General features: G+C 61.3%; 100 protein-coding genes, 4 tRNA genes, 1 pseudogene and 1 riboswitch. Of the genes and pseudogenes, 65 read left to right on the plus strand and 40 right to left on the minus strand.

Features of this window, described 5'->3' with window-relative positions; genetic code table 11:
• Positions 1 to 519: 519 nt before the first annotated feature.
• Entirely contained in the window at positions 520 to 1,011 is a 492-nt protein-coding gene (locus G4923_RS02920; RefSeq protein WP_025325242.1) for an RNA recognition motif domain-containing protein, read from the plus strand.
• A 4-nt stretch (positions 1,012 to 1,015) separates the two neighbouring features.
• On the opposite strand, the gene murI is transcribed toward G4923_RS02920, so the two are convergent.
• Together murI and G4923_RS02930 are read right to left on the minus strand one after the other, a co-directional pair.
• Complete coding sequence (gene murI / locus G4923_RS02925) at positions 1,016 to 1,804, minus strand: glutamate racemase (RefSeq protein WP_163135467.1); 789 nt, start codon at positions 1,802 to 1,804, stop codon at positions 1,016 to 1,018.
• A 115-nt stretch (positions 1,805 to 1,919) separates the two neighbouring features.
• Positions 1,920 to 3,755, minus strand: coding sequence for a TonB-dependent receptor domain-containing protein (locus G4923_RS02930; protein WP_163135468.1), 1,836 nt, complete (start codon positions 3,753 to 3,755; stop codon positions 1,920 to 1,922).
• A gap of 52 nt (positions 3,756 to 3,807) precedes the next feature.
• A riboswitch (cobalamin riboswitch) is annotated at positions 3,808 to 3,985 on the minus strand.
• A gap of 210 nt (positions 3,986 to 4,195) precedes the next feature.
• On the opposite strand from G4923_RS02930, the gene purE reads away from it, so the two are divergent.
• Positions 4,196 to 4,705, plus strand: a complete 510-nt coding sequence (purE, locus tag G4923_RS02935; protein ID WP_025325239.1) for a 5-(carboxyamino)imidazole ribonucleotide mutase — start codon at positions 4,196 to 4,198, stop codon at positions 4,703 to 4,705.
• Entirely contained in the window at positions 4,702 to 5,826 is a 1,125-nt protein-coding gene (locus G4923_RS02940; RefSeq protein ID WP_163135469.1) for a 5-(carboxyamino)imidazole ribonucleotide synthase, read from the plus strand. Before purE ends, G4923_RS02940 begins: the two co-directional genes overlap by 4 nt.
• 74 nt (positions 5,827 to 5,900) lie before the next feature.
• Here G4923_RS02940 and G4923_RS02945 read toward each other — a convergent pair whose 3' ends face one another.
• The 4 genes from G4923_RS02945 to leuE all read right to left on the minus strand — a co-directional run bounded on the left by G4923_RS02945 (position 5,901) and on the right by leuE (position 10,589).
• A complete protein-coding gene (locus tag G4923_RS02945; protein WP_075116258.1) occupies positions 5,901 to 7,097 on the minus strand; it encodes an L-lactate MFS transporter in 1,197 nt (398 codons plus the stop codon).
• 109 nt (positions 7,098 to 7,206) lie between these two features.
• Positions 7,207 to 7,938, minus strand: coding sequence for a LytR/AlgR family response regulator transcription factor (locus G4923_RS02950; protein WP_163135470.1), 732 nt, complete (start codon positions 7,936 to 7,938; stop codon positions 7,207 to 7,209).
• A 129-nt stretch (positions 7,939 to 8,067) separates the two neighbouring features.
• Positions 8,068 to 9,741 (minus strand): sensor histidine kinase, encoded by a 1,674-nt coding sequence (locus tag G4923_RS02955; RefSeq protein WP_162520129.1) that lies wholly within the window; start codon positions 9,739 to 9,741, stop codon positions 8,068 to 8,070.
• Positions 9,742 to 9,950: 209 nt separating this feature from the next.
• Positions 9,951 to 10,589, minus strand: coding sequence for a leucine efflux protein LeuE (gene leuE, locus G4923_RS02960; RefSeq protein WP_163135471.1), 639 nt, complete (start codon positions 10,587 to 10,589; stop codon positions 9,951 to 9,953).
• 222 nt (positions 10,590 to 10,811) lie between these two features.
• Here leuE and G4923_RS02965 point away from each other — a divergent pair, with 222 nt between their 5' ends.
• Positions 10,812 to 12,032: an MFS transporter gene (locus G4923_RS02965; RefSeq protein WP_163135472.1), complete on the plus strand. Its 1,221-nt coding sequence runs from the start codon at positions 10,812 to 10,814 to the stop codon at positions 12,030 to 12,032.
• An 80-nt stretch (positions 12,033 to 12,112) separates the two neighbouring features.
• Here the strand turns inward: G4923_RS02965 and G4923_RS02970 are convergent, their stop codons facing one another.
• Both G4923_RS02970 and ftnA read right to left on the minus strand, forming a co-directional pair.
• Complete coding sequence (locus tag G4923_RS02970; RefSeq protein ID WP_162627281.1) at positions 12,113 to 13,297, minus strand: BaiN/RdsA family NAD(P)/FAD-dependent oxidoreductase; 1,185 nt, start codon at positions 13,295 to 13,297, stop codon at positions 12,113 to 12,115.
• 151 nt (positions 13,298 to 13,448) lie between these two features.
• The gene (gene ftnA, locus G4923_RS02975) at positions 13,449 to 13,973 is read right to left on the minus strand and encodes a non-heme ferritin (protein ID WP_005326403.1); all 525 of its coding nucleotides are present in this window, start codon (positions 13,971 to 13,973) and stop codon (positions 13,449 to 13,451) included.
• 209 nt (positions 13,974 to 14,182) lie between these two features.
• Between ftnA and G4923_RS02980 the strand changes: the two genes are divergently transcribed.
• Positions 14,183 to 15,958 carry a diguanylate cyclase domain-containing protein gene (locus tag G4923_RS02980; RefSeq protein WP_163135509.1) on the plus strand — a complete coding sequence of 592 codons (1,776 nt, stop codon included), beginning with the start codon at positions 14,183 to 14,185 and terminating at the stop codon, positions 15,956 to 15,958.
• 14 nt (positions 15,959 to 15,972) lie between these two features.
• Here the strand turns inward: G4923_RS02980 and fabV are convergent, their stop codons facing one another.
• Positions 15,973 to 17,160, minus strand: a complete 1,188-nt coding sequence (gene fabV / locus G4923_RS02985) for an enoyl-ACP reductase FabV (protein WP_163135473.1) — start codon at positions 17,158 to 17,160, stop codon at positions 15,973 to 15,975.
• A 442-nt stretch (positions 17,161 to 17,602) separates the two neighbouring features.
• Here fabV and G4923_RS02990 point away from each other — a divergent pair, with 442 nt between their 5' ends.
• On the plus strand, positions 17,603 to 18,037 hold the full coding sequence (locus G4923_RS02990) for a universal stress protein (protein ID WP_025325220.1): 435 nt from the start codon (positions 17,603 to 17,605) through the stop codon (positions 18,035 to 18,037).
• A gap of 192 nt (positions 18,038 to 18,229) precedes the next feature.
• Positions 18,230 to 19,243: a tryptophan--tRNA ligase gene (gene trpS / locus G4923_RS02995; protein WP_111911416.1), complete on the plus strand. Its 1,014-nt coding sequence runs from the start codon at positions 18,230 to 18,232 to the stop codon at positions 19,241 to 19,243.
• On the opposite strand, the gene G4923_RS03000 is transcribed toward trpS, so the two are convergent.
• The gene (locus G4923_RS03000; RefSeq protein WP_163135474.1) at positions 19,222 to 20,181 is read right to left on the minus strand and encodes a LysR family transcriptional regulator; all 960 of its coding nucleotides are present in this window, start codon (positions 20,179 to 20,181) and stop codon (positions 19,222 to 19,224) included. The genes trpS and G4923_RS03000 overlap by 22 nt on opposite strands.
• A gap of 91 nt (positions 20,182 to 20,272) precedes the next feature.
• Here G4923_RS03000 and G4923_RS03005 point away from each other — a divergent pair, with 91 nt between their 5' ends.
• The gene (locus G4923_RS03005) at positions 20,273 to 21,172 is read left to right on the plus strand and encodes a DMT family transporter (protein ID WP_111911414.1); all 900 of its coding nucleotides are present in this window, start codon (positions 20,273 to 20,275) and stop codon (positions 21,170 to 21,172) included.
• Entirely contained in the window at positions 21,157 to 21,318 is a 162-nt protein-coding gene (locus G4923_RS03010; RefSeq protein ID WP_005326376.1) for a hypothetical protein, read from the plus strand. Before G4923_RS03005 ends, G4923_RS03010 begins: the two co-directional genes overlap by 16 nt.
• 105 nt (positions 21,319 to 21,423) lie before the next feature.
• On the opposite strand, the gene G4923_RS03015 is transcribed toward G4923_RS03010, so the two are convergent.
• Positions 21,424 to 21,900 carry a DUF6314 family protein gene (locus G4923_RS03015; RefSeq protein WP_163135475.1) on the minus strand — a complete coding sequence of 159 codons (477 nt, stop codon included), beginning with the start codon at positions 21,898 to 21,900 and terminating at the stop codon, positions 21,424 to 21,426.
• A 42-nt stretch (positions 21,901 to 21,942) separates the two neighbouring features.
• Between G4923_RS03015 and G4923_RS03020 the strand changes: the two genes are divergently transcribed.
• Positions 21,943 to 22,800, plus strand: a complete 858-nt coding sequence (locus tag G4923_RS03020) for a DMT family transporter (RefSeq protein ID WP_163135476.1) — start codon at positions 21,943 to 21,945, stop codon at positions 22,798 to 22,800.
• Positions 22,801 to 22,875: 75 nt separating this feature from the next.
• Here G4923_RS03020 and G4923_RS03025 read toward each other — a convergent pair whose 3' ends face one another.
• Positions 22,876 to 23,739, minus strand: coding sequence for a GGDEF domain-containing protein (locus G4923_RS03025; protein ID WP_163135477.1), 864 nt, complete (start codon positions 23,737 to 23,739; stop codon positions 22,876 to 22,878).
• A 131-nt stretch (positions 23,740 to 23,870) separates the two neighbouring features.
• A complete protein-coding gene (locus G4923_RS03030; RefSeq protein ID WP_163135510.1) occupies positions 23,871 to 24,575 on the minus strand; it encodes a 3-deoxy-D-manno-octulosonic acid kinase in 705 nt (234 codons plus the stop codon).
• Between the two features lie 128 nt (positions 24,576 to 24,703).
• Here G4923_RS03030 and G4923_RS03035 point away from each other — a divergent pair, with 128 nt between their 5' ends.
• The 9 genes and pseudogenes from G4923_RS03035 (at position 24,704) to G4923_RS03080 (ending at position 32,903) form a co-directional block, all read left to right on the plus strand.
• Positions 24,704 to 25,771, plus strand: coding sequence for a glycosyltransferase family 9 protein (locus G4923_RS03035; RefSeq protein ID WP_420884895.1), 1,068 nt, complete (start codon positions 24,704 to 24,706; stop codon positions 25,769 to 25,771).
• 300 nt (positions 25,772 to 26,071) lie between these two features.
• Entirely contained in the window at positions 26,072 to 26,698 is a 627-nt protein-coding gene (gene gmk, locus G4923_RS03045; RefSeq protein ID WP_139745085.1) for a guanylate kinase, read from the plus strand.
• 79 nt (positions 26,699 to 26,777) lie between these two features.
• Positions 26,778 to 27,053 (plus strand): DNA-directed RNA polymerase subunit omega, encoded by a 276-nt coding sequence (rpoZ, locus tag G4923_RS03050; protein ID WP_005307060.1) that lies wholly within the window; start codon positions 26,778 to 26,780, stop codon positions 27,051 to 27,053.
• 135 nt (positions 27,054 to 27,188) lie between these two features.
• Positions 27,189 to 29,306 carry a bifunctional GTP diphosphokinase/guanosine-3',5'-bis pyrophosphate 3'-pyrophosphohydrolase gene (gene spoT, locus G4923_RS03055; protein ID WP_106885353.1) on the plus strand — a complete coding sequence of 706 codons (2,118 nt, stop codon included), beginning with the start codon at positions 27,189 to 27,191 and terminating at the stop codon, positions 29,304 to 29,306.
• 46 nt (positions 29,307 to 29,352) lie between these two features.
• Positions 29,353 to 29,424: pseudogene (locus tag G4923_RS21480) on the plus strand (tRNA (guanosine(18)-2'-O)-methyltransferase TrmH); the annotation flags it as partial.
• Positions 29,425 to 29,464: 40 nt separating this feature from the next.
• Entirely contained in the window at positions 29,465 to 30,196 is a 732-nt protein-coding gene (gene trmH / locus G4923_RS03065; protein WP_163135480.1) for a tRNA (guanosine(18)-2'-O)-methyltransferase TrmH, read from the plus strand.
• Positions 30,196 to 30,858 carry a CatB-related O-acetyltransferase gene (locus G4923_RS03070; RefSeq protein WP_163135481.1) on the plus strand — a complete coding sequence of 221 codons (663 nt, stop codon included), beginning with the start codon at positions 30,196 to 30,198 and terminating at the stop codon, positions 30,856 to 30,858. The genes trmH and G4923_RS03070 overlap by 1 nt, the downstream gene beginning before the upstream one ends.
• Positions 30,855 to 31,895: an alpha/beta fold hydrolase gene (locus G4923_RS03075; RefSeq protein ID WP_163135482.1), complete on the plus strand. Its 1,041-nt coding sequence runs from the start codon at positions 30,855 to 30,857 to the stop codon at positions 31,893 to 31,895. The genes G4923_RS03070 and G4923_RS03075 overlap by 4 nt, the downstream gene beginning before the upstream one ends.
• Before the next feature lie 195 nt (positions 31,896 to 32,090).
• Positions 32,091 to 32,903: a Cof-type HAD-IIB family hydrolase gene (locus tag G4923_RS03080; RefSeq protein WP_106887822.1), complete on the plus strand. Its 813-nt coding sequence runs from the start codon at positions 32,091 to 32,093 to the stop codon at positions 32,901 to 32,903.
• Positions 32,904 to 32,962: 59 nt separating this feature from the next.
• On the opposite strand, the gene G4923_RS03085 is transcribed toward G4923_RS03080, so the two are convergent.
• The 6 genes from G4923_RS03085 to G4923_RS03110 all read right to left on the minus strand — a co-directional run bounded on the left by G4923_RS03085 (position 32,963) and on the right by G4923_RS03110 (position 34,265).
• The gene (locus G4923_RS03085) at positions 32,963 to 33,145 is read right to left on the minus strand and encodes a hypothetical protein (RefSeq protein ID WP_163135483.1); all 183 of its coding nucleotides are present in this window, start codon (positions 33,143 to 33,145) and stop codon (positions 32,963 to 32,965) included.
• On the minus strand, positions 33,142 to 33,645 hold the full coding sequence (locus tag G4923_RS03090; protein WP_240455254.1) for an RICIN domain-containing protein: 504 nt from the start codon (positions 33,643 to 33,645) through the stop codon (positions 33,142 to 33,144). Before G4923_RS03090 ends, G4923_RS03085 begins: the two co-directional genes overlap by 4 nt.
• A gap of 177 nt (positions 33,646 to 33,822) precedes the next feature.
• Positions 33,823 to 33,899, minus strand: a tRNA-Pro gene (locus tag G4923_RS03095).
• A gap of 58 nt (positions 33,900 to 33,957) precedes the next feature.
• Positions 33,958 to 34,043: transfer RNA gene (locus G4923_RS03100), tRNA-Leu, on the minus strand.
• A gap of 20 nt (positions 34,044 to 34,063) precedes the next feature.
• Positions 34,064 to 34,139 (minus strand) — tRNA-His (locus G4923_RS03105).
• Between the two features lie 49 nt (positions 34,140 to 34,188).
• Positions 34,189 to 34,265 (minus strand) — tRNA-Arg (locus G4923_RS03110).
• 258 nt (positions 34,266 to 34,523) lie between these two features.
• Between G4923_RS03110 and G4923_RS03115 the strand changes: the two genes are divergently transcribed.
• From G4923_RS03115 to gorA, 5 genes are all read left to right on the plus strand, one after another.
• On the plus strand, positions 34,524 to 35,114 hold the full coding sequence (locus G4923_RS03115; protein ID WP_106885358.1) for a TetR/AcrR family transcriptional regulator: 591 nt from the start codon (positions 34,524 to 34,526) through the stop codon (positions 35,112 to 35,114).
• Entirely contained in the window at positions 35,111 to 36,217 is a 1,107-nt protein-coding gene (locus G4923_RS03120) for an efflux RND transporter periplasmic adaptor subunit (protein WP_111911401.1), read from the plus strand. Before G4923_RS03115 ends, G4923_RS03120 begins: the two co-directional genes overlap by 4 nt.
• A 15-nt stretch (positions 36,218 to 36,232) precedes the next feature.
• Entirely contained in the window at positions 36,233 to 39,313 is a 3,081-nt protein-coding gene (locus G4923_RS03125) for a multidrug efflux RND transporter permease subunit (protein ID WP_111911399.1), read from the plus strand.
• 121 nt (positions 39,314 to 39,434) lie between these two features.
• Positions 39,435 to 41,393 (plus strand): ATP-binding protein, encoded by a 1,959-nt coding sequence (locus G4923_RS03130; RefSeq protein ID WP_106885361.1) that lies wholly within the window; start codon positions 39,435 to 39,437, stop codon positions 41,391 to 41,393.
• Positions 41,394 to 41,469: 76 nt separating this feature from the next.
• The gene (gorA, locus tag G4923_RS03135; protein ID WP_111911395.1) at positions 41,470 to 42,819 is read left to right on the plus strand and encodes a glutathione-disulfide reductase; all 1,350 of its coding nucleotides are present in this window, start codon (positions 41,470 to 41,472) and stop codon (positions 42,817 to 42,819) included.
• Between the two features lie 371 nt (positions 42,820 to 43,190).
• On the opposite strand, the gene G4923_RS03140 is transcribed toward gorA, so the two are convergent.
• Genes G4923_RS03140 through G4923_RS03150 form a run of 3 tightly spaced genes read right to left on the minus strand, consistent with a single transcriptional unit; the run spans position 43,191 to position 45,998 of the window.
• Complete coding sequence (locus tag G4923_RS03140; protein WP_111911393.1) at positions 43,191 to 43,979, minus strand: SDR family NAD(P)-dependent oxidoreductase; 789 nt, start codon at positions 43,977 to 43,979, stop codon at positions 43,191 to 43,193.
• Positions 43,980 to 44,031: 52 nt separating this feature from the next.
• Positions 44,032 to 45,036, minus strand: coding sequence for an NADP-dependent oxidoreductase (locus G4923_RS03145; protein ID WP_111911391.1), 1,005 nt, complete (start codon positions 45,034 to 45,036; stop codon positions 44,032 to 44,034).
• 11 nt (positions 45,037 to 45,047) lie between these two features.
• The gene (locus tag G4923_RS03150; protein WP_240455255.1) at positions 45,048 to 45,998 is read right to left on the minus strand and encodes an alpha/beta fold hydrolase; all 951 of its coding nucleotides are present in this window, start codon (positions 45,996 to 45,998) and stop codon (positions 45,048 to 45,050) included.
• 29 nt (positions 45,999 to 46,027) lie between these two features.
• Here G4923_RS03150 and G4923_RS03155 point away from each other — a divergent pair, with 29 nt between their 5' ends.
• The 6 genes from G4923_RS03155 to G4923_RS03180 all read left to right on the plus strand — a co-directional run bounded on the left by G4923_RS03155 (position 46,028) and on the right by G4923_RS03180 (position 54,891).
• Entirely contained in the window at positions 46,028 to 46,546 is a 519-nt protein-coding gene (locus G4923_RS03155; RefSeq protein WP_239497111.1) for a winged helix-turn-helix transcriptional regulator, read from the plus strand.
• Positions 46,547 to 46,874: 328 nt separating this feature from the next.
• Positions 46,875 to 48,554: a potassium-transporting ATPase subunit KdpA gene (gene kdpA, locus G4923_RS03160; RefSeq protein WP_111911387.1), complete on the plus strand. Its 1,680-nt coding sequence runs from the start codon at positions 46,875 to 46,877 to the stop codon at positions 48,552 to 48,554.
• 67 nt (positions 48,555 to 48,621) lie between these two features.
• Positions 48,622 to 50,685, plus strand: coding sequence for a potassium-transporting ATPase subunit KdpB (kdpB, locus tag G4923_RS03165; protein WP_163135484.1), 2,064 nt, complete (start codon positions 48,622 to 48,624; stop codon positions 50,683 to 50,685).
• A 157-nt stretch (positions 50,686 to 50,842) separates the two neighbouring features.
• Positions 50,843 to 51,358 carry a potassium-transporting ATPase subunit C gene (locus G4923_RS03170; RefSeq protein ID WP_005326326.1) on the plus strand — a complete coding sequence of 172 codons (516 nt, stop codon included), beginning with the start codon at positions 50,843 to 50,845 and terminating at the stop codon, positions 51,356 to 51,358.
• Positions 51,359 to 51,552: 194 nt separating this feature from the next.
• Entirely contained in the window at positions 51,553 to 54,141 is a 2,589-nt protein-coding gene (locus G4923_RS03175; protein WP_111911383.1) for a sensor histidine kinase, read from the plus strand.
• A 66-nt stretch (positions 54,142 to 54,207) separates the two neighbouring features.
• Positions 54,208 to 54,891 (plus strand): response regulator, encoded by a 684-nt coding sequence (locus G4923_RS03180; RefSeq protein ID WP_106885366.1) that lies wholly within the window; start codon positions 54,208 to 54,210, stop codon positions 54,889 to 54,891.
• A 217-nt stretch (positions 54,892 to 55,108) separates the two neighbouring features.
• On the opposite strand, the gene G4923_RS03185 is transcribed toward G4923_RS03180, so the two are convergent.
• Complete coding sequence (locus tag G4923_RS03185; protein WP_163135485.1) at positions 55,109 to 56,236, minus strand: multidrug effflux MFS transporter; 1,128 nt, start codon at positions 56,234 to 56,236, stop codon at positions 55,109 to 55,111.
• Positions 56,237 to 56,328: 92 nt separating this feature from the next.
• Here G4923_RS03185 and G4923_RS03190 point away from each other — a divergent pair, with 92 nt between their 5' ends.
• Positions 56,329 to 57,117 (plus strand): AraC family transcriptional regulator, encoded by a 789-nt coding sequence (locus G4923_RS03190; protein WP_163135486.1) that lies wholly within the window; start codon positions 56,329 to 56,331, stop codon positions 57,115 to 57,117.
• Here the strand turns inward: G4923_RS03190 and G4923_RS03195 are convergent.
• Positions 57,083 to 57,316: a hypothetical protein gene (locus G4923_RS03195; RefSeq protein WP_163135487.1), complete on the minus strand. Its 234-nt coding sequence runs from the start codon at positions 57,314 to 57,316 to the stop codon at positions 57,083 to 57,085. The genes G4923_RS03190 and G4923_RS03195 overlap by 35 nt on opposite strands.
• A gap of 282 nt (positions 57,317 to 57,598) precedes the next feature.
• On the opposite strand from G4923_RS03195, the gene G4923_RS03200 reads away from it, so the two are divergent.
• Positions 57,599 to 58,852 (plus strand): valine--pyruvate transaminase, encoded by a 1,254-nt coding sequence (locus tag G4923_RS03200; RefSeq protein WP_163135488.1) that lies wholly within the window; start codon positions 57,599 to 57,601, stop codon positions 58,850 to 58,852.
• Positions 58,853 to 58,935: 83 nt separating this feature from the next.
• Here G4923_RS03200 and G4923_RS03205 read toward each other — a convergent pair whose 3' ends face one another.
• On the minus strand, positions 58,936 to 59,376 hold the full coding sequence (locus tag G4923_RS03205) for an Hsp20 family protein (protein WP_025325190.1): 441 nt from the start codon (positions 59,374 to 59,376) through the stop codon (positions 58,936 to 58,938).
• A gap of 93 nt (positions 59,377 to 59,469) precedes the next feature.
• Positions 59,470 to 59,883 carry an Hsp20 family protein gene (locus G4923_RS03210; protein ID WP_025325189.1) on the minus strand — a complete coding sequence of 138 codons (414 nt, stop codon included), beginning with the start codon at positions 59,881 to 59,883 and terminating at the stop codon, positions 59,470 to 59,472.
• 268 nt (positions 59,884 to 60,151) lie between these two features.
• Here G4923_RS03210 and G4923_RS03215 point away from each other — a divergent pair, with 268 nt between their 5' ends.
• Both G4923_RS03215 and G4923_RS03220 read left to right on the plus strand, forming a co-directional pair.
• Positions 60,152 to 60,922 (plus strand): MBL fold metallo-hydrolase, encoded by a 771-nt coding sequence (locus G4923_RS03215; RefSeq protein WP_163135489.1) that lies wholly within the window; start codon positions 60,152 to 60,154, stop codon positions 60,920 to 60,922.
• An 88-nt stretch (positions 60,923 to 61,010) separates the two neighbouring features.
• Positions 61,011 to 61,973, plus strand: a complete 963-nt coding sequence (locus G4923_RS03220; protein WP_163135490.1) for a helix-turn-helix domain-containing protein — start codon at positions 61,011 to 61,013, stop codon at positions 61,971 to 61,973.
• Positions 61,974 to 62,029: 56 nt separating this feature from the next.
• Here the strand turns inward: G4923_RS03220 and gyrB are convergent, their stop codons facing one another.
• The 4 genes from gyrB to dnaA all read right to left on the minus strand — a co-directional run bounded on the left by gyrB (position 62,030) and on the right by dnaA (position 68,101).
• Positions 62,030 to 64,441 (minus strand): DNA topoisomerase (ATP-hydrolyzing) subunit B, encoded by a 2,412-nt coding sequence (gene gyrB / locus G4923_RS03225; RefSeq protein WP_106885373.1) that lies wholly within the window; start codon positions 64,439 to 64,441, stop codon positions 62,030 to 62,032.
• Complete coding sequence (gene recF / locus G4923_RS03230) at positions 64,438 to 65,541, minus strand: DNA replication/repair protein RecF (protein WP_005326309.1); 1,104 nt, start codon at positions 65,539 to 65,541, stop codon at positions 64,438 to 64,440. Before recF ends, gyrB begins: the two co-directional genes overlap by 4 nt.
• Before the next feature lie 2 nt (positions 65,542 to 65,543).
• Positions 65,544 to 66,647 carry a DNA polymerase III subunit beta gene (gene dnaN, locus G4923_RS03235; RefSeq protein WP_025325184.1) on the minus strand — a complete coding sequence of 368 codons (1,104 nt, stop codon included), beginning with the start codon at positions 66,645 to 66,647 and terminating at the stop codon, positions 65,544 to 65,546.
• 83 nt (positions 66,648 to 66,730) lie between these two features.
• On the minus strand, positions 66,731 to 68,101 hold the full coding sequence (gene dnaA / locus G4923_RS03240; protein ID WP_025325183.1) for a chromosomal replication initiator protein DnaA: 1,371 nt from the start codon (positions 68,099 to 68,101) through the stop codon (positions 66,731 to 66,733).
• Positions 68,102 to 68,411: 310 nt separating this feature from the next.
• On the opposite strand from dnaA, the gene G4923_RS03245 reads away from it, so the two are divergent.
• From G4923_RS03245 to mnmE, 8 genes are all read left to right on the plus strand, one after another.
• Positions 68,412 to 69,170, plus strand: a complete 759-nt coding sequence (locus G4923_RS03245; RefSeq protein ID WP_106885375.1) for an amino acid ABC transporter substrate-binding protein — start codon at positions 68,412 to 68,414, stop codon at positions 69,168 to 69,170.
• Entirely contained in the window at positions 69,171 to 69,839 is a 669-nt protein-coding gene (locus G4923_RS03250) for an amino acid ABC transporter permease (protein WP_205597016.1), read from the plus strand. It begins immediately after the preceding gene.
• 93 nt (positions 69,840 to 69,932) lie between these two features.
• A complete protein-coding gene (locus G4923_RS03255) occupies positions 69,933 to 70,667 on the plus strand; it encodes an amino acid ABC transporter ATP-binding protein (RefSeq protein ID WP_106885376.1) in 735 nt (244 codons plus the stop codon).
• Positions 70,668 to 70,936: 269 nt separating this feature from the next.
• Positions 70,937 to 71,071, plus strand: coding sequence for a 50S ribosomal protein L34 (gene rpmH / locus G4923_RS03260; protein WP_005307156.1), 135 nt, complete (start codon positions 70,937 to 70,939; stop codon positions 71,069 to 71,071).
• The gene (gene rnpA, locus G4923_RS03265; protein ID WP_025328882.1) at positions 71,071 to 71,430 is read left to right on the plus strand and encodes a ribonuclease P protein component; all 360 of its coding nucleotides are present in this window, start codon (positions 71,071 to 71,073) and stop codon (positions 71,428 to 71,430) included. The genes rpmH and rnpA overlap by 1 nt, the downstream gene beginning before the upstream one ends.
• The gene (gene yidD / locus G4923_RS03270) at positions 71,397 to 71,645 is read left to right on the plus strand and encodes a membrane protein insertion efficiency factor YidD (RefSeq protein WP_010672280.1); all 249 of its coding nucleotides are present in this window, start codon (positions 71,397 to 71,399) and stop codon (positions 71,643 to 71,645) included. The genes rnpA and yidD overlap by 34 nt, the downstream gene beginning before the upstream one ends.
• Positions 71,646 to 71,650: 5 nt before the next feature.
• Entirely contained in the window at positions 71,651 to 73,297 is a 1,647-nt protein-coding gene (yidC, locus tag G4923_RS03275) for a membrane protein insertase YidC (protein ID WP_163135492.1), read from the plus strand.
• A 108-nt stretch (positions 73,298 to 73,405) separates the two neighbouring features.
• Entirely contained in the window at positions 73,406 to 74,767 is a 1,362-nt protein-coding gene (gene mnmE / locus G4923_RS03280; protein ID WP_163135493.1) for a tRNA uridine-5-carboxymethylaminomethyl(34) synthesis GTPase MnmE, read from the plus strand.
• 71 nt (positions 74,768 to 74,838) lie between these two features.
• Here mnmE and fhuB read toward each other — a convergent pair whose 3' ends face one another.
• From fhuB to G4923_RS03305, 5 genes are all read right to left on the minus strand, one after another.
• Complete coding sequence (fhuB, locus tag G4923_RS03285) at positions 74,839 to 76,821, minus strand: Fe(3+)-hydroxamate ABC transporter permease FhuB (RefSeq protein WP_163135494.1); 1,983 nt, start codon at positions 76,819 to 76,821, stop codon at positions 74,839 to 74,841.
• Positions 76,818 to 77,735 carry an ABC transporter substrate-binding protein gene (locus tag G4923_RS03290; protein WP_420884894.1) on the minus strand — a complete coding sequence of 306 codons (918 nt, stop codon included), beginning with the start codon at positions 77,733 to 77,735 and terminating at the stop codon, positions 76,818 to 76,820. The genes fhuB and G4923_RS03290 overlap by 4 nt, the downstream gene beginning before the upstream one ends.
• 13 nt (positions 77,736 to 77,748) lie before the next feature.
• Positions 77,749 to 78,513, minus strand: a complete 765-nt coding sequence (locus G4923_RS03295; protein ID WP_163135495.1) for an ATP-binding cassette domain-containing protein — start codon at positions 78,511 to 78,513, stop codon at positions 77,749 to 77,751.
• Positions 78,514 to 78,567: 54 nt separating this feature from the next.
• The gene (locus G4923_RS03300; RefSeq protein WP_163135496.1) at positions 78,568 to 80,214 is read right to left on the minus strand and encodes a multidrug ABC transporter permease/ATP-binding protein; all 1,647 of its coding nucleotides are present in this window, start codon (positions 80,212 to 80,214) and stop codon (positions 78,568 to 78,570) included.
• A gap of 61 nt (positions 80,215 to 80,275) precedes the next feature.
• Positions 80,276 to 82,384, minus strand: coding sequence for a TonB-dependent siderophore receptor (locus G4923_RS03305; protein ID WP_163135497.1), 2,109 nt, complete (start codon positions 82,382 to 82,384; stop codon positions 80,276 to 80,278).
• Between the two features lie 385 nt (positions 82,385 to 82,769).
• Between G4923_RS03305 and mioC the strand changes: the two genes are divergently transcribed.
• From mioC to glmU, 15 genes are all read left to right on the plus strand, one after another.
• Positions 82,770 to 83,219, plus strand: coding sequence for an FMN-binding protein MioC (mioC, locus tag G4923_RS03310; RefSeq protein WP_139745128.1), 450 nt, complete (start codon positions 82,770 to 82,772; stop codon positions 83,217 to 83,219).
• Positions 83,220 to 83,727: 508 nt separating this feature from the next.
• Entirely contained in the window at positions 83,728 to 85,617 is a 1,890-nt protein-coding gene (gene mnmG, locus G4923_RS03315) for a tRNA uridine-5-carboxymethylaminomethyl(34) synthesis enzyme MnmG (protein WP_163135498.1), read from the plus strand.
• A gap of 21 nt (positions 85,618 to 85,638) precedes the next feature.
• Positions 85,639 to 86,265, plus strand: coding sequence for a 16S rRNA (guanine(527)-N(7))-methyltransferase RsmG (gene rsmG / locus G4923_RS03320; protein WP_163135499.1), 627 nt, complete (start codon positions 85,639 to 85,641; stop codon positions 86,263 to 86,265).
• Positions 86,266 to 86,292: 27 nt separating this feature from the next.
• The gene (locus G4923_RS03325) at positions 86,293 to 87,096 is read left to right on the plus strand and encodes a ParA family protein (protein WP_106885384.1); all 804 of its coding nucleotides are present in this window, start codon (positions 86,293 to 86,295) and stop codon (positions 87,094 to 87,096) included.
• Positions 87,093 to 88,001 carry a ParB/RepB/Spo0J family partition protein gene (locus G4923_RS03330; protein ID WP_163135500.1) on the plus strand — a complete coding sequence of 303 codons (909 nt, stop codon included), beginning with the start codon at positions 87,093 to 87,095 and terminating at the stop codon, positions 87,999 to 88,001. Before G4923_RS03325 ends, G4923_RS03330 begins: the two co-directional genes overlap by 4 nt.
• Positions 88,002 to 88,191: 190 nt before the next feature.
• Positions 88,192 to 88,602, plus strand: coding sequence for an ATP synthase subunit I (locus G4923_RS03335; RefSeq protein ID WP_025328869.1), 411 nt, complete (start codon positions 88,192 to 88,194; stop codon positions 88,600 to 88,602).
• Positions 88,603 to 88,610: 8 nt separating this feature from the next.
• A complete protein-coding gene (atpB, locus tag G4923_RS03340) occupies positions 88,611 to 89,393 on the plus strand; it encodes a F0F1 ATP synthase subunit A (RefSeq protein WP_025328868.1) in 783 nt (260 codons plus the stop codon).
• 58 nt (positions 89,394 to 89,451) lie between these two features.
• Positions 89,452 to 89,691, plus strand: a complete 240-nt coding sequence (gene atpE, locus G4923_RS03345; RefSeq protein ID WP_010672265.1) for a F0F1 ATP synthase subunit C — start codon at positions 89,452 to 89,454, stop codon at positions 89,689 to 89,691.
• 51 nt (positions 89,692 to 89,742) lie between these two features.
• On the plus strand, positions 89,743 to 90,213 hold the full coding sequence (gene atpF / locus G4923_RS03350; RefSeq protein ID WP_025328867.1) for a F0F1 ATP synthase subunit B: 471 nt from the start codon (positions 89,743 to 89,745) through the stop codon (positions 90,211 to 90,213).
• Positions 90,214 to 90,226: 13 nt separating this feature from the next.
• On the plus strand, positions 90,227 to 90,760 hold the full coding sequence (atpH, locus tag G4923_RS03355) for a F0F1 ATP synthase subunit delta (protein ID WP_106885386.1): 534 nt from the start codon (positions 90,227 to 90,229) through the stop codon (positions 90,758 to 90,760).
• Between the two features lie 15 nt (positions 90,761 to 90,775).
• Positions 90,776 to 92,317 carry a F0F1 ATP synthase subunit alpha gene (atpA, locus tag G4923_RS03360; protein WP_005326253.1) on the plus strand — a complete coding sequence of 514 codons (1,542 nt, stop codon included), beginning with the start codon at positions 90,776 to 90,778 and terminating at the stop codon, positions 92,315 to 92,317.
• Between the two features lie 42 nt (positions 92,318 to 92,359).
• Positions 92,360 to 93,226, plus strand: coding sequence for a F0F1 ATP synthase subunit gamma (gene atpG, locus G4923_RS03365; RefSeq protein WP_041206629.1), 867 nt, complete (start codon positions 92,360 to 92,362; stop codon positions 93,224 to 93,226).
• A 33-nt stretch (positions 93,227 to 93,259) separates the two neighbouring features.
• A complete protein-coding gene (gene atpD / locus G4923_RS03370; RefSeq protein ID WP_042651591.1) occupies positions 93,260 to 94,648 on the plus strand; it encodes a F0F1 ATP synthase subunit beta in 1,389 nt (462 codons plus the stop codon).
• Between the two features lie 18 nt (positions 94,649 to 94,666).
• Complete coding sequence (locus tag G4923_RS03375; protein WP_162520132.1) at positions 94,667 to 95,095, plus strand: F0F1 ATP synthase subunit epsilon; 429 nt, start codon at positions 94,667 to 94,669, stop codon at positions 95,093 to 95,095.
• Positions 95,096 to 95,188: 93 nt separating this feature from the next.
• The gene (gene glmU / locus G4923_RS03380) at positions 95,189 to 96,550 is read left to right on the plus strand and encodes a bifunctional UDP-N-acetylglucosamine diphosphorylase/glucosamine-1-phosphate N-acetyltransferase GlmU (RefSeq protein WP_163135501.1); all 1,362 of its coding nucleotides are present in this window, start codon (positions 95,189 to 95,191) and stop codon (positions 96,548 to 96,550) included.
• A 50-nt stretch (positions 96,551 to 96,600) separates the two neighbouring features.
• On the opposite strand, the gene creD is transcribed toward glmU, so the two are convergent.
• The 4 genes from creD to blrA all read right to left on the minus strand — a co-directional run bounded on the left by creD (position 96,601) and on the right by blrA (position 101,136).
• Positions 96,601 to 97,962, minus strand: a complete 1,362-nt coding sequence (gene creD / locus G4923_RS03385; RefSeq protein ID WP_163135502.1) for a cell envelope integrity protein CreD — start codon at positions 97,960 to 97,962, stop codon at positions 96,601 to 96,603.
• 117 nt (positions 97,963 to 98,079) lie between these two features.
• Entirely contained in the window at positions 98,080 to 98,874 is a 795-nt protein-coding gene (blaOXA, locus tag G4923_RS03390) for a class D beta-lactamase (protein ID WP_163135503.1), read from the minus strand.
• 104 nt (positions 98,875 to 98,978) lie between these two features.
• Positions 98,979 to 100,400, minus strand: coding sequence for a beta-lactam sensor histidine kinase BlrB (blrB, locus tag G4923_RS03395; protein ID WP_163135504.1), 1,422 nt, complete (start codon positions 100,398 to 100,400; stop codon positions 98,979 to 98,981).
• 61 nt (positions 100,401 to 100,461) lie between these two features.
• Entirely contained in the window at positions 100,462 to 101,136 is a 675-nt protein-coding gene (blrA, locus tag G4923_RS03400; protein WP_163135505.1) for a beta-lactam response regulator transcription factor BlrA, read from the minus strand.
• A 123-nt stretch (positions 101,137 to 101,259) separates the two neighbouring features.
• Here blrA and G4923_RS03405 point away from each other — a divergent pair, with 123 nt between their 5' ends.
• Together G4923_RS03405 and glmS are read left to right on the plus strand one after the other, a co-directional pair.
• Entirely contained in the window at positions 101,260 to 102,033 is a 774-nt protein-coding gene (locus G4923_RS03405; RefSeq protein WP_025328856.1) for a DeoR/GlpR family DNA-binding transcription regulator, read from the plus strand.
• A gap of 54 nt (positions 102,034 to 102,087) precedes the next feature.
• Complete coding sequence (gene glmS / locus G4923_RS03410; protein WP_163135506.1) at positions 102,088 to 103,920, plus strand: glutamine--fructose-6-phosphate transaminase (isomerizing); 1,833 nt, start codon at positions 102,088 to 102,090, stop codon at positions 103,918 to 103,920.
• Positions 103,921 to 103,981: 61 nt separating this feature from the next.
• On the opposite strand, the gene G4923_RS03415 is transcribed toward glmS, so the two are convergent.
• Positions 103,982 to 104,758 carry a LuxR family transcriptional regulator gene (locus tag G4923_RS03415; protein WP_106885393.1) on the minus strand — a complete coding sequence of 259 codons (777 nt, stop codon included), beginning with the start codon at positions 104,756 to 104,758 and terminating at the stop codon, positions 103,982 to 103,984.
• 212 nt (positions 104,759 to 104,970) lie between these two features.
• On the opposite strand from G4923_RS03415, the gene G4923_RS03420 reads away from it, so the two are divergent.
• From G4923_RS03420 to G4923_RS03445, 6 genes are read left to right on the plus strand one after another with little or no spacing between them, the layout of a single operon-like run.
• Complete coding sequence (locus G4923_RS03420) at positions 104,971 to 105,732, plus strand: DUF3450 domain-containing protein (RefSeq protein WP_162627278.1); 762 nt, start codon at positions 104,971 to 104,973, stop codon at positions 105,730 to 105,732.
• Positions 105,729 to 107,024 carry a MotA/TolQ/ExbB proton channel family protein gene (locus G4923_RS03425; RefSeq protein WP_111911341.1) on the plus strand — a complete coding sequence of 432 codons (1,296 nt, stop codon included), beginning with the start codon at positions 105,729 to 105,731 and terminating at the stop codon, positions 107,022 to 107,024. The genes G4923_RS03420 and G4923_RS03425 overlap by 4 nt, the downstream gene beginning before the upstream one ends.
• Positions 107,021 to 107,551: a MotA/TolQ/ExbB proton channel family protein gene (locus G4923_RS03430; RefSeq protein WP_025328851.1), complete on the plus strand. Its 531-nt coding sequence runs from the start codon at positions 107,021 to 107,023 to the stop codon at positions 107,549 to 107,551. The genes G4923_RS03425 and G4923_RS03430 overlap by 4 nt, the downstream gene beginning before the upstream one ends.
• Complete coding sequence (locus G4923_RS03435) at positions 107,548 to 107,949, plus strand: ExbD/TolR family protein (protein WP_025328850.1); 402 nt, start codon at positions 107,548 to 107,550, stop codon at positions 107,947 to 107,949. The genes G4923_RS03430 and G4923_RS03435 overlap by 4 nt, the downstream gene beginning before the upstream one ends.
• Positions 107,946 to 108,608 carry an energy transducer TonB gene (locus tag G4923_RS03440; protein WP_163135507.1) on the plus strand — a complete coding sequence of 221 codons (663 nt, stop codon included), beginning with the start codon at positions 107,946 to 107,948 and terminating at the stop codon, positions 108,606 to 108,608. Before G4923_RS03435 ends, G4923_RS03440 begins: the two co-directional genes overlap by 4 nt.
• Before the next feature lie 2 nt (positions 108,609 to 108,610).
• Positions 108,611 to 109,789, plus strand: coding sequence for a tetratricopeptide repeat protein (locus tag G4923_RS03445; protein ID WP_163135508.1), 1,179 nt, complete (start codon positions 108,611 to 108,613; stop codon positions 109,787 to 109,789).
• Positions 109,790 to 110,054 lie beyond the last annotated feature (265 nt).

Below are 110,054 nucleotides of genomic sequence, written 5' to 3' on the forward strand. Positions count from 1 at the left end.
GAAAATCAACAAAATTGTTTTTGATGTTCGATGCTGTGAGTGCCCACACAGATTGCTTGATTCAAATTGTTAAAGAGCGTCACGCTTATCGCGTTGAGGAGGCGCATCTTACGCTCCTCACTTCGAAAGTCAAGCGGTTGTTTTCGCTTTTCTTTCGGCGCCCACTTCATTAAGAAGCTAGCTCATCAGTTCGGCGTGTTCCGCCGTGCTGGTAGGGGCGCATTATAGGGAGCCGGATCACGATGACAAGGGATTTTTTGAAGAAAGTCACGGAAACTTCAAATTATCCAGTTAGAAACAGCTTACCCAGTGTATATATACAATGTTATCCACAAGCTGATGATTTCAGCTCTGTTTTATTGGCATTTAACCGGGTCTTCCTTGCTTAAGGAATGCCATACTGAAGCGGATAATGTGTCCCAAGTGGTCCATGGTAGCGTCCTGTCGTAAAGCTGGTTACCATGGAGGTGAATAGAGTGTTGCACCTTTTTTGCTTTCATTTACAAAAGGTCTTTAAAGATGAATTTATCCAAGTTTCCCGTTTATGTGCAGGCGGCCGTTCTCGCTCTGGTGTTGGCGCTGGTCGGTTATCTGGTTGCCCAGGCCCTGCAGTTTTCCCTGAAAGCCGAAGTCATTTTTGCCGTAGGTCTGGCCATTGGCGGTTTCGTGGTACCGCTGTTCCTTAACCGGGCTCCTGCCGCTGTGGCCGAGCAGAACGCCAGCCAAGAAACATGCACCTTATATGTAGGCAACCTGCCCTACCGTGCCAACGAGATTGCCGTGCGCGAGCTCTTTGCCGAGCAGGGTCTGGTGATTTCCGTCCGTCTGATGAAAGACAAGGCCACTGGCAAGCGCAGGGGCTTCGGATTTGTTGAGATGCCGGTCGCCGATGCGGCCAAGGCCATAGCCGCGCTCAATGACAAGGAGTATCAGCAGCGCACCCTCAAGGTACGTGAAGCCAACGACAAGCGGGACAGGGATGAGAGGGAAGGCGCCGACGTCGACGCCTGAAGACTCAGCACAGCACCTCTTCGAGTGATGACAGCCCCCATGCTTGCAAGGGGGCTGTCAGTTTTTGGGCCCGGGCATCCAGCAGGCTGCAATAGGCGTGGCCCTGCCCTTCACCAGTCAGGGTGGATGGAAGCGCGGCCAGCAGATGAGCCACCCGCCTTGCCACCGCATTGCCCGAGTCCACCAGTTGGCACTCCGGCATCAGTTGCCGGATTTCATCCCCCAGCAGCGGGAAATGGGTGCAGCCCAGCACCAGGGTATCCGGCCTCTCCTCCCCTTCCATCCAGTCAGCCAGTACCTCTCGCAGCAGCCCCATGTTGACCGGCTGTCCCGCCAGCTTGCGCTCGGCCTCGATCACCAGCTCGGTCGCTCCCTTGAGCAGCACCCGCTTGCCCGGCGCGAACTGGGCGATGAGCTCGTGGGTATATTCGCGGCTGACGGTGCCCGGGGTTGCCAGCAAACCGATGCAATCATTGCGGGTCAGGGCGGCGGCAGGCTTGATGGCGGGCACCACCCCCACCACAGGAATGCTCAGGGTGGCTCGCAGGGATGGCAGGGCTATGGTGCTGGCGGTGTTGCAGGCGATCACCACCAGATCGATGGCGTGTTCGGCCACCATGTGGCTGACCAAACCGGTGCAGGCAGAGATCAGATCTGGTTCGCTCAGCTCGCCATAGGGGAAGTGGGCGTTGTCGAAGCAGTAGAAATAGTTGTGCGCCGGCAGGGTGCGACGGATCTCCCCATAGACGGTCAAGCCGCCCATACCGGAGTCGAACACGAGAATATTGGCCACCAGAGCTCCCCCTTGGATGCGAGGCGGCGATCATACTCCCGCCAGCGGCCAATAGAAAAGGCCCCGCACATGGCGGGGCCTCGCTTTTTCCTCTCTATATAAGCAGAGCTGCAGATCAGAGACGGTAGTCGGCGGTCAGCTTGAACTCGGTGCCCGGTGAGGCATAGCCATAGGCCGGGACATAGTCACGATCGAACAGATTATCGATGCGACCGCCCAGGGTCAGCGCAGGCGTCACCCCGTAGCTGGCCCCCAGGTTGACCAGGGTGTAAGAGCTAAGCACCACCCGCTCTGCGGGGAAGCTGCTGAAGTTCTTGTCGTCCCGCTTACCCACGTAGAGCAGTTCGGTCGACAGATCCACCGGGCCCAGCTGTGCCTGGGTCAGCCAGCTCGCCTTCTGCTTGGCGCGGCGCAGCAGCGGCTGATCGCCGTCGTTCTTGTCTTCGGTCTTGGTGTAATCGAAGCTCAGGTCATGATGGAGCGGACCGGTTTCCAGCCCCAGCGCCACTTCCACGCCGCGGATCTCGGCATCCGTGTTGTCCGGCTTGCAACTGGAGAAGGCGCTCTGGCAGGAGATCAGGTTCTGGATCTGGTTGCGATAGAGGTTCACTGACCAATCCCAGGCGGTGTAACGGCCTGAGAAGTCCAGCTCCAGGTTCTTGCTCTCTTCCGGCTTCAGATCCGGGTTTTCATAACCGGGATAGTAGAGATCGAGGAAGGTCGGCGCCTTGAAGCCGGTGCCGTAGCTCAGCCGCACATTGTGGTTGTCATCTATGTCCAGCCCGCTGGCGGCGGACCAGGTGTTGTGACGACCATACTGCTCGTTGTCATCGGTGCGGCCGGACAGCTCCCACAGCAGGGCCTGCCAGCGATAGCTGCCCACCGCAAACAGGCCGGTGTTGTCGCGATCCGGGGCATTGAAGGCCTGACCATAGCTGCGCGAATCGGACTTCATCTGTTCCTGCTGCCAGTCGGCGCCACCGGTCAGGTTGAGCCCCTCGATGCCGCTCCAGCTGTTGATCCAGGAGAAGCGGGTCAAGCCGGTGTGGATCGGCTGGGCGCTGGATTCCCCCTGGCTCTCCAGCCAGCTCTTCAGCTTGTTCTCGCCATAGCTGGCTTCCAGCCGGCTGGTCAGGGTCTCGCTCTGGAACTTGAGACCACCGTCGTACTGGAAGGCCTTCACCCGGCTCTGGTCGGCCGACTGATAGGCGTCGTCCATCTCGGTCTGGTTGTCATAACCCTGGGCGTTGAAATCGGCACTCCAGGCGTCGTTGAAGGCATGGTTCATCCCGACCTGGCCATTGAGGCTGTCGAAGCCGTCCCGATCCGGCTGCTGGGCACCGGCCACCACGTCGAATCCATCGGTGCGCTCATAGCCCACCAGCAGGTTCATGTCGGTCTGCTGGCCCAGGGCCTGCACGGTGCGCAGTTGGCCCTGACCATAACCATGGCTGCCTGCGCCGCCCTTCAGGTGGGTCTCGCTGCCACTCTTGGCGGAGGTCTTGGTGATGAGGTTGATGACGCCACCTATGGCATCCGAACCGTAGACGGCGGCGCGCGGCCCGCGGATGTACTCGACGCGCTCTATGTTGCCGAGGGGGATCTGGCTGAGATCGGGCGTGCCAGCCACCATGGCGGCGATGGGGCGGCCATTCATCAGCACCAGGGAGTGGTTGGAGTTGGTGCCACGGATGAAGAGGCTGCTCATATGACCCCGGCCACCCAGGGTGGTGATCTGTACCCCGGGCAGGGTCTTGAGCAGATCCGTCAGGCTCGATACCTGGCGGGATTCAATCTCGGCGCGATCGATCACCACCACGGGAGCCAGCACAGCACTGACGGGTTGTTCCACCCGGTTGGCGGTGACCACCATGGTGTCATTGGCAGGAAGGGAAGACTGGGCAAAGGCCGCCGTTGGCAACAGGGCAGCCGCCAATAATTTCTTGGACATGAGAGATCCTTAAGTTCGCGTAAGCATCTACTTCGTGGCCGGTTTCTCTCGGCCCGAAATACGAACTTTGGCAGGTCTTCGGGCTTGGGGGCTGATGGCCTACGGCGACGGCTTCCCACCTGACGGCAGTGCCCTGATGTCGCTTCGTTCCCCCTTACCGCTGCGCGCCAGCTCCGGATTCTCACCGGATTCCCTTTTAAGCATGATGCGCCAAAGCGGGGGGATTATAGGCAGAGCAGGATTGGATGTATAGCCATCTGGATTGCTGCTATCGTTTTTTCCCACAAGAGGGTGTCGAGTGGCACAGATGCCGCCTTGCGCCTCTGTCATGGCCGCTGTTGAGCACAATCTGAAGGGGTCAGACGCAAGAAATGTTGAGCCAGGTCCCACGGCTTTTTGGTAACATGCGGCAAACGTTTGACACCCCCGAGGAAGCCGTAATGACGACCCCCCCAATGATCGGCCTGGTAATGGGCTCTGACTCCGACTGGCCCGTGATGCAAGCGGCCGCCCGCATCCTCAAGGAGCACGGCGTGCCCTATGAAGCGCGCGTCGTCTCCGCCCACCGCACCCCGGATCTGCTGTTCGAATATGCCGCCAGTGCCCGCGAACGCGGCCTGCGCGCCATCATCGCCGGGGCCGGTGGGGCCGCCCACCTGCCGGGCATGCTGGCCGCCAAGACCACAGTGCCTGTGCTGGGTGTGCCCATCCCGACCCGTCAGCTCAAGGGGATGGACTCTCTGCTCTCCATAGTGCAGATGCCCAAGGGGGTGCCGGTCGCCACCTTCGCCATCGGCGAGGCGGGTGCCGCCAACGCCGGTCTGTTTGCCGTCTCCCTGCTGTCGGTTGCCCAGGATGGCGACGCCCCTCGCTATCACCAGCAGCTCGACAGCTTCCGTGCCAACGAGCGCGATCGGGTGCTGGCCCTGCAACTGGAGGACCCGGCATGATACTGCCCCCAGCTACCCTCGGCATGCTAGGTGGCGGCCAGCTCGGCCGCTACTTCGTGATGTCAGCCCACCGCCTCGGTTATCAGGTGATAGTGCTGGATCCGGATCCCGCCAGCATCGCTGGCGCCGCGGCCGACGCCCAGATAGTGGCAGCCTATGACGACGCCGAGGCGCTGCGCGATCTGGCCAGCCGCTGTGATGCCGTCACCTGCGAGTTCGAGAACGTGCCGGCCGCCTCCCTGGCCCTGCTGGAGCAGCACCTGCCGGTACGCCCTGCGGCCAGCGCAGTTCGCGTCTGCCAGGATCGCCGGGAAGAGAAAGCCTTCCTGACCCGCGCCGGCGTGCCGGTCGCCCCGAACCTGACCCTGCTGCCGGGTGAGCCGCTGCCGGCCCTGCCCAGCGACCTCTTCCCCGCCATTCTCAAGACGGCCCGCGAAGGCTACGACGGCAAGGGACAGTGGACTATCCACCAGGCCGACGAGCTGCCAGCGGCCCTGGCTGCCAGCGGCGTGCCCTGTGTGCTGGAGAAGCGCCTGCCGCTGGAGGGGGAGTTTGCCCTCACCCTGGCCCGCAGCCCGAGCGGTGCCATCAGCGCCCTGCCTCTGGTGCAGAACTGGCACAGTGGCGGCATCCTGGATCAGACCCGCTCCCCGGCCAATGTCCCAGCCCTGGAGGCGGAAGCCCAGCGCATCGCCGAGCACATCATCGCCGCCCTCGGCTACGTGGGCGTGCTGACGGTGGAGTTCTTCCTGGTCGGCGGCACGCTGCTGGTCAACGAGATGGCGCCCCGCCCCCACAACTCCGGGCACCCCAGCATCGACAACGCCGGTTGCAGCCAGTTCGAGCTGCAGGTCCGTGCCCTGTGCGATCTGCCGCTGCCGGCAAAAGCCGAGGTGTGCCCCGCCATACTACTGAACCTGCTCGGGGATCTCTGGCAGGGCGGCACCCCTGACTGGGCCAGCGCCCTGGCCCTGCCCGGCGTGCACCTGCACCTCTACGGCAAGGGCGACGCCCGCCCCGGCCGCAAGATGGGCCATGTGACCGTCACCGGCACCGACTGGTCTGCGGTCGAGGCCACCGCGCACCAGTTGCGCGCCCTGCTGGGCCTGCCGCCGCGCTAAGCGTTGCTGGTACCAACGAAAAGACCCGGGCCAAGGCCCGGGTCTTTTTTATGGTGATGTCTTCAGACGAGGGGTCAGATCCGTTCGGCAGAAACCGCAACAGGGGCCGGCAGCCGTATGGTGAGAGAGAGCACCAGGGCCACCACCAGCAACACCAGAATGAGGTTGAAAGTCGCCATAAAGCCGCCGAACAGGGACGCGACTATGGAGCCTATGATGCTACCCAGCCCGAAGCCCAGATAGATGACGCCGTAGTTCTTGGTCAGGTTGTTGAGCCCGAAGAAGTCGCTCACCAGGGAGGGGTAGACTGTGATGGTGCCGCCGAAGCTGAAAGCCACGCAGGCCACCGCCACGAAGAAGAGGTTGGCGTTGAGGGGCACGAACAGCAGCAGCACCATGCCTGCGAGGGTGATCAGCTGGGCTATGGTGATGACCCGGATGCGGGACATCTTGTCGGAGAGAATGCCCAGCACCAGACGGCCACCCAGATTAGCCATGGCGATGATGGCGACGGCGTTGGCGGCGACTACAGCAGGCAGGCCCACCATCTTCTCGCCGATATCCTTGGCCACGCCGATGACATAGAGGCCGCTCATGCAGGCGGTGAGGAACATCAGCGCCAGCATCCAGTACTGCGGCTTGCGCATGGCCTCGGCCAGGGTGAAGTCGCGGCTCTCGGTCTGCTGCACGGAAGCGGCCTGCTGAGGCGCATCCTTCATCAGCATGCCACCCACCAGCACCATGGACATGGCGATCAGCCCCCACAGCTGGAAGGTCGCCTCCAGCCCGTTGTTGGAGAGCAGCAGCAGGTTGATGTACTTGAAGCCGAGGCTGCCGAGGCCATAGGCACCGATGGAGCAGGCGGAGATCAGCCCCTTGCGCTCCGGGAACCACTTCACGCAGTTGGAGAGGGTCATCAGGTAGCCGGTCCCGTCGGCGAAGCCCACCAGTATGCCGGCGCAGAGGTAGAGCATGGCCAGGTTGCTGGCATGGGCGGTGAGGAAGAAGCCGATGCCAAGCAGCACGCCGGCCCCCAGGGTGACGTTGCGCACCCCGAACCGCTCCTGCAGCTTGCCCGCCAAGGAGGAGGCCACCGCCAGGGAGAGGCTGAGCAGACCGAAGGCAAACGCCACCTGGCTCACCGGCTCGTCCAGCTTGTCGGAGAGCTGGGCGTTGAACAGGCTCCAGGTGTAAACGGATCCCAGCGCAAACTGGGTGATGATGGTACCGATCAGGGTCAGATACCGGGTGCGATTCATCTCTTTAGTCATGATGCGTCTCGGGGAATGGCCATAAGGAAATTGAGGCCACTATAGGCAAGACGCGGCTCGCGCCGGCAGATTAAGGCATGAAATGCAGATCGGCAGGCATGAATGACAATCAGAGCCGCATCAGCTGACGGAACGCCTTGATGTTGCTGCGGCTGACCGGCACCTCGAACGGCAGATCATGGAGCCGGATGAGATAGGTGCTGTTAAACCAGGGCACTATCTCGCGGATCTTGTTGATGTTGACGCAGTAGGAGCGGTGGCAGCGGAAGAAGCCCTCCGCCGGCAAGCGGCTGACAAACTCGCTGAGGGCCATGGTCATCACGTAACGATCGGTGCGGGTGTAGACATAGGTGAGCTTCTCGTCCGCTTCCGCGTAGTAAATCTGCTCGCAGGGGGTGACTATGATGCGCTCCCCCTTCACCAGGTTGATGGTGCGATTCTGCGGGCTGCTCACCTCCCCTCCCTGCACCGGTTGCGACTTGCCCGCATGTTCGAGCTTTTGCAGCAGATTGATGATGCGCGGCTCGTTGTAGGGCTTGAGGATATAGTCAAACGCCTCCAGCTCGAACGCCTCCACCGCAAACTCCTTGTAGGCGGTAACGAAGACGATGTGAGGCGGATGGCTCGACTTGTGCAGGTTCTTGGCCAGCAGCAGACCGTCGATGGAGGGGATCTGGATATCCAGAAACACCACATCCACCTCGTGATCCTGCAGGTATTTGAACGCCTCCAGCCCATCCTCAAAGCTCGCCACTATCTCTATCTGGCTGTGCTGGTTCACCAGATAGATCAGCTCCTCCCGGGCCAGGTACTCGTCTTCCACTATGATGGCTTTCAACATGGCATCGCCCCCTGAGGGAACGCAGGAGAGGCCAGCGCCTCCCGCGTCAAACATTCATCTTCGACAATAATGGCTTTCAGCATGACAACGCCTCTCCAGTCAGCGACTCGTCTTCAACAGTGATGGCTCTCAACATGGCATCGCCTCCTGATCCGGCAGATAGAAACAGACTTCGGTACCCGGCTCCAGCCGCTTGAGGTGCAGGCCGTCCCCATAGAGCAGCTTGACCCGTTGATGCACGTTCATCAGCCCTATGCTGCGGCTCTCCACCCGGCCGGCGGCCACCCCGTCGATCACCGCCTGGCTGATGCCGTAACCCGTGTCGCGCACCGCCACCCGGATGCCGCCCGCCAGCTGCTTCACCTCTATGGTGACCCGGCCTGGCGCACTGCGGGGCTGGATGCCGTGCAGGATGGCGTTTTCCACCAGGGGCTGCAACAGCAGGCAGGGCACCTGAATGTGGACGTCGTCCACCTCGAACACCACCTCCAGCTTGTCGCCGAAGCGGGCCTGCTCGATGGCCACGTAGTCGCGCACCTGCTGCAGCTCCTCCTGGATGTCGATGAGCTCGTCCCCCTTGTTGAGGTTGTAGCGCAGGTAGTCCGCCAGGTTGGCGATGAGCTGGCGCGCCTGCTGGGGGCGGATGCGGATGAGGGACGAGATGGCGTTGAGGGCATTGAACAGGAAGTGCGGGTTGATCTTGCTCTGCAGCGCGGTGAACTCCGCCTTGCGGGTCATCTCCTTGAGCTGCTCGATGCGCGACACCTCCATCTGGGTGGAGATGAGCTGGGAGAGGCCCACCGCCATCTCCCGCAGGGAGCTGGTGATGCTGTGGGTGCGGCGGTAGTAGATCTTGAGGGTGCCGCTGACGGCGCCATTTTCCCGCAGCGGGATGATGATGACAGAGTGAAAATCGGAGAGGTGATACTGGCGCAGATCGTTGTTGATGATGATCTGGTCCAGCAGCACGGCTCTCTGGGTCATGTCGCTGATGGCGTGGTGCTCGTCCAGCTCGTAGTAATCCTTGCCCACCCCCACATAGGCCAGCACGTCCCGGGTGTCTGTGATGGCCACTGCATCGGCGTCTATCTCGCGCCGGATCACGGCGCACACCTGACCGAGGGAGTGGCGATCTATGTTCTGGAAGAAGGGCAGCGTCTGGTTTGCTATGTCCAGCGCCAGCTTGGCCTGCTTGGCGGCAATCAGCTCCTTCTCGTCATCCAGATCCTGCACCAGCTTGATGATGAGACCGATGCAGAGCGTCCCGGCAATCATCGGATAGGCGATGTGGCTGACGATCTCCACACCCACGGCATGGGGCTCGGTCAGCAGCCAGATCAGCAGCATGGTCAGCCCCTCGCAGGCCATGCCCGCCAGTATGCCGTAAAGCCAGAGCCGCGACTTGCGGCAGCGCAGGTGCAGCCAGGTCGCCAGCAGACCGGCGATGATGCTGGCGATGAGGCAAGGGATGGAGGTGTGGCCATCCATGTCGATGAGGTAACGGTGCAGCCCCGAGATGACCCCGGCCGGGATGCCGACCCAGGGGCCGAACAGTATGCCGCCGGAGATGATGGCGATGATCCGCACGTTGATCAGCGCCCCCTCCACCGGAATGCCGGTGTAGGTGCTGAACACCGCGAACAGGCCGAAGATGGCAGCCACCAGCACCAACTCGGCCGGGGTGTGATCCCGCTTCTGGAACAATCGCTGGAAGGGTCTGGTACGGGTCAGGAGGAAGAGCGTCATCAGCATCAGCGCCGCCCGTTCAAACACCGCCAACAACATCATCTGATTTTCGAGCATGGGGCCCTCCGGCCTATGGCCACAAAGGGGCGCACTATAGAAGGAATCTGGCCGTGGACGGCTGACCCCGATCAAATCAGGGACATGAGACCACGGCGGCAGGATTGAAAAGAGAGAGGCCCTCTCATCGGGCCCTAGTGTACCGCAGGCAGGTGTCGGGGAGGCATAGCGCTGCCATATTCAGCCCGATGGAGCAGGAAAGGACGGGATCAGGACGACAGGGTGGCCAGCCTGACCGCGAAGCCCATGAAGAAGAGGCCGATCAGGCCGTTGCCCAGCTTGGCGAGACGCACCTTGCGCGCAAAGAAGCGCGCCATCAGGGTGCCGCCGAAGATCAGCAGGGTGAGATAGACGAAGCTCATGGCCTCCAGCATGCCGGCCAGCACCAGGTAGGAGATCCAGGTGTGGGCATAGCTGAAGTCGATGAACTGCACGAAGAAGGAGACGTAGAAGAGGATCGCCTTGGGGTTGGTGAGGCTTAAGGTGAGGGCCTTGGAAAAATAGCGCTCCCCCAGCTCCACCGCGGATTCCTGCCCTTCGCCCTTGGCTATGAAGTTGGCATGGAGGATCTTCACCCCCAGATAGAGCAGATAGATGGCACCGAGGTAGCGCACCAGGGTGAACAGCAAGGGGGTGGTGCGAATGAGGGAGGCGATCCCCAAGTAGGCGCAGAAGATGAGAATGGCATCGCCGACGAAGACGCCGAGGGCGGCGCGATAGCCAGGCCCTATGCCCCGCACCGCGGCGGTGCGCAGCACATAAATCGAGTTGGGGCCCGGCGCTATGATGATGAAGAAGAGCCCCACCAGATAGGTCCAGACGTTGATGACTCCCAGGCTTTCGAACATGTTCCCTCCATGGCGGGCGATGGGCCGGATAGCGGCGGCAGGCTTTCTATACTAATCCGCCACGCGCCAAGCACAAGATCTGACCTGCCATCCACACACCTTCAGCATGAACGGCTTGCACGCCGATCGAGAGCAACCCCGGTGTTCGCCCACTTTGGTTATGTCCAGACGCACCGGGATAGGGCATGGTAGAGGGAGTATGAAACCGCAGATACCTCACCCATGGACAAGACCTTGAGTACCGACACGCCGATCGCCGCCCTGCCCTCGGCCGACCCCCTGAACACCACCACTTATCCGGTGATTGCCGCCATCAGCTTCTCGCACCTTTTGAACGACATGATGCAGTCGGTGCTGCTGGCCATCTATCCGTTGCTCAAGCTCGGCCTCGACCTGTCGTTCACCCAGATTGGGCTCATCACCCTCACCTACCAGTTCACGGGCTCGCTGTTGCAGCCGCTGATCGGCCTCTACACAGACCGCAGGCCCATGCCGTATTCGCTGCCCCTCGGCATGGGCTTTACCCTGATCGGCTTGCTATCCCTGTCACAGGCGGACAGCTTTGGCGCCGTGCTGCTGTCGGCCATGCTGATCGGCATGGGCTCGTCCGTCTTCCACCCGGAATCCTCCCGGGTCGCCCGCATGGCGGCCGGCAGCCAGCCGGGCTTGGCCCAGTCCCTGTTCCAGATCGGCGGCAACCTCGGCTCGGCCATAGGTCCGCTGCTCGCCGCGCTCATCATAGTGCCGCAGGGACAGGGCAGCGCGGCCTGGTTCTCGCTGTTCGCCCTGGTGGGCGTCATGGTGCTCTGCCTGGTCGGGCGCTGGTCGAGCCAGCACGGGGCCAACTTCCACAAGCGGATGAAGGCCCATGCAGGCAGTGGCCTGAGCCGCCGACAGATCGGCTGGTCGCTGGCCATCCTGGGCCTGCTGATGTTCTCCAAGTTCTTCTACATGACCAGCCTGAGCAGCTATTACACCTTCTACCTGATGGACAAGTTCAACCTGTCGCTGGATAGCGCCCAGTTCCATCTGTTTGCCTTCCTGTTCGCCGTCGCGGCGGGCACAGTGCTCGGCGGGCCTGTCGGTGACCGCATCGGCCGCAAGCGGGTGATCTGGATCTCCATCCTGGGCGTTGCCCCCTTCACCCTGCTGCTGCCCCACGTCGACCTGTTCTGGACCTCGGTGCTCTCGGTGATCATCGGCCTCGTCCTGGCGTCGGCCTTCTCCGCCATCCTGGTCTACGCCCAGGAGCTGGTGCCTGGCAAGGTCGGCACCATCTCCGGCCTCTTCTTCGGCTTCGCCTTCGGCATGGGGGGCATAGGCGCCGCCCTGCTGGGCCAGCTGGCCGATGCGACCAGCATAGAAACCGTGTACCGGCTCTGCGCCTACCTGCCGCTGATCGGCTTGCTGACCGCTTTTTTGCCGACCATCAGAAAGGGTTAATAGATGCCCCGCACGGAAGACCGTCCATAAAAAACGCGGCCTGAGAGGCCGCGTCTGAAGTTGATGAGAACGAAGGTTGGTCAGCAGTACTGGCCAGCCACCCAGCCCGATGACCAGGCCCACTGGAAGTTATAGCCGCCGAGCCAGCCGGTCACGTCCACCACCTCGCCGACGAAGTAGAGACCGGGCACCTTGCGCGCCTCCATGGTCTTGGAGGAGAGCTCGTTGGTATCCACGCCCCCCAGGGTCACCTCGGCGGTGCGATAGCCTTCGGTGCCGTTCGGCAGTATCTGCCAGTCCCCCAGCAGGGTGGCAACCGCCTCCAGTTCCCGCTCGTTGTACTGACGCATCGGCTTGCTGTTGAGCTGCCCCAGCTCCACCAGCTTGTCGACGAAGCGCTTGGGCAGCTCGCGCCCCAGCACGGTTTTCAGCTCCTGGGCCGGGTGCGCCAGCGCCCAGGCCTTGAGGGCCGCAGGGATATCCAGCTCGGGCAGCAGGTTGATGTGGATCTTCTCTCCCGCCAGCCAGAAGGAGGAGATCTGCAGTATGGCGGGGCCCGAGAGGCCGCGGTGGGTGAACAGCATGGCCTCCTTGAAGCGGGTGCCATCCTCGGCGGTCACCGCCACCGGCAGGCTGACCCCGGCGAGATCGGCGAAAGCCTCTTTCTGTTCCTGATGCAGGGTGAAAGGTACCAGACCGGCGCGGGTGGGCAGCACTGTGAGGCCGAACTGCTCCGCCAGCTTGAAGCCGTAGGGGGTGGCGCCGAGTTTCGGCATGGAGAGGCCGCCGGTGGCCACCACCAGGGAGTGGCAACGGACCTCGCCCTTGCTGGTGTCGAGCAGGAAGCCATCATCCGTCTTGCTGACGGAGAGGATCTCGGTCTGGCACTGCAGGGTCACTCCGGCCCAGTCACACTCGGTGAGCAGCACCTCGACTATCTCCTTGGCGCTCTCGTCACAGAACAGCTGGCCCAGGGTCTTCTCGTGATAATTCACCCCGTGCCTGTCCACCAGATCGATGAAGTCCTGCTGGGTGTAGCGCGCCAGCGCCGACTTGCAGAAGTGCGGATTGCCGGAGAGGAAGGCGTGGGGGCCGGCCTGATGGTTGGTGAAGTTGCAGCGACCGCCGCCGCTGATGAGGATCTTGCGGCCCGGCTTCTTGGCGTTGTCCAGCAGCAGCACGGATCGCCCCCGATAACCGGCCTGAGCCGCACACATCAAGCCAGCCGCACCGGCCCCGATCACCACCACATCACACTGCTTCATCATCACGCACCCATCAAAAGAAAAACGGCCCCTGCCAAGGAGCCGTCATCGCATGGCCGAAACCACAGCGGCGGTTTCATGGCTGCATCAATCGAAAACGGCCCACAAGGGGGCCGTATTGTACTGGCTGAACACTAAGTGTCCACGACTATCAGGCGTTGCCGTCCATGATGCTGGCAGGGGCGCCCTTGGCCAGCTCGGCCAGCTCCTTGTCGATGAAGTAGAGACCCTTGCCATCCTCGCCCACCAGCGACAGACGATCGACGATGCTCTTGAACAGCTTCTCCTCTTCGTGCTGCTCGGCCACGTACCACTGCAGGAAGTTGAAGGTGGAGTAGTCCTGGGTGGTGAATGCCACATGGGCCAGGCCGTTGATGCACTTGGTGATGTGGAACTCGTGCTCCAGGGTGGTGCGGAAGATGTCCCCCAGCGAGTTGAACTCGTGGGGAGGCGCATCTATGGCCCCCAGCAGCGGCATGCCGCCGGTTTCGCTCACGTAGGTGAACAGGCGCTCCATGTGCTGGCGCTCCTCGGCGGCGTGCTTGCGCAGGAAGGTGGCAGCCCCTTCGAAGCCCTTGTCCTCGCACCAGGCGCTCATCTGCAGGTAGAGATTGGAGGAATAGAATTCAAGATTAATCTGCTCGTTCAACTTCTCGATCATGGCTTTGGCCAACATGATGATTCTCCACTGTGATTTGGTCACGATTGTCGCCACTGTTGCATCCTGACGCAACCAGATACAGCGGTCAGCGCTCGCAGTTGTGACCCGGCCTCGCCTCATCCTGTCCCCCATACGGTTATAGAGAAGCAAAGAAACATGGTGTAGGTGGCGTCAGCCATTATGATGGCGCCAGTGGTCGGGGAAAGGATTCAATGAGATTCATTATGGCACTGGCGCTGCTCTGGATAACCCAGTTGCAGGCCACTCCCTCCTTGCTGGAAGAGGCTGAATTGCAGGCGGCGCGCGATCCCGTCGGCTATCTGCAGCGCCTCGACGCCAGCCCGCAGCAGGACATGGAGCTGTTCCATGCCAGATCCCTTGCCCAGGCCGCCCTGGGGCGCTACCAGCAGGCTTTGCTGGACAACGCCCGCGCCCGCGGGCTGGCCAGTGCCCAGCAAGAAAGCCAGCGCCTGCTCGACTTCAGATTGCAACAGATAGCCCTGACCCTGGATACCGAGGCCCCCGAGCAGGCCCTCCAGCTGCTGGCCCAGCTCAGGCCGGCCGTCCTGGGCCATGTCCAGCAGGAGTCCGAGTGGCATGCCCTCAATGGCCTCGCCCTCTACCGTACCCAGCAGATGAAGGAGGCGATCGCCGAGCTCAAGACCGCCTTCCAGCTCAAGCAGAAAGGGCCCGGAAGCACCCTCTCCACCCTGCAGTGTGCCCGCCTGATGATGACCCTTGGCAACCTCTATGCCGATCTCAACCTCCACCGGGAGGCCGAGACCTACTATCAGGATGCCCTCGGACAGATGGTGCGACTGAACGAACCCAACAGTCAGGCCATCATCCGGGCCAACATGGCGCGGCTCTACATCGACATGGCGCGCCCCGACCGGGCGAGCGAGCTGCTCGACGCCCTGCTGGCCACCCCCGGGCTCTCGCCCCACTATCGCGCCATCGTCCTCGGCTACAGGGCCATGGTGTTCAACGCACAGCGAGACTGGCACTCGGCCTGGCAGAGCCTGGAGGAGGCGCAGGCCATCTATGAGGGGCTGGGTTATCCCCATGCCGCCTCCCGGCTAACCGAGATCCGGGCCAGAACCCTGCAGGGACGGGGGGAGACCCAGCTGGCCTTGCAATTGCTGACGACCCAGCCAGGCCCGGTCAGCATAGAGGGCAAGGCGATGCAGGCCAGGCTGCTGGCAGATCTGGGACGCTACCCCGAGGCCTATGGTGTCATGACCCGCTACATGCAGCACTACAGGCAGCACTTCAATCAGACCCTGAGCCAGCATGCTGCCGCCTTCCAGGTCGAGATGGACCTGGCCCGCAGCGAGGCCAGCAACCTGGCGTTGCAGCAGGAGAACGAGAACAAGCGCCAGCAACTGCTGTATCAGCAGAGCGCCCGCTACTACCAGCTGATGCTGGTCGTCCTGCTGGCTGGCGCCCTGATCCTGCTCGGACTCACCACCCACAGGCTGCACCGCAGCTCGCGCCACCTCTACAAGCTCGCCACCTTCGATCAGCTGACCGGGCTGCCGAACCGCCGCGCCTTGCTGGAGCAACTGGAGCAGCAGTGGCAGCTGGATGCGCCACTGACCCTGCTCATCATCGACATCGACCACTTCAAGCAGATCAACGACAGGCACGGCCACCAGACCGGGGACCAGGCCATACGGCAGCTGGCCCGGGAACTGAAAAGCTGGGCACCTGACCTGCAACAGGTCGGGCGTTGGGGGGGAGAGGAGTTTCTGGTGGCCATGACGCAGGACGGCGCCACCTGCTGGCGGCTGGCCGAACAGCTGAGAAACCGGATCGCCTACCTGGCCGCCCCCCACATGACCATCAGCATAGGGGTGGCGGAGCGCTCACCGGACGATGACAGCCTCAGCCAGCTGATCCACAGGGCCGACATGGCCATGTACCAGGCCAAGCGTCAGGGGCGCAACCAGACCATACTAGCCCCGGCCCCCAACCAGCCAGCCTGCAACGTCGCCTGAGACAGGCACCTGACTCAGGGCAGCAGCTCGGTCAGGGAGGCGACATCCACCGGCGCCCCATAGTCGACGCCGGGCAGCTCGAACCCGTTGAGCTCCATGAAGTCCTGCCGCAGCCCGGCGAAGTCCCCCAGGGCGTGGAAGTTGTCCGGCGTCACCTTGGGCCAGAGCGCCGAGACGGCGGACTGAATGGCCGGGTCCAGCTCGTGGTCATCCATCCGGATCAGGCGGTTGCCGTCGGCCACCACCCCATGGGGCCCATACATCTTGGCGGCAAACAGCCGCTGCATCTGTTCGATGCAGCCCTCGTGCACGCCCCGCTCCTTCATCACCCCCATCAGCAGGCCCAGATAAACCGGCAACACAGGAATATAGGCGCTCGCCTTGGTCACCAGCGCCTTGCAGACCGACACCCAGGCGTGACCACCGAGCTCGGCCAGCTGCAGGTTGATGGTCTCTGCGGTGGCGTGCAGGTGCTCCTTGGCGTAACCGATGGTGCCGTCTCTATAGAGGGGATAGGTGGATTCAGGGCCTATGTAGGAGTAGGCGACCGTCTGCACGCCTGGGGCCAGACAATCGGCCTGCTGTAACGCCTGCAGCCAGAGCTGCCAATCTTCGCCCCCCATCACTGTGACTGTGTCGCGGATCTCCTCAGGAGTGGCGGGAGACAATGACTGCTGCACCAGGGTGTCCTGCTCCAGATCCAGCCCCCAGCCGCTGAAGGGCTGGCCCGTGGTCTTGAGCACCGAGCGCACCTGGCGACCATCCGGCAGCACCCGGAGGCCGCTCGCCAGGGAGTAGACCACCAGATCCACCTGGCCCAGCTGCTGGCGGATGCAGTCGATGGCCTGCTGGCGCAGGGCGTCCGAGAAGGCATCGCCGATCAGGTTGATGGCGATGCGTCCCTCCTGCTCCGCCGCCTGGCGAAACCAGATATTGTTGTACCAGCCCGCGCTGCCGAGCCCCTTGTCGGAGGGCCCGCGCTCGAACGAGATGCCCAGGGTATCGGCGCCGGCCCCGAAGGTCAGCGCTATGCGCGACGCCAGCCCGAAGCCGGAGGAGGCCCCCAGCACCAGCACTCGCCTGGGCCCGTTGAAGGGGCCCGCCGCCTTGACGCTGGCGATCTGCTGCTGCACGGCGGCGCGGCAGCCGATGGGATGGCAGTTGCGGGCCACGCAACCCTGGATCTGGGGATGAATGATCATGGATGAATCTCCAAGAAATCGATGGAATACGAGGAGCGGCGGCCGCAAACACATCGATCATCGGCGGCATCGCCACGGGAATTGGCTAGAGCATAACCAAGAAGCCGGGGATTACCTTGATGTCGGGTGGCATAGGGGCAAGAAAAGGGGGCAGAAAAACAAGAGGGAGCACAAGGCTCCCCAAAGCGTTATTCAGATGCTTTTTGTTGTGTTGTGTTCATTGCGAAGCACGGGCACATCCTATTCCCCTCCCTGGGTCGGGGCAATAGAGTGGCTGTGATCGGCTTCAAACTCCTGTTCAAAATATGTGCGACCCTTTTATCCGCAATGGCAACCAGGGTGTACGGGCCTGCCATGGAAATCCTGAAACTGTGGTGACATCGCCGTTTTAGTTTCAGCGGACATTGGTATAGTGAACCCAGGATCAGTGAGGAGAATTCCCATGAGTGGAACCTATTACAAGCACATACTGGCGGCGATCGACCTGTCGGAAGACAACCGCAAGGTGATCGACAAGGCGGTCGACCGGGCCCGTTCCAATGGCGCCAAGCTGTCGGTGATCCATGTGGACGTGGACCTCAAGGATCTCTACACCGAGATGATCGATATCGACATCGACAACGTGCAGGATCAGGTGATCGCCGAAGCGAAAGAGAAGCTGGAGGCCTTCCTGGCCTCGGTGGACTACCCCATAGAGAAGAAGCTGGTGATCTGCGGCGATCTGAGCGAGCGGGTCAATCAGGCGGTCAAGGATTACCAGATAGACCTGCTGGTGTGCGGCCACCGCCAGAGCTTCTGGAGCCTGCTCACCTCCAGCGCCCGCCAGCTGATGAATACGGTGCCCTGCGATCTGCTGGTGGTGCCCTTGCAGAAGTGATCAAACAGGCGTAGCTTGATTTGCCATGAACATGACCATCGTCAATCACAACTACTGGTGGTGCTGCTTATAAACAGGCGGCACTGCTTTTCTATGTAATTTTTCCCAAAGAAAACACCGTGACCGCCGAGAGGCGGTCATTGTTTTCATCCCTTTGTCGCCTCCCGGCCCACCCCAACTGGAGAGAGTGACATGCACAACCCCGTTATCCTGACCGGCGATCGCCCCACCGGTAAACTGCACATAGGCCACTACGTCGGATCCCTGCGCCAGCGCGTCGAGGCCCAGCACCATTACCGTCAATTCGTGATGATCGCCGATCTGCAGGCGCTGACCGACAACGGCCACAACCCGGCCAAGGTGACAGATCACGTGCTGGAGGTGATGGCCGACTACCTGGCCGCAGGCCTGGACCCGGCCAAGACCACCTTCTGCCTGCAGAGCGCCCTGCCCGCCCTCGCCGAGCTCACCACCTATTACCTCAATCTGGTCAGCGTCGCCCGGCTGGAGCGCAACCCCACCGTCAAGGCGGAGATCCAGCAAAAAGGGTTCGAGCGCAGCCTGCCTGCGGGCTTCCTGGTCTACCCCGTCAGCCAGGCCGCCGACATCACCGCCTTTCGCGCCACCCATGTGCCGGTCGGTGAGGATCAACTGCCCATGCTGGAGCAGACCAACGAGATAGTGCGCCGCTTCAACGCCCTGATGGGCAAGGAGGTGCTGACCGAGTGCCAGCCGATCCTGAGCGACACCGGCCGCCTGCCCGGCATAGACGGCAAGGCCAAGATGTCCAAGTCCCTCGGCAACACCATAGAGCTCGGCATGTCGGCGGAAGAGATCAAGCAAGCGGTGTTCGCCATGTATACCGACCCCAACCACCTCAAGGTGAGCGATCCGGGTCAGGTGGAGGGAAATACGGTGTTCGCCTATCTGGATGCCTTCCACCCGGACAAGGCGCTGGTGGCCGAGATGAAGGCCCACTACCAGCGCGGCGGCCTCGGCGACATGCGCTGCAAACAGGTGCTGAACGACTGCCTGCAGACCCTGCTCGCCCCCATGCGGGAGCGCCGTCAGGCGGCCATCGCCGACAAGGAGAAGCTGCTGGCTCTGCTCTATCAGGGCACCTTGCAGGCCCGCGCCCTCACCGACGAGGTGCTGGCCCAGGTCAAAAACGCCATGGGACTGGACTACTTCGCCGGGTTGCGCTGAGTCGGCGCACCCAGCGCATCTGCACCGTAACGCTCGAAGGCGAGCCGGTGCAGCAGCCCCTTGAACCAGCCGATCGCCTCGTCGTGGGCGGTGAGCGGGTGGCCCGCCATCAGGTAGACGATGGGAATGGCGGGCTCCAGCTGATGCAGCCGTAGCGGGTAGTAGCGGCAGAAGTGGCGCCCTATCATCTCGGGCACCACCACCAGATAGCGGCCGGTCGCCATCAACTGCGGCACCGCCATGAAGCTCGGCAACCTGACCCCCAGCTCCCGCGCCACCCCGAAGCGGGCCAGCCAGAGATCCACCATGGCCTGGCTGTGCCCCCAGCTGGAGGTGTGGATGTGGGGGCGGCTCACCAGCTCGTCCGGCCCCAGCTCATCGGGCAGTTCGCTGCCGAGCGGCGACAGGCAGACCAGGGGATTGCTGAACCACTCCTCGCGCCACAGGCGGGGGGAGAGGTGGTTGGCGCCGGCAAAGCCGATCACCAAATCCAGCTCCCCCTTCTCCAGCTCCCGCTCATAGTCGCTGTCCGCCAGCTCGCACACCTCCAGCCTACAGTGGGGTGCCTGCTGGACCATGCGCTCCACCAGGGTCGGCACCAGGCCGTGCTCCACCGAGCCCGGGGTGGCGATGCGAAACACCCGCTGGGCACTGGCGGGATCGAATCCCTTGGCCTGGCGCAAGCCCTGCTCCAACATGGCCAGCGCCTGGCGCACCGGCCCGGCCAGGGCCTTGGCCCGCTCGGTCGGCATCATCTCCCGCCGGCTCATGACGAACAGGGGATCATCCAGCGCCTGGCGCAATCGCCCCAGGGCGTGGCTGACGGTGGACTGGGAGAGGTGGAGCCGCTCCGCTGCACGGGTGACGTTGCGCTCCTGCATCAGCATGTCAAACACTGTGAGCAGGTTGAGGTCGAGGCGGGAGAGGGGGAGTTCCATCGATATTGGCCATAGTTGAATGACGACAATTCATTTTTGGCATAGTAGCAGATTGCATAGAATGCGCGGGCGAATTACATCGGAGATTAACATGCGTAGCTATCTGTTATTGCTGGCGATAGGCCTGTTGTGGGGCTCCCAGTTCATTTTCATGCATCAGGCCGTTACCGAACTGCCCCCCATCATGGTGGCGGCCGGTCGCGCCCTGTGCGGCAGCCTGACCCTGGGTCTGCTCTGCCTGTTCATGCGCCTCAAGAGCGAGCACACCCCCTGGCGTACCTATATGCTGATCGCCCTGCTCGATGCCACCATCCCCTTCATCATGGTGGCCTGGGGTCAGCAATATGTGGACAGCGCCATCGCCGCCGTGGTCATGGGTTGTATCCCCTTTGTGACCATTCTGGCTGCGCCCCTGTTTATTTCTGGTGAAAGAATCACCAAGGGGGGTCTGCTCTCCGTGGCCATCGGCTTCGTCGGCGTGCTGGTGCTGTTCTGGCCCAAGCTGGCCAACGGCATGAACGCCGGTCTGCTCGGCGCCATGGCCATACTGTTCGGCGCCAGCTGCTTCGCCATCGGCCTGCTGATGATCAAGCGCTTCGCCAAGGACCACCCCGTGGTAGTGGCCCGCAACATACTGATCTCGTCAGCCATCCAGCTGCTGCTGGCCGCGCCCTTCGTCACCGATCTGAGCGCCCTCACCCTGCCGAGCCAGCAGGCCATAGGCGCAGTGACAGTGCTGGGGGTCTTCTGTACCGGTCTGGTCTACTTCCTCTACATGGCGCTGATCCAGAAGGCGGGCCCGACCTTCGCCTCCTTCAGCAACTACCTGGTGCCGCTGTTCGGCGTCATGCTGGGTGCCCTCTTCCTCGGCGAGCAGGTGCACTCCACCACGGCCGTGGCACTGGCGCTGATCCTGGGTTCGGTCGCCCTGAACCAGTGGGCACAGCAGCGTCGTGCCCGTCGGGAGGCCAGCCTATGTCAGGCATCCTGACCACATTGTGCGGCGGTCTGGTGCTGATAGCCGGTTGGCAGTATCGCCACCGGCTGGCCGGACTGCTCGGCCTGCTGATGCTGACCCTGCCCTGGTTCTTCGACAGCAAGCTGCAGGCCATGCTGAGCTATGCCCTGAATGCCTGAATGCCATCTCTGAATGTGTGACGAGAGTGTATCTCTCCTGTTTTTGGGACCGTTTTAAAAAAACCTCCGATTTGTCCCCGCTACCGGCGCTCTGCGCCGGTTTTTTTATGCCGGTTTCCCGCCCTCCGACCAGTAGCGGTAGCTGAGCCGCTCGTTCTTGCGTGGGCCCCTGATCTCCCAGCCCAGCAGAAAACCGCCGTCGGTCTGCGTCAACTCGGCGCTGTAGTGATCCTGGCCGCACAGGTGCGCCTCGGCGGTAAGCCAGCGGCCATCCCCCTGGGGCAATAGCTCGAACAGCAGGACGGGGGCCTCATGGCGCAGGTGGGAGAGAGAAATCCCCCGCTCGCCGCGCTGCCACCAGAAGCTGTTGTGCATGATGAGTACCCGGCCATGGGGCGTGGTGTAGTGCCCCTGCTCCGTAAAGAGCCAGCCCCCCTGATGATCGGTCACCCGCACCTCTCCCTCGCCACGGCCGTTCCAGTCAGTCGCGGACCCTTCCCCGTTGCTCGCCTCGAAGGCAAATGCTCCGATCTGTGGCAACTGCTCCCATAAACGCTGGATCGCGCTTTCCAACTCGGCCATCATAGCGCCCTCAAAATTGACAACTGACGACAATTCAATCACATGAACTACTTGATAGGGGTTACCCTGCTCTGGTCCTTCTCCTTCAGCCTGATCGGGGTCTACCTCGCCGGCCAGGTGGACGCCTACTTCTCGGTGCTGACCCGCATCGCCCTCGCCAGCCTGGTGTTCCTGCCCTTCCTGCGCCGCCGCTGGCTGCGCCCCGACCTGGTCATCAAGCTGATGGGACTCGGCGCCATACAGCTCGGCATCATGTATCTGTTCTATTACCACTCCTTCCTGCTGCTGACGGTGCCGGAAGTGCTGGTGTTCACCATCTTCACCCCCATCTACGTCACCCTGATCCACGACATGCTGGAGGGGCGCTTCAAGCCGACCTACCTGTGGGGGGCACTGCTGGCGGTGCTGGGGGCGGCCGTCATCCGCTTCGACGGCCTGACCGAGAGCTATGTGATGGGGTTCCTGGTGGTGCAGGGAGCCAACCTCTGCTTCGCCCTGGGCCAGGTGGGTTACAAGGTGCTGCTGGCCCGAGAAGCGCAGCAACCGCCCCAGCTGGCGGTGTTCGGCTGCTTCTATCTGGGGGCCCTGGTGATCGCCCTGCCCGCCTGGTGGCTGCTGGGCCAACCGCAATACCCGACGAGCGGATTGCAGTGGGGCATACTGCTCTGGCTGGGGGTGGGGGCATCCGGGCTCGGCTACTTCCTGTGGAACAAGGGCGCCACCCTGGTCAGCAGCGGCGTGCTGGCCATCATGAACAACGCCCTCATTCCGGCCGGTCTGTTGGTCAATCTGGTGCTCTGGGGCAAGGATACGGATCTGTTCAGGCTCAGCCTCGGCGCCCTGCTGATGCTGGCCTCCCTCTGGGTCTGCCAGCGCCAGCCGGCGCGTAGCACGGAGTGACGAACCACCAGGCCTGCCGATACAAGCCTCCTTTGACCCACAGGCGTCAGCGGGTGAGTGAGCGCTGACTAAAAATCAGCCAACTACAGTGTTGCGTTCCCGTCTGGCCTGGCCGTGGCAGGAGGCAAGCCGGGCCAACAGGTGATCGAGCTGCTCGGCGTTCTGGCTCTGCACCAGGCCTATGCTGACGGTCACCGGCCGCTCGGGCAACAGGCTGGCATCGGCGATCTCGAGACGCAGCCGTTCGGCAATCTCGAGGCCGCTCAGCCGATCTGTCTGGGACAGCATCAGGATGAAACCGTCCTCGTCCCAGCGGGCGAAGGGATCTTCCCGCCGCAATTCGCGGCGCACTATGCGGGCCAGCTTGGCCAACATGGCGTCGCAGGCGGCCTCGCCAAACAGCTGCAATATCTTGCTGCGGTGATCCACGGTGAACTGCAGCAGGCAGAAGCTGCCGCTCTCGCTGGCCAGCCGCTCGTCCAGCAGCGACTCGAAGTGACTGCGGCTCTCGAGCCCGGTGAGTGGATCGGTGTCGTGACGATCGTCCAGCTGAGGCATGGCCGCATCCAGATGGCGCACCACCCCCAGCAGCTGGCCCCCTTCGTCACGGCGCACCCGTTCTTCCAGCCGGATGTAGTGACCCTGATGGTGCAGGATGCGGTACTCGAGCCGCAACCCGCTGCTGCGCCCCTCCCGACAGGCGTCAATGGCCTCCCCCAGGCGGGGCCCGTCATCCGGGTGCACCCGGGCCAGCCAGCCGAGATCATCCAGCTCGTTCCCCGCCAGCCCCAGCAGTTGCAGGCAGGAAGGATCGCGCCTCAAGCCCTGTTCGGCCGACCAGGTCCAGATCCCGGCCTCCAGCATCGCCATGGCTTCTGCCTTCAGCGTCACCTCTAGCAGGGTAATGACCTCAACCCCGGGAGTCTCATACCTTTCCATCACGCGCCTCGACACCGGATCTGACTGTCTGCCCAGACAGCAACATTCAATAAGTAACATTGGCGATTGCGCGGAGCAACAGCGTCAACTCGCTTTTCCCTGGCGCCCCTTCATCCACACCCGCAACTCCCTCAGCCTTGATAGCCCGCCATCAGTGCCTGCCAGTTCTCCGGCACGAAGTGGAAGCTGGTATGAAGCTGGGACTCTTTGCTGAAGGAGCGCTGCAGCCGCTCCAGATTGGCCTGCTGCCAGTTGCCGGGGGAGCGGATAGCCCCCTTGTCGAAATCGATTACCCACACCTTGCCCTCCTTGTCGAGCAGCAGGTTGTGACTGTTGAGATCGGCGTGATAGACCCCGGCCTCGTGCAGCCGGCGCACCGTCTGACCCACCTTGTGCCACACCTCGTCGGCAAGTGGCCCCTGCTTGAGCAGGGCCACCAGATCCTTGGCGCCACGGATGCGCTCGATCAGGATGTCGGCGCGATAGAAGGGCCCCTGCTTGACCATGCGGGCCGCGAATGGCCGTGGCACCGGCAGCCCCTGCTCGCTCAGCTGGGCCAGCAGACGGTATTCGGCCATGGCGCGGCTCGATTCGACCCCTTCGAACCAGAAGCGATCCCGTACCAGCTTGCCCACCATGCCGCCGCGATAATAGTGGCGCAGCACCAGGTGGCGCGACTCATCCTTCACGAACCAGGTCACCCCGCGACCTATGGCGGAGCCCACCACCTGCCGATGGGTCTGCCACCAGGCCGGATCGAACAACGCGGGGGAAGGGTCGCGGAAGGCGCCTTCGGCATACCAGCAGATCTGGTTGTGGGCGGTCTGTGTCAGCATCATGAGTATTCCGGTCGATAGTGGGGCGCAATGCATCCCGTTATGGGGACTGTGCCGGTCGGGCAGCTGGCGCAATTTTACAATCCACAAGGGAGTTTGCATAATGCCATCCATCCATTTTGCCACCATTGCGCCACATCATGCCGCTGCTCCAAACGACACCCTCCTCTATCTGCATCCTGCGGCTCTCCGCCATCGGGGATTGCTGCCATGCGCTGGCGCTGGTGCGCGTCATCCAGCGGGCCTGGCCAGAGACTCGCATCACCTGGATTACCGGCAAGATAGAGGCGACCCTGTTTGCCGATCTGCCCGGGGTCGAGGTGATCCCCTTCGACAAGAGCAAGGGCTGGCGCGGCTACCGCGATCTCTGGCGCACCCTCAAGGGGCGCAAATTCGATGCCCTGCTCCACCTGCAGGCGGCCCTGCGGGCCAGCATCGCCACCCTGGGCATCAGGGCCAAGATCAGGCTCGGGTTCGACAAGGAGCGGGCCAACGACGGCCAGTGGCTGTTCACCAACCATCAAGTGCCGTCCCCCGCCTCCCCCCATGTGCTGGATGGCTTTCTCGCCTTCGCCAAAGAACTTGGCATCCAGGATCTGACCCCGGACTGGCAACTGCCCATCAGCGCCGAGCATCAGGCCTGGGCCAGGGAGAAGATAGACGGCAAACCGACCCTGCTCATCTGCGCAGCCGCCAGCAAGGCGTTCAAGAACTGGACCGCCGAAGGCTATGCCGCCCTGGCGGATCACGCCGCCAGCAAGGGGTTTCAGGTCTATCTCTGCGGCGGGCCGGCCAAACTGGAGCGGGATCTGGCCGCCGACATCCAGCGCCTGAGCCTGAGCCAACCGGTGGATCTGGTGGGGCAGACCAACCTCAAGCAACTGCTGGCGCTTATCAAGGAAGCCAGCCTGGTGCTGGCCCCCGATACCGGCCCCACCCACATGGCGACCCTGGTGGGCACCCCGGTGATCGGCCTCTACGCCCATCACAACCCGGATCGCACCGGCCCCTATCTGTGCCGCGAGCACGCGGTCAGCGTCTATCAAGAATTGATCGAACAGGAGACCGGCAAGCCGCTGGCGGCGCTCGACTGGCGTACCCGCCTCAAGGATCCTGACGCCATGCGCAAGATAACCAGCGAAAGTGTCATCGCCGCCTTCGATCAGCTTTGTGCCGAGCGTCAGCTGCCGGGCTGAGGGGCAACTCGGAAATTCCGAGCCCTGAGGCAGGGATAATCTGATGGCCCGAGCCGAGTGCCGGGGGCAGAATGGCAGCCGATGTGGGTTACGCTCCCGCAGCAAGCAACGAATACTTTGATCGGCTGGAATATGATTCCGGCCGTTTTTTTATCCGCCCCCATCTGCTAATATTCGCCGCCTTTACAACCTCCCGACTCAAGAATTTCCCGCGTTTTGCGAGCGACTGTCTCCCTTTAGGGCACATGACGGCAGCCTCTGCTACAACCAAAACACGGGTCATCGCTTAAAGGTACAGACATGGCGCAACAAGGCACTCTCTATATCATCTCCTCCCCGAGCGGGGCCGGTAAGTCCAGCCTGCTCAATGCCTTGCTGACCCAGCACAACGACGCCGGCAAGATGCAGCTCTCCGTCTCCCACACCACACGCGCCACTCGCCCCGGCGAAGAGCACGGGGTGCACTACCACTTCGTGCAGGTGGAAGAGTTCAAGGCGCTGATCGAGCGCGGTGATTTTCTGGAGTGGGCAGAGGTGTTCGGCAACTACTACGGCACCTCCCGCGCCGCCATCGAGGCCTGTCTGGCCCGGGGCATCGATGTCTTCCTCGACATCGACTGGCAGGGTGCCCGCCAGATCCGCGAGCAGATGGCGACCAAGTCCATCTTCATCCTGCCCCCGAGCCGGGAGGAGCTGGAGCGCCGCCTGATCGGCCGCGGCCAGGACAGCAGCGAAGTGATCGCCGGCCGGATGGCGAAAGCCATTGCCGAAATGGTGCACTACGACGAGTATGACTATGTCATTATCAATGAAGACTTTGAGCAGGCACTGTTCCAGCTCAGGGCCATCATAGAGTGCCAGCGGCTGGAATTGCGCCAGCAGCAGCAGGCCCAACAAAACTTGCTGCAACAGCTACTGGCAGAATAGGCCAAAAACAAGTAAACTTTTGCGTCATTTTTAAACACTGCTTTTTCAAACACAGAAAGCCCAAACACTGGAGTCCTGCATGGCACGCGTTACTGTAGAAGATGCTGTAAAACAGGTAGGTAACCGTTTTGACCTGGTGCTGGTCGCCGCACGCCGCGCCCGTCAAATCGCGGTACAAGGCAAAGATCCCCTGGTCGACGAAGAGAACGACAAGCCGACCGTGATCGCCCTGCGCGAGATCGAACTGGGTCTGGTCAACAACCAGGTGATGGATACCCAGGACCGCTACGAGCAGCAAGAGCAAGAAGCCGCCGAGCTGGCTGCCGTTGCTGCCATCGCCGAAGGCCGCGGTTAAGTCAGTTATTTCTCATAGTCGGCGCCCGCCCGGGTGCCGACTGTTCTTCCCATTTACAACCGCTCGAAAACCTCGCAAACTCGAGGGCATACCCTCAATTCCACGGATTGTCGTTTCACCGCTGCGGGGACTGTCTTGTATTTATTTGAAAACCTTAAAGAAATAGCCAGTTCCTACCTGCCTCCAGAGCAGGTTGAGAAGCTCAGGCAAGCCTATGTGGTGGCCCGTGACGCTCACCAGGGACAGATGCGTTCCAGCGGCGAGCCCTATATCACCCACCCGGTTGCCGTTGCCCGCATTCTCGGCGACATGCGACTCGATCACGAAACCCTGATGGCCGCCGTGCTGCACGACGTCATCGAAGATACCCCGGTCACCAAGGACGATCTCGCCGAGCTGTTCGGCAACGCCGTCGCCGAGCTGGTATCCGGCGTCTCCAAGCTAGACAAGCTGAAGTTCCGCGATCGCAAGGAAGCCCAGGCCGAGAACTTCCGCAAGATGGTGATGGCCATGACCCAGGACATCCGGGTCATCCTGATCAAGCTCGCCGATCGCACCCACAACATGCGCACCCTGGGCTCACTGCGGCCGGACAAGCGTCGCCGCATCGCCCGGGAAACCCTCGAGATCTTCGCCCCCATCGCCAACCGCCTCGGCATTCACACCATGAAGAACGAGCTGGAAGAGCTGGGCTTCGAGGCGCTCTACCCCATGCGTTCCCGGGTGCTGCGGGAATCGGTACGCCGCGCCCGCGGCAATCGCCGCGAGATCATCGACTCCATCGAGAGCGAGATTGAGGGTCGCCTGCGCGAGGCTGGCATAGATGCCCAGGTCAGCGGTCGCGAGAAGAATCTGTTCTCCATCTACAACAAGATGGAGAAGAAAGAGCTGCAGTTCCATGAGGTGATGGATATCTACGCCTTCCGCGTCAGGGTGAAGGACATAGACACCTGTTACCGGGTGCTTGGGCAGATGCACAGCCTCTACAAGCCCCGCCCCGGCCGCTTCAAGGACTACATCGCCATTCCCAAGAGCAACGGCTACCAGTCCCTGCACACCTCCTTGGTGGGGCCACACGGGGTGCCGGTAGAGGTGCAGATCCGCACCGAGTTCATGGATCAGATGGCCGACAAGGGCGTCGCCGCTCACTGGGCCTACAAGCAGGATGGCGACAGCTCGGGCACCACGGCCCAGATCCGCGCCCAGCGCTGGATGCAGAGCCTGCTGGAGTTGCAGCAGAGCGCCGGCAGCTCCTTTGAATTCATCGAAGGGGTCAAGACCGACCTTTTCCCGGACGAGATCTACGTGTTCACCCCGGAGGGCCGCATCATGGAGCTGCCCGCCGGCGCCACCCCGGTGGACTTCGCCTACACGGTGCACACCGACATCGGCCACGCCTGCGTCGGTTCCCGGGTCGACCGTCACCCCTACCCGCTCAGCAGTCCGCTGCATTCGGGCCAGACGGTGGAGATCATCACGGCGCCGGGCGCCCGCCCCAACGCGGCCTGGCTCAACTTCGTGGTGACCACCAAGGCGCGCTCCAAGATCCGCCAGTTCCTCAAGAACCTGCGCACCGAAGAGTCTGTGGTGCTGGGCCGTCGCCTGCTCAACCATGCCCTCGGCGCCAAGAACATCGAAGACATCCCCGAGCCGCGCATCAAGCAGGTGCTGGCCGACACCAAGCACGAGAACCTGCAGGGCCTGCTGGCCGACGTGGGCCTTGGCAATGCCATGAGCGTCATGGTGGCCCGCCGCATGCTGGGTGACGAGTTGCCGCCGGAAGAGCAGCCAAAATCCAGCAGCAAGAAGATGCCCATCAAGGGGGCCGACGGCATGCTGGTCACCTTCGCGAACTGCTGTCGCCCGATCCCGGGGGATGCCATCATCGCCCACATCAGCCCGGGCAAGGGACTGGTCATTCACCAGGAGTCCTGCCGCAACATCAAGGGCTACAGTCGCGAGCCGGACAAGTACCTGCCGGTGCAGTGGGAAGTGGACAAGGATCAGGAACAGGAATTCCGCACCGGCATCAGCATCGAGATAGTCAACCACCAGGGTGCCCTGGCGGAGCTGGCCAACGTGATTGCCGCCACCGGCGCCAACATCCACGCCATCAGCACAGAAGAGAAGGATGGCCGGGTCTATCTGGTCACCCTGCTCATCACCACCAAGGGCCGCATCCACCTTGCCAACATAATGCGCAAGATCCGGGTAATGCCCAATGTGCTCAGGGTGAGTCGACAGAAGAACTGATCACACAGGCGGCGCGAGCCGCCTGATGCTTTTATAGAGACAAGCCATGACCCCCGAACGCTTCAAGCGGATTTCCGACATGCTGGCTCAGCGCCAGTTCGACCTGACCGTCTGCATGCACGGGAAGAGTGCACAAGCCTCACTGCATAGAAACCGATATGACTCCTGAACGCTTTAAACGGATCTCCGACATGCTGGCCCAGCGCCAGCTCGATTTAACCGTCTGCATGGAAGAGGTCCACAAGCCTCACAACCTGGCCGCCATAGTACGCACCGCCGATGCCATAGGTATTCACCGGGTCCACGCCGTCTGGCCCAAAACCTGGATCCACAAGCGCAAAGGCACCGCCCGCGGCAGCCAGAACTGGGTCGACGTCAAGCTGCACCCGGACATAGGCAGCGCAGTGGCCGAACTGAAAGCCTCCGGCATGCAGATCCTGGCAACCCATCTCTCGGAGAGCTCGGTGGACTTTCGCGCCATCGACTACACCAAACCGACTGCCATCCTGGTGGGCCAGGAGAAGCACGGCATAGGGGAAGAGGCGCTGGCCCTAGCCGATCACCATATCGTCATCCCCATGGTGGGCATGGTGCAGTCCCTCAACGTCTCCGTGGCCGCCGCCGCCATCCTGTACGAAGCCCAGCGCCAGCGCGAGCTGGCCGGCTGCTACCAGCGCGGCTGCCCGCTCGACCTGGAGGAGCAGAACAGCATACTGTTCGAGGGGGGCTACCCCATCTATGCCCAGCTCTGCAAAGAGAAAGAGATGCCTTATCCTCAGCTCGGCCCGGCCGGCGAGATCCTGGCGGACGAGGACTGGTGGCAACGGATGCAGCTGACCCGCAAGGGCTGGGCCGCACAACAGGAAGATCAAGCGTGGCAGGAGGAGTGATGGAGAATCCCTTCGGTAGCTGGCTGGAATCCCAGGTCATACGGGATCATCTCAGCAACCCCAATATCGAGGCAGGCGACTACAGCTACTATTCCGGCTACTACCATGGCAAACCGTTCGAGGATCACTGCGTACGCTATCTGCTGGGCGACGGCTCGACCCGGGATACCTGGAAGAGCGGCATCTGGGGCGAAGTGGATCGCCTGATCATCGGCAAGTTCTGCTCCATAGGTTCGGGTGCCACCTTCATGCTGGCCGGCAATCAGGGCCACCGGCTGGATTGGGCCTCTACCTTCCCCTTCGACGCCACCCGTTTCGGTGATGGCGTACACGACGGCTTCCAGCGCAAGGGAGATACCCAGGTTGGCAACGACGTCTGGATAGGCTCGGAAGCCATGATCATGCCCGGCATCACCATAGGCGATGGCGCCGTCATTGCCACCCGGGCCGTCGTCACCAAAGACGTTGCCCCCTACACCATAGTGGGCGGCAACCCGGCCAAACCGATCCGTCGCCGCTTCACCGATGAGCAGATCTCCATGCTGCAGGCCATGCAGTGGTGGAACTGGCCCCTGCCCCGCCTGCAGGCGGCCATGCCCCTGCTCTGCTCGGGCGATATCCCAGCCCTCTACCAGCATTGGCAACAGGAGTACGCATCATGAACCGGTTATCTTCTGCCCTGCTGGCCCTGACCCTGTTTTCTGCCGGAGCCCTTGCCGTGACCAATCCCTATCAACTGACCACGGAAGCCGAAGTCCCCGCCCTCCATCAACAGACCCTGCCCGACTTCTGGCGCGACCATACCGTCGAAGGGGAGTTCAAGGGCAAGGACGGGGTGACCATCCGCTATGCCGCCCTGCGCCAGGCCAAGGTGGACAGAGCCATACTGCTCGTCAACGGCCGGGTCGAAAGCTACCTCAAGTATCAGGAGCTGGCCTGGGATCTGTGGCGTCAGGGCTACAGCCTCTACCTCATCGACCATCGCGGCCAGGGGCTGTCGGATCGCCTGCTGGCCGACAAGGAGAAGGGCTATGTCGCCGACTTCGACGACTATGTGCTGGACCTGAAGCAGTTCCATGACGACGTCATACTGGCGGACAAGCCCGCCAAGCTGTTCCTGCTGGCCCACTCTATGGGCGGCGCCATCTCGGCCCGTTATCTGGAGCGCTGGCCGGACGACATCAAGGCGGCCGTGCTCTCCTCCCCCATGATGGGCATCAACCTCGGCGGCCTGCCCAAGTGGCTGGCCCTGGGGCTGGCGGCTACCATGGATACGGTCGGCAGCTGGTGGGGCGAACCCCCCTATGGCCCGGGCCAGGCCGGTTATGTTTCCCATGAATTTGCCGAAAACGGCCTGAGCCACAGCGAGCCCCGCTACCAGGCATTCCGCCAGCTCTATGAGCAGCGTCCGCAGATCAAGCTGGGTGGGGTGACGGCGCACTGGATCCGCGAGGGTATCAAGGCCGGGGATGCCGCCATCGCGGAGGCAGACAGCATCAAGACACCGCTGCTGCTGATCCAGGCGGGGGATGACGGCATAGTCGACAATGCGGCCCAGGACGAGTTCTGCACCAGGGCCAGTTGTGAAGGGGGCAAGCCGCTGCGGATCGAGGGGGGCTGGCACGAGCTGTTTATCGAGGCCGATGCACAACGTCTGCCTGCCCTGACCGCGACCCTGGACTTCTTCGCCCGCTTCTAGTGGCCAGTTGCATGACTTGCCAGGGGAGTGGCCAGCGTTTCGTGTCCAAAATGGCGTCACCTGCCACCCAGGCGCGGCCTGGTCCGGCACGGCAACAGACCCCGGGACTGGTTATTTTTTGGATCCCTAAATAAATGGGGTGACGCAAGACGCTGGGGTACACTGCCCCGGCGTTCCACTGATGCCGAGGTAATGATGTTCAAGGTAGTTGTGTCCGATCTCGATGGTACCCTGCTCAACGGGCAGCACCAGATCTCCCCCCGCACCCGGGATACCCTGCACCGTCTGGTGGATCAGGGGATCAAGTTCGTGGTGGCCACCGGCCGTCACCATGTGGATGTGCGCAGCATCCGCGATGCCCTGGGGCTGGATATCTACCTCATCACCTCCAACGGCGCCGTGGTACACGACAAGCAGGATACGCTCGTCTTCAACCAGGCACTGCCGAGCACTGTGGCGGCCGAACTGATCGCGCTGGAGCGCGACCCCTCCATCCACATCAACGTCTACTACGGCGACGAGTGGCTGGTGGAAGAGGAGATGCCCTGGCTGCTGCAGTTCCATCACGATTCCGGCTTCAGCTATCGCCTGACCGATCTCGCCAGCCACCCGCTGGACAAGATCAACAAGGTCTTCTACATCGGCGAACACGAGAAACTGCTGCAGATAGAGGCTGAGCTCAACCAGCGTTATGGTGATCGAGTCAACGTCACCTTCTCCCTGCCGGATTGCCTCGAGGTGATGCACGCCGGGGTACACAAGGGCAATGCCGTGCGCGCCGTGCTGGAGCAGCATGGCCTTGAGATGTCCCAGGCGGTCGCCTTCGGTGATGGCATGAACGACTTCGAGATGCTGAGCATGGTGGGCCGGGGTGTGGTGATGGGCAACGCCCATGATCGTCTCAAGCTTGCCCTGAGCGAACACGACAGAACCCTGAGTTCGGATGAGGATGGCGTCGCCGTCTATCTGGAGCAGCTGTTCGCCATCAATCAGACTGGCGCGGCCTGATCCCTGCCATCATGGCGATCTCCCCGGGATCGCCATGACACTATGGCGCGCGAGCGCCATCATCGTTTGAAGCCGTGGTTGCACTCCTTGCACCAGTATTGCCGGGAGATCTGGCGATCCAGGGTGCGACCCAGCCATAGCCCGACCCCCCCACAGGTTGCACCACCGACCAGAGCGCCGCTCAGGGCCCCTGCGATGGCGCCCCCTACGCCACCCAGTGTGACCCCAGTCAAGAGTCTCATCCGCTGAGGCCAGGCAGGCCAAGGCGATCCAGCAGGCTGCCGGTCGGCGTCCAGGTAAAACTCTGATTGGCGCCACCGTAGCACTCGGCCAGTCGTAGCGGCACGGCGGCTCTGTGGCGGCGACCAGCCACATCCAGACACAGTGAAACCTGCCGGTTGAACAGTCTATCCCCCTGCCACTGCCATTGACGGCTGTCGTCCTGACACTCTCCCACGGCGAGGCCGTCGTCCCCCCTGGCGATCAGGCAACCCTGCGCCAGCTGCAAGGCCCCCTCATCCCAGGTGAACAGCTGGCGGGGGCTCTGATCGCAAGGCTGGGTGAGCAGGCTACCTTGCTCGCTCAGGGCCACGCAGAAGCCGCCGCCAGTTACCAGGGTGGCCGGGGGAACCGGCGTTGATCTGGGGGCGGCCCCCATCAGCAGACTCTCAGGTCTCGGCTGCAAGGCACAACCGCCGAGCAACAGTGCCATCAGGGCGAGCAATCGGATGTGAAAGGGCATGATGATGCATAGGCCTGTGTCTGAATGGGTCGCGGGTGTCCACTATTCTGGTGGCTCCCGGCCAAGCATACCGAACTCGCGGCGAACAGGCGCCTGCAGAAATGTAAGAAGAGGTGACAGAGGAATGATAGATACACAGAAAAGCAAAAACCCCGCCGAAGCGAGGTTTTCAGAATGTGGTCGGTGATAAAGGATTCGAACCTTTGACCCTCTGGTCCCAAACCAGATGCGCTACCGGGCTGCGCTAATCACCGATGGGTATTTCCAAAATACAAAGATGACCATGTGGTCATCCTCGTCATACAGCAAGTATGGTGCGAAGAGAGGGACTCGAACCCTCACACCCGGGGGGCACTAACACCTGAAGCTAGCGCGTCTACCAATTCCGCCACCTTCGCATACCTGACAAGCTGTAAAATGGGGTGGCTGATGGGGCTCGAACCCACGACAACCGGAATCACAATCCGGGACTCTACCAACTGAGCTACAGCCACCACAGCTGTTTTGTTCCACAAAAACGCCCGCTTAACTGGCGCACTTTGATGGTGCGCCCGACAGGATTCGAACCTGTGACCTCTGCCTCCGGAGGGCAGCGCTCTATCCAGCTGAGCTACGGGCGCTACGCTGTCGAACGGGGCGCATTATTGATGATGGCGCCCACCTTGTCTACTCTTTTTTTATCCCCACGGTTCAAGTGTTTGTTTTTCAATCTTTTCGTGCACTTTTATACCTCTTCTTCAGCCATTCGGCCAAAAACGTCCTCACTCGGCCCGCTTTTGGATCCTCTTCTGGCAGTAAAGTGGCTGGCATCCCTTGACTTGCTTTCCTCTCCACCTAGAATGAATGAACGTTCATTCACTCGCTGAAGTCTGATCATCATGGATAAAAAAGAACGGATTTTCGAGGCAGCGCACGAAATCCTCGGCGAGCAGGGCTTCTACGGCCTTTCCATCGCCGCAGTTGCCAAGAAAGCCAAGGTAGCGGCAGGCACCATCTATCGCTACTTCAGCGACAAGGATGATCTTGTCCGCCAGCTTTATCAGCACACCATTCTCAAGTGTCATCCCTTGGTCATGGAAGATGTGCAGATAGAAGAGGTGTCATATCGGCAGTATCGACGCCTCTGGCTCAATATCGACGCCCTCTTTGCCAGCCATCCCAATGTACTGAAATGCAAATTGCAGTACGAAAGTTCTCCATTGGGGGCTGAATTGGAGCGGGATCCGGTCATAATGGCGACATGGGCCCCACTTGAGCGTTTCTTCGAACAGGGACGCCAGCAGGGCCTGTTCATCGATTTGCCCGTTCTGGTGCTGCAGGCCCTGAGCCTGAGCTGCGTGGTCAACCTGGTACAACAACGCCAGGCTCACGAATTTGAGTTGACGCAAGAACAGTTGGAGACGGTCATCCGGGCCAGCTGGAATGCCATTTTAAACCCTAATTATTCCATCACAGGAGCCTGTTCATGAAAAAGTGGATGGCCATCATGTTGCTGATAGCACTCGCCCTGTTCGGCAGTGTCATCGGCTTCAATATGTTCAAGCAGAAGAAGATTGCAGAGTTCATGGCCAATCGACCCGAGCCCGAGTTCCCGGTGACCGCCATGGTGACCAAGGCGCAAGACTGGGTCCCCACCATAGAGGCGATCGGCTTCATCGAGCCTAACCAGGGGGTTACTCTTTCCAGTGAGCTGGCGGGCACCATAAACAAGATCAGCTTCGAATCCGGGGCTCAGGTCAAGGCGGATCAACTGCTGCTGAGCCTGGACTCCAGCGTGGAGAAGGCCAACCTGAACGCCTCCCAGGCCAGGCTGCCTGCGGCTCGTGCCAAGTTCGAGCGCTACCAGAACCTGTACCAGAAGAACTCCATCTCCCGGGATCAGCTGGATGATGCCGAAGCGGCCTATCGCTCACTGGAAGCGGACATCGACAGCCTGAAGGGCACCATAGCCCGCCGCGAAGTCCGCGCCCCCTTCGGTGGCGTCGTGGGTCTGCGCAACGTCTTCCTCGGCCAGTACCTGGAACCCGGTACCGAGATAGTGCGACTGGAAGACACCAGCGTGATGCGCCTGCGCTTCACCGTGCCCCAGACCGACATCTCCAAGATTTCCCTCGGTCAGACCGTCAAGATCAACGTGGATGCCTATCCCCAGACCCAGTTTGACGGCCAGATCACCGCCATCGAACCTGCCGTCAACTACCAGAGCGGCCTGATCCAGGTGCAAGCCAACATCCCGAACAACGACGGCCAGCTGCGCTCCGGCATGTTTGCCCGCGCCAGCATCATATTGCCCACGGTGAAAGACCAGATTGTGATCCCGCAGTCTGCCATCTCCTTCACCCTCTATGGCGAGAACGTCTACGTCATTCACGAGGCAGACGGCGTGAAACGCGCCAAGCAGGTGGTGGTGAAGGCGGGTGAGCGTCGCGGCAATGATGTCCATGTGTTGTCCGGCATCAAGGCTGGCGATCAAATCGTGCTGTCGGGTCAGGTTCGCCTGAGCAACGATACCAAGGTGCACGTGGTCGAAAACGATGCCCTTGCCGTTCCGGCACAAACCCCGATGCTGTAAGCGCGGAGATCTGCGATGCGATTTACTGACATATTCATAAAACGGCCGGTGCTGGCGATCTCGCTCAGCTTCCTGATAGCCCTGCTGGGCTTCCAGGCCATCTTCAAGATGCAGGTGCGGGAATATCCCGAGGTGATCAACACCGTCATCACGGTCAACACCAGCTACTATGGCGCCAGCTCGGATCTGATCCAGGGCTTCATCACCCAGCCCCTGGAGCAGGCGGTCGCGCAAGCCGACAATATCGACTTCATGACCTCCTCCAGCCAGCTGGGCAGCTCCACGGTGACGGCTTACATGAAGCTGAACACCGACCCCAACGCCGCGCTGTCCGACATCCTGGCCAAGGTCAACTCGGTGCGCTCCCAGTTGCCCAAAGAGGCGGAAGACCCTTCGGTCACCTCCTCCACGGGTTCCACCACTGCGGTGCTCTACATGGGCTTCACCAGCCCCGAGCTGAACTCCAGCCAGATCACCGACTACCTGGAGCGGGTCATCAAGCCCCAGCTGTTCACCGTGGGCGGGGTATCCAAGGTTGACCTCTACGGCGGGGTCGAGTTTGCCCTGCGGGTGTGGCTGGATCCGGCCAAGATGGCCGCCTTCGACCTGACCGCCAGCGACGTGATGACTGTGCTAAACAGCAACAACTATCAGTCCGCCACCGGTCAGGCCACCGGCTATTTCACCCTGTTCAACGGCAATGCCGAGACCCAGGTCAGCAATACCGACGAGCTCAAGCGTCTGGTGGTAGCGACCCGGGATGGCAAGGTGATCCGCCTCTCCGACATCGCCAAGGTGTCGCTGGAGAAGAGTCACGACATCTATCGCGCCAGCGCCAACGGCCGTGAAGCCGTGGTCTTGGCCATCAACGCCGCGCCGACCGCCAACCCCATCAACATCGCCCACGATGTGCTGGAGCTGCTGCCAAGCCTGAAGAGCAACATGCCGAGCACCATGCAGGTCAACATCCTGTATGACTCCACCATCGCCATCAACGAGTCCATCCACGAGGTCATCAAGACCATACTGGAAGCGGCCGCCATAGTACTGGTGGTGATCACCCTGTTCCTCGGCTCCTTCCGGGCCGTCATCATCCCGATCATCACAATACCGCTGAGTCTCATCGGCGTGGTGATGATGATGGACATGTTCGGTTTCTCCATCAACCTGATGACACTGCTGGCCATGGTGCTCGCCATCGGTCTGGTGGTGGATGACGCCATAGTGGTGCTGGAGAACGTCGATCGTCACATCAAGGAGGGGGAAGAACCCTTCAGGGCCGCCATCATAGGCACCCGGGAGATAGCCGTACCCGTCATCGCCATGACGGTGACCCTGGCTGCGGTGTACGCGCCTATCGCCCTGATGGGGGGCATCACAGGCTCCCTGTTCAAGGAGTTCGCGCTGACCCTAGCGGGGGCCGTGTTCGTCTCCGGCATCATAGCCCTGACCCTGTCGCCCATGATGTGCTCCAAGATGCTCAGGGCCAACGAGACCCCGAGCAAGTTCGAGAGCACTGTGCATCACCTGCTGGATCGGATGACGGCCCGCTACGACAGCATGCTGCATGCTGTCATGCAGCGCCGCATCGTGGTCATACTGTTCGCCGTCATAGTGTTCGGCAGCCTGCCGCTGCTGTTCAAGTTCATCCCGAGCGAGCTGGCCCCGTCCGAGGATAAGGGCGTCATGGCCGTGCTGGGGACGGCACCGTCCAATGCCAACCTGGACTACATCGAAAACACCATGGCGGACGTGAACAAGGTGCTGGATGACCAGCCCGAGATCGCCTACTCCCAGGTCTTCTCCGGGGTGTTCAACGCCAACCAGGCCTTCGGCATCGCCTCCATGGTGCCCTGGAGCCAGCGTGAGGCGAGCCAGAAAGAGGTGCTTGATCGGGTGGCCGGTCTGGTGAAGGACATCCCCGGGATGGCCATCACCACCTTCCAGTTCCCCGAGCTGCCAGGTGCCTCCAGCGGTCTGCCCATCCAGTTCGTCATCACCACCCCGAACAGCTTCGAGAGCCTGTTCCTGATCGCGGGTGAGATGCTGGCGGCGACCCAGGCCAACGGCCAGTTCGTCTATTCGGATCTCGATCTGAACTACGACTCGGCCACCATGAAGATCAGCATCGACAAGGACAAGGCCGGTGCCTACGGCATCACCATGCAGGACATAGGTACCACCATGGGCACCATGATGGCGGACGGCTACGTCAACCGGATCGATCTGGATGGCCGCTCCTACGAGGTGATCCCCCAGGTGGAGCGCAAGTACCGTCTCAACCCCGAGTCCATCAAGGGTTACTACGTGCGCGCCGCCGACGGCAAGTCGATCCCGCTGGGCAGCCTGATCAAGATTGAAGTGGTTGGCGAGCCCCGCGCCCTGCCCCACTTCAACCAGCTGAACTCCGCCACCATAGGCGCCGTACCGGCACCCGGCGTGGCCATGGGGGATGCGATCAACTGGTTCAAGGCCACCGCCGAAGAGAAGCTGCCGCAAGGCTATCGCTACGACTTCATGGGGGAAGCCCGCCAGTTCGTGACCGAGGGCAATGCGCTCTACGCCACCTTCGCCCTGGCCCTGGCCATCATCTTCCTGGTGCTGGCCATCCAGTTCGAGTCGGTGCGTGACCCCCTGGTGATCATGGTGTCGGTCCCCCTTGCCATCAGCGGGGCCCTGATTGCCCTGGCATGGGGCCTGGCCACCATGAACATCTACTCCCAGGTGGGCCTCATCACCCTGGTCGGTCTGATTACCAAGCACGGTATTCTGATCTGCGAGGTGGCGAAGGAGGAGCAGCTGCTGCACGGCATGAACCGGATGCAGGCCGTGATGCAGGCTGCCAAGGTGCGTCTGCGTCCCATCCTGATGACCACGGCGGCCATGATAGCCGGCCTGATCCCGCTGCTCTATGCGGCAGGCGCGGGCGCGGCCCAGCGCTTCAGCATCGGCATCGTCATAGTGGCGGGTCTGGCCATCGGCACCCTGTTCACCCTGTTCGTGCTGCCGGTGATCTACACCTTCCTGGCCTCGGAGCACAAACCGCTGCCGGAATTCGACGAGTCCATTCCAGCCAAGGCGAAAGGAAACCATTGATCCTCAGCCAACAGCAACAAGGCCCCGAAAGGGGCCTTATTTTTATCCATTTGATGGCACACGACATGAGTCCATGAAGCAGTTAAACTAGGCCGTTCGCAATCCAGACCGCAAGGATGCCATGTCAGGAATCTTCTCCAAGGCCATAGGCCTTAACGGACTCTCTTATCGTCTGCTTTCCTACATTCTGATCTGCAGCACAGTGCTGGCGCTGGTCATCACTGTGTTGCAGCTCGCCTGGGACTACAACAAGGATGTCACCGTCATAGAGGCCAGCATCGACCAGATCGAGGCCTCCTTCCTGCAACCCATCTCCGCCAGCCTGTGGAACCTGGATGAAGAGCAGGTCAAGGTGCAGATCGAAGGCATCATGAACCTGCCCAACATGCAGTTCGTCATGGTCAAGGAGATGCTGGGCAACTCTGAAGTGCCGCTGCTGACCCAGGGGGTGGAGCAGGCGCAATACGATATCTCCCGCGAATTCAGCCTCACCTATCAGGGAGAGGTGGTCGGCAAGCTGTTCGTCGCCGCCACCCTGGATCAGGTCTATCAGCGGCTGATCGAGAAATCGGTGCTGATCCTGGTCAGCCAGACCATCAAGACCCTGGTCGTCTCGCTCTGCATCCTGGTCATCATCTATTACCTGGTGATCCGTCATATCAACCGCATCGTCAGCTACGCCCAGAAACTGAGTCTGGATCGGCTGGCGGTGGAGCTGACGCTGGAAGGGCGTCCCCTGCCCCGCAAGCACCCGGACGAGTTCGATGCGCTGGCCGCCACCCTCAACCAGATGCGCACCCGATTGAACGACGAGTTCAACGCCCGCCATCAGGCGGCGGATCAGCTCCAGCAGGAGCGGGACTTCTCCGCCACCCTGATCAACTCCGCCAACATGGTCATCTGCTGCATGGAGCCGGATCTCAACATCGCCAGCATCAACCCGGCCGCCATACTGCTCACCGGCTACCACCACGAGGAGCTGCTGCAGCACAACTGGCTGGATCTCTTCGTCAGCGAGGAGCAGCGGGCCGAGCTGGCGGCCACCCTGGCGGATCAGGGCTCCCTCGAGGACAGGGAGATCACCATGCATGACCAGCAGGGCAGCGAGCTCGTCCTGCAGTGGACCTTCGCCCCCTTCTACGAGGGGCCGAATCTCAAGTATCTGATTGGCTTCGGTTATGACATCACCCCCCTCAAGAAGGTGGAGCGGGAAATCATACTGTTCAACGAACAGCTGGAAGGCAAGGTGGCGGAGCGTACCCGCAGCCTGAGCGATGCCAACGACCAGCTGGGCAAGGCCTATGACGATCTGAAGCAGGCGCAGCAGACCCTGGTGGAGTCGGAGAAGATGGCCTCCCTGGGTTCCCTGGTGGCCGGCGTGGCCCACGAGATAAACACCCCCATCGGCATCAGCGTCACGGCCTCCTCCTATCTGCAGGAGCGGGTGGCCGACTTCAAGCAGCACCTCGAGGCCAAGCAGCTGTCGCGCTCCTATCTCAACGAGTTCACCCAGAACCTCGACGAGTCGATGCAACTGCTGCAGGGCAACCTGAGGCGGGCCTCCGAGCTCATCGCCAGCTTCAAGCAGGTGGCGGTGGATCAGTCGTCCGAGGCGCGCTACAACTTCAGCCTCGCCGACAACCTGCATCAGGTGGTGGTCTCCCTCGGCTACAAGTTGAAAAAGGCCCAGTGCGAGGTCGACATCCAGTGCGATCCCAAGCTGGCCATCTACTCCTTCCCCGGCAGCTTCACCCAGATCTATTCCAATCTGATCCTCAACTCCATCCATCACGGTTTCGACGGCTGGGACAGGCCCAAGAAGATCACCATCAGGGTCGAGCAGCAGGGTGACGAACTCGTCATCGATTACAGTGACAACGGTCGCGGCATCCCCCCGGAGATACTGCCGCGCATCTTCGATCCCTTCGTCACCTCCAAGCGGGGCCAGGGTGGCAGCGGGCTCGGCACCCACATCATCTACAACCTGGTGGTGCAACTGCTCCGTGGTCGCATCCATTGCGCCAGCGAACCGGGCCAGGGTGCCCAGTTCCATATCCGCCTGCCGATCCGGCAGAACTGAGCGCCGGCTCTTGTGAGCCGGCCACTTTGTCCCCATCATGCTGTGATTGCATTCTTAACGAGCGGAGAACCTCGCAATGGCACAGCATTTTGACTATATCGCCATCGGCGGCGGCAGCGGCGGCATCGCCTCGGCCAACCGGGCTGCCATGTACGGCAAGAAAGTCGCCCTGATTGAAGCCAAAGAGCTGGGGGGTACCTGCGTCAACGTCGGCTGCGTGCCGAAGAAGGCCATGTGGTATGCCGGCCAGATCGCCGATGCCCTGAGATACGGGGCCGACTACGGCTTCGACACCACACTCAATCACTTCAGCTGGGCCAAGCTGGTCGAGTCCCGTCAGGCCTATATTGGCCGCATCCACAAGTCCTACGAGAACGTACTGGGCAAGAACCAGATCACCGTCATCAAGGGCTTCGCCCGTTTCGTCAGCAGCAACACTATCGAGGTTGATGGCGAGCAGTACAGCGCCGATCACATACTGATCGCCACCGGCGGCCGCCCCGAAGTCCCGACCATACCGGGCGCCGAACTCGGCATCGACTCCGACGGCTTCTTCGATCTGCAAGCCCAGCCAAGACGGGTCGCCGTGGTCGGTGCCGGCTATATCGCGGTCGAGATCGCCGGCGTAATGCAGGCCCTCGGCTCAGAGACCCATCTGGTGGTGCGCAAGCACGCGCCGCTGCGCAACTTCGACCCCATGATCCACGAGACCCTGGTGGAGATCATGGCCCAGGAAGGGCCCAAGCTGCACACCCACGCCGTGCCCAAGGCCGTGGTCAAGAACGCCGACGGCAGCCTGACCCTGCAACTGGAAGATGGCCGTCACCTCACTGTGGACTGCCTGATCTGGGCCATAGGCCGTGTGCCCGCCACCGACAACCTCAACCTGGCCGCCACCGGCATCACCCTGGACGAGCAGGGCTTCATCCCGACCGACAAGTTCCAGAATACCGCCGTCGCCAACCTCTATGCGGTGGGTGACAACACGGGGCGCATCCAGCTCACCCCAGTGGCCGTCGCGGCCGGTCGTCGCCTCTCGGAGCGGCTGTTCAACAACAAGCCCGACGAGCACCTCAACTACGATCTGGTGCCGACCGTGGTGTTCAGCCACCCGCCCATAGGCACCATAGGGCTGACCGAGCCGGAGGCCATCGCCGAGTATGGCGAGAGCCAGGTCAAGGTCTACCGCAGCCAGTTCACCGCCATGTATTCGGCCCTGACCCAGCATCGCCAGCCCACCCGCATGAAGCTGGTCTGCGTCGGCCCCGAGGAGAAGGTGGTCGGCCTGCACGGCATCGGCTTTGCGATGGACGAGATACTGCAAGGTTTCGGCGTCGCCATGAAGATGGGGGCCACCAAGGCGGACTTCGACAACTGCGTCGCCATTCACCCGACCAGTGCGGAAGAATTTGTGACAATGCGATAAGCATGGTTGAAGCTGGCCTGTCATTATCAGGCCAGCTCCAACAACTGCGTTCCCACGCCTCATCCCTCCAGCGCGAAAGAGTTTGTGACAATGCGATAAGCACGTCGAAGCCGGCCTGATCACCATCAGGCCGGCTTCGACAACCGAATTTCCCTTTCCTCCCCTCCTCCCAACTTCATGAAAGAGTGGGCCACCACACGCTAACCACTTCCTGTAGCAGTGCTATCACCAACAGGCGAGATTCGATCACGGTCTGCGCATCAGTACCGCCATCACACTGCGGCTCTTCCGCAGTAGGCTGTCAGGTTGGGTGGCATGACGAGCGAATCTCCTCGCATTGCATTCAAGTCCAATCTGGCACATTAAGGTGTTCAGGCTTGCGGCTGATATCGTTCGGCCGCATGGGCTTGGCGAAGATCCGACATCAGCCCTTGACGTGCATCATCCAGAGCGGTCCAGCGTTCGGCGACATGAAGCGGTGGAATCGTCACCAACTCGCGGCGATCGAACCCTACCAGTGCTGCATCAACCAGCTCACCCACTTCCATAACCTCGGGGAGAGTGCTGACATCCACACCTGCATGCGCCCAAATTTCGGTGCGGGTTGTGGCCGGCAACACGGCTTGCACGTAGACCCCTTTGGGTGACAGTTCATGAGCCAGCCCCTGCGACAAAAACAGCACGTAGGCTTTGGTCGCACCGTAGAGAGAGATACCGAACTCGGGCGAAAATCCCACCACCGAACCGATGTTGACGATGCTCCCCGTGCCGGATTGCGCAAGGCGCGGTGCGATCGCTGCGGCGAGCCGCGTTAATGCGGTTATGTTCAGTGCGATCTGGGATTCGATGGCCTCGGGAGATTGATCCAGGAAGCTCCCGGATTGCGGCATGCCTGCATTGTTAATGAGGATGCCGATACGTGCATCATGCCGCAGGCGAGTTTCCAGTGCCGGCAGCTCTGCCGAATTGGTCAGGTCAGCCTGCAGCACCTCAACGGCTATCTGGTGTTGCTCACGCAGGCGCATGGCCAGCGCATCCAGGCGCGACTTGTTGCGCGCAACAAGAACAAGATCGTGGCCACGGCGAGCAAAACGTTCGGCATAGGTGGCACCGATACCACTGGAGGCGCCGGTGATAAAGACGGTCGGAAGTGGGGTCATGGTATTTTCCTTGATATGGATGGAGTGGGTGAACGAGCCAATGCGGCCGTGATCACTGCTTGATGCTGACGACGACCTTGCCCCGGGCGTGCCCCTTGGCAAGGTATTCCAGCGCCTCTTTGGCCTGGTCGAACGGGAATACCTTGTCGATGACCGGCTTGATGCGTTGAGCATCGAGCAGCTCGCCGATTTCGGTGAGTTGGTCACCATCGGGACGCACAAACAGGAACGAGTAGGCGACGTTCCGCTTGTTCGCCCGCGACCTGATTTTTCTGCTCATCAACCCGAACAGGAGGCGGAGCAATACGTTCAGCCCCCGGGCACGCGCGAAGGCAGCATCCAGCGGGCCGGTGAGGGAGATAATCTTGCTGCCCGGCTTGAGGATATCGATGGCTTTTTCGATCGCATCTCCCCTGACCGTCCCCAGCACGGTGTCGTAGCCGTGCAGTTGGTGCTCGAATGCCTGTTGCTTGTAATCGACCACCTCATCGGCCCCCAGCTCGCGCACCAGCTCGATGTTACCGGTGCTGACGGTAGTGCCCACCTTGGCCCCCAGCAGCTTGGCAAGCTGGATAGCAAAGGTGCCGATGCCACCGGATCCGGCAGGGATAAACACCTTCTGGCCAGCCTGCAGATTGGCGCGCTCCTTCAGTGCTTGCCATGAGGTGAGCCCGACCATAGGGATCGAGGCGGCTTGCACGAAATCCAGATTGGCTGGTTTCAACGCCGCTGCGCGCTCAGGCACCACCGCAAATTCGGCCAGCGATCCGGTACCGAGATCGAAAATAGTGGCGAAAACGGCATCGCCCGGTTTGAAACGGGTCACCTGACTGCCAACCTCGGTCACGACACCGGCCAGATCGCTGCCCAATGTGGCGGGAAGCTGAAAATGAAGCACAGGTTTGAACATTCCGGTCGGAATCATGTTGTCGATCGGGTTCAGGCCGGCGGCATAAACCTGAACCAGCAGTTCGTCCGCCTTCAGCACAGGACGGGGGATATCCGTGATCCCAATCTCCGGCGACTTGCCGTAGCGTTTGAATGTGAGTGCTTTCATGGTTCGGTCATTTATCCTTGGCTGTGCATCGGGGTCAGGTCTGCGTCATCCGCGAGGAAGGCCAGCACCTCGGGTACAAAGGCCCGATAGTGCTGAAAGACGCCACCGTGCCCCGAGTCGGGGTAAATCGTCAGTCGGGCATTCGGCAACCGGCGAGCCATGTCTGCTGACAGTCGGCTATCGACCATCAGGTCATGGTCACCATTGGCCACGAACACCGGTTGTGTGATGACCGAGAGATCATCCGGCACACTCAATCCAGCACTCCGGATCGCCTTGAGCTGGGCATATCTGGCCTGCAGGGAGATGGGCTGGTCACGGTCAGTCGTGCGCTCTTTCAGGCGAGAGAAGTACTCTTTTGCCGCGCGCTTGCCATCCGGTGTGCGGGGGAAAAATAGGAAGTGGCGCGGATCGTTCAGCGTCAATGCCGCTTTGAGGTAGGCGGTGGCGGCAATCTTGTTGATCTCGTCGATACCGCCACCTCCCCGCGGCCCGGTTCCGGCAAGCACAATCCGGCGCACCAGATCCGGCGCCTGCAAAGCCACCATTTGCGCTACACCACCGCCTAACGAAAACCCGAGCAGATCGACCTGCGGCAATCCCATGGCGCGAATAAAGGCGATGGCATCACGTCCCATCTCCTCGATGGTATGCGGAACCACGCCACCCGAGGCGCCGACTCCGCGATTATCGAAAGCGATAACCCGGCGCTTCGCGGCGATGCCGTCGATAACACCGGGATCCCAGTCATCGAGTACCGCCATCAGATGGTGCAAAAAGATCACCGGCACACCGGTGTCGGGGCCCAGCGCCCGATAGGCAAACGATGTTCCGTTCACATCAAGGGTGCGGGTCGGCACATCTTTCCAATGTATATCCCCCGTCTGCCGCATTGCCGTGACTGGGTTCTGACCGGCTGGTCCCCCGGCTGTCGGGACGATACTTGTCCTGTTGTTACCCATGACCGAGATCTCCGTGTTGGATGGATTGTGTGTCGTCGCAGTGTTACTATCAAATTGATACCAACATTACTGTCAATTCATCACCAAGTCACTATCAAAACGATATGAACAAAAAAAATAGTTACGACACCCCATGCCCGATCGCGCGCAGCATCGCTGTTGCTGGTGATGCCTGGTGCCTATTGATCCTGCGCGATGCCCATGCAGGCCTCACTCGCTTTGACCAGTTCCGGAAAAATCTGGGGATAGCCCCCACGATGCTGACTCGCCGACTGGCGACACTGACTGAAGAGGGCTTGCTGGAAAAAAGGCTCTACTCGGAACACCCTCCGCGCGAGGAGTATCTGCTGACCACAGCCGGTCGCGATTTTCTACCGATACTCTTCATGATTGGTGAGTGGGGTCGCCAATATCGGGGCGACAACAACCTGATCCGTTTCTTCGACATGGAGGCTGGCACAGAGATTAGAGCCGTCGCGGTAGATGAAGTGACTGGCGCGAAGATTGGAACCCGCCCTCTGCGCATGGTGATGCCTGATGAAGACTGACAGGTGATTTGGCAATGGTGTCATCCTTCACTTCAACCCGGTCCAGGCCGGGTTTTTTGATCTCCTCCCACTCGCTCCCCTCTGAAAGCGGCCTTCTTTACGCCGATTTTACGCTCCCCCAATGCCCCTTTATGGCGCCTTTACGCCGGTTTTACATACCCTTTCAGCGTCAATGACACCAACGGAGTCGATATGGATTTGCATCGACTCTCGACGCTAATTATCTCAACGGAGTCGTTATGAATTGGCTATATCTGCTGCTGGTCCTCGCCCTGATGGGTTACCTGATGCGCGCACTCACGCGTAGTCACGAGTGAGGAACTAGAACATGTGGCAAGAAATAATCTATCCGGTGGCCTTCGTGCTGCTGGTGCTGCTGCCGGCCCCCCTGCTCGGCAGCTATATGTATCGGGTGTTCGAGGGCAAGAGTCGCTGGCTCGCGCCGGTCGAGCGCGCCACCCTGGCCTGCTGTGGCACGGATGGACGGGAGCAGGACTGGAAGTCCTACGCCCTCAGCCTGCTGGCCTTCAACGGTGCCGGTTTCGGTCTGCTGTTCCTGATCCTGATGGCCCAGGGCCTGCTGCCCCTCAACCCGCAACAGCTGCCGGGTCTGAGCTGGCAACTCGCCTTCAACACCGCCGTCAGCTTCATGACCAATACCAACTGGCAAGCCTATTCCGGTGAGGCCAGCCTCTCCTACTTCAGCCAGATGGTGGGGCTCACCACCCAGAACTTCGTCTCCGCCGCCACTGGTGCCACAGTCGCCGTCGCGCTGTTCCGCGGTCTCTCCCGCCAGCAGACCATACACCTTGGCAACTTCTGGCAGGATCTGGTGCGCTTCTGCCTCTACGTGCTGCTGCCCATGGCGTTGGTCATGGCGCTGCTGCTGGTCTGGCAAGGGGTTCCCCAGAGTCTGTCGGCCTATCTGCCGTTCCACGCCCTGGAAGGTCAGGAGCAGCTGCTGCCGCTCGGCCCTGCCGCCTCGCAGATCGCCATCAAGCAGCTCGGCTCCAACGGTGGCGGCTTCTTCGGCGTCAACTCGGCCCACCCGTTCGAGAACCCGACAGCCCTCTCCAACTGGCTGGAGATGGTCACCCTGCTGACCATTCCCGCCGCCCTGGTCTGTACCCTGGGCCGTTACGTGAAGGATTCCGGCCACGGCCGCGCCATCCTCTCCGCCATGACGCTGCTGTTCGTGCTGGGGCTCGGCCTCTCCGTCTATCAGGAGTTGCAACCGGATCCGGCGCTCGCCCAGCTCACCACCCAGGCAGGCAACTGGGAAGGCAAGGAGAGCCGCTTCGGCCCCGTGCTCTCCAGCATCTGGGAAGTGGCGACCACCTCGGCCTCCAACGGCTCGGTCAACGCCATGCACGACAGCTTCACCCCGCTGGGTGGCATGGTCGGCATGATCAACATGCTGCTCGGTGAAGTCATCTTCGGCGGCGTGGGTGCCGGTATCTACGGCATGATGCTGTTCGTGCTGCTGACCGTATTCCTGTGCGGCCTGATGGTAGGGCGCACACCGACCTATCTCGGCAAGCGCCTCGGGATCACCGAGATGAAATGGGTGGTCGCCAGCATGCTGGTGATGCCGGTCGGGGTTCTGGTGATCGGCGGGGTAACGCTGCTGATGCCGGATGCCGCCACCATCATGGGTCACGACGGTCCTCACGGCCTGTCACGCCTCATCTATGCCTACGCCTCGGCCGCCGGCAACAACGGCTCGGCCTTCGGGGGCTTCGCCGCCGCAGACAACTGGCAGTGCGTCGCCATAGGTCTGGCCATGCTGCTCGGTCGCTTCGGCTACATCATTCCGGTGCTGGCCATCGCCGGTCAGCTCTCGCGCGCCTCGCAACAGGATGCCGGCGAGGGTGACTTCCCCATCCGCGGCCCGCTGTTCATCACCTTGCTAATCATCACTGTGCTGCTGATAGGCGGTCTCTCCTTCCTGCCGGTACTGGCGCTGGGCCCCGTCGCCGAGCATCTCCTGATACTGGGAGCGCTCTGATGACCCTGTCCATGTCAGTCACCTTACCGATGCCAATGGTCGAACATCTGATGCTGGGAGCATTCAAATGAGCAAGTCCATCTCCATCCCTGCCCGCACCGAAAAGGTGAAGGGCAAGGGCAAGAAACAGACCTCACAAGTCGTGCAGGCCATGATCGAAGCCTTCTATCGCTTCAACCCCAAGGCGCTGTTTGGCAGCCCCATACTGTTCACCCTCTGGCTGGCCGCCGTGATGGCGACCGTGGAGTCCCTGCTGGGTCAGCCCCTGTCCGGGGTCACCCCCAGCCTGGCCTGGCAGCTGACGGCCTGGTTGTGGCTGACCCTGTGGTTTGCCAACTTCGCCGAGACCCTGGCAGAAGGCCGTGGCAAGGCGCGGGCCGACAGCCTGAAGGCGGGCATGAGCCAGCTTCAGGCACGCAAGGTGCGGGATCCGAAAGATGGCCAGGGCGAGTGGATCCCGGCCACCAGCCTGCAAAAAGGGGATCTGGTGCTGGTGCGCAGCGGCGAGATGATCCCGGCCGACGGTGAAGTCATTGCCGGTATCGCCTCCGTCAACGAGGCCGCCATCACGGGGGAATCCGCCCCCGTCATCCGCGAGTCCGGCACCGACCGCAGCGGCGTGACCGGCAACACCACTGTGGTCTCCGACGAGATCTGGGTCCGCGTGACCAACAATCCCGGGGAGAGCACGCTCGACAGGATGATAGCGCTGGTCGAGGGGGCCAAGCGCCAGAAGACGCCCAACGAGATGGCGCTCGATGCCCTGCTGGTGGGTCTGACCCTGATCTTCCTGCTGGTGGTCGCCACCCTGCCCTGGTTCCTCGACTACAACGGCACCCAGGTACCGCGCCTCTACCTGCTGGCCCTCTTCATCACCCTGATCCCGACCACCATAGGGGGTCTGCTCTCCGCCATCGGCATCGCCGGCATGGACCGGCTGGTGAAGCTGAACGTGATCGCCAAGTCAGGTCGTGCCGTGGAGGCCGCCGGTGACGTGCGCACCCTGCTGCTCGACAAGACAGGCACCATCACCTTCGGCAACCGCATGGCTGACGAGCTGATCCCGGCCCCCGGGGTCGATCCCTCCCTGCTGGCCCAGGCCGCCATGCTGGCCTCCCTCGGCGACAACACGCCCGAGGGCAAGTCCATCCTGACCCTGGCCGGCAAGAGCATGGCCAAGCCGAGCCAGCTCGAGAGCGACAAGGTGATCCCCTTCAGCGCCGAGACCCGCCTGAGCGGTCTGGATCGCAACGGTCATCAATATCGTAAGGGGGCTGTGGATGCTGTGCTCAACTACCTCTCCCTCGATCGCAAGGGAGTGCCCGAGCTCATTCTGAAGGCGGTCGACAACATAGCCCGTCAGGGCGGCACCCCGCTGCTGGTCTGTACCCACGAGCAGTTGCTGGGGGTGGTGTACCTCAAGGACATCATCAAGCCAGGCATCAAGGCCCGCTTCCAGATCCTGCGCCACATGGGGATCCGCACAGTGATGATCACCGGGGACAACCCGCTGACCGCCGCCGCCATCGCCGCCGAGGCCGGGGTGGATGACTTCATCGCCGAGGCGACCCCGGAGAAGAAGCTGGCCTATATCCGCCAGGAGCAGGCCGATGGCCGCATGGTCGCCATGTGCGGTGACGGTGCCAACGACGCACCGGCACTGGCCCAGGCGGATGTGGGTCTGGCCATGAACGAAGGCACCCAGGCCGCCAAGGAGGCGGGCAACCTGGTGGATCTGGACTCCAACCCCACCAAGCTGCTGGATGTGGTGCTGGTGGGCAAGCAGTTGCTGGTCACCCGGGGCGCCCTGACCACCTTCTCCATCGCCAACGACGTGGCCAAGTATTTCGCCATACTGCCGGCCCTCTTCATCGCCGCCTACCCGCAGCTGGGGGCGCTGAACCTGATGCAACTCGGCAGTCCAGAGAGCGCCATACTGTCGGCCATCATCTTCAACGCCCTGATCATAGTGGCGCTGGTGCCGCTGGCACTGCGGGGGGTCAACGTGAAGGGCTCCGCCGCCAGCCTGCTGCGCCGCAACCTGCTGATCTATGGTCTCGGTGGCCTGATAGTGCCTTTCATCGGCATCAAGCTGATCGATCTGGTCATCACAGGCCTGGGGCTGGTGTGATGAAAACGCCTCACGATGGTATCCACGGCCTGATCGTGCCCCCATCCATGGGCATCAAGTTGATCGACCTGGTCATCACAGGCCTGGGTCTGGTGTAACCACATAACGGGTGCAAGCCTGGCCTGCACCCCATCAATCTGTTTGGAGCAAGAGAATCATGATAGCAATCAGAACCCTGCTGACCCTGACCCTGCTGCTGGGTGTCGGCTACCCCCTGGCCGTCACCGGGCTGGCCCAGCTGTTTTTCCCCTGGCAGGCCAACGGCAGCCAGCTGACCGATGCCAAGCAGCAGCTGGTCGGCAGCGCCCTGCTGGCGCAGAAATTTGAACGGGCGGAGTACTTCCACTCCCGCCCCTCCGCCAGCGACTTCACCACCATAGGCAGCGGCGCCAGCAACCTGGGGGTGAGTTCCCCCCTGCGCAGCGAATTTGCCAAGGCCCAGGGTAATTACCAGTCCCCCGCCATGCTGACCCGCTCAGGTTCTGGCCTGGATCCCCACCTGCCCCTGGATGCCGTGCTGGCCCAGGTGGATCGCGTCGCCAAGCAACGCGGGCTGGATCCCGCTTCCCTGACGGAGCAGGTCAAGTCGTCCACACAAGCTGGTATCCTTGGCCCCCAGGTGGTCAACATCCTCCAGTTGAATCTGTTGCTCGATCAGCACAAGGACGCATGATGGCGCGCCAGGCTGACCCGAGTTGGAGGGCGACCCAGATTTTCGAACCGAGCCGGCAGTTGCTCCATAAGGATGATGATGCGTAATGAAGTAAAGACGGTTGCCCTGCTGGCAAGCCTGGAGCAGGAGCACGGGAATGCGTGATGAAGTAAAGACGATTGCCCTGCTGGCAGGCATGGAGCAGGAGCACGGGAATGCGTGATGAGGTTCGGGCCGACGCCTTGCTGGCAAGCCTGGAAGAGGAACACAAGGGCAAGCTGAAGGTCTTCCTCGGCGCCGCCCCCGGCGTAGGCAAGACCTACGCCATGTTGCAGGCGGTACGGGAACAGGCCAAGGAAGGGGTCGACATTCTCATCGGCGTGGTCGAGACCCACGGGCGCCAGGAGACCCTGGCGCTGCTCGACAAACTCGCCATCCAGCCACGCAAGCTGCATCACCACCGCCAGCAACGGCTGGAGGAGATGGATCTGGATGGCTTGCTCGAACGCAAGCCCGCCATCGTAGTGGTGGATGAGCTGGCCCACACCAATGCCCCGGGCAGCCGCCACGAGAAACGCTGGCAGGATGTGGAGGAGCTGCTCGGCGCCGGCATAGACGTCTACTCCACCCTCAACGTACAACACCTGGAGAGCCTCAACGATCTGGTGTGGCAGCTGACCGGGGTCAGGGTCAAGGAGACCCTGCCCGATCAGGTGCTGCTGGAGGCGGACAGCATAGTCCTCATAGACCTGCCCCCCAAGGAGCTGCTCGGCCGGCTCAAGGAGGGCAAGGTCTATGTGCCCCATCAGGCCAAGGCCGCCCTGCAATCCTTCTTCTCCCTCAACAACCTGACCGCCCTGCGCGAGCTGGCGATGCAGACTGCCGCCAGCCACGTGGAGGGGGATCTGCAACTGCAGTGGCAGGCGGCGGGCAAGACCACGCTGCCGCTGCGGGGCAAGCTGATGGTCTGCCTCGGGGATCAGCACGGCTCGGCCCTGGTGCGCTACGGCCACCGCTTCGCCCAGCGCCGCCAGCTGCCCTGGCTGGTGGTGCACATCGACAGCAAGGGGCAGCGATCCCCTGAGCTGGAGCAGGCGCTGGCGCTGGCCTCTCACCTCGGCGCCAAGGTGCTGACCCTGTCCAGCCCGGCGGTCGCCGATGCCCTGCTGGAGACGGCCGAACAGCAGCAGGTCTCGCAACTGTTGCTCGGCAAGCCCCACAACCCGCCCTGGCGCCGCTCCCTGGTGCAGCACCTGCTGAAACAGGCACAGGGATTCGAGATCACGTTGGTGGATACGGAGAAGAACAAGCCAGGACTGAGGCTGCAACCACTCCACCCCAAGGACATTCGCCAGAGCCTGCTGGCCATCGCCATCATGGCGGTGACCTCAGCCAGCGCCTGGGGGCTCTCCCACTGGCTGCCGCCCGCCTCCCTGCCGCTGCTGTTCGTGCTGGGGGTACTCGCCACAGCCCTCACCACCAGCCTGGTGCCCGCCATCCTGGCCGCCGTGCTGGGGTTCGTCGCGCACAATCTGCTGTTTACCGCCCCCTACTTCTCCCTGAGCGTGGCCAGCCACAGCGACCTGCTCACCCTGTTCGTACTGCTCATCGTCGGCATGACGGCGGGGCGGCTCGCCTCCCGCCAGCGCCAGCAGTTGATCGGCCTGCGCGAGACCCAGCAGCTTGGCAACGCCCTGCTGTCCCTGAGCCAGGGGCTGGCCACCGCCAGCAGCCCGGTGGAGGTGCTCAGGCAGGGAACCCAGGCCATCTCCCTGGCCCTGGGGCAGCCCGTGTTCGCCCTGGATGAGGAGTACCAGTACAGAGCCGGAGACGAGGTGCGGGGACCGGGCCAGACCGACAAGGCCGCCATCGACTGGTGCCTGGCCCAGAAGCAGAGCGCCGGGGCCCACACCGCCACCCTCAATGCCGCCGAGGCCCAGTACCACCACCTCACCGACGAACTGGTGCTGGGGATTCGGCTGGCCAGCCCGCTCGCCTCCTCCGCCGAACACCAGTTGCAGGCGCTGCTCACCGACATCCGCGCCGCCCTGGCCCGGATCGATCTCAACGAACGGCTGGCCGACAGCCAGCTGCAGGCGGAGACGGATCGGATGCGCGCCGCCCTGCTCTCCTCGGTCTCCCACGATCTGAAGACGCCGCTGGCGACCATAATGGGGGCCGGCAGCACACTGCAGGAGTACGGTGACAGGATCAGTGCCGAGGATCGCAGCGAGCTGCTCCACTCGGTGCAGGAGGAGGCGCGCCGCCTGCACAGCTATGTGCAGAACCTGCTGGACATGACCCGCATCGGCTCCCCGGACTTCCAGCTGAAGCGGGAATGGGTCGATCTGGCCGATCTGGTGGATAGTGCCCGCAAGCGGCTGGACTCCTCCTGGCGCCAGCACAAGCTGCTGATCCACTTCGATCAGCAAATCCCCCAGCTCTATGTGCACGGCGCCCTGATCGAGCAGGTACTAGTCAACATCCTCGACAACGCCTCCCGCTACTCGCCGGCCGGCACCCCCATAGAGTTCAAGGTGATGCTGGCGGACCCTGACCTCATCATCGACATCATCGACATAGGGGTCGGCATCGCCGAGTCGGATCGGGACAAGATCTTCAACCTCTTCTACACCCAGCCGGTAGGTGATTGCGGCAGTCGCGGCACCGGACTTGGCCTCGCCATTTCACGCGCTATGATAGAGGCCCACGGCGGTCGCATCTGGGCGTTTGCCGGCCCCAACGGCAACGGCACCTGCATGCGTATCTCACTGCCGCTCTCCCTCAACTCACCCGAGGTATGATGCGCACATTCCGGGCTCCTGGGGCCAGCCGTCCCCAGCCCCCCAACACTTGCCTCTGGAGGCTAGATGGCCCATATCCTGGTCATAGATGATGAAGCGGCCATTCGCCGCTTTCTGCGGATCAGCCTGGTCGCCGAGGGGCACCAGGTGAGCGAGGCGGTGGGCGTCAACGAAGGGCTGGCGCAGTACCGCCACCTCAACCCCGATCTGGTGATCCTGGATCTCGGCCTGCCGGACGGGGACGGCATCCAGATCTTGCAGGCCATCCGCGAACACCACCCCAACCCTGTGCTGGTGCTGTCGGCACGGGATTCGGAGCAGGAGAAGGTGCGGCTGCTGGATGCCGGGGCCAACGACTACATGAGCAAGCCGTTCGGCATAGGGGAGATGATGGCCCGCATCCGGGTGCTGCTGCGCCAGCGTGCCGGGGTCAGCAGCGGCGAATGCCGTCACTTCCCCCAGTGCGGCCTGAGCCTGGATACCGGCAGCCACAAGGTCACCATGGGAGATGAAGAGATCCCCCTCTCCCGCAAGGAGTTCGCCCTGCTGCAGGCCCTGGTGTGCCACCCCGGCAAGCTGGTGCTGCAGACCCAGCTGCTCAACGACATCTGGGGGCCCAGCCACAAGGAAGATACCCACTACCTGCGCATCGTCATCGCCAGCCTGCGCAAGAAGCTGGGAGATAACCCCCAGCAGCCCAGCCTGATCGAAACCGAATCCGGCATCGGCTACCGCTTCATCGGCAGTTGAAACAGTCACAAGCAGCCCACCCCGCTCGAAATACCATATCCGGCATCGGCTACCGCTTCATCGGCAGTTGAAACAGGCACAAGCAGCACACCCCGTACGAAACACCGTACCCGACATCGGCTACCGCTTCATCGGCAGTTGAAACAGGCACAAGCAGCACACCCCGTACGAAACACCGTACCCGACATCGGCTACCGTTTTATCGGTAGCCGATGTTTCACGTGGAACGGCGCCCGCTGCAGAGCAGCGCCAGCAGACCGCAGCCGGCGAGCAGCAGCCCCAGATCCTGCAAGCCGGCTGCCACCGCCAATCCCAGGCTGAGCAGCAGGTAATAGGCCAGCCCGAACAGGGCACCGGCGCTGCCCGCCACCGCTCTGTAGGCTTGCAAGGCCTCACTCAACACATTGGGGATAGCCACCCCATAGGCCACCACTATTCCCATCATGGGCAGCAGGAACCAGAGCGAGGACTGACTCGCCCAGACCAACAGCCCGCAAACCAGCGCCAGTGTGCAGGCCAGCCTGATCAGGGATGACGGCGGCCAACCCTTCCCCAGCAGTTGCTTGTTGAGCAGGCTGCCGAGCAGGGTCGCCAGCGCCAGCAAGATCCCGGAGTAACCAAAGTCGCTCACCCTCAATCCCAACCCGTCAAACAGGAAGGGAGCCAGGCTGTAGTAGCCAAACAACATGGTATTGAACAGGGCGACCAGGACAGCGCTGCGCCAGAGCCCGCCATCCCTCGCCATCCTGGCTGCCAGCGGCCAGAGTGCGACTCGCGGTGTGCTGGCCGGGCGGGTTTCCGGCAGCCACCGACCGGCCACCAGCAGCAACAGTGCCGCCAGCACCAGCAATCCGCTGAAGACCCCGAGATAGCCAAACTGCTCGGCCAGCAGGCCGCCGCTCATCAGCCCCAGCACGGGGCTGAGGGAGAGCGCCACACCCATCACCGAGAAGACCCGCGCCAGCTCGCACCTCTGATAGCTGTCGCGCAGCATGGTCTGGGTCACCACTGATCCCACGGCGGCGCCGAAGGCCGAGACGACCCTGGCCAACAGCAGGGTCTCGAACTCACTGGCCAGCAGCGCCAGCAGGGTGCCGACCCCGTAGGTGAACAAGCCCGCCAGCATGGCGGGACGCCGCCCGACGAGATCGCAGAGCCGACCCCAGCAGACCACGCCCACCGCAAACGCCAGAAAATAGACCGACAGGGTCTGGGATGCCTGCCCCTCGCTCACCCCAAACTGGCTGGCAATCTGGGTCAATACCGGGCTGTAGAGGGTCTCAACCATCTGGGGAAACATCATCAATCCCACCACCAGCCAGCGCGGTGGCAACTTGTTGTGCATGACAAACCTCCTTCACAAGAGGTCGTCATTCTAGAGAGAGGGGGAATGTCCCATTACAATAAGCAGGACTATATACATCAAAAGTCGGACACATGGCCTTTATTCTTCCCGATCACCCTTTCGACCCGGACAGCCACGCTGGCAGCGTGATCGGCATCGCCTCCGCGCTCGGCTGGCATGACTCCGGCCTGCACAGGCACCAGCGCCACCAGCTGCTGTTCGCCCAATCCGGCTGCATGACCATGGAGCTGGAAGGTCGGGTCTGCCTGCTCCCGCCGACGCGAGCGGCCTGGCTGCCGGCGGGCACGCCCCACAGGGTCCTGATGCGCGGTGTGGTGGCCTATCGCTCCCTCTACTTCACCCCGCACCCCGAGTTGCCGACCACAATGGCGGTGCTGGCGGTCAATCCGCTGCTGCAGGCACTGATCGAACGGATGGCGCTCTGGCCATGGGAGCTGCCACAAGAGGAGCAGCAGCGGACGTTGGCGCTCTTCATGGAGGAGTTGGGTCAGGCACCCCGAGAGTCCTGGCAGTTGCCGTTGCCGTCAGACCCGCGCCTGGCGGCCTGGCTGCAGGAGATAAAGCGGTGTGGCACCCTGCCCCCTCGGCTCAACCGGCTGGCCGAGGAGGTGGGTGCCAGTGACAAGACCATAGGCCGCATCTTCATGAGGGAGACCGGCATGAACTATCAGGCCTGGCGCCAGCAGTGGCGACTGCTGCGGGCCATGGAGTTGCTGGCAGAAAGCGAACCCATCAGCCGGATTGCCGCTTCCCTAGAGTTCTCCAGCGACAGCGCCTTCATCAGCTTCTTCAAACAACACTCGGGGCAGACGCCCCTGCGTCACCTCAACTCTCGGGGTGAGTCGCCACGGCGGGGCTGACCTCCACCACCAGGGTATCCAGTGCCAATGGCTGGAGGTTGTGGATGGCATCCAGTACCACGGCATGGGATGCCTGCTGCTGCTGGGCACGCATTTCCTGCGCCAGCTTGGCGCTATCCAGCTCGGGCCTGGGGTTGTCGTTGGCCATGACGTTCAGGCTCAGGCTGCTCAGTATCAGGGTCGCGATCAGGGTCTTCATCTGGCTTGCTCCGGTATGGTTGAGATGACCAGAGAGTTATTCCAATAGTCGTGCCAACTATATAAACAATTGATTTTGTTTAAATAAAATGAAATTTGACGCCATTTGAGGCTTTGTTGCCCATCTTGCTGGTTATTTTGAAACCCATAAGTGGTTATTTTTACCACATCCAATTTCCGGGGCCCGTTCCACGTGGAACGTCCCATGATTTTGATCGACACCCGCTTTTAAACTGAGCTATGGTGCTAGCTCCCCCGTAACTGACTCTGGATCTGTCACCGAATGGAATTCTCCTTGTTCGGCGAGAAGTTCACTCGCCACGCCGGTATTACCCAACTCATGGATGACCTCAATCAGGGGCTGCTCAATCCGGACGCCATCATGCTCGGAGGCGGCAATCCGGCCCCCATCCCCGCCATGCTGGAACGCTTTCAGACCGAGGCCAAGCAGCTGCTCGACAATGGCGAGCTGATCAAGGCCATGGCCAACTACGATGGCCCGCAAGGCAAGGACAGGTTCACCAAGGCGCTGGCCGCCCTGCTCAAAAGAGAGCTGGGCTGGGACATCTCGGCCCGCAACATAGCCCTGACCAACGGCAGCCAGAATGCCTTCTTCTACCTGTTCAACCTGCTGGCCGGCGAGTTCGCCGATGGCCGCAAGAAGAAGGTGCTCTTCCCCCTGGCCCCCGAATATATCGGCTATGCGGACTCGGCCCTGGCGGATGATCACTTCGTCGCCTACAAGCCCACCATAGAGAAGCTGTCCGACGGCCAGTTCAAATACCATGTGGATTTCGAGAGTCTGGAGGTAGGCGACGACATCGGAGTGATCTGCGTCTCTCGCCCCACCAACCCCACAGGCAACGTGCTGACCGATGAAGAGATAGAGCACCTGGATCAGATCGCCCGCGACAAGGGGATCCCGCTGCTGCTCGACAACGCCTATGGTGTGCCCTTCCCCGGCATCATCTTCAGCGAGGCCAAGCCGTTCTGGAATGCCAACACCATACTCTGCATGAGCCTCTCCAAGCTGGGCCTGCCGGGCACCCGCTGCGGCATCGTCATCGCCGACGAGAAGATCATCCAGGCCATCACCAACCTGAGCGGCATCATCAACCTGGCGCCGGGCAGCCTGGGGCCCGCCATCACCATCCCCATGATAGAGAGCGGCGAGATCATCGCCCTGAGCGAACAGGTGGTGAAACCCTTCTACAAGCAGAAGGCCGACTTCGCGGTGCAACTGCTGCGCGAAGCCATTCCCGACCCGCGCTTCCACATCCACAAGCCGGAAGGTGCCCTCTTCCTCTGGCTCTGGTTCGAAGGCCTGCCGATCCACTGCCAGGAGCTCTACGAGCGGCTGAAGGCGAAGAACCTGCTGATAGTGCCGGGTCACTACTTCTTCCCCGGTATCGACGACCCAGAATGGCGCCACAGCCAGGAGTGCATCCGCCTCAACTACTCCCAGAGCGAGGAGCTGGTGCGGCGCGGCATCGCCATACTGGCGGACGAGATCAACGCCATTTACCGCGGCAGCTGACTTGCCTGCAGATAAAAGAAAGGCCTGCGATCGCAGGCCTTTCTCGTCTCTGGTGTCAGGCCCCCCGGCCTGACATTCCCGGCTTAGCTCGGCAGCGCCAGCTGATCGGGTTTGCCGATGGGGATGGCGCGGGGCTTGAGTGCCTCCGGCAATTCGCGGGCGAGATCTATGGTCAGCAGACCATGCTCCAGTCTGGCCCCCTGTACCTCCACGTGCTGGCTCAGCTTGAAGGCGAGCTCGAAGTCACGCTCGGCAATTCCCTGGTGGAGGAACTGACGCTCACCGGCCGCTGCGGCCTTGCGCCCCTTCACCTTGAGGGTACCGTTTTCGGTCTCCAGCTCCAGCTCTTCACGCTCGAAGCCAGCCACGGCGACCGTGATGCGGTAGCCGTCATGCTCCCGCTTCTCGATGTTGTAAGGGGGATAAGCCGCCGCCTTCTGGTCGAACAGGCCTTCCAGCTCACGGGCCATCCGCTCGAAGCCGACGGCATTGGAAGAGAGGTGAGAAAAATCGAGGTTACGCATAATCCTATCCTTCTAATAAGCAACAGGTTTGACTCTCCACAGGCCCGTCATCGGCACCCGGAAAGCAGGTAAAAACACTGAGAGTTCAGGCTATCAGCCGTTGATCTCGATCTTGCGGGGCTTCATCGCCTCGGGCACTTCACGGGCCAGATCGATGTGCAGCAGGCCATTCTTGAGATCGGCCCCTTTCACCCGCACATAGTCGGCCAGCTGGAAGCGACGCTCGAAGCCGCGCTCGGCTATGCCCTGATAGAGATAGTGGCGCTCGGTGTCAGCCTGCTTGTTGCCCTTCACCGTCAGCAGATTTTCCTGGAAGCTCAGCTCCAGCTCTTCCTGGGTAAAGCCCGCCACCGCCATGCTGATGCGGTAGTCGTTGTCACCCAGTTGCTCGATGTTGTAGGGGGGATAACCGGCATTGCCATTGCTGGCCGCAGATTCGATGAGATTGGCCAGACGATCGAAACCAATGGCAGAACGATAGAGCGGAGAAAAGTCGATAGAACGCATAGTATTACCCTCTTGTGAGCGATAACGGATTGTTTGCCCTCCTGATGGACGGGCGCCTGGTCGAAACCTCTGTCGAGCGTTCCGGCCTTGTTACCTATATAGGGGCTCACTTTTTCCTTTCAAGGGAAAAAATGAAAAGAAATTTTTGGCCACCCGTCAAAACTCATTTTGGCCCGATTGATATGGTAATAGGCCCGCGGGCCACTCATCCCCCGATGCCCTCCGCGCCATACTGGTTGCGTCCCCCCACCAGAGACCGGAGCACACCATGCAAGTTACCCAGGTTCGCAATGCCACCCTGCTCATCCACTACGCCGGCACCCGCTTCCTGATCGATCCCATGTTGTCTGCCAAGGGCAGCCTCCCGGGGTTTGAGGGAACGGCCAACAGCCAGCTGCGCAATCCGCTGGTCGAGCTGCCCCTGCCCATGACTGAGATCCTCGATGTGGATGCGGTGATAGTCACCCACGATCACCTGGACCACTGGGACCCTGCCGCGCAGCAACTGCTGCCCAAGCATCTCCCGCTGTTTGTGCAACACCAGAAAGATGCCGACACTATAAGCGCCAGCGGCTTCAAGGATGTGCGCCTGCTGAGCGAGCAGGCCGAGTTTGCCGGGATCCGGTTGCACCAGACCGAAGGGCAACACGGCAACGATCAGGTCATGGCGGTGTTGGCCGAGCGGCTGGGTGAGGTATCCGGGGTGGTCTTCTCCCATCCCGCAGAGAAGACCCTCTATCTGGCGGGTGACACCGTCTGGAACGCCCAGGTAGAACAAGCGCTGCAACGGCACCAGCCCGAGGTCGTCATCCTCAACTGTGGCGATGCCCAGGTGCCGGGACTGGGTTCCATCATCATGGGCAAGGAGGATGTCGCCGCCGTGTATCAGGCCGCGCCACAGGCCACCCTGATCGCCAGCCACATGGAGGCGGTCAATCATGCCCTGCTGACACGGAACGAGCTGCGCGACTACATCGGCAAACAGGGGATGGCAACGCGGGTGCTGGTACCCGAGGATGGCGAGTCCATCGTCCTCTGATGAGAGAGGGCCATGCCCCCACATGGCCCTTCGGCTTTCTGTTGCCGCCCCTTATCATGGGGATCCGAGTGCAAAGGAGTCTGCCAACATGCCCAATCCCATCATCGTCGCCGTCATCACCTTCGATCACTTCAGCCCCTTTCACTGCGCAGTGCCCTGCCTCATCTTCGGCGACACCATGATGCCAGGCGCCTCACTGTTCGAACTCAGACTCTGCGCCGGCGACGCCACCCGCCAGCCCGGTTCCGCCCAGGGCTTTCGCATCGACGCCAGCCACGGGCTGGAGGGGTTGGTCGGGGCTGACATCGTCATCATCCCCTTCTGGCGCGATCCGGCCGAGCGACCGGCCCAGCCCCTGCTCGATGCTTTGGTTGCCGCCCGACACAGGGGGGCCCAGATAGTGGGGCTATGTCTGGGCACCTATGTGCTGGCCTATGCCGGCCTGCTGGGGGGGCGCAGGGCCTCGACCCACTGGGAGTTCGAGCAGGACTTCATGGGCCGCTTTCCCGCCGTGCGGCTCGATACCAATGCCCTCTACGTGGACGATGAGGGCCTCATCACCTCGGCCGGCACTGCCGCCGGACTGGACTGCTGCCTCTACCTGGTGCGCGAACACCATGGCAGCCGGATCGCCAACAAGCTGGCCAGACGCCTGGTGGTTCCTCCCCATCGGGAAGGGGGCCAGGCCCAGTTCATCGAGCAGCCGGTGCCCGCCTCCACCCGGGATGCCAGGATCAACCAGCTGTTCGACCACCTGCGCATGCACCTGGCCGAGCCTCACAACCTGGACACATTGGCAGAGCACTGCCTGATGAGCCGCCGCACCTTCACCCGTCGCTTCCAGCGAGCCACCGGTCTCTCGGTCGGGGAGTGGTTGCTGGCCGAGCGCCTCAGGCGCAGCCAGGAGTTGCTGGAGACGAGCTCCCACTCCATGGATCGCATCGCCGAACTGGTGGGATTGAGGACGGCAGCCATACTGCGCCAGCATTTTCGCACCCGTTTCGGCGTGTCGCCGAGTGAATGGCGCCGCACCTTCGGGGGCCTGCGTTAGCCAGCAAAAAGCCGCTCACAGGGAGCGGCTTTGTTCAATCGCGAGGGCGCGTCGGATTAGACGTCGAGGTTGGCGACCCGCAGGGCGTTGGTCTCGATGAAGTCACGACGAGGCTCGACCGCATCCCCCATCAGGGTGGAGAAGAGCTGGTCGGCGCCGACGGCGTCGTCTATGGTGACGCGCAGCATGCGACGGGCTTCCGGATCCATGGTGGTTTCCCACAGCTGATCCGGGTTCATCTCACCCAGCCCTTTATAGCGCTGGATGTAGATGCCACGCTTGCCTTCGCCCATCAGCCAGTCGACGGCTTCCACGAAGTTGGCCACAGGTTTGACCTTCTCGCCACGCTTGATAAAACCGCCTTCCTCGATCAGATTGGCGATCTCCTTGCCCAGGGAGACCAGCTGACGGTACTCGGAGGATTGCAGGAAGTCGTAGCTGATCGGGTACTCCCGGTCGACACCGTGCTGACGCACCACGGCATGGGGCACGTACAGGCTGCGCTCTTCGTCGCGACGTACCTGGATCTGGTACTGGATGCCGTGGTTGCTCTCGTTGAGCACGGCTTCCATCCCCTGGCACCAGGCCAGCAGATCGCTCTCGCTGGCCAGCAGGGTTTCGTTCAACTCAGGCTGATAGATCAGCTGAGTCAGCACGGCATCCGGGGCACGGCGGGACATGCGGGTGATCAGGTGAGAGACGGCACGATGCTGGTTGACCAGACGCTCCAGTGCCTCGCCACCTATGGCAGGGGCAGACTCGTTGACGTGCAGGGTAGCACCGTCCAGCGCCATGGAGGTCTGGTACTGCAGCAGCGCGTCTTCGTCTTTCAGATACTGCTCCTGCTTACCCTTCTTGACCTTGTAGAGCGGCGGCTGGGCGATGAAGACGTAGCCACGCTCGATGATCTCGGGCATCTGACGGTAGAAGAAGGTCAACAGCAGGGTTCGGATGTGCGCACCATCGACGTCCGCATCGGTCATGATGATGATGTTGTGGTAACGCAGCTTGTCCGGGTTGTACTCGTCACGACCTATGCCGCAGCCCAGTGCCGTGATCAGGGTGCCCACCTCTTGCGAGGAGATCATCTTGTCGAACCGGGCCTTCTCCACGTTCAGGATCTTGCCCTTCAGCGGCAGTATGGCCTGGTTCTTGCGGTTGCGACCCTGCTTGGCGGAGCCGCCAGCAGAGTCCCCTTCCACTATGTAGAGTTCGGAGAGGGCCGGGTCTTTCTCCTGACAGTCCGCCAGCTTGCCGGGCAGACCGGCGATGTCCAGCGCACCCTTGCGGCGAGTCAGTTCGCGTGCCTTGCGGGCCGCTTCACGGGCACGGGCCGCATCAATGATCTTGTTGACCACTATCTTGGCATCGCCCGGGTTTTCCAGCAGGAAGTCGGCCAGCTTCTCACCCATCGCCTGTTCAACGGCTGTCTTCACTTCGGAAGAGACCAGCTTGTCCTTGGTCTGGGAGGAGAACTTAGGGTCAGGCACCTTGACGGAGATGACCGCAATCAAGCCTTCACGGACGTCGTCGCCACTGGCGGCAGACTTGGCCTTCTTGCTGTAGTCCTCTTTGTCCATGTAGGAGTTGAGGGTACGGGTCAGCGCGGTACGGAAGCCTACCAGGTGGGTGCCCCCATCCCGCTGCGGTATGTTGTTGGTGAAGCAGTAGACCCCTTCCTGATAGGCGTCGTTCCACTGCATCGCCACTTCGACGCCGATACCGTCCTGCTCTGTGGTGAAGTGGAACACCTTGGGATGGATCGGAGTCTTGTTCTGGTTCAGGTATTCGACGAACGCCTTGATGCCGCCCTCGTAGCAGAAGTGAGCCTCGCGGCCATCCCGCTCGTCCAGCAGACGGATGGAGACACCGGAGTTCAGGAAAGAGAGCTCGCGCAGACGCTTGGCCAGGATCTCGTAGTGATACAGGGTATCGGTAAAGATGGTCGGGCTCGGCCAGAAGCGCACTTCGGTACCTGTGCCCGTGCTGTCGCCAATCTGCTTGAGCGGCGCCTGCGGCTCACCCAGGTGATAGGTCTGCTCGTAGACGTGGCCGTTGCGACGTATGGTCAGCAGCAGCTTGTCAGAGAGGGCATTAACTACGGAGACACCCACGCCGTGCAGGCCGCCGGATACCTTGTAGGAGTTGTCATCGAATTTGCCGCCGGCATGCAGCACCGTCATGATGACTTCGGCGGCGGAGCGGCCCTCCTCCTCGTGCATGTCGACCGGAATACCCCGGCCGTTGTCACGCACTGAGACGGAGCCGTCGGAATGGATCTTGACCTGAATATCGGAGCAGTAGCCAGCCAGAGCCTCGTCAATGGAGTTATCGACGACCTCGAACACCATGTGGTGCAGGCCCGAGCCATCATCCGTATCGCCGATATACATCCCCGGGCGCTTGCGGACCGCATCCAGGCCCTTCAGCACCTTGATATTCGAGGAGTCGTAAGTATTTTCACTCATAGCTTACTCTCTGCCTTCTCTAACGTTTCGGAGATCTTGCCTTGTTCCACGTGGAACAGCTTGCAGTCACTCGCATCCATCATGTCTGCGAGCTGACCGGTATCGATGGCGGTGATAAACACCTGGGACGCGCACTGCTTCAGCCTTGCGGCCAGCAGGCGACGTTTGTCGACATCCAGTTCAGAGGCAAAATCGTCAATTAAAAAAATACAGCCACGGCTGCTATGTTGATTCAAATAGAGCCCTTGAGCCAGTCGCATGGCACAGACCAGCAACTTCAACTGACCCCTGGACAAAATATCCTGAGCGGGCACCCCGTTCGCCTTGAGCCGCACATCCGCCTTCTGCGGACCGACCCCAGTGTACCCCAGCGAACGATCCCGCTCGAACCCCGCCTCCAGCAAGTCGCCGAGGGGAGTCTCTCTCTCCCAGCCCCGATAGAAACCGAGGCTGATGTCGAATTCCGGCAGAAAATCCGCCGTCATCTCCTTGATCAGGGGTGTAATAGCCTGACAGTAACTGGCGCGAAACTCCGCCAGTTCACCCCCGAGCCGCACCAGCTCCTGATCCCAGAACGCCAGCTGGCGATACTGGCTGCTTTGGCGCAGCAGCGCATTGCGCTGTTTCAGCAGACGCCGTACCCGTCCCCACAGGGAGAAGAAGGTCGGCTCCTGATGGAAGACGCCCCAGTCCAGCCAGGCCCGGCGAGCCTGGGGCCCACCGGTCAGCAGGTTGAAACCATCTGGGTGGATCAACTGCACCGGCAACAGCTCGGCCAGATCGGCCAATCGCTGGGCCTGGGCCCCGGCGATCTTGAGCTGGGTCTCGCCCCCCTTGTCCTTGGCAAGCCCGATGGGCACCTGACGCCCCTCCAGCTCGCACTGGGCAAACAGGGTAAAGGCCCTCTCCCCCTGGCGGATGACCCGCCCGGTCAGGTGAGTACGAAAAGAACGACCGAGACCGAGGTAATGGATGGCTTCCAGCACGCTGGTCTTGCCGCTGCCATTGCACCCGACCAGGATATTGAGGCCGGGGGACAGCGCGAGACTGGCGTGCTGGATGTTGCGAAAGTCGCTGAGCTGGAGTTTGACCAGGGACACGACTAGATCCGCATCGGCATCACCACATACTGGGCATCTTGGCTGTCAAAATCCTCAATAATGGCACTGCTGATGGAATCGCTCAGGCTGATCCGGATTTGGTCACATTTTAACGTATTCAGCACGTCCAGCACATAGGAGACGTTGAAGCCGATCTCCATCTCGCCAGCGGCATATTGTACGTCAAGCAGCTCCTCGGCTTCTTCCTGTTCCGGGTTGTTGGCGGTGATGCGCAGCAGGTTTTCCTGCAGATTGAGACGCACCCCACGGAATTTCTCGTTGGAGAGGATGGCGGCACGGGCGAAGGCCTGGCGCAGATCCTCACGACCGGCGATCAGGGCCTTGTCGCTCCCCCGGGGAATGACGCGACGCCAGTCCGGGAAGCGGCCATCCACCAGCTTGGAGGTGAAGATGAAGCCATCCAGGGCGGCACGCAGGTTGCTGCGACCGACCTGCAACCGTACCGGCTTGTCTTCCGCCTCCAGGAGGCGCACCAGCTCCAGCACACCCTTGCGGGGCAGGATGACCTGATGATCGGGCAGCGATTCCCCGACCACTTCGCGGCGGCAGGTGGCCAGACGGTGACCGTCGGTGGCGACGGTGCGCAGGCCATGGCCCTCGCTCTCGAACAGCATGCCATTCAGGTAGTAACGCACATCCTGGCTGGCCATGGAGAACTGGGTCGCATCGATCAGCTTCTTCAGCTCCAGCTGGCTGATGTCGAACTCGAGCACGGATTCCCAGTCCTCGATGTTCGGGTACTCGGTGGCCGGCAGGGTCGAGAGATTGAAGCGGGAACGACCGGAGCGGATGATGAGGCGATCCCCTTCGGTGTTGAGACGGATATCCGCCCCTTCCGGCAGGCCGCGGCAGATATCCAGCAACTTGCGGGCCGGTACTGTGGTACGCCCATCCTGGCTGTCGCTGCTGAGATAGACCTGGCCTATCATCTCCACCTCGAGATCTGTCCCGGTCAGCGATAGCAGGCCATTGCTGACATCGAGCAGGACGTTGCCGAGAATGGGCAGAGTCGGCCGGCCACCCAGGGCACCGGACACCAGTTGCAGAGGACGTAACAGGGCCTCACGGCTAATTTCGAGCTGCATCTGTGCTCTCCGTTGTGATTAGGAGGAAAATTTTCGGATCAGGTTGGAATATTCGAGCCCCATCTGTCCACTCAGTTCCGTTATCAGGACGAGAGGGTACGGATCAGGTTGGAATAGTCTTCCTTGATGTCGTGACTCTCCTCCTTCAGCTGCTCGATCTTGCGGCAGGCATGAAGAACAGTGGTGTGGTCACGGCCACCAAAGGCATCCCCTATCTCCGGCAAACTGTGGTTGGTCAGCTCCTTGGCCAGTGCCATCGCCAGCTGACGCGGGCGGGCAACGGAGCGGGAACGACGCTTGGACAGCAGATCCGCCAGCTTGATCTTGTAGTACTCCGCCACCGTCTTCTGGATGTTGTCTATGGTGACCAGCTTCTCCTGCAAGGCCAAGAGGTCGCGCAGCGCCTCGCGCACGAAGTCGATGTTGATGGCACGGCCGGTGAAGTTGGCGTTGGCGATCACCCGGTTGAGGGCACCTTCCAGTTCACGGACGTTGGAGCGCAGACGCTTGGCGATGAAGAAGGCCACCTCGTCCGGCAGATGGATCTGGTTCTCGTCCGCCTTGCGCATCAGGATAGCCACCCGGGTCTCCAGCTCCGGCGGTTCGATCGCGACAGTCAGACCCCAGCCGAAGCGGGACTTGAGGCGATCCTCGACACCGTTGATCTCCTTCGGATAGCGATCCGAGGTCAGGATGATCTGCTGGTTACCTTCGAGCAGGGCGTTGAAGGTGTGGAAGAACTCCTCCTGGGAGCGCTCCTTGTTGGCGAAGAACTGGATGTCATCGATGAGCAGGGCATCGACGCTACGGTAATAACGCTTGAACTCTTCAATGGCGTTATTCTGCAGCGCCTTCACCATGTCCTGCACGAACCGTTCGGAGTGCATGTAGATGACTTTGGCGTCTTTCTTGCGTTCCTTGATGGCATTGCCAACGGCGTGCAGCAGGTGGGTCTTGCCCAGACCTGTGCCGCCATAGAGGAACAGCGGGTTATAAGCGCCACCCGGATTGTCGGCCACCTGACGGGCCGCCGCACGGGCCAACTGGTTGGACTTACCTTCGACGAAATTCTCGAAGGTGTAGTTCACGTTGGTGTTGCTCTTGTGGTTCGGCTCGGGCTTGGCTTCCGCCTTGCTTTCCCAGCTCTTGTGAGAGTTATTCACAGGATCGACACCACGCGCCGGCGCTCTGGCGACCGCGACGGGATGGGGACGATTACCGATGTCAAAACGCAGGGTGGGAGCATCGGCTCCGCACAGCTCGTTGATGATGCCGTTGACCCGGAGCAGGTACTTGTCGCGTACCCAGTCCAGAACGAAGCGATTCGGTGCATACAGGGTCAGAGTATTGTCACTCAACTCCGCTTGAAGCGGCCGGATCCACATGCTGAATTCTGCCGAGGGCAACTCATCTTGCAGCCGGTTAAGGCACTGCTGCCATAGCGAAGCAGTCACTCTAGACTCCCGTCAATTGATTAAGTAAAGACCGGCTATTCTACGTTTTTAGTGGCTGGATCTCCAGTTGCCGCCGCACGGATCCAGCAAATAAGATCCTTGACTTTCAAGGATCCAACGCCCCAGGATCTGATTTCATCCCCAAAGTTACCCACAGCCACCGAGCGGCGATGTGGACAGAATGAGACCCTGCTGCTGCGGTTATTTTATATAACCAAATATCATTTATTCTTTATATTTTATTCCAATAACATCAGCGCCAACCCGTGAATACAACTAAAAATACAGAACTACAGAGAGAGGAATCCCCATGAAATCCACCATCAAGCTGATCTCCGGCGCCGCCATTCTGCTGGCCAGCCTGTCCGGCCAGGCCATTGCCCAGGAAACCATCAAGGTCGGCATGTCCGGCAAGTACTTCCCGTTCACCTTCGTCAAGCAGGACAAGCTGCAAGGCTTCGAGGTGGACATGTGGAACCAGATCGGTGAGCGCACCGGTTACAAGGTCGAGTTCGTCACCGCCAGCTTCTCCGGCCTGTTCGGCATGCTGGAAACCGGTCGCGTCGATACCATCTCCAACCAGATCACCATCACCGACGAGCGCAAGGCCAAGTACGCCTTCTCCCAACCCTACGTCTATGACGGCGCCCAGATAGTGGTGCGCAAGGGCAACAGCACCATCCACGGTCTCAAGGATCTGGAAGGCAAGACGGTCGCGGTGAACCTGGGCTCCAACTTCGAAGAGCTGCTGCGCAAGAACGACCCGAACAAGAAGATCGACATCCGCACCTATGACTCCAGCTTCGAGCAGGACGTTGCCCTGGGTCGCATCGATGCCTTCGTGATGGACCGCGTCTCCACCGCCCAGCTGATCAAGGAATCCAAACTGCCGCTGCAACAGGCCGGCGCACCGTTCGAGACAATCGAGAACGCCCTGCCCTTCCTGAAGACCCCGGAAAAACAGGCCGTGCTGAAGAAGGTCGACGAGGCACTGACCGCCATGCGTAAAGACGGTTCCCTGACCAAGATCTCGGAAAAATGGTTCGCAGCGGACATCACCAGCAAATAAATGATGGAATTTGATCTCGAGTACACGCTAGGGCTGTTTCCCATCCTGCTCAAATACCTGGGCACTACTATGGAAATGGCCCTGTGGGGATTCGTATTGGCACTCGTACTGTCGCTGGCCCTGGCGATAGTACGGGTGTTTCGCGTTCCCGCAATTCACTGGCTGGCGATGCTGTATATCTCGTTCTTCCGGGGGACTCCCCTGCTCGTCCAGCTGTTCCTGCTCTACTACGGGCTGCCGCAACTGTTCCCGATCTTCGTGGGGATGGATGCCTTTACCGCCGCCATCATAGGTCTGACCCTGCACTTCGCCGCCTACATGGCCGAGTCGATCCGGGCCGCCATTCTCGGCATCCACAAGAGCCAGATGGAAGCCGCCCTCAGCATCGGCATGAGTCGTTACCAGGCGATGCGGCGGATCATACTGCCGCAGGCGGCCCGCATCGCGACGCCGTCGCTGATGAACTACTTCATCGACATGATCAAGAGCACCTCACTGGCGTTTACCCTGGGGGTGGCCGAGATCATGGGCAAGGCGCAGATGGAGGCCTCCTCCTCCTTCAAGTTCTTCGAGAGCTTCATGGCAGTGGCCCTGGTCTACTGGGTGGTGGTGATCTTCTTTACCCGCTTGCAGCACCTGCTGGAAGTACGCCTCAATCGTGCTTACTAAGAGGATGCCAGCGATGATGAACAAGCCATTACCCACTTGCGGCACAGGCTGGAAGTACCTCTCAACGGCCGCGCCTATTAAAGGAGACCTGTCATGATCAAGTTAACGGGTCTTGCCAAGGCCTATGACGGCAATCAGGTATTGAACGGCATCGATCTGGAGGTGAAGAAGGGGGACATTGTCGTCATCATCGGCCCCTCCGGCACCGGCAAGTCAACCCTGCTGCGCTGCCTGAACCTGCTGGAGACCCCGGATGCAGGCACCCTTGCCATCGACGACCTTGAGCTGGATCTGGCCCATGCCAGCGAGCAGCAGGCCATAGAGCTGCGCAAGCGCGCCTCCTTCGTGTTCCAGAACTATGCCCTGTTCGCCAACAAGACGGCGCTCGACAACATAGCCGAAGGGCTGATCACCGTCTGGAAACAGCCGAAGGCGGAGGCCAGGGCCACCGCCCTTGGCATCCTCAAGGACATAGGCCTCGCCGACAAGCAGGATGCCTACCCGGCGTCCCTGTCCGGCGGACAGCAGCAGCGGGTCGGCATAGGCCGCGCCATGGCGGCTCACTCCAAGGTCATCCTGTTTGACGAGCCCACCTCGGCCCTGGATCCCGAATGGGTCGACGAGGTGCTGGGGTTGATGAAGGAGCTCGCCCGCCAGCACCAGACCATGGTGGTGGTGACCCACGAGATCGAGTTCGCCCGTGATGTCGCCGATCGGGTGATCTTCATGGAGGGGGGCCGGATCGTCGAACAGGGCCCGCCGGATCAGATATTGGTCGATCCCAAGGATCCCCGTACCCGGGAGTTTTTGCGGAAAGTCCTTAAATAGCTCTCTCTTTGGCGGCCTGGCCGCCTTTTTTCTTGGTGGATCCTTGTTTAACCCGGGGTTGCCAGTATAATTCGGGGCCCTTGATCCTCCGGATCCTGCCAGCTTCTCCTGCTTATTGTTGAGCCAGAAGAAGATGAGAGGGAACGGCGGATTGACGAGAAGCCGAACTCTGTTTAGAATTCGGCCTCTTTTGCTAGTCGTCACACGCTATAGCTGGCGCGTCGGCTAAGTGTGACAATCAAAACTGTACAGAAATACGGAATCGAATCATGAAACGTACTTTTCAACCGTCCAACCTGAAGCGCAAGCGCTCTCACGGTTTCCGCGCTCGCATGGCTACCGCCAACGGCCGCAAAGTTCTGGCCGCTCGTCGTGCCAAGGGTCGTGCCCGCCTGGTAGTCTAATGCCTACCCAGCACACCTTCTCTCGGGAGTTACGTCTGTTAACTCCCGAACACTTCAAACGCGTTTTCGCCGAGCCTGTCCGGGCCGCTTCTCCGCAAATTACGCTTCTTGCTTGCCCCAATTCCCTCGAACACCCCCGTCTTGGCCTAGCTGTGCCCAAAAAAGCACTCAAGCGTGCCGTCTGGCGTAACCGTGTCAAACGAGTGGTGCGGGAGAGCTTCCGTCTCAATCAGGCCAATCTGCCCGCTATCGACATCGTCGTCATAGCCAAGGGTGGCGTAAAGGAGATGGACAACGAAGAGCTGTTCAAGTTACTGGAAAAGCTATGGCGCACTCTGTCACGCCGTTGCAATGGGTAGCTATCAAACTGATACGCCTGTATCAGCTAATCATTAGTCCCCTGCTCGGGCCGCGCTGCCGTTTCACCCCGACTTGTTCCCAATTTGCGATAGAAGCAATCCGACTTCACGGTTTCATAAAAGGCGTTTGGTTAGCCAGCAAACGTCTATTAAAATGCCATCCCTTATCCGAGGGTGGTTATGACCCGGTTCCGCAACCAAAGCGAAGAAACTGAAGACTATGGAATCACAACGCAATTTACTCCTGATCGGTTTGCTGTTCGTGAGCTTCTTGCTCTGGCAACAGTGGGAGTCCGACAAGGCTCCGAAGCCGGCCCCGACTACCGTGGCCCAAACCGAACATTTCGTACCTGAAGCCGGTCAGACCGGTGATATTCCTCAGGTTTCCGAGCAAGCCAACGCCACTACCGCACGCAAGCTTGTCACCGTCTCCTCCGACGTGCTCAAGCTGACCCTGGATACCCAGGGCGGTGACATCGTCTCTGCCGAACTGCTGGCCCACAAGCTGGAAGAAGGCAAGGAACAGCCGTTCACCCTGCTGACCAGCCAGCCTGCGCACCTCTATGTTGCCCAGAGTGGTCTGGTCGGTCGCGATGGTCCTGACAGCCAGGCCCAGGGTCGTCCCACCTACGAAGCCGCCCAGACCAGCTACCAGCTGGCCGACGGTCAGGATCAAGTCGTCGTGCCGATGACCTGGACCGACAGCAAGGGCGTGGTCTTCACCAAGGAGTTCGTGCTCAAGCGCGGTGACTACGCCATCGGCGTCGATTACAAGATCGACAACAAGTCTGCCGAACCGGTTCAGGTGCAGTTCTACGGTCAGCTGAAGCAGACCGTGACTACACCGAAGGACCAGGAAGGTCATGCCATGGTGGCCAGTGCCTACCGTGGTGGTGCCTTCTCCAGCGAAGATACCCGCTACAAGAAGTACACCTTCGACGAGATGAAGGATGCCGACCTGAACAAGACCACCAAGGGTGGTTGGGTCGCCATGCTGCAACACTACTTCGTCTCTGCCTGGGCACCGAACGCCGAGGACACCAACAGCTTCTACAGCCGCGTGATCCCGGGTAAAGACCAGGCCATCATAGGCTACAAGGCGCCGCTGGTTGATGTGGCTGCCGGTCAGCAGGCCGAAGTGAGCGGCAAGCTGTGGGTCGGTCCCAAGTTGCAGGATCAGATGGCCAAGGTGGCAAATCACCTGGACCTGACCGTCGACTACGGCTGGCTCTGGTTCATCGCCCAGCCGCTGCACTGGTTGCTGACCGTGTTCCACGGTTTCGTCCAGAACTGGGGCCTGGCCATCATCATGCTGACCCTGCTGGTACGCGGCATCATGTTCCCGCTGACCAAGGCCCAGTACACCTCCATGGCCAAGATGCGCATGCTGCAACCCAAGCTGGCAGCGCTCAAGGAACGCTTCGGTGACGATCGCCAGAAGATGTCCCAGGGCATGATGGAGCTGTACAAGAAGGAGAAGGTCAACCCGCTCGGTGGCTGTCTGCCGATCCTGGTGCAGATGCCCATCTTCATCGCCCTGTACTGGGCACTGATGGAGTCTGTCGAGCTGCGTCACGCGCCGTTCGCCCTGTGGATCACCGACCTGTCGGTGAAGGACCCCTTCTTCGTGCTGCCAATCCTCATGGGTGCCTCCATGTGGTATCTGCAGAAGATGAGCCCGACCACCATCACGGACCCGATGCAGCAGAAGGTGATGCAGTTCATGCCGATCATCTTCACCTTCATGTTCCTCTGGTTCCCGGCAGGTCTGACCCTGTACTGGCTGGTGAGCAACGTCATCTCCATCATCCAGCAGACCATCATCTATCGTCAGCTGGAGAAGAAAGGCCTGCACTCACGCACTTGATGCGCAGCCCATCTTCCCTGATGACAAAAGAGGCGGCCCTGGGGCCGCCTTTTTTATTACAATGTCCGCAATGACCGACCCTATTACCGAACAGATGAGCCAAGCAAGATGACAACAGATACGATCGTGGCCCAGGCCACTGCCCCCGGCCGGGGTGGCGTCGGCATAGTCCGCATCTCAGGCCCCGCCGCCGAACGAGTCGCCGAAATCGTGCTCGGTCGACTGCCCAGGGTGCGTTATGCCGAATATCTGCCGTTCAAGGACGAGCAGGGCCAGCCCCTGGATCAGGGCATAGCCCTGCTGTTCAAGGCCCCCAACAGCTTCACCGGCGAGGATGTGCTGGAGCTGCAAGGCCACGGCGGACCCGTCATCCTGGACATGCTGATCCGCCGTATCCTGCAAATCGAGGGCATACGCCCCGCCCGTCCCGGCGAGTTCAGCGAACGCGCCTTCCTCAACGACAAGCTGGATCTGGCCCAGGCCGAGGCCATCGCCGACCTGATCGAAGCCTCCAGCGAGCAGGCCGCCCGCAGCGCCATGCACTCCCTGCAGGGGCAGTTCTCCGGCAAGATCCAGCAACTGGTGGAAAGCCTCACCAGATTGAGGATCTATGTGGAGGCCGCCATCGACTTCCCGGACGAGGAGATCGACTTCCTCTCAGACGGCAAGGTCGCGGGGGATCTCTACGCCATCATGGACGAGCTGGATGACGTGCGCGGCGAGGCCAAGCAGGGCGCCCTGTTGCGGGAAGGGATGAAGGTGGTGATCGCCGGCCGTCCCAATGCCGGCAAGTCCAGCCTGCTCAACGCCCTGGCCGGGCGCGAGTCCGCCATAGTCACCGAAATCGCCGGCACCACCCGCGACGTGCTGCGGGAACACATCCACCTGGACGGCATGCCGCTGCACATCATAGACACCGCCGGCCTGCGCGATACCCAGGACAAGGTGGAGCAGATCGGCATAGAGCGCGCCTGGGCCGAAATAGAGCAGGCCGACCGGGTGCTCTTCATGGTGGATGGCACCACCACGGACGCGGTCGACCCGCGGGAGATCTGGCCGGAATTTGTTGATCGGTTGCCAAAAAACATCGGCCTCACCGTCATTCGCAACAAGGCCGACCTGACAGGCGAGGATCTGGCACCTAGCCAGGAACTGGGCCACGCCGTCTACCGCATCTCAGCCAAGACAGAGCTGGGGCTGCCCGCCCTGCGCGAGCACCTGAAGGCCTGCATGGGCTTCCAGGGCAACACCGAAGGGGGCTTCATGGCCCGCCGCCGTCACCTGGATGCCCTGGAGCGAGCCGCCGAGCGGCTGCTGGTGGCCAAGGAGCAGCTCGAGGTCTATGTGGCAGGCGAACTGGTGGCCGAGGAGCTGCGCCTGGCGCAGGAGTCCTTGAGCGAGATCACCGGCGAGTTCAGCTCGGACGATCTGCTGGGCCGCATCTTCTCCAGCTTCTGCATCGGCAAATAAACCTGCACGGCAGGCAATGAAAAGCCCGGGATGATTCCGGGCTTTTTTTTGTGCATTTTTTCTTCACAACCCTAGAGGCGGCGCAGGCACCACATGAAGTAAGCGCCCCCTAACAGGGTGGAGACCAGCCCGACCGGCACCTCCTGCGGGAACAGGATCTGCTGGCCGACCCAGTCCGCCAACACCATCAGCAGGGCGCCACACCCAGCCGCACCGAGCAGGTGCCAGCGGGCCCGCACCAGCCCCATCAGCTTGGCCATGTGGGGGGCCAGCAAGCCGGCGAAGGAGAGCGGCCCTATGACCATGGTCGCGCTGGCGGTGAGCACGGCCACCAGCAGCAAGATGATGAGCTGGGCACGGTTAAGACGAATGCCGAGCGCCGTCGCCACCGCAGGCCCCATGGGCATCAGATCGAGCCAGCGGCTCACCAGCAGGCAGGCCGCCAGCATCAGCAGCGCCAACCCTGTCAGGCCATAGGCCACCGGCAGGGTGACGTAATAGGTGGAGCCGGACATCCAGGAGAGCAGCTGCTGCACTCGCAGATCGCCGTTGGCCAGGGCGATGGCCTGCAGCGGCTCGAACAGCGCCGTGATGGCGATACCGGAGAGCAGGATCCGCTCAGGCTGGAAGCCGTGCTTGCGGTTGACCAGCACCAGCAGCAAGAGGCAGCCGAAAGCGCCTATCAGGCCCCCCAGCAGCATCATGGGCAGCGGCAAAGCGGGCAACAGCAGCGCAGTGGCAATAACCCCCATAAAGGTGCCGCCGCTCACCCCCAGCAGCTCGGGGCTCGCCATGGGGTTGTTGCTGACCCGCTGCAGCAGGGTGCCCGCCAGGGCCAGCAAGACCCCGGCCGCGCCCGCCGCCAGGGTACGCGGCAGGCGCCACTCCAGCTGGGCCTGCCACCTGAGCCAGCTCGGCCAGCTCCAGCCGTGCATCCCCTGCCCGACCAGCAGTGAGCCCAGCATGGCAATCCCCAACCCGAGCAGCAGCAGGCCGATAAGGCGAGCAGGTGCGCCATGGCGTGCCACCGTCAGGCCGCTGGCGGCCTTGGGGGCACCCGACTTGAAGGCAAGCCGAGGGATCAGCCAGAGCAGCAGCGGCGCCCCCAGCAGCGCCGTCATGGCCCCGGTCGGGATCAACACCGGCCAGAAGCGGCTCATGGATTGCAGCAGCAGATCGGTGGCCGCCAGCAGCAAGGCACCCAGTATGGGGGCCCACAGCAGGCGCTGGCCGAGCTGCCTCACCCCCAGCAGTCGCACCATGGCCGGCGCCGCCAGCCCGATAAAGCCGATCAGCCCCACCACGCTCACCACGCAGGCGGTGACGAAGACCGCGAGCCCAAGTCCGGCGAAGCGCAGCTGCTTGAGGGAGACCCCCAGACTGCGGGCGCTGGCATCGTCAAGCTCCAGCACACCAAGGGGGCGGACCAGCAGGGCGGCCAGGGCCCCGGCCACCAGCAGCCGCGGCAGCAGGTAGAGGACGCCGCTCCAGCTGTTCTGGGCCAGGGAACCGCTGCCCCACACCAGCAGGCCCTTGAGTTCCTCTTGGAAGAAGAGCAGCAGACCCATGCTGATGGCTGCCAGATAGAGGTTGATCACCAGCCCGGCGAACACGATGACCACGGGATTGAGCTGGCGACGCCAGGCCAGGGCAAACACCAGCCCCATGGCGAGGCTGCCCCCCGCCATGGCGATCCACTCCCTGCCGATCAGCAGCCAGGAGGGAGCGAACAGGGTCACCATCATCAGCGCCAGCTGGGCGCCGGAGGCCACCCCGAGCGTGGTGGGGGACGCGAGGGGATTGCGCAGCACCTGCTGCATCAGGGTACCGGCCAGACCGAGGGCGGCACCGGCCAGCAGGCAGACCACCAGCCGCGGCAACCAGCTGAAGTGGATGACCGCCTGGCGAGCGTCGTCCAGCCTGGGAGAGAAGAGCGCTTGCCACCAGAGGGAGCCCGGCAGCTGGCGCGCCAGCTCACCACAGGCCAGCGCCAGGGTCAGCGCCAGCAGGCAGAGGCCCGGGCGCAGCAAGGGAGAGGAGACGAAAGGGTTCATTGGGCTTCTCCCTTGAGGGCCACGCTTGCCTGCTCCTGCAGGGCCTCGCCGAGCAGGGTGGCGAAACGACGGGCGGCCAGCATGCCGCCGAAACTCCAGGTCGCGGGCAGATGCAGCACGGGCGTGTTCTGTACCAGCGGCAGGTGCTGCCAGAGCCCGGGTTCCTGCAGTTTTTCACTCACCCCCACGGGAATGGGATCCACCACCACCAGCCTGGCCTCGGGAATGGCCAAGAACTGCTCGAGACTGGCCACCGAGAAGCCCCAGGCGTTGGTCTCCCCCTGCCAGGCATTGCGCAGGCCAAGCCGCTGCATCACCGCCTCGAACAGGCTGTGGCGGCCAAACACCCGCACATGGCGCTCGTCGATGAACTGCACCACCAGCAAGGGGGGCAGATCGGCGGGCAGCGCCCCCTTCATCTGCGCCAGATCCCGCTCCAGCGCGGCGAGCTGGCGCTCGGCCTCGGCGGTTCTGTTCACCAGCGCGGCTATGGTCAGGGTCGCCTCACGCAGTCGAGGCCACAGCTCGGCATCGGGTTCATAGAGGGCGATGGACTGCACCGGCGCGATGCGGGACAGGGTCGGCTCAAGCGGTGCCGCCAGCGGGGATATGAGGATGAGATCGGGCTTGAGCTCCGCCAGTAGCTCCCGGTTGGGCTGGGCCCGCAGGCCTATGTCGATCACCTCGGCGGGGAGCCGGGGCTCGCCGACCCAGGCGCGATAGGAGTTCACATCCCCCATGGCCAGCGGGGTCACGCCGAGGGCCAGCAGGGTTTCGGCTATGGTCCAGTCCACGGTGGCGATGCGAGGCACAGTGCTGGTGGCTTCGGTGGCGGTGGTAGGCTGCCCAGCCTGCGCCGCCAGCGGCAACAGCAGGCTGACGAGGCAGGAGGCAATCTTCAGTAGACGATTCAAGAGAGGACCCCGGCTAGACGATGGCGATGGCGTGGTCATGGGCCGGGTGGCGAATGACTTCCATCGGGATGCCATAGATGGCATGCAGGGTCTCGCCGGTCATGATGTGCGAAGGCTCGCCATGGGTCAGCAGACGACCGCTGTGGAGCGCCACCAGTCGATCGCAGAAGCGGGACGCCATATTGATGTCGTGAATGACGATGATGACCCCGAGGTTGAGCTGGCGACTGAGCTGCTTGACGAGCGCGAGCACCTCCACCTGATGAGCCACATCCAGCGCGGCCAGCGGCTCGTCCAGCAGGATGAAGCGACTCTCCTGGGCCAGCAGCATGGCCAGCCAGACCCGGCCCCGCTCGCCGCCGGAGAGGGTATCCACCAGCCGGTCGGCAAACCCCTCGGTATGGGTCAGTGCTATGGCCTTGTCGACCTGGCGGTGATCGGCCTCCCCCATTCGCCCCAGCAGACCACGCCAGGGATAGCGCCCCATCTCCACCAGCTCACGGCCGAGCAGGTTCTCGGCGCTCGGCAGATGTTGTGGCAGATAGGCGACCTGACGGGCGAAGTCCCGGTTGCCCCAGTCGGACAGCGGCTTGTCATCGAACAGTATCTCCCCATCGCTCAGGGGCTGCTGGCGTGCCAGCAGCTTGAGCAGGGTGGATTTGCCCGAGCCGTTGTGGCCGATGAGGCCATAGACCTGACCCTGCTCGAAACGCAGGCTGGTGGGTTGCAGCAGCGTGCGGTCATTGACCGCGAAGCTCGCGGCTTTCATCTCAAACATGATTCATTCCTGTGCTGAAGGGGACAGGCTCTCGCCTCCCCCTTGCGGCCGGTATCAGACCGGCACCTCGCTATCCAGATGGGCGACGGCATCCCGGCTCACCTGCTCGCGCCGCTCGCCAGTCAGCTCGGTGAGGCGGCCCTGACGCATCTCCAGCAGGCGATCCGCCAGGGAGAAATAGAGATCGTCGTGGCTGATGGCGATCACCGTCTTGCCCATCTCCTTCAGGCGCGGTAACAGCACCTGATAGAAGATGCGGCGGAACTGGGGATCCTGATCCGCCGCCCACTCGTCAAACAGCATCACCTCGCGCTGCTCCGCCAGTGCCAGCAGCAGGGCGACCCGCTTGCGCTGCCCCTGGGAGAGATCGATGTTGGCGATGAAGCCTTCCTCTATGACGAGCTTGCTGCCCATCTGCAGCCGCTCCAGCCACTCGGCTACCAGGGCCTCTTTCGGCTCAGGCCCCAGCAGGTGCTGGAACAGGTGGTAGTCGGTGAAGATGGCGGAGAAGAGCGCCAGGTAGGCGTTGCGATCGGCGATGGGCTCACCATCCAGCAGGATCCGGCCAGAGACAGGCTGATAGAGCCCGGTCAGCAGCATGGCCAGGGTCGACTTGCCGGAGCCGTTGCCGCCTATGATGAAGATCTGCTCCCCCCGCTCAATGGTCAGATTGATGGGCCCCACGGCGAAGCCGCCCTCCCCCTGATAGTGAAAGCTCACCTGCTCCAGCTCGATCCGTTGCCAGGCACTGGGGGCCGGTGGCAGCGGGAAGGCGGGTTCCGGCTCGGCCAGATTCAGGGTCGCTATCTTGTCGAACGCCACCTGGGCCGAGATCAGGGTCGGCAGGGCGCCAATGCCCTGCAACAGCGGGGTGCGCAGGAACAGCAGGGTCAGGGCGAAGGTGGCGGCCACATTGGTGTTGGCCCAGCCGAGGCCATTGGCCAGGAAGAAGACCAGGCCTATGGCCCCCAGCATCATGATGTTCGACCAGTTCACCGCGCTCAGGTGATAGGTATCGGCGCGGATGATCTGCTCCCGGTAATCCCGGGCGTTCTGCTCATAGAGCTGGTGGTAGACGAAGTGAGCCCGCTCGCGATTGAGCGCCAGCTCCTTGCTGCCGGCGATGATGGACTGGTAGTTCTGGTAGAGCCTGTCTTCTGCCTGACGCATCTGGGCCAGGTGACGATAGACCCGGTTCACCAGCAGCCAGCCCACCACCATGGTCACGGTGACCCAGAGGGCGGTGACACCGAGCAGGGCGGGAGAGAGCAGGCCAAGGTAGATGATGGAGCCCAGGGTGAGCACCAGCCCCTGCACCAGCTCCGGCAGGCGCACGAAGGCGATGGTGATCTGGCCGATGTCGCTGGAGAGGGAGGCCAGCAGCGGTCCCTGCCCTATCTGGCGAATGCGGGCAACGTCGGTGTCCAGCAGTTGCTTGAGCAGGCGGCCGCGCAACTTGTAGACGAAATGATGACCGAGGGTGGTCAGGGCTAGCTGGGATCCGAGTGTGATCACCAGCAACAGCAGAATGAGGCCGAGCAGTTGGCCCAGGATCGGTAGCGGATCGCCGACTGACTCGATAAGGTATTGATTGATAAAGGCAATGACGCCTATCCCACTCACAGCGCTGAGCAGACTGAGCAGGGTAATGGCGATGAAGGGCCAACGGTATTGGCGGTAAACCAGTGACAAGAGTTCCATGACAGGCCTGTATACAAAAAGAAGGAGGGCGGGAGCTTGAGGCTCCCGCCCGGCCTGTATCTTACCAGCGGTAGTTGACTGAGCCGACTATGCTGCGCGGCTCACCGTAGTAGCAGTAGTAATCACAGCTCGCCACATAGGTGTCGTTCAGCAGGTTGTTGACGTTGACCTGGGCACGCCAGTTCTTGGCGAAGTCATACCCGATCATCGCATCCCACACCGTCTGGGCCGGCACCTGGGCCGAACCGTAGATGGGGTTGTAGTTGGCATCCACGGCACCTATGCCGACGCTGGAGCCGATATAACGTACCCCGGTGCCCACTTCCAGCCCGGAGACCGGACCCTGCTGCACCTTGTAGTTGCCCCAGAAGGAGGCCTGGTGGCGCGGGATCAGGCTGGCCTGGCGATCACCGTTGCCGGTGTCGTTGGTCTTGGCGTCGGTGTAGGTATAAGCAGCGGTCAGGCGCAGCGCCTCTGTGGCCTGCACGCTCCCTTCCAGTTCGACGCCCTGGGAGGTCACTTCGCCAGCCTGGGTCTGCTGACCGGAACCGGTGGAGACCAGCGAGTTGGTCTGCTCCAGATCGAACAGCGCCAGGTTGATGTAGCCATCGAGGAAGCTGGGCGCGTACTTGATGCCGGTCTCGTACAGCTTGCCCTCGAGCGGCTTGTAGGAGTTCTTGGTGTTGGGATCTATACCCGGCAGCACCTCGAACGACTCGGCATAGGCGAAGTAAGGGGAGAGGCCGTTGTCGGCCAGGTACATCAGACTGCCGGAGAGCGAGAGGTTGTCATCGTACTGTTTCTCGTTCTTGCTGGTGGCTTCGCTGATGTTGTGGGTCTCCACATAGTCGAAGCGGCCGCCGGCGGTCAGCAACCAGCGATCGTCCCAACGGATCTGGTGCTGGGCATAGAGGCCGCTCTGGCCCTTGGTGTTCTTCTGATAGGTGGCGGTGGACTCATCGAAACCGGGGAAGCCGCTGTAATCCGGGTTCATGGTATCGATGGATCCCATGCCGTAGTTGTCGGCCTCGACCCCTTCGTTCACGTGACGCTGCAGATCGATCCCCAGCAGCAGAGTCTGCTCGGTGCGATCCGTGTTCCAGTAACCCACCATCTGGTTGTCCATGGTGGCGCTCTTGGTGTCGCCATCCCGGTAGACCAGGCCACGGTAGGCGGTGGTGCCTTCGTAAGTCGGGAAGATATAGGTCTGGCGCAGCAGCAGATCGTTGTAGTTGAAGCGGACGTTCTGCTTGAACTCCCAGGTCTGGTTGAACTGGTGTGCCAGCTCGTAACCGGTGGAGATCTGGGTATTGCGGTTGCGATCGTAATCCGGCTGACTCAGGTTGGTGGCGGGATCGATCTGGCCGCCCGAGGTGTTCAGGGTGCCATAGACGGGGAAGAAACCGTTGGTGGGCACCCCTTCGTCGTGCAGGAAACTGGCCAGCAGGGTGAGGCTGGTGCGATCCGAGATATCCAGGGTCACGCTCGGCGCCAAGTAGGCGCGCTCGTTGTAAGTGCCATCCAGCACGCCGTCACGCTCTTTATAGAGTGCCACCATGCGATAGCGGCTGTCGTCGGTCAGATCGTCGGAGAAGTCGACGCCGACCTGGCGCAGATCCCGGTTGCCCAGTTGCAGATTGACCAACCCTTGCGGGGTCGCGGTCGGACGCTTGCTGATGGAGTTGATCACACCGCCGGGAGGGGCCTCGCCGTAGAGGATGGAGGCCGGGCCTTTCAGCACTTCCACGCTTTCCAGGCCGAAGGGCTCGGGGGTCCACACATAGTAGCCGGTGCCGAACAGACGGTTGCCATCGAGGTACTGGGCAGCATCGAAGCCACGCACCTTGAACCAGTCGGTGTTGTTATCCGAGCCATAGAAACCGGTGAGCACGCCGGAGCGGTAGCGCACTGACTCATCGAGCTGAAGCACGGCGTGCTGATCCAGCTCCTCGCGATTGACCACGGAGACGGCGCGCGGGGTCTCTGCCATGGGCACTTCGACCTTCATGGCGGTGCCGGTGACCACCATGGTTTCAGCCGCCTTGGGCAGCTCTTTATCCGCTTGTTCCGCAGCCAGCACTGGCAGGCTCGCCAGCAGGCAGGAGAGCGGCAACAGCTGGGCCCCCTTCTTTCGCATCACTGCATTTTGGGTATTTTTTTGCGCAATCATATAAGTGTCTCAAATATCAATGAGTTATATTTTGGTTTCTTATTATGGGTGCCCAATGCGGCCGGTCTGCCCGACTCCTTAGGCGAATAAATCGGCACAATGCTACTACAAGAGCCATGATCGAATCGATTCAATAATTGCTAATCATTTGCATCTCTATTGTTACCTGTTGTATCAACGGACGGCATTTCCGGCAGGAAGACTCATTCAGGAAGGTGATCAAAGGGAGGGAACACAGGGGAAGATGAAAAAAGATGGCGAGGGCGGCCTCTGCCATAAAAATCGTGAAGGATCCTTATCCCCAAGCTTTATCCATATTTATCCACATCCTTTGGCGGTAGAATCCCGGCTCTCCGTTTCTTTCGATGACATCAGGATCCATTCCATGGCCAAACTCAATCTTGTCGTCGGCTCCATGCTGGGCGCCGCCGAATATGTCGCAGATCATGTCGCCAACCTGCTGGAACAGGCGGGCCACCAGACCCGGATCCACAACCCGGCCAGCCTGGCCGAGGTGCTGGCGGAGCCGGATGCCATCCTGTTGGTGATCACTTCTACCCATGGTGCCGGCGACGTGCCCGACAATCTTCAGCCCTTCGCCAAGGATCTTGCCGACCAGCATCCGGATCTCAACGCCTTGAAATATGGGGTGATCGGGCTTGGGGACCGCAGTTATGACACCTTCTGCCAGGGTGGCAAGACGCTGGATCGACTGTTGGCCGAGTGCGGCGCCAGCCGGATCGGGGATCGTCTGGAGATAGACGTGACCCAGCACGAGATCCCGGAAGATGCCGCCGAAGCCTGGATCCATGACTGGATGCAGATGATCGCCTGATCAGGGCGCGGGAGATCCGGTAAAAACACCTTGATCTCCCCGCTTATCCCCAAATTCCTATCCACCAGGTTATTAACAGATAGATCCGGGAGAGTTGTTCTACACGGTTACCCACAATGCCCAGGGGTAATGTGCATAACTATAGTGTTAAGCTCTGTAAAACCTATAGTTATCCATGTATGAGATCTTATCCAGTTCTGGTCTGTGTATAAAACCACTGGTTATCCCCCCGTTCACGGCCCTGGGATCCAAGCTTTTCCACAAGCTGGGATCGTCTTTAAACAGATGATCTTTATGATCAAAAAGGGCTTATCAACAGAAATCGTGGATCCTAATAAAAGATCCAGTAAAAGATCGATCTAAAGATCCTTAAGATCTACTAACGGATCCTGCATCCATACTGATCCTGAAGTAGACGTTCCCCTCAAGAGGCTAAACGGATAGAATGATCCGCCCTTCAGCCCAGGCAAATAAAGATCTTCAGGCGTGCAGATCAAGGTGATCCCCAATGCAATACCATGAACAATTTGATGTGATCGTCGTCGGTGGCGGTCATGCAGGAACCGAAGCAGCAACAGCGGCCGCCCGTATGGGCCTGAATACCCTGTTGCTGACCCACAACATCGATACGCTGGGACACATGTCCTGTAATCCGGCGATCGGCGGGATCGGCAAGGGACACCTGGTCAAGGAAGTGGATGCCCTGGGCGGGATCATGGCGCAGGCCATCGATCTTGGCGGGATCCAGTTCCGTACCCTCAACTCCTCCAAAGGGCCCGCGGTGCGTGCCACCCGTGCCCAGGCGGATCGCCTGCTTTACAAGGCCGTGGTGCGCCAGACCCTGGAAAATTACCCGAACCTGAAGATCTTCCAGCAAGCCTGTGACGATCTCGTCATGGACGGGGATAGTGTCGCCGGCGTAGTCACCCAGAGCGGGATCCGCATCAGCGGCAAGACGGTGGTGCTGACGGTAGGGACCTTCCTGAACGGCCTGATCCACATCGGGATGGAAAACTACAAGGGCGGCCGCGCCGGGGATCCTCCCTCGATCGCCCTGGCCCAGCGTCTGCGCGAGCTGCCACTGCGTATCGATCGGCTCAAGACAGGCACGCCGCCACGCATCGATGCCCGCACCGTGGATCTCTCCGTGATGCAGCAGCAGCACGGTGACGATCCTCGTCCCGTCTTCTCGTTCATCGGCAACGCCAGCCAACACCCCCGTCAGGTGCCTTGCTACGTTACCCACACCAACGAGAAGACCCACGAGGTGATCCGCAACAACCTGGATCGCAGCCCCATGTACGCCGGGGTGATCGAGGGGATAGGCCCCCGTTACTGCCCGTCGATCGAGGACAAGATCACCCGCTTCGCCGACAAGACGGCGCACCAGATCTTCGTTGAGCCGGAAGGCCTGACCACCCACGAACTCTACCCGAACGGGATCTCCACCAGCCTGCCGTTCGACGTGCAGGTGCAGATCGTCCGTTCGATCCGTGGCTTCGAGAATGCCCACATCACCCGCCCCGGCTACGCCATCGAATACGACTTCTTCGATCCGCGGGATCTCAAGGCCAACATGGAGAGCAAGTGCATTCCAAACCTCTTCTTCGCCGGCCAGATCAACGGCACCACTGGCTATGAAGAGGCGGCCGCCCAGGGGCTGATGGCCGGTCTGAACGCCGGTCTGCGCGCCCAGGGCAAGGATGCCTGGCATCCCCGCCGGGATCAGGCCTACATGGGCGTGATGATGGACGATCTCTCCACCCTGGGCACTCGCGAGCCCTACCGCATGTTCACCAGCCGCGCCGAATACCGTCTGCTGCTGCGGGAAGACAACGCCGATCTGCGCCTGACCGCCATTGGTCGCGAGCTGGGCCTGGTGGATGACCATCGCTGGAGCCTGTTCAACACCAAGATGGAGCAGGTTGAGCAGGAGCGTCAGCGCATGCGTTCGACCTGGATCCACCCGCAGCACCCGTCGCTGGAGGCGGTCAACGCTCTGGTCAACACCCCCCTGACCCGGGAGCAGAGCCTGGAAGAGCTGCTGCGTCGCCCCGAGGTGACCTACGATGCCCTGATGGCCATCGAGGGGGTCGGCCCGGCGCTGGAAGACGCGGCCGCGGCGGATCAGGTGGAGATCCAGATCAAGTACGCCGGCTACATCGAGCGCCAGCACGACGAGGTGGAGAAGCAACTGCGCAACGAGAACACCCTGTTGCCGCTGGACATGAACTACCGCGACGTGAACGGTCTCTCCAACGAGGTGATCGCCAAGCTGAATGATGCCAAGCCGCAGACCATAGGTCAGGCCTCCCGCATCTCCGGCATCACCCCGGCGGCCATCTCCATCCTGCTGGTTCACCTGAAGAAACACGGCCTGCTGCGTAAAACCGCCTGAGGATCCTTACCGTTGGAAAATATGCTGGAAAGATTGAACGGCCTGCTCATGCAGGCCGGTATTGTTATCACCGACACTCAAAAGACCCAGTTGGTGCAGTTGGTTGAGTTGCTGCACAAGTGGAACAAGGCTTACAATCTCACCTCGGTGCGAGATCCGGACGCCATGCTGGTCAAGCACATCCTCGACAGCCTGGTGGTGAGCCCTCACCTGCACGGTGAGCGTTTCATCGATGTGGGCACAGGCCCGGGTCTGCCCGGCCTGCCGCTTGCCATCATCAACCCGGACAAGCAGTTCGTGCTGCTCGACAGCCTGGGCAAGCGGATCAACTTCATCCGCCAGGTGATCCAGGAGCTGGGGCTGACCAATGTGACGCCCGTCAAATCCCGGGTGGAAGAGTATCAACCCGAGGTGGGCTTCGATGCTGTACTCAGCCGGGCCTTCGCCTCGCTGGAGGACATGCTGAACTGGTGTCACCATCTGCCGTCACCCGAGGGCAGCTTCTTGGCGCTCAAGGGACAATACCCCGAGCAGGAACTGGCACAGTTGCCTGCCAGCATTCGTCTGGTTGCCACCCATCAGCTGGTGGTGCCCGAACTGGAAGGCGAGCGTCATCTGCTGGAGTTTAAAGCCATCCAGCCCGAATAGGGCCGCCGTATTCATTTAGGGGATAGTGTGGGAAAAGTCATTGCCATAGCCAACCAGAAGGGTGGAGTGGGTAAAACCACCACCTGTGTGAATCTGGCCGCCTCCCTGGCCGCTACCCGGCGCAAGGTGCTGGTGATCGATCTGGATCCGCAGGGCAATGCCACCATGGGCAGTGGCATCGACAAGTACGAAGTCGAACGCACCGCCTATGAACTGCTGATCGACGATGCTCCCATCAACGAGGTGATCATCCCCGAGACCTCGGGTGGCTATCACCTCATCGCCGCCAATGCCGATGTGACGGCGGCGGAAATCCGTCTGATGGAGTTCTTCGCCCGCGAGATCCGCCTGCGCAACGCCCTGGCCTCGGTACGGGACAAGTACGACTACGTCTTCATCGACTGCCCGCCTTCTCTCAACATGTTGACCGTCAACGCCATGGCCGCCGCCGACTCTGTGCTGGTGCCCATGCAGTGCGAGTATTACGCGCTGGAAGGGCTCACCGCACTGGTGGATACCATCAGCAAGCTGGCGGCCGTCGTCAACCCGGAGCTGAAGATCGAGGGGGTGCTGCGCACCATGTTCGATCACCGCAACCGGCTGGCCAATGATGTGTCCGATCAGCTGAAACAGCATTTCGGGGACAAGGTCTATCGCACCATCATCCCCCGCAACGTTAGACTGGCGGAGGCGCCGAGCTTCGGTGCCCCGGCCATGCACTATGACAAATCATCGGTGGGGGCCAAGGCCTATCTGGCCCTGGCTGGCGAGATCCTGCGTCGTCAGGAGCAGGAGTCTCAGCCGATCACCGCAGACCGAGAGAGCATATGACGCCGAAGAAACGTGGGCTGGGCAAGGGGTTGGATGCCCTGCTCAGCACCAGCACGGCCGCCCGCCAGAAACAGGTGATGAGCGACCAGCGTACCGAACAGGCCATGGCGCCCACCAACCAGGGCGAGCTGCGCAAGCTGCCGCTGGAGTGGCTGCAGTCCGGCAAATACCAGCCGCGCAAGGACATGTCCCAGGATGCGCTGGAAGACCTGGCCAACTCGATACGGGCGCAAGGCGTGATTCAGCCGATAGTGGTACGCTCCATCGGGGATAATCGCTTCGAGATCATCGCAGGTGAGCGGCGCTGGCGCGCGTCCCAGCTGGCCCGGCTCGAGGTGGTGCCCTGCATCGTCAAGGACGTGCCCGACGAGGCCGCTGTTGCCATAGCGCTGATTGAGAACATCCAGCGCGAGGATCTCAACGCCATCGAAGAAGCGGTAGCTCTGCAGCGACTGCTGACCGAATTCGAGCTGACCCACCAGCAGGTGGCCGAGGCGGTGGGCAAGTCCCGCACCACTGTCACCAACCTGCTGCGCCTGAACCAGCTCAACGAGGACGTGAAGCGGTTCGTCGAGCACGGGGATCTCGACATGGGCCATGCCCGCGCCCTGTTGGCCCTGAGCGGCCCGGCCCAGTCCGAGCTGGCCAAGCTGGTCGCCCAGAAGGGGCTGACGGTGCGAGATACCGAGAAACTGGTGCAAAAAACGCTGGAACCGGCAAAAACCAAGGTCGAGCCCGTCCGCGATCCCCAGTTTGGTTACCTAGAGCGCCAGATTTCAGAAAAAATTGGCAATCAGGTACAGCTTCAGCCGGGCAAGAAGGATAGCGGCAAGTTAGTAATAAGTTACGATAACTTAGCGGATTTGGACCGGGTATTGGGCTATTTTGGTCTGTCAGAATCGTGATTTTTACGCTTTTTGTAGTAATAAAACATCCATTCCTTTCGATATGAACATAACCTTAATTTCGCGCGGAAAGCCGCAAAAATTAAGGATTTTTGCCATGTTGCAATAGCCGTCTTCACGGGTATAATTTGACCGGCTTTTCGAGCTGTGAACCTGGGGTCTTCGGATCCCGATTTTTTACAGTTCTGTAATGTTCAGGGGTAGGTTGGTGAAACAGAAAGTAGCCTTGGAAGGTTTGACGCTAGCCTTGGCTATGCTCGTTTGTCAGCTCATCCTGATCCTGGCGATCAGTTCCGTCTGGTTTTATCAGACCGGGGCGTTTGCCGGACGTTCTTCCCTCTTCGGGGGGGGAATGTACTGGGTTCCTCAAGCCTTGTTCACTCTCTGGGTTCTGCGCCGCAAGGTGACGAAAGAGAGCGTGGGCCTGGTTTTGCGGGACTTTTATGGTGGGGCAGGGATTAAGCTCATTACTACAACAGGACTTTTCGCCCTGATGTTTGGCTCCGGGATCGAGGTCGATACCGTCTCGTTCTTCGCCACTTATATCCTCGCCCTCGTTGTACAGTGGATAGTTTCATTCACGCTTAACAACCACTATTAGGAAAACTCATGTCTGCAACCGGAGAAGTCCTGACTCCTCAGGGATATATCTCCCACCACCTGACCCACCTGCAAGTCGGGTCCGGGTTCTGGACGGTGAATATCGACTCAATGATATTTTCCGTCTTGCTAGGCGCCCTGTTTATCTGGTCGTTCCGCCGCGTAGCCGTCAAGGCCACCAGCGGTGTGCCCGGTAAGCTGCAGTGCTTTGTGGAGATGCTGGTCGAGTTTGTGAATGGTAACGTCAAAGACATCTTCCATGGTCGGAACCCGGTCATCGCACCGCTGGGACTGACAGTGTTTGTCTGGATCTTCCTGATGAACTTCATGGATCTGATCCCCGTTGACTTTATCCCTCACGCTGCACAGTTGATGGGTGTTCCCTATCTGCGTGTGGTTCCCTCTGCTGACGTTAACATCACCATGTCCATGGCTTTGGGCGTGTTCTTCTTGATCCTGTACTACAGCATCAAGGTCAAGGGTATCAGTGGATTCGTGAAGGAGCTGACGCTTCAGCCTTTCAACCATCCCGCTGCCATCCCGGTTAACTTCATCCTTGAAACCGTCACGTTGATTTCCAAGCCTGTTTCATTGGGTCTGCGACTGTTCGGCAACATGTATGCTGGCGAACTGATCTTTATCCTGATTGCGGGTTTGTTACCCTGGTGGTCACAGTGGATCCTGTCCGTGCCTTGGGCAATTTTCCACATCCTGATCATCACTTTGCAGGCGTTTATCTTCATGGTTCTGACCATCGTCTATCTGTCGATGGCGCAAGAAGACCATGGTTGATGCAACTCAAATAATCCTTTTTATACAATCAATTACATCTAAATAAATGGAGATCCTCATGGAAAACTTGAACATGGACCTGCTGTACATCGCTGCTGCAATGATGATGGGTCTGGCGGCTATCGGCGCCTCCATCGGTATCGGTATCCTGGGTGGCAAGTTCCTGGAAGGTGCTGCTCGTCAACCGGACCTGATCCCTGTTCTGCGTACCCAGTTCTTCATCGTCATGGGTCTGGTGGATGCGATCCCGATGATCGCCGTTGGTCTGGGTCTGTATGTGATGTTTGCGGTTGCCTAAGTCGTCACGACTCACGCAGAACCCATTAACTAACTTAAGAGGACATCGGCTGTGAATATCAACGCCACCCTCCTCGGCCAAGCAATTGCTTTTTTCATCTTCGTAGTGTTTTGCATGAAGTACGTATGGCCGCCGCTGATCGCTGCCATCGAAGCCCGTCAGAAAGAAATTGCTGATGGTCTCTCTTCTGCCGAACGTGCCAAGAAAGATCTGGATTTGGCCAAGGCCAACGCCACCGATCAGCTGAAAGAAGCCAAGCTTCAGGCTGCTGAAATCATCGATCAGGCCAACAAACGCAAGGCCCAGATCATTGATGAAGCCGCTGTCGGAGCTCAAGCAGAGCGGGAAAAAATCCTGGCTCAGGGCCGTGCAGAGATCGAAGCTGAACGTCATCGTGCCAAAGAAGAACTGCGCAAGCAGGTTGCTGCTCTTGCCATCGCGGGTGCAGAGAAGATCCTGGCACGCCAAATCGACCAGGCTGCCAACAGCGACATCGTCGACAAACTGGTAGCAGAACTGTAACGGGAACGGGGCTATGTCTGAACTGACTACAATCGCTCGCCCCTACGCCAAGGCTGCTTTCGAGTTTGCCGTTGAGCACAAGGCGGTTGACCAATGGCTGGAGATGCTCGGTTTCGCCGCACAAGTGGCCGAGAACGAGACCATCCATGACCTGGTAAACGGCTCCGTGGCCGCCGAAGAACTGGCAAATCTGTTTGTCGGTGTCTGCGGTGAGCAGCTCAACGAGCATGGTCAGAACCTGATCCGGGTGATGGCTGAGAATGGTCGCTTGGGTGTGCTGCCGGCTGTCGTTGCTGAATATGTCGCGCTCAAGGCTGAACTGGACAAAGAAGTTCAGGCTGACGTGATTTCGGCGATCGAACTGACCGACCAGCAGAAGGCCGCTATTCAGGCTTCTCTGGAACAACGTCTCGCGCGCAAAGTGAAGCTGAATTGCAGCATCGATGCGTCCTTGATGGCCGGGGTGCTCATCAAGGCCGGTGATCTGGTTATCGACGGCACGGTCCGCGGTAAGCTGGATCGCATGGCCGACGCGCTGCAATCTTGATTGGGGTATTAGAGCATGCAACTGAATTCCACTGAAATCGCCGAGCTGATCAAGCAGCGCATTGCGCAGTTTGATGTCAAAAGCGAAGCGCGTAACGAAGGTACCATCGTCTCTGTGAGCGACGGTATCATTCGTATCCACGGTCTGGCCGATGCCATGCAGGGTGAAATGATCGAGCTGCCGGGTAACCGCTTCGCTCTGGCATTGAACCTGGAGCGTGACTCCGTTGGTGCCGTTGTCATGGGTCCCTATGCCAACCTGGCGGAAGGGATGAAAGTAAAAGGTACCGGCCGTATTCTGGAAGTGCCGGTCGGTCGTGGTCTGTTGGGCCGGGTGGTCAACACCCTGGGTCAGCCGATCGACGGTAAGGGTCCGGTAGACAACGACGGCTACTCGCCGATCGAAGTCATTGCCCCGGGCGTTATCGAGCGTAAGTCTGTTGACCAGCCAGTCCAGACCGGTCTGAAAGCCATCGATGCCATGATCCCTATCGGTCGTGGCCAGCGTGAGCTGATCATCGGTGACCGTCAGGTTGGTAAGACCGCCATCGCGATCGACACCATCATCAACCAGAAAGACTCCGGCATTAAGTGCGTCTACGTTGCGATTGGCCAGAAGGCCTCCACCATCGCCAACGTGGTGCGCAAGCTGGAAGAGCACGGTGCCCTGGCCAACACTATAGTGGTCGTAGCTTCTGCCTCCGAAGCGGCTGCCCTGCAGTACCTGGCTCCCTATGCCGGTTGCTCCATGGGTGAGTACTTCCGTGACCGCGGTGAAGACGCGCTGATCATCTATGATGACCTGTCCAAGCAGGCCGTAGCCTATCGCCAGATCTCCCTGCTGCTGCGCCGTCCGCCAGGACGTGAAGCTTACCCGGGCGACGTCTTCTATCTGCACTCCCGTCTGCTGGAGCGTGCTTCCCGCGTCAACGTCGAGTACGTCGAGAAGTTCACCAAGGGTGCCGTGACTGGCCAGACCGGTTCTCTGACCGCGTTGCCGATCATCGAAACCCAGGCCGGTGACGTGTCTGCGTTCGTTCCGACCAACGTGATCTCCATCACCGATGGCCAGATCTTCCTGACCACTCAGCTGTTCAACTCCGGTATTCGTCCGGCGGTTGACCCGGGTATCTCAGTATCCCGTGTGGGCGGTGCCGCTCAGACCAAGATCGTCAAGAAGCTGTCCGGTGGTATCCGTACCGCGCTGGCCCAGTATCGTGAGCTGGCGGCCTTCGCCCAGTTCTCTTCCGATCTGGACGATGCGACTCGCAAGCAGCTGGACCATGGTCAGAAAGTGACCGAGCTGATGAAGCAGAAGCAGTACTCTCCGATGAGCGTGGCTCACCAGTCTCTGGTGCTGTTCGCCGCCGAGAAGGGCTACCTCGCCGATGTCGAACTGAGCAAGATCGTCGACTTCGAAGCCGCTCTGCTCTCTTACGCCAATACCCAGCATGCTGAGCTGATGGCTGAAATCAATGCCAAGGCCGACTACAACGACGCGATCGTTGGCAAGCTGACTGCGTTGCTGGATAGCTTCAAGGCAACCCAGACCTGGTAAGCGTGTGTGGCAGCGCAAGCTGCCACCTGATGGAGAGAAGAGATGGCCGGCGCAAAAGAGATACGTAACAAGATCGGGAGTGTGAAAAACACTCAGAAGATCACCAGCGCTATGGAAATGGTGGCAGCCAGCAAGATGCGCCGTGCGCAGGAACGCATGTCTGCCAGCCGTCCGTACGCTGAAACCATGCGCAAGGTGATCGGCCATATCGCTCAGGGGAACTTGGAATACAAGCACCCCTACCTCATCGAACGTGAGGTCAAGCGAGTGGGTTACATCGTCGTCTCCACCGACCGTGGCCTGTGTGGCGGCCTGAACATCAACCTGTTCAAAGCCGCCCTCAACGATATGAAGCAATGGAGCGCGAAAGGTGCCAAGGTTGACCTGGCACTGATCGGTAGCAAAGCCTCCAACTTCTTTGAGCGGCACGGCGCCAAGGTGAAAGCCCATGTCTCCGGACTGGGTGACAACCCGAGCGTCAATGACCTGATTGGTTCAGTCAAGGTCATGCTGAAGGCTTACGACAACGGTGAGATTGACAGGCTGTATCTGGTGTACAACAAGTTCGTCAACACCATGGTTCAGCAACCAAAAGTCGATCAACTGCTGCCTTTGCCCGTAACAGAAGACAGCAAGCTCGCCAAGAAACACCACTGGGATTACCTCTATGAGCCGGATCCCAAGCAGCTGCTGGATACCCTGTTGATTCGCTACGTCGAATCCCAGGTGTACCAGGGTGTGGTAGAAAACTTGGCAAGTGAACAGGCAGCCCGAATGGTTGCCATGCAAGCCGCGACTGACAACGCCGGCAACCTGATTAACGATCTGCAACTGGTGTACAACAAGGCCCGTCAGGCCAGTATTACCCAGGAACTGACAGAGATCGTATCCGGTGCTGCTGCGGTGTAAGGCAAGGGTTATCAAAGGTTTAGAGGATTTGACATGAGTAACGGTTTCATCGTCCAAATCATCGGCGCTGTTGTGGACATCGAGTTCCCGCAGAATGCCGTGCCCCAGGTGTACGATGCACTGAAAGTCATCAGCGAAGGCCAAGGCCAGGGTCTGGTACTGGAAGTTCAGCAACAGATCGGCGGCGGCGTCGTTCGTTGCATCACCATGGGTTCCTCCGACGGTCTGCGTCGTGGGTTGGAAGTAGTTAACAGCGGCAAGGCCATCCAGGTACCGGTTGGTACCTCGACCCTGGGTCGTATCATGAACGTACTGGGCGAGCCCATCGACGAGAAGGGTCCGATCGGCGAAGAAGAGCGTTGGTCCATCCACCGCGAAGCCCCCAGCTACGAAGATCAGTCCAACAGTGCCGAGCTGCTGGAGACCGGCATCAAGGTTATCGACCTGGTTTGTCCGTTCGCCAAGGGTGGTAAGGTCGGTCTGTTCGGTGGTGCCGGTGTAGGCAAGACCGTCAACATGATGGAGCTGATCCGTAACATCGCGATCGAACACAGTGGTTACTCTGTATTCGCCGGTGTGGGTGAGCGTACCCGTGAGGGTAACGACTTCTACCACGAGATGATGGAGTCCAACGTACTGGACAAAGTATCTCTGGTTTACGGTCAGATGAACGAGCCGCCCGGAAACCGTCTGCGCGTCGCGCTGACCGGTCTGACCATGGCCGAGAAGTTCCGTGACGAGGGTCGTGACGTGCTGTTCTTCGTGGACAACATCTACCGTTACACCCTGGCCGGTACCGAGGTATCCGCACTGCTGGGCCGTATGCCTTCTGCAGTAGGTTACCAGCCGACCCTGGCCGAGGAGATGGGTGTTCTGCAAGAACGTATCACCTCCACCAAGACTGGTTCCATCACTTCAGTCCAGGCCGTTTACGTGCCTGCGGATGACTTGACCGACCCGTCTCCGGCGACCACCTTCGCCCACCTGGATGCGACCATAGTTCTGTCCCGTCAGATCGCGGCACTGGGTATCTACCCGGCCGTTGACCCGCTGGACTCCACCTCCCGTCAGCTGGATCCGCTGGTGGTAGGCAAGGAACACTACGAGACCGCTCGTGGTGTGCAGATCGTGCTGCAGCGCTACAAAGAGCTGAAGGACATCATCGCCATCCTGGGTATGGATGAACTGTCAGAAGAAGACAAACTGACCGTATCCCGTGCCCGTAAGATCGAGCGTTTCCTGTCCCAGCCGTTCTTCGTGGCCGAAGTATTTACCGGTTCTTCCGGCAAATACGTGCCGCTGAAAGAGACCATCCGTGGTTTCCAGGGCATCCTGAAAGGCGAGTACGACGATCTGCCCGAGCAGGCGTTTTACATGGTTGGCAGCATCGACGAAGTCGTCGAGAAAGCCAAGAAACTGTAAGCCTCGATAGGAGGGCCCATGGCTGAGATGATCTCCTTTCACCTGGATGTGGTGAGCGCCGAAGGGAAACTGTTTTCCGGTCGCGTGCAATCGGCCCAGGTAACAGGCTCCGAGGGTGAGCTGGGTCTCCGCCACGGTCATGCTCCGTTGCTGACTGCCATCAAGCCGGGCCTGGTCCGCTTGATCAAGCAAAATGGTAGCGAAGAGGTGTTGTACATCTCCGGCGGTATGCTGGAAGTGCAACCCGAGTCCGTGACCGTGCTGGCCGATACCGCCATTCGTGCCAAAGACTTGGATGAGGCGAAAGCCCAGGAAGCCAAGCGTCGTGCCGAAGAGCGGATCCACAGCTCCCATGGTGATATCGACTATGCGCAGGCATCTGCCGAGCTGTCCAAAGCGATGGCCCAACTGCGGGTTATCGATATCGTCAAAAAGAATTACCGCTAATCACGGTGATGCAAAAAGCGACCTTCGGGTCGCTTTTTTTTTGCCCGTTGGATAGACTCCGCCGGGTATTTCCTCATGTTTCAAAGGCTGGCTATGTCTCTCAACGTCGTGATCCTGGCTGCGGGTAAAGGTACTCGCATGCGTTCCGTTCTGCCCAAGGTGCTGCACCCTGTCGCCAACAAACCCATGGTGTCCCATGTGATCGACACCGCTCGCCAGATAGGTGCCGAACAGTTGCACCTGGTCTATGGCCACGGCGCCGAGCTGCTCAAGGAGCGGATTGCCGCCCCGGATCTCAACTGGGTATTGCAGGCACAGCAGTTGGGCACCGGCCATGCCGTCGCCCAGGCGATCCCGTTCTGGCAGGACGAAGATGACGTGCTGGTGCTGTACGGAGACACCCCGCTGATCCAGCCCGAGACCCTGCAACGGCTGCTGGCCGCCAAGACCGACGACGGCATGGCGCTGCTGACAGTGGTGCTGGATAACCCCACCGGCTATGGCCGTATCGTCCGTGAAAACGGCCAGGTAGTCGGCATAGTCGAGCAGAAGGATGCCAACGCCGAACAGCTCGCCATCCGCGAGGTGAATACCGGTGTGCTGGTGGCCAATGGCGCCCAGCTGCGTGGCTGGCTGTCCCGTCTGGACAACAAGAACGCCCAGGGGGAGTTCTATCTCACCGACGTGATCGCCATGGCCCATGGGGATGGTTGCGCCATTGCCGCCGTCCATCCGGACAGCGCCATGGAGGTGGAAGGGGCCAACAACCGGGTCCAGCTGGCGGCCCTCGAGCGCAGCTATCAGCAGATGCAGGCCGAGAGGCTGATGATCGCCGGCGTCACCCTGATCGATCCGGCCCGCTTCGATCTGCGCGGCACGCTGGAGATAGGGGAGGAAGTGGTAATCGACGTCAACGTCATCATCGAGGGCAAGGTCAAACTCGGCAACCATGTGCGCATAGGTGCCGGCGCCGTGCTGAAGGATTGCGAGATTGGGGATCACAGCGAGGTGAAACCCTACTCCGTCATCGAGGGCGCGCTGGTGGCCGATCAGTGCTCGGTCGGCCCCTTCGCCCGTCTGCGCCCGGGTGCCGTGCTGGAGCAGGATGCCCATGTCGGCAACTTCGTCGAGATGAAGAAATCCCGGCTCGGGGTCGGCTCCAAGTGTGGTCACCTGACCTACCTGGGGGATGCGGACATAGGCGCCAAGGTGAACATAGGTGCCGGTACCATTACTTGTAATTATGATGGGGTGAACAAGTTCCAGACCATCATAGAGGATGACGTCTTCGTCGGCTCCGATACCCAGCTGGTGGCGCCGGTGCGCATCGGCAAGGGCGCCACCCTGGGTGCGGGTTCCACCATCACCAAGGATGTGGCCGAGCACGAGCTGGTGATCACCCGGGTGCCCCAGCGTCACATCAAGAACTGGGCCCGCCCGGTCAAGAAGAAGTGATGCCCAGTCAATGAAATGAAACCGGCGCCCTCAGGGCGCCGGTTTTGTTTTCAGCTCTCCTGGCTTGGGGAAGAGGAAGGCGGCGGGTTGCCCATCACCCCATACCAGTCCAGCTTGCGGGTCAGCACCATGACAAGCGTCAGTATGGCAAACAGCAGCAGGGCACCGAGCAGCAGGGCTATCTCCTCGGCCTGCAGCAGCCCGAACAGTATGGCGTAGACCAGCCCGAGCAGGGCCGCGAAGCCGAGGCCCTGACGCGGACCACCCAGCACATGGCTGAGGTAGAAGCCGTTGAGCGACACGCTGGCGAGGCTGGCGACCAGATAAGCCCAGCCAAAGCCGAGGTGCTCGGTCAGCGCCAGCAGCACCAGATAGAAGATGGCCAGCCCCATGCCCACCAGGGCGTACTGGATCGGGTGCACCCGCAGCCCCTTGAGCAGCTCGAACATGAAGAAACTGAGGAAGGTGAGGCCGATGAACAGCAGGGCGTATTTGGCGGCCCGCTCGTTCTGCTGATAGTGATCCACCGGCTGCACCAGGCTGACGCTGAAGGTGGGCAAATCGCTCCCCGCCCCCTTCATCATGCGGGTGAAGCGCCGCTCCATGTCGGTGGCAAACCAGCTGGTCTGCCAGCTGGCGTCGAACCCCTGATCGTTCAGGGTGCGGTTGCCGGGCAGAAAATCGCCGATGAAGTTGGGATGGGGCCAGTTGCCACTCAGGTTGAATCGGCTGTCCTGGCCGATCGGCACCACCTCAAGCGCGTTCATGCCCTGCAGGTTCAGCTCGATGTGAAAGCGGCCATCTTCCCCGGGCAGGCTGTCGAGCGGGGCATGGATACCGGCCAGACCGTCACCCAGCAGGGCGCCGGGGGCGAACGGAATGCGCCGCTCTCCCAGCTTCAGCTCGGGCACGCTGCTGATGCCGCGGGCATCGGACAGCACCAGGCTGAGGTAGGGTTTGCCCGGGACCAGGGCGGGATCCGCGGCGTCGAAGCTGAGATCCGGGTTGCCAGCCACCAGCGCCTTGTCGGCCAGACTGGCCGGCAACCGGCCGGAGAGGGAGAGCCGGCTGTGATAGACCTGGGCCTGATAGATGCCGAGCTTGCGCGGGGTGACCTCCATGCTGGCCCGCACATCCAGCCTGTCCGGCAGCAGGTAGCGATAGACCCGCTCCTCGCGCACGAAGCGCTTGCCATCCTGCTCGACGGTGATGGCCCGGGTATAGGGTTGCACCAGCACAGGCCCCAGTAAGCGCTGCGGACCGCTGTGGCTTGTCATGATGCTGTGGATGGCCTGGCTGCGGTAGGCCTGGCGCTCCCGGTTCAGCTCCATGATGGAGTGAACGGGGATCATCAGCAGCAGGCTGAGCAACAGCAGCAGCACTATCTTGTGGGTGAATATCTGTTTGACCATGACGCCTCTCCTTGTTGATGGGGTCGAGTGTGCCGGGGTCGGGTGAAGCGGGGATGGGGCCCTGTGAAGTGGGAGTGAAGGGGGATAAAAAAACCGGCGCCAGGCGCCGGTTGGGGATCAGCGTTTCTTCAGCTCTGTTGGCAAGGCGGCAAACACCTCTTCCTTTGCCCTGAGGGACGCGAACTGCTTGCCGGGTTTTTGCACCACTGTGTGCACGAAGATGAGCTTCTTGTCCTGCTTGCTGGCCCAGCCGACGAACCAGCCGATCTGCTGATCCCGGTTGAGGCTGCCATCCAGCAGCTTGGGGTAGCCCATGCCGGTCTTGCCGTGGATCTGCCAGCCATCGATGTCGGGCTGACGCAGCAGTGTGCTGGTGCGGCGCACCACCTCGGCGGAGACCGGCAGCTTGCCGCTCACCAGCTTGCCGAGGAAGCGGGCCTGCTCCTGGGGGCTGATGGCGAGGCTGGAACTGAGCCAGGCCTGGGTCAGACCGTCGTGCTTGCCCGGGTTGCCCGAGAGCTCCCGGTTGCCGTAGTCGAAGCGGTCGACGTATTGCTGGAAGCGCGCCTCTCCCAGCCACTCGGTGAGGCGTTGGGAATACCAGATCACCGAGAATTTCATCCAGTTGCTCGGGGTGGTGGTCTGCTTCCATTCTGGCAGGAAGTCAGGGTCACCGGCTTTGAATGGCAGGGCAGGCAACTGTTCATCCACCAGGAAGCCGCTCTCATAGCCCATCAGCGCGAGGGGGATCTTGAAGGTGGAGGCGGGCGTCAGCTGGCTGGCGCAGTCACCCTGGGCGCTGAGGGGTTTGCCGCTGCCATCGGCAAACAGCAGGCAACCCGTGGTGGCGCTGGCGGGCAAGGCACAGAAGAGGCCGGCGGCAAGCAGGCCGGACAACAGAATGCGGGACATGAACATCTCCTTGATTCATCAGAACGCGTATCGACGGGTCCGGGCGGGACCCTATCTGAGAAGGCGCAGCTTAGCCCTGCTCTGTGTGTTCAGTGTGAAGTCCCCTAGCCGGCAGGCAGCCAGAGCTCGGCCAGCACTCCGCCTTCCGGCTGGTTGCCCAGGGTCAGCCGGCCGCAGTGCTGGCGAGCCACTTCGGCGGCAAAGCTGAGCCCGAGGCCGCTGCTCTTGCCCTTGTCGGGTCTGGGCAGGGAGTAGAAGCGCTCGAAGATCCTCGGCAGCGCATAGTCCGGGATGCCGGGTCCCTGATCCCGCACCCGGAAGCAGTAGCCCCCTTGCTTCAGGGCGCCGCTCAGCCGGATCTGACCCCCGGCGGGTGAGAAATCGAGGGCGTTGTCCAGCAGGTTGCCCAGGGCCTGCTCCACCAGCAGGGGATCCCACTTCTGCCTGGGGGCGTCGGCGAGCTCTGCCGCCAGGGCCACCTGACGACGGGCAGCGACTATCTGGCGGGCATCCAGAGCCCGCCTGCCCAGTGTGGCGGGGGCTATGGCCTGTCTGTCCAGCCCCTGCCCCGATTCGAGGCGCGCCAGCTGCAGCATGCGCTCGATCAGTTGCTGCATGCGGGCCGTCTCCAGATTGATGTTGCCGATAAAACGCTTCGCCACCTCGGGGGGCGGTGCCTCGGCGAGGATCTCCCCTGCCCCGCGGATGGCGGCCAGCGGGCTCTTGAGCTCATGGGTCAGGCTGTGCACATAGGCTTCGATATAGGATTTGCCGTCCAGCTGGCGGCGCATGGTCTCGAGGGAGTGGCCGAGCCGGTCCAGCTCCGGGCTGTGGAGCCTCGGCAGGCTGGCGGGCTGGCCCTGACTGACCGCATCGGCATAGTGCACCAGCTTGCCGATGGCGCGGGTGAGCCACCACACCAGCAGGGCGCCGATCAGCAGCGAGAGGCAGAGCAGCAGGGCTGCCCCCTGCAACAGCTGGTGCTCGCTGCGCTCTATCATGGGCAGCAGGGTGCGGTTGGGCTTGGCGACAGTGAGGGAACCCAGGATCTCGTCCCCTTCGCGCAGGGGGGCGGCCACGTGCATCACCGAGCTGGCGGGATCGTCAGGATCGCTGCGGGTGCTGCGGGCGCCATACTCCCCGCGCAAGGTGCGGTAGACGTCGTTCCAGCGGGAGTAGTCCTTGCCCAGATCCACCCCGTCCGAGTCATAGACCACCTTACCCTTGGCGTCGACCACATAGATGCGGTACTCGGCCTGCTGCTTGAGATGACCGTCGATCAGGGCGTTGATGGGGCTCTGGTTGAGGCGGGCAAAGGCGCTGGCCAGCCGGCCATCCGCCATCTTCCCCTCCTGTAGATCGTCCAGGGCCAGGGGGGCCAGCAGCTGGGCCATGTCCACCAGGGTATCCTCGGTGGCACTGCGCACCCCGGGTTTGATCTCCTCGACGAAGATCTCCAGCACGAACCAGGCAGCCAGCGCGAAGATGAGCACCAGACCGCACAGCAGTTGCAACCCTATCCTCATGGCCGTCCCCCTCTGTGGTTCCGCTGCCCTGGCCTGCCTGGCCGTTGCGATCCCCTGTGGTTCATGCCAGCTCCAGGCTGTAGCCCAGCCCGCGGTGGGTCAGGATAAGATTGGCCTCGGCGTCCCGCTCCCGCAGCTTGGCGCGCAGGGTCTTGATGTGGGTGTCGACAGTGCGATCCAGGCTCTCTTCGGCCCCGCTCCACACCAGATCCATCAGCTGCTGGCGGGAGTAGACCCGGCCCGGCGCCTGCATCAGAGTCTTGAGCAGCAGGTATTCGTAGCGGGTGAGGGTCAGGGGCTGACCGTGGAAGCAGATGCGGGCCCGCTCCTCGTCCAGCGCCAGCAATTGGCTCGGTTGGGGGATTATGGGCTGGCTGCGGCGCAGTATCACCCTCACCCTGGCGCACACCTCCCGTGGCGAGAAGGGCTTGGCCACATAGTCGTCGGCCCCGATTTCCAGCCCGATCAACCTGTCTATCTCCTCGCTGCGGGCGGTGAGAAACATCAGGGGCGTGTCGGTCAGGGCCCGCACCCGCTTGCACAGCTCGAAGCCGCCGATGTCTGGCAACCCCACATCCAGGATCAGAAAATCCGGTCGCGTCTGTTCCAGTCGCGCCAGCAACGGCTGGCCGAGGGGGAACCACTCCACCTCGAAACCATCGGTCTGCAGGGCATAGATCAGGGTGTCGGCGATGCTGGCCTCATCTTCCACCAGCCAGATGACTCGTTTTTGCATGGCGTCCTCGTCATAAATCGGCCTGACCATTCTGGCATCGAACCAAATCGGATCCTATTTGCCGTTTGATTTTTCCAAAAAAGGTATTAATATTTCGCCATTCTTTCGAATCGAAACTTTAAGATGACCAAACGCAACACACAACAGCGCCGTCACACCATAGTGACCCTGGTGCAGGAACAGGGCGAAGTCAGCGTCGATGCCCTGGCCAAGCACTTCTCCACCTCGGAAGTGACCATCCGCAAGGATCTGGCCGTGCTGGAGACAGGCGGCCTGCTGCTGCGTCGTTACGGTGGTGCCGTGCCCCTGCCGAGCGAGATGGTGGTGGACAGCAATCCGGATCAAGTTTCGAAACGAAAGCTGGCCATAGCCCGTGCCGCCGCCGAGCGCATCCGCGATCACAACCGCGTCATCATCGACAGCGGCAGCACCACCAGCGCCATGATCCCCATGCTGGGCAGCAAGCGCGGTCTCATCGTGATGACCAACTCCCTCAACGTGGCCGGCGCCCTGCGCGAGCTGGAGAACGAGCCCACCCTGCTGATGACCGGCGGTACCTGGGATCCCCACTCCGAATCCTTCCAGGGTCAGGTGGCGGAGCAGGTGCTGCGCTCCTACGACTTCGACCAGCTGTTCATCGGCGCCGACGGCATAGACCCGGAGCGAGGCACCACCACCTTCAACGAGCTGGTGGGCCTCTCCCGTGTGATGGCCGAGGTGTCCCGCGAGGTCATCGTCATGGTCGAGTCGGAGAAGATAGGCCGCAAGATCCCCAATCTCGAGCTGCCCTGGTCCAGCATCCATACCCTGGTGACCGACGAGGGGCTGGACAGCGAGGCCAGAGCACAGATTCAAGCCAGGGGGATAGCACTGATCTGCGCCCCCGTGGCGGTTTGACCCAAACATCTATTATCCAATCGAATTAACGTCTTACATTTCAAGGAGAAGTCTATGTGTGGCATCGTCGGGGCAGTGGCCCAACGTGATGTGGCTGAAATCCTGGTAGAAGGCCTGCGCCGTCTGGAATACCGCGGCTATGACTCCGCCGGGGTGGCCGTGTTCAGCGCCAGCCAGCCGCTGCAGCGGGTACGCCGCCTCGGCAAGGTGGCCGAGCTGGCCAAGGCGCTGGAAGAGCAGTCCGTCCACGGCGGCACCGGCATAGCCCACACCCGCTGGGCGACCCATGGCGAGCCGTCCGAGCGTAATGCCCACCCCCACGTCTCCGAGCATATAGTGGTGGTGCACAACGGCATCATAGAGAACCACGAAGAGCTGCGCACCCAGTTGCAGGGCATGGGTTACGAGTTCACCTCAGACACCGACACCGAGGTGATCGCCCACCTGGTGCACCATGAGCTGAAATCCGCCCCCAGCCTGCTGGCCGCCATGCAGGTCACGGTGAAGCAGCTGCGCGGTGCCTACGGCACTGTGGTGATGGACAGCCGTGACGACAGCCGCGTGGTGGTGGCCCGCTCCGGCTCGCCCCTGGTGATCGGCCGCGGCATCGGCGAGAACTTCATCGCCTCCGATCAGATGGCCCTGCTGCCGGTGACCCGTCGCTTCATCTTCCTGGAAGAGGGGGATGTGGCCGAAGTGACCCGCCGCGACGTGCACATCTTCGATACCCAGGGCAATGCCGTGGTGCGCGAGGAGCTGGAGTCCGAGCTCTCCCACGACGCCGGTGACAAGGGCGAGTACCGCCACTACATGCTCAAGGAGATCTACGAGCAGCCCAAGGCCATCACCAACACCCTGGAAGGGCGTCTGGGCAGCGATCACGTGGTGGTCGAGTCGTTCGGCAACGGCGCGCGCTCCATCTTCGACAAGGTGGAGCACGTCCAGATCGTGGCCTGCGGCACCTCCTACAACTCCGGCATGGTGGCCCGCTACTGGTTTGAAGAGATAGCCGGCGTCTCCTGCGACGTTGAGATCGCCTCCGAGTTCCGCTATCGCAAGTCGGTGGTGCGCCCCAACAGTCTGCTGGTGACCCTGTCCCAGAGCGGCGAGACCGCCGACACCCTGGCCGCCCTGCGCCTGGCCAAGGAGTCCGGTTACATGAGCTCGCTCGCCATCTGCAACGTGCCGGGCTCCTCCCTGGTGCGGGAATCTGACTTGGCCTTTATGACCCGGGCCGGTGCCGAGATTGGCGTCGCCTCCACCAAGGCCTTCACCACCCAGCTGGCCGGTCTGCTGATGCTGGTGGCCTCCGTCGGTCACTGCCGTGGCAACCTGAGTGCTGAGGCCGAAGCCGAACTGGTCAAGGCGCTGCAAGCCCTGCCACTGCGCATCAAGGAGAGCCTGGCCCTGGCCAAGCAGATCGAGACCCTGGCCGAAGAGTTCGCCGACAAGCACCACAGCCTCTTCCTCGGCCGCGGCAGCCAGTACCCCATCGCCATGGAGGGGGCGCTCAAGCTGAAAGAGATCTCCTACATCCATGCCGAGGCCTATGCCGCCGGTGAGCTCAAGCACGGCCCGCTGGCGCTGATCGATGCCGAGATGCCCATCATAGTGGTGGCACCGAACAACGATCTGCTGGAGAAGCTCAAGTCCAACGTGGAAGAGGTGCGTGCCCGTGGCGGCATCCTCTACGTGTTCGCCGATGCCGACGCCGGCTTCAAGAGCGACGAGACCATGAGGGTGATGAGCCTGAACCACGTGGAAGAGATGATTGCGCCGATCGTCTATACGGTGCCGTTGCAGCTGCTCTCCTACCACGTCGCCCTGATCAAGGGCACCGACGTGGATCAGCCGCGCAACCTGGCGAAATCCGTGACAGTGGAATAAGCCTTTGTCAGACATAAAAAAAGAGCCGCTGTTGCGGCTCTTTTTGTTGCTGCGGACCGGCTCAGGAGAGCCGCAGGTTGGTGATGGTCACGTCGTTCAGCGAAGGCACTATGATGCCGCTGGAGATGCTCTTGGCGATCGCCTGGTTGCGGTTCTTCGAATCCGTCTTGTTGGTGACCTGATTGAGGTGGAAGTTCACGGTGCGCTCGCTGATGCCGAGTATGGTGGCTATCTCCCAGGAGGTCTTGCCCTCGCTGGCCCAGAACAGGCACTCCTTCTCCCGATCCGACAGCTCGGCCAGATGCTTCATCAGGTCCGGCCTGCTCTTTATCAGCTGCAGTGCCGCGTTGAAGATGTAGCTGGCACAAAATGACAGCATGGGAACGTTTTCAAACATCAGGTCGGAGTTGGATTTTTCCTTGCTGATGAAGGAGAGGATGCCATGTTCCCCCTGGGGCGTGTGCAGCGGGAAGGAGACACCGTTTCTCACGCCAAAGTCGGCGGCGAGGTTCATCACCTCCCGGCTGGCGCTGGGCAGCCAGGGGGAGTCGCAGTCTAGCTTGTTCCAGAAGATGGGCTGGGTCTGCTTCAGGCCAAGGAAGACCACAGGATCCTGGGTCAGGTAGTGCCGCTCCGTGTAGGCATCAAACCAGCTGGTCGGGCAGTTGTTGAACAAGGCCACGTGTGATTTCTGCATGCTGATGGGGAAAATGATCAGCAACCTGAAGTAATCAAATCCCATCTGATGGCTGAAGCGCTCCAGTTGCTGCTGGATATCGCTGGTTTTCTTGGCCTTGGTGAACCGATCTATGTGTTCCCAGATCGCATCGTTAAACATGTAAGTCTCCTTCTTCGACCACTTATCATCCTGATCGAAAAGACATTTTTTAGTTATTTAAAATGGTGTTGTGACTACCAACGCCAGTTGTTCCCGTGCTTGTCTAAAAAGTATCCTGTTTTTTCGGCCACAGGCCAAGAAAATCATCTGATTGCCACTGGCACGACTCTTTGAGACAATGAGAATAGTTATCATTGTTAAGATTGTGTACCATGAAAAAGATCTGGGGTCTGGCCTTGTTGCCATTGGCCGTTCATTTCGTCGCCTCGGCAGACGATTTGGTCGCGCCCGCACTGAAAAACAGCATCGCGGATGGGAAAGCCTCCCAGCAGCGCGTAGAAAAGGCGGCCGATGCCGCCGTTGCCGCCCGGCTGGAGCTGCAAAATGCCCAGCTGCAACTGCGGGATCTGGAAGCCTACAACAGCTACATGCAGTCTCTGGTGGCCGATCAGCAGAATGAGCTGGGCAAGCTCACTCAACAGCTGGAAGCGGTACAAGAGACCCGGCAGGGCCTGATCCCGCTGATGTTGCAGATGCAGGCGGATCTGGATCAGCTGGTGCAGAATGACATTCCCCTGCGCAAGGAGGACCGTCTGGCGCGGGTCGAGCAGTTGAAGGTGACCCTGGCCCGGGCGGACGTGAGCGAGGCGGAGAAGTTCCGCCAGCTGCTGCAGGCCTACCAGATCGAAGCCGAATACGGCAGCAGGATGGATGCCTATCCCGCTCAGCTGGAGCTGGATGGTGCCGAGCGTCGGGTCGATGTGCTGGCGCTGGGCCGCGTCTCCCTGCTGGCGATGACCGCCGATCGCTCCCAGGCCTGGCGCTGGTCCGCCGAGAGCAAGAGCTGGTTACCGCTGGATAGCGAGTGGCTCACCCCCCTTGCCGATGCGCTGGACATGGCGGCCGACAAGAAAGTCCCGCAACTGTTGCATGTGCCCCTGTCTGTCGCCCGTAGCCAGGAGGCTCAGTCATGAAATGGTTCCCCCTTCTGATCACCCTCTCCCTCTGCTCCCAGCTGGCCCTTGCCAATGAAGAGTGGCAGCAGCAGGAACAGGCCCGCGAGCAACAGGCACAGCAGGATCTGGCGTCTGTCTCCACCGAATTGAACAGTGCCCGTGCCAGGCTGGCCGAGGCCCAGCGCCTGAGCAAGGAGCTGGCCAGCCAGTTTGCCAGCAATGAAAAGCAGCTGGTCGAGCTCAACACCCGGTGGGAGCAAGCTTCCGGCGACATGAACGAGATCTTCGCGGTGACCCGTCAGGGCGCCAGCGACGCGGTCAAGCTGCTGGGGGACTCCTCGGTGCAGGGTCAGTATCCGGATCGTCTGACTGCCTTGAAGGCGATGGCCCAGGACAAGCAGGTGCCGGATCGCGCCGCCCTCGCCCTGCTGCCTGCCACCCTGTTGCAGGAGATCCGCGAGTCGGGCCGGGTTGTCCAGTTCAACGGCAAGGTGCTGGATGCCCAGGGGGCGGCCAGTGAGCAGTCGCTGACCCGGGTAGGCAGCTTCGCGCTGTTTGGCAGCGAAGGCTTCCTGCAACCGAGCGGCGAAGGGCTGAGCCCGGTACTGGGGCTGCCCGGTGGCTTGCTGTCCGAGCTGAGCGCTTATCAGGGCAAGGAAGGCGAGGCGTTGCCGCTGGATCCCTCCCACGGCGTCCTGCTCGAGATGCTGGCCCAGGCACCGACCTTCTGGCAGCAAGTCCAGCAAGGGGGCCAGGTGGGCGCCATCATAGTGCTGCTGGCCGCCATCGGCCTCGGCATTGCCGCCGTACGGCTCTGGACCCTCTCTCGTGAACTGACCCTGGTGCGTCGCCAGCTCAAGAGTGGCGAATACCACGCCGACAACGCCCTCGGTCGGGTGCTGACGGTAGCGGAACAGCATCCCGAGCTGAGCATGGAGACGCTCGAACTGAGGCTGGACGAGGCCATACTGCAGGAGACGCCCCGGATGGAGCGTGGCATCGGCATGGTCAAGGTGATCGCCGCCATCGCCCCCATGCTGGGGCTGCTCGGTACTGTCACCGGCATGATAGGCACCTTCCAGGCCATCACCCAGTTCGGCACCGGCGATCCCAAGATCATGGCGGGCGGCATCTCCATGGCGCTGATCACCACGGTGCAGGGGCTGGTGGCCGCCATTCCGCTGATCCTGGCCCACAGCCTGCTGCAATCCCGTTTCACCGAGCTCTCCAATGTGTTGGAGCAGCAGGTCGCCGGTATTCTGGCCGAGCGGGCCGAGAATAACGGGGACGGGATGGAGCGGGTGGCATGATGGTCGACATCTGGCAACAGTTGCAGAGCTTCATGGGCCGTGGCGGCCCCGTGCTCTGGGTCATCCTGGCCTTGCTGGTGCTGATGTGGATTTTGATGATCGAGCGGCTGCTCTACCTCAACCTGGGCTTCGGCCCGCTGCAGCGGCAGTTGTTCGGCCGCTGGCAGGGACGCAGCGAGCGCCACAGCTGGCACGCCAAGGCGATCCGCAGCCGCTGGCTGGCCGAGGCCGAACTCGAGCTCAACCGCCATCTGATCTTCATCCGCACCCTGGTAGTGCTCTGCCCCATGCTGGGCCTGCTCGGCACTGTGACCGGCATGATAGGCGTATTCGATGCGTTGGCCGCCGCCAACCGCTTTAACCCGGAGAGCATGGCGGGCGGGATCTCCCGCGCCACCATTCCCACCATGGCAGGCATGGTGGTGGCGCTCTCCGGCGTGTTGTTACTCAGTCGTCTCGAGAGCCAGGCCAAGCGTGCGCTGGCCAAGACCCGGGACGGCCTGCGAGAAGAGAAGGTAATGCAATGAGACGGCAATCCAAACGCCAGCGTGATGAAGTGCAGATCGACATGACTCCCATGCTGGATATCGTGTTCATCATGCTGATCTTCTTCATCGTGACCACCTCCTTCGTACGGGAAGCCGGGCTCGAGGTGCACAGGCCCCAGGCGAGCCAGGCCAAGGCGCAAAAGTCCTCCAGCATCATGCTGGCGATCGGCGCCCAGGGGCAGATCTTCCTCGACCGCAAACAGGTGGATGTGGAGCGGGTGCAGGCCAGCCTGGCCCGTCTGTTGTCGGAGCAGCCCGATGCCAGCCTGGTGATCCAGGCCGATGAGCGGGTGCCTCACGGCAAGGTAGTGCGGGTGATGGATGAAGCCAAGGCGGCAGGCATCGCCAATATCGCCGTGGCGGTGGCGCCGAAATGAAGTTCAAGCTGATGAGCCTGGGGCTGGGGGTTGTCCTCAGTCTGGCGATCCTGCTGTTCATGGCCACCCTGGTGGAACCTCCCCGGGGAGAGAAGGCCTCGTCCGAGCAGAAAGCCATTGTCATCAACATGCAGACCGAGGTGAACGAGGTGCAGGTGCGCGAGCGCCCGGTACCTCAGGAGCCGGAACCCTTGCCGGAGCCACCCGCCGCCCTGGCGTCCACGCCAATGCCCATGCCGGCGGCGGCGCCGCTGCCTTCGGTGCAGCCGAGCCTGGATCTGGTTTCCAGCCTGAGCGCGGTGCAGGTATCTGCCCCCGGGGTCGCAACCAGCCCCACCCCGGTGGCGAGCGGCAGCTTCCATGGTCAGTCTCAAGGCGTGGGCATAGGTGTCGGTGACATGCTGACCCCCTTGCAGCGGGTCGAGCCCGTCTATCCCTATCGGGCCCAGCAGGCCGGCATAGAAGGCTCGGTGACCCTGCGCTTCAGCGTCGATGCCGAGGGGCGGGTACAGGATGTGGAAGTGATCGACGCCAAGCCCAAGCGACAGTTCGAGCGGGCGGCGATTCAGGCCGTCAGCAAATGGCGCTACCAGCCAAGACCGGGTGCCACCGACAAGCTGGTGCAAACCATCAATCTCAAATTCAAATTGGAGTCGTAACCATGTTGCGGATCTGGATCTGTCTGCTGGCCTTGGTCAGCCAAGCCTGTCTGGCCATGGAAGTGAGCCCTCATTTCTCCCGTCAGCTGGAGCCTGTGATGAAGCTCTATCAGTCGGGTCAGTGGCAACAGGCCCAGAACAAGGCGACCGGGCTCAAGCCTGGCTCCGATGCCGAGCGCGCCTGGCTGGCTCAGTTGCAGGCCTCACTGGCGGCCAACTTGCAGCAGACCGCGCAGGCGAGTCGCTACGTGGAACTGGCGCTGGCCTATAAAGAGTGGCCCGAGCAGCAGCAGCTCCAGTTGCTGCGTCTGCGCGGGGATATCCAGGCACAGCAATCCAACTGGTCCGGCGCCATCGCCAGCTACAAGGCCGCACTGGCACTCAAGTCTGACGATGCCTTGCGCCTGCGTCTGGCCGGCCTCTATTACCACAACAAGCAATATGGCGAGGCGGTCAGCCAGAGCGAGCAGTTGCTGAAGAAAGGCTGGCACAAGCAGACGGCGATCATTCGCCTCTCCGCCCTCACCGCCCTGCAACGTTATGGCGCTGCGGCAGAGCAGGCGCAAGAGCTGGTGCGTCATGAACCCAAAGAGAGCAAATGGTGGCAACAGGCCGTTTCGCTCAATCTCTCCGCCAAGCGTGGGGACCAGGCGCTGGGGCTGTTGCAGACCGCCATCGATCGTCAGTTGATGGACGATGCGGCCGCCCGCAATCAGCTGATCCGGCTCTATGCCTGGCAGGGGCTACCCTATCGCGGCGCCCGTCTGCTGGAAGCCGCCATGGCGAAGGGACAGATGAAGGCGAGTGCCGAGAACCAGCAACTGCTGGCCCAGTTGTGGGAAGGTGCCCGCGAGTGGCCCAAGGCGGTAGATAGCTGGCAACTGCTCGCAAAACAGCATGCCCAGCCCAAGGCGGCCATGCGCGTCGCTGAGCTGCTGCTGCAACAAGGCAAGACAGAAGCCGCCATGACTCAGCTGGTAGCCATGAAGTCAGCCAAGGGTGAGCAGGGCAATAGAGCCAAGGCGCTGCTGGTGCAGGCACACCTTAATAAGGAGCAGTATGCCCAGGCGCTGGAGCTGGCTCGCGAGCTGCAACAGCAGGATAACTGGCAACAGCGGGCGACCAGCTGGGTCAACTACATCCAGGCTCAGACCGATGGGGTGAACAAAAAAGCGGCATGAAACGGGGCTAAAACTCGCATTTCATGAGGTTCAGCCTGCTTTTTCAGCAAACGAACTCATTTTTACAAAAAGCCCTTGTCATCCCGGCGCGGCTCCCTATAATGCGCCCCTACCAGCACGGCGGAACACGCCGAACTGATGAGCCAGCTTCCTAGCGAAGTGGGCGCCGAAAGAAAAGCGAAAACAACCGCTTGACTTTCGAAGTGAGGAGCGTAAGATGCGCCTCCTCAACGCGATAAGCGTGACGCTCTTTAACAATTTGAAT

Source organism: Aeromonas rivipollensis (assembly GCF_010974825.1).
Taxonomy (GTDB): Bacteria; Pseudomonadota; Gammaproteobacteria; order Enterobacterales; family Aeromonadaceae; genus Aeromonas; species Aeromonas rivipollensis.

What these genes read in the sequence shown, in the direction of transcription:
- G4923_RS02920 (WP_025325242.1), top strand. Translation starts at nt 520, where the DNA reads ATGAATTTATCCAAGTTTCCCGTTTATGTGCAGGCGGCCGTTCTCGCT.
- G4923_RS02930 (WP_163135468.1), bottom strand. Translation starts at nt 3,755, where the DNA reads ATGTCCAAGAAATTATTGGCGGCTGCCCTGTTGCCAACGGCGGCCTTT.
- purE (WP_025325239.1), top strand. Translation starts at nt 4,196, where the DNA reads ATGACGACCCCCCCAATGATCGGCCTGGTAATGGGCTCTGACTCCGAC.
- G4923_RS02940 (WP_163135469.1), top strand. Translation starts at nt 4,702, where the DNA reads ATGATACTGCCCCCAGCTACCCTCGGCATGCTAGGTGGCGGCCAGCTC.
- G4923_RS02945 (WP_075116258.1), bottom strand. Translation starts at nt 7,097, where the DNA reads ATGACTAAAGAGATGAATCGCACCCGGTATCTGACCCTGATCGGTACC.
- G4923_RS02950 (WP_163135470.1), bottom strand. Translation starts at nt 7,938, where the DNA reads ATGTTGAAAGCCATCATAGTGGAAGACGAGTACCTGGCCCGGGAGGAG.
- G4923_RS02955 (WP_162520129.1), bottom strand. Translation starts at nt 9,741, where the DNA reads ATGCTCGAAAATCAGATGATGTTGTTGGCGGTGTTTGAACGGGCGGCG.
- leuE (WP_163135471.1), bottom strand. Translation starts at nt 10,589, where the DNA reads ATGTTCGAAAGCCTGGGAGTCATCAACGTCTGGACCTATCTGGTGGGG.
- G4923_RS02965 (WP_163135472.1), top strand. Translation starts at nt 10,812, where the DNA reads ATGGACAAGACCTTGAGTACCGACACGCCGATCGCCGCCCTGCCCTCG.
- G4923_RS02970 (WP_162627281.1), bottom strand. Translation starts at nt 13,297, where the DNA reads ATGAAGCAGTGTGATGTGGTGGTGATCGGGGCCGGTGCGGCTGGCTTG.
- ftnA (WP_005326403.1), bottom strand. Translation starts at nt 13,973, where the DNA reads ATGTTGGCCAAAGCCATGATCGAGAAGTTGAACGAGCAGATTAATCTT.
- G4923_RS02980 (WP_163135509.1), top strand. Translation starts at nt 14,183, where the DNA reads ATGGCACTGGCGCTGCTCTGGATAACCCAGTTGCAGGCCACTCCCTCC.
- fabV (WP_163135473.1), bottom strand. Translation starts at nt 17,160, where the DNA reads ATGATCATTCATCCCCAGATCCAGGGTTGCGTGGCCCGCAACTGCCAT.
- G4923_RS02990 (WP_025325220.1), top strand. Translation starts at nt 17,603, where the DNA reads ATGAGTGGAACCTATTACAAGCACATACTGGCGGCGATCGACCTGTCG.
- trpS (WP_111911416.1), top strand. Translation starts at nt 18,230, where the DNA reads ATGCACAACCCCGTTATCCTGACCGGCGATCGCCCCACCGGTAAACTG.
- G4923_RS03000 (WP_163135474.1), bottom strand. Translation starts at nt 20,181, where the DNA reads ATGGAACTCCCCCTCTCCCGCCTCGACCTCAACCTGCTCACAGTGTTT.
- G4923_RS03005 (WP_111911414.1), top strand. Translation starts at nt 20,273, where the DNA reads ATGCGTAGCTATCTGTTATTGCTGGCGATAGGCCTGTTGTGGGGCTCC.
- G4923_RS03010 (WP_005326376.1), top strand. Translation starts at nt 21,157, where the DNA reads ATGTCAGGCATCCTGACCACATTGTGCGGCGGTCTGGTGCTGATAGCC.
- G4923_RS03015 (WP_163135475.1), bottom strand. Translation starts at nt 21,900, where the DNA reads ATGGCCGAGTTGGAAAGCGCGATCCAGCGTTTATGGGAGCAGTTGCCA.
- G4923_RS03020 (WP_163135476.1), top strand. Translation starts at nt 21,943, where the DNA reads ATGAACTACTTGATAGGGGTTACCCTGCTCTGGTCCTTCTCCTTCAGC.
- G4923_RS03025 (WP_163135477.1), bottom strand. Translation starts at nt 23,739, where the DNA reads ATGGAAAGGTATGAGACTCCCGGGGTTGAGGTCATTACCCTGCTAGAG.
- G4923_RS03030 (WP_163135510.1), bottom strand. Translation starts at nt 24,575, where the DNA reads ATGCTGACACAGACCGCCCACAACCAGATCTGCTGGTATGCCGAAGGC.
- gmk (WP_139745085.1), top strand. Translation starts at nt 26,072, where the DNA reads ATGGCGCAACAAGGCACTCTCTATATCATCTCCTCCCCGAGCGGGGCC.
- rpoZ (WP_005307060.1), top strand. Translation starts at nt 26,778, where the DNA reads ATGGCACGCGTTACTGTAGAAGATGCTGTAAAACAGGTAGGTAACCGT.
- trmH (WP_163135480.1), top strand. Translation starts at nt 29,465, where the DNA reads ATGACTCCTGAACGCTTTAAACGGATCTCCGACATGCTGGCCCAGCGC.
- G4923_RS03070 (WP_163135481.1), top strand. Translation starts at nt 30,196, where the DNA reads ATGGAGAATCCCTTCGGTAGCTGGCTGGAATCCCAGGTCATACGGGAT.
- G4923_RS03075 (WP_163135482.1), top strand. Translation starts at nt 30,855, where the DNA reads ATGAACCGGTTATCTTCTGCCCTGCTGGCCCTGACCCTGTTTTCTGCC.
- G4923_RS03080 (WP_106887822.1), top strand. Translation starts at nt 32,091, where the DNA reads ATGTTCAAGGTAGTTGTGTCCGATCTCGATGGTACCCTGCTCAACGGG.
- G4923_RS03085 (WP_163135483.1), bottom strand. Translation starts at nt 33,145, where the DNA reads ATGAGACTCTTGACTGGGGTCACACTGGGTGGCGTAGGGGGCGCCATC.
- G4923_RS03090 (WP_240455254.1), bottom strand. Translation starts at nt 33,645, where the DNA reads ATGCCCTTTCACATCCGATTGCTCGCCCTGATGGCACTGTTGCTCGGC.
- G4923_RS03115 (WP_106885358.1), top strand. Translation starts at nt 34,524, where the DNA reads ATGGATAAAAAAGAACGGATTTTCGAGGCAGCGCACGAAATCCTCGGC.
- G4923_RS03120 (WP_111911401.1), top strand. Translation starts at nt 35,111, where the DNA reads ATGAAAAAGTGGATGGCCATCATGTTGCTGATAGCACTCGCCCTGTTC.
- G4923_RS03125 (WP_111911399.1), top strand. Translation starts at nt 36,233, where the DNA reads ATGCGATTTACTGACATATTCATAAAACGGCCGGTGCTGGCGATCTCG.
- G4923_RS03130 (WP_106885361.1), top strand. Translation starts at nt 39,435, where the DNA reads ATGTCAGGAATCTTCTCCAAGGCCATAGGCCTTAACGGACTCTCTTAT.
- gorA (WP_111911395.1), top strand. Translation starts at nt 41,470, where the DNA reads ATGGCACAGCATTTTGACTATATCGCCATCGGCGGCGGCAGCGGCGGC.
- G4923_RS03140 (WP_111911393.1), bottom strand. Translation starts at nt 43,979, where the DNA reads ATGACCCCACTTCCGACCGTCTTTATCACCGGCGCCTCCAGTGGTATC.
- G4923_RS03145 (WP_111911391.1), bottom strand. Translation starts at nt 45,036, where the DNA reads ATGAAAGCACTCACATTCAAACGCTACGGCAAGTCGCCGGAGATTGGG.
- G4923_RS03150 (WP_240455255.1), bottom strand. Translation starts at nt 45,998, where the DNA reads ATGGGTAACAACAGGACAAGTATCGTCCCGACAGCCGGGGGACCAGCC.
- kdpA (WP_111911387.1), top strand. Translation starts at nt 46,875, where the DNA reads ATGTGGCAAGAAATAATCTATCCGGTGGCCTTCGTGCTGCTGGTGCTG.
- kdpB (WP_163135484.1), top strand. Translation starts at nt 48,622, where the DNA reads ATGAGCAAGTCCATCTCCATCCCTGCCCGCACCGAAAAGGTGAAGGGC.
- G4923_RS03170 (WP_005326326.1), top strand. Translation starts at nt 50,843, where the DNA reads ATGATAGCAATCAGAACCCTGCTGACCCTGACCCTGCTGCTGGGTGTC.
- G4923_RS03175 (WP_111911383.1), top strand. Translation starts at nt 51,553, where the DNA reads ATGCGTGATGAGGTTCGGGCCGACGCCTTGCTGGCAAGCCTGGAAGAG.
- G4923_RS03180 (WP_106885366.1), top strand. Translation starts at nt 54,208, where the DNA reads ATGGCCCATATCCTGGTCATAGATGATGAAGCGGCCATTCGCCGCTTT.
- G4923_RS03185 (WP_163135485.1), bottom strand. Translation starts at nt 56,236, where the DNA reads ATGCACAACAAGTTGCCACCGCGCTGGCTGGTGGTGGGATTGATGATG.
- G4923_RS03190 (WP_163135486.1), top strand. Translation starts at nt 56,329, where the DNA reads ATGGCCTTTATTCTTCCCGATCACCCTTTCGACCCGGACAGCCACGCT.
- G4923_RS03195 (WP_163135487.1), bottom strand. Translation starts at nt 57,316, where the DNA reads ATGAAGACCCTGATCGCGACCCTGATACTGAGCAGCCTGAGCCTGAAC.
- G4923_RS03200 (WP_163135488.1), top strand. Translation starts at nt 57,599, where the DNA reads ATGGAATTCTCCTTGTTCGGCGAGAAGTTCACTCGCCACGCCGGTATT.
- G4923_RS03205 (WP_025325190.1), bottom strand. Translation starts at nt 59,376, where the DNA reads ATGCGTAACCTCGATTTTTCTCACCTCTCTTCCAATGCCGTCGGCTTC.
- G4923_RS03210 (WP_025325189.1), bottom strand. Translation starts at nt 59,883, where the DNA reads ATGCGTTCTATCGACTTTTCTCCGCTCTATCGTTCTGCCATTGGTTTC.
- G4923_RS03215 (WP_163135489.1), top strand. Translation starts at nt 60,152, where the DNA reads ATGCAAGTTACCCAGGTTCGCAATGCCACCCTGCTCATCCACTACGCC.
- G4923_RS03220 (WP_163135490.1), top strand. Translation starts at nt 61,011, where the DNA reads ATGCCCAATCCCATCATCGTCGCCGTCATCACCTTCGATCACTTCAGC.
- gyrB (WP_106885373.1), bottom strand. Translation starts at nt 64,441, where the DNA reads ATGAGTGAAAATACTTACGACTCCTCGAATATCAAGGTGCTGAAGGGC.
- dnaN (WP_025325184.1), bottom strand. Translation starts at nt 66,647, where the DNA reads ATGCAGCTCGAAATTAGCCGTGAGGCCCTGTTACGTCCTCTGCAACTG.
- G4923_RS03245 (WP_106885375.1), top strand. Translation starts at nt 68,412, where the DNA reads ATGAAATCCACCATCAAGCTGATCTCCGGCGCCGCCATTCTGCTGGCC.
- G4923_RS03250 (WP_205597016.1), top strand. Translation starts at nt 69,171, where the DNA reads ATGATGGAATTTGATCTCGAGTACACGCTAGGGCTGTTTCCCATCCTG.
- G4923_RS03255 (WP_106885376.1), top strand. Translation starts at nt 69,933, where the DNA reads ATGATCAAGTTAACGGGTCTTGCCAAGGCCTATGACGGCAATCAGGTA.
- rpmH (WP_005307156.1), top strand. Translation starts at nt 70,937, where the DNA reads ATGAAACGTACTTTTCAACCGTCCAACCTGAAGCGCAAGCGCTCTCAC.
- rnpA (WP_025328882.1), top strand. Translation starts at nt 71,071, where the DNA reads ATGCCTACCCAGCACACCTTCTCTCGGGAGTTACGTCTGTTAACTCCC.
- yidD (WP_010672280.1), top strand. Translation starts at nt 71,397, where the DNA reads ATGGCGCACTCTGTCACGCCGTTGCAATGGGTAGCTATCAAACTGATA.
- yidC (WP_163135492.1), top strand. Translation starts at nt 71,651, where the DNA reads ATGGAATCACAACGCAATTTACTCCTGATCGGTTTGCTGTTCGTGAGC.
- mnmE (WP_163135493.1), top strand. Translation starts at nt 73,406, where the DNA reads ATGACAACAGATACGATCGTGGCCCAGGCCACTGCCCCCGGCCGGGGT.
- fhuB (WP_163135494.1), bottom strand. Translation starts at nt 76,821, where the DNA reads ATGAACCCTTTCGTCTCCTCTCCCTTGCTGCGCCCGGGCCTCTGCCTG.
- G4923_RS03295 (WP_163135495.1), bottom strand. Translation starts at nt 78,513, where the DNA reads ATGTTTGAGATGAAAGCCGCGAGCTTCGCGGTCAATGACCGCACGCTG.
- G4923_RS03300 (WP_163135496.1), bottom strand. Translation starts at nt 80,214, where the DNA reads ATGGAACTCTTGTCACTGGTTTACCGCCAATACCGTTGGCCCTTCATC.
- G4923_RS03305 (WP_163135497.1), bottom strand. Translation starts at nt 82,384, where the DNA reads ATGATTGCGCAAAAAAATACCCAAAATGCAGTGATGCGAAAGAAGGGG.
- mioC (WP_139745128.1), top strand. Translation starts at nt 82,770, where the DNA reads ATGGCCAAACTCAATCTTGTCGTCGGCTCCATGCTGGGCGCCGCCGAA.
- mnmG (WP_163135498.1), top strand. Translation starts at nt 83,728, where the DNA reads ATGCAATACCATGAACAATTTGATGTGATCGTCGTCGGTGGCGGTCAT.
- rsmG (WP_163135499.1), top strand. Translation starts at nt 85,639, where the DNA reads ATGCTGGAAAGATTGAACGGCCTGCTCATGCAGGCCGGTATTGTTATC.
- G4923_RS03330 (WP_163135500.1), top strand. Translation starts at nt 87,093, where the DNA reads ATGACGCCGAAGAAACGTGGGCTGGGCAAGGGGTTGGATGCCCTGCTC.
- G4923_RS03335 (WP_025328869.1), top strand. Translation starts at nt 88,192, where the DNA reads ATGTTCAGGGGTAGGTTGGTGAAACAGAAAGTAGCCTTGGAAGGTTTG.
- atpB (WP_025328868.1), top strand. Translation starts at nt 88,611, where the DNA reads ATGTCTGCAACCGGAGAAGTCCTGACTCCTCAGGGATATATCTCCCAC.
- atpE (WP_010672265.1), top strand. Translation starts at nt 89,452, where the DNA reads ATGGAAAACTTGAACATGGACCTGCTGTACATCGCTGCTGCAATGATG.
- atpH (WP_106885386.1), top strand. Translation starts at nt 90,227, where the DNA reads ATGTCTGAACTGACTACAATCGCTCGCCCCTACGCCAAGGCTGCTTTC.
- atpA (WP_005326253.1), top strand. Translation starts at nt 90,776, where the DNA reads ATGCAACTGAATTCCACTGAAATCGCCGAGCTGATCAAGCAGCGCATT.
- atpG (WP_041206629.1), top strand. Translation starts at nt 92,360, where the DNA reads ATGGCCGGCGCAAAAGAGATACGTAACAAGATCGGGAGTGTGAAAAAC.
- atpD (WP_042651591.1), top strand. Translation starts at nt 93,260, where the DNA reads ATGAGTAACGGTTTCATCGTCCAAATCATCGGCGCTGTTGTGGACATC.
- G4923_RS03375 (WP_162520132.1), top strand. Translation starts at nt 94,667, where the DNA reads ATGGCTGAGATGATCTCCTTTCACCTGGATGTGGTGAGCGCCGAAGGG.
- glmU (WP_163135501.1), top strand. Translation starts at nt 95,189, where the DNA reads ATGTCTCTCAACGTCGTGATCCTGGCTGCGGGTAAAGGTACTCGCATG.
- creD (WP_163135502.1), bottom strand. Translation starts at nt 97,962, where the DNA reads ATGGTCAAACAGATATTCACCCACAAGATAGTGCTGCTGCTGTTGCTC.
- blaOXA (WP_163135503.1), bottom strand. Translation starts at nt 98,874, where the DNA reads ATGTCCCGCATTCTGTTGTCCGGCCTGCTTGCCGCCGGCCTCTTCTGT.
- blrB (WP_163135504.1), bottom strand. Translation starts at nt 100,400, where the DNA reads ATGAGGATAGGGTTGCAACTGCTGTGCGGTCTGGTGCTCATCTTCGCG.
- blrA (WP_163135505.1), bottom strand. Translation starts at nt 101,136, where the DNA reads ATGCAAAAACGAGTCATCTGGCTGGTGGAAGATGAGGCCAGCATCGCC.
- G4923_RS03405 (WP_025328856.1), top strand. Translation starts at nt 101,260, where the DNA reads ATGACCAAACGCAACACACAACAGCGCCGTCACACCATAGTGACCCTG.
- glmS (WP_163135506.1), top strand. Translation starts at nt 102,088, where the DNA reads ATGTGTGGCATCGTCGGGGCAGTGGCCCAACGTGATGTGGCTGAAATC.
- G4923_RS03415 (WP_106885393.1), bottom strand. Translation starts at nt 104,758, where the DNA reads ATGTTTAACGATGCGATCTGGGAACACATAGATCGGTTCACCAAGGCC.
- G4923_RS03420 (WP_162627278.1), top strand. Translation starts at nt 104,971, where the DNA reads ATGAAAAAGATCTGGGGTCTGGCCTTGTTGCCATTGGCCGTTCATTTC.
- G4923_RS03425 (WP_111911341.1), top strand. Translation starts at nt 105,729, where the DNA reads ATGAAATGGTTCCCCCTTCTGATCACCCTCTCCCTCTGCTCCCAGCTG.
- G4923_RS03430 (WP_025328851.1), top strand. Translation starts at nt 107,021, where the DNA reads ATGATGGTCGACATCTGGCAACAGTTGCAGAGCTTCATGGGCCGTGGC.
- G4923_RS03435 (WP_025328850.1), top strand. Translation starts at nt 107,548, where the DNA reads ATGAGACGGCAATCCAAACGCCAGCGTGATGAAGTGCAGATCGACATG.
- G4923_RS03440 (WP_163135507.1), top strand. Translation starts at nt 107,946, where the DNA reads ATGAAGTTCAAGCTGATGAGCCTGGGGCTGGGGGTTGTCCTCAGTCTG.
- G4923_RS03445 (WP_163135508.1), top strand. Translation starts at nt 108,611, where the DNA reads ATGTTGCGGATCTGGATCTGTCTGCTGGCCTTGGTCAGCCAAGCCTGT.